Source organism: Neoalteromonas flava (genome assembly GCF_002807685.1).
In the GTDB taxonomy this organism is placed as follows: Bacteria; Pseudomonadota; Gammaproteobacteria; order Enterobacterales; family Alteromonadaceae; genus Alteromonas_E; species Alteromonas_E flava.
In genome coordinates, this window is the sequence record NZ_PEAX01000007.1 from 1 (window position 1) to 115,343 (window position 115,343).

Below are 115,343 nucleotides of genomic sequence, written 5' to 3' on the forward strand. Positions count from 1 at the left end.
TAAGTCCTGGAAGGGTTGTTATAGACGATGACGTTGATAGGCAGGGTGTGGAAGCGTTGCAAGGCGTTAAGCTAACCTGTACTAATTGCCCGAGAGGCTTAACCATACAACACCTAATGTGTTTGTGGTGGCAATCGTAAGACCATACAAAACGCGCTCTTAGATTAAATTACAGCTTTTTCCTTATTGTTTAAGTAAGGCTGACTTAACAAACTCCTCAAGAGTACTGTGAGTCCTCCTTGCGCAAATGTCACGATGAAAGCTTCGCAATCATCATGAATTTGCACGATAACCAGTTTATGTCTGGCGACAATAGCGACGTGGTACCACCTGACTCCATTCCGAACTCAGAAGTGAAACACGTTAGCGGCGATGGTAGTGTGGGGTCTCCCCATGTGAGAGTAGCACATCGCCAGACTCCCATTCCGAAAAAGCCCTTCTCGTGTGAGAGGGGCTTTTTTATTTCCAGAAACTAGTCTCTAGGTCTTGTTTTTTTGTTTTTTGGATCAGGGTCGATGTACCACTCACCATCTCGGTAATAGCCAGTCCAATCAGGTAAATCGTTAGTACCATCTTCGTTTCTGCCTCCTGAAACTAAATGCGTATCTGCTTTGTTAAGTTCTTCAATTTAGTGTTGATTAATTTGACATTTCATAATCGATCCTTTTTAGTTAGTAAGTGCCCTCAAATTGAATTACAAGTTGGGGCTATTTGAATACTAAGATTTGGACATAAGCTACTAGTTATGGGACGACTTTTTAATAATTTCATAAGATCAGGGATTATTGTGGCCATATTCTTATTTGGAATTTTGGGATATTCCATTGCAAGTCCCCTCGTACAAACTTATGAAGAGGTAGATAAAAGCGATATAGGTTTAATTCATAAAATCTTTGATGGTGGCCACCGGATTTGGCTCGGCTCTGAGAATGGCTTATTTTTCTACTCGAAAGGAGCTTACTTTCAAATAATATCATTTCCACAAACAGCTCCAGTAACAGCGATATTAGCGACAACAGACTACTTATTTATTGGTACATCAGGTAATGGCATGTACATAGCGTTGCTTGATCCTTCACAAGAGCTAATTTTTACAAAATTGGATTCTGAAAATCTTAACTTTATTTATGATCTTGCTTTTTCGGGGGAATTTGGAGTACTGGTTAGCGCATTCGATTCTGTGAACAAGATTTCCGTTCTTACTAACGGAGATTATTTAATTGAACCAATAGCATCAACTGTCAATGCCTTTACAATCTTGGAGAACGATAAAGATTTATATTATCAAAATGGAAACAGTCTAATTCGTCTAGATCTTAGTAATGACACATATACCAAGTTAGAGTTGTCTCCTCAACTTGGCGAAACGTTTGTAATAAATAAAATAAAGCTTTTAAATGACGATGAATTATTTTTAGGAACCAGTAGAGGATTAGTAAAAGTTAAGCTAACTGGTTCTGAATTTGGGGCCGTGCGAACTGCTCTAGAGAATCAAAATGTCACAGAAATTCAAAATTTTGGCACCGGCCAAAACATCGTGTATTCCGAAAAAATTTATCTGATTGATGAACATTTAAACATTGTTAAGTCAGTAAATATGTTTGAAAATTTTGTCTCTGATAAAGAGTTTTCGTATGTACATCAGCTATTTAAAAAAAATGGGAAAATAGCAATGGCATCCCCTCTGTCGGGTTTCTTTTGGCTGCCCCTAGGATTTTCCTCAATAAACAAAGCGAAATTTAATGGGAAGAAACTGCGAATTGAAAACGTTTCAGAATTTATGGAACTTTTGATTTTATATGATGGACACGAGTTATTCATTCACGACAGATTAACGTTTGAGATAAATCCATTTTCTGAGTATTTGGAAATAGGTGAAGTTGACCAGTTTATTGTAAATGGTTCGGATGATTTAGTGACCGCTTCGTCAAATATTATTCGGGTGTTTGATAGTTCGATCAAGCTTATTGACTCTTATGAATTGGACTCTTCAATAGTCAGTCTTAAAGATTTTTCCGGCGATACAATTGCGCTTACCGAAAACGGCAAACTATACAGGCTTGTAAACAAAGGTATAAGTGAGATCCACCTAAACTTTTCTCCAAATGAGATTTTTGTTACTTCTGACTCTCTATTTGCCTTAGATTATTATCAAGGTCTTTACTCAACTAATACTTACGAAACATGGCATACATATGATGTATCGAATTTAACTGAAGATATTCCGATTGATTGTGTCGAGAAATCGCCTACGGGAACTATTTATTTCTGTACAAGCGGATTCGGAATTCAAGTTCTTAGCAACGAGAGTTCTACTTTAGTTAATTCTAAGTTGAACGACCTAATACACTCTAGATATATCAGGGACATTGCCATAGATCTACAAGGGAACTTATGGGTTGCGACAAATGCAGGCTTGTATAGAGTAAGCGCGAACGCAGAATGGAAACAAAAAATAAATACCCGTATAGGAATTAAAGACGGAGACTTTGAATTTGAGGGATTGCGATATTCGCGAGACGATCAATTAGTTGTCACTGGAGATGATGATTCATATATTTTGAACATGAGTCAGTTAATCCCTGTACTAAATGAGTTACTAGTTAGTTCCAATCCCGTTTACGTTGATGATATTACAATTTATTCAGGGAAAGGAGAATATCCAGCCCTAAGGGAAAAAATCCCAAAAACTACGAAGGGGAATTTTGTTGCTGAAATTAAAAGCGACGTCTACCAGTTCGATGTTCACTTTGCTGCGGTCGATCCCATCGATCATAATTACCTAGATTTCGAATATAGACTTATTGGTTTAAGTGAAAATTGGCAACTAGCTAAAAGAGGTACTAGTACTGCTTCATATTCGGCTCTTCCATTCGGCGATTATGAGTTTCAGGTGAGAGCTGTAGATTACCAATCAAAAGAACAGCAACCAATTACATCTCAGAAGATTCGAGTTTTGCCACCTATATGGCTGACCCAAGCCGCTTTTTTAATCTACTTTCTGCTAGCAGTTTTACTCTACTTTTTATTTTTAATCTTGGCGAAAAAAGCAAAGAAAAGGCAACTAAAATTTGCTGAAGATTATGCAGAAGAGAGGACAATGGCTTTACACGAGAAGCTTACCAACTTGAAGGAAGCTTTGGTAAAAGAAAAGACTATATTTTCAAGTTTGTCTGCAGAATTAAGAACTCCCCTGACATACCTTCAAGGCTGGTTGACAAAATCAATTCAATCAAACAAACCTGACGTTATTAAGGACAGCATCAATTCTTCATTAAATACTGTGCAAAGAGTAAATTGTTTAATTGAGCAGTTCGATGAAATTGAAAACCTTGTTGGTAATGAACGTTTATTTGAAGTAACAGTGGAAGTGCGCTCTTCAATAAATAGTCTAGTTGAGTCCTTTGAGCAAATAGCCAAGTTACGGGGAATTAGAATCTCTATTAAGGGTGGGAAAGGATTATACATACGTACCCATAAAAGCTCATTTGAAAGGATTTTTTCCAACCTTATTGGGAATGCAATAAAGTACACATTACCTAATACGGAAGTCACTTTATCCATTAAAAAGAAGGTAGAGAAGGTCGTTATTTCAATAATTGACCAAGGGGAAGGTATTCAAGAAAGTGAACTTCATCAAATCTTTGAGCGATTTTCTAAACTCGACAACAATTCACAACTTGAAGGAAGCGGCCTAGGTTTAGCCGTCGTTAAAGAGCAACTAGAAGCTAATAATGGTGAAATTCGCGTTGAAAGTTCCATTGGTGTGGGAACAGAATTTCATGTCATTTTTAAACTCACTGAGCCCCCTAAATCAGCAAATGAAAAAGCTGATATGGATCCAAATAAGATAGCAATTTTGGACAAGTCTTCCTTAACGCTAGATGGTAGTCACGACGAGCTTAAAAGCAGCCTTGTTACAATGGCAGACAAAGCGACAGTTTTGATTGCCGATTCCTCAGTACATATTCGTAATTATCTTGCAGATATGTTTGAACCAACGTACCACTGTATTCGCAGTGTTAATGGTAAAGAAGCACTAGATATTGCATTGACTGTGATGCCTAACGTAATTATTGCAGATATAGATTTGCCGCTATTAAACGGTTTAAAGTTAACGACCAAAATTAGGGAAAATGAGCAAACAAGTACTATCCCAATTATTATTATTTCTGCTAATTCAGACAGAAGTACTAAGATAAATGCTCTCAGTAGTAAAGCTGATGACTTTATCCTAAAACCTTTTGAAGCTGCAGAAATTAAATTCAAAGTTGAACAAATTATTAAAATGAGGCCAAAGTTAGATGCTCAATTGGATAAGAGTGAACTAGCGAAACCTGAGACCGTGATAGATCTTGAGCATATCGTTATGCCTGAATTTGATGAAGAAAAAGATCAACGGTTCTATATGCAACTTGTTGTATTACTGCAACAAAATTATCAGGATCCAAACTTTAACAAAGATTTTGCTGCAACAAGTATGAATTGTACAGAGAGACAAATAAACAGAAAACTTAATGACTTCCTTGGTTTAAGTTTCACAAGTTTTGTTAAGCAATACAGATTAAAGAAAGCAGCTAAGAAACTATTAAACTCCAGTAATATTTCTGAGGTAGCCTTTGACTTGGGCTTTGGATCCCCTTCATATTTCGGAATGTGCTTCAGGGACTACTATGAAATGACGCCCTCTCAGTTTATTGCATGTGGCGGTAATGTAAGCTTAGTTAAGAATAAAAGTAAAAAGGGTACAAAAGTAGCTAAGAGCAATTAAGTTTATTAGACAGCGTTCTGTGCTTATACCAATACTCCCCAGTTAATTTGGCTAATCTACTATGTACTTTCAGCGTATCTTCTGAGCATTTGCAAATGTTCTAGACTAACCAAGATTCCATTCTTAAGTAAATTCACTAGTTGCAGTTTAGTCACCTTACTCAATATTCTGGATCTGCTCGCGCATTTGCTCAATCAACACTTTTAGCTCAACGGCTGATTGGGTGATCTCGGCATTGATAGATTTACTACCAAGAGTGTTCGATTCGCGATTAAACTCTTGCATCATAAAATCCAATCGGCGGCCGATTGCTCCGCCTTTGTTGAGGATTTTCTGGGTTTCGCTCACGTGTGAGTTTAAGCGATCGAGCTCTTCCGCTACATCAATGCGTTGAGCTAGCATAACCATCTCTTGCTCGATACGGGTTGGATCTAATTCAACCTTGGCTTCTTCAAAGCGAGTAAGTATGCGTTCGCGTTGCCATTCTACGATGCTTGGCATGAGCTTACTGACTTTCTCTACCTCTACTAATATGCCTTCAAGGCGTTGCTCTATCATTGCCTTGAGGTTCTTTCCCTCGGTTGCCCGAGAATCTTTAAACTCATTAAGCGCTTGATCAAAGCCTTTTAGGATTTCGGCTTGAATGGTATCCATGTCAGCTTCTTCTGCTGATACAACACCTGGCCAACGCAAAATGTCCACTGGGTTTACGCCCGTTGACTGCCCGTGTGATTGCACCCAGTCAGCCGCATGCATCAATTGTTTGGCCAATTCTTCATTTAAACTAAGTTTACCTACTGCCCCATCATTCGCCGTAAAGCGTAAATTACATTCTACTTTGCCGCGTTGTAGCGCTTTACGAAAACGCTCGCGTAGCAGTGGCTCTAGGGCTCGAAACTGTTCCGGGAGGCGAAAGTAAGTTTCAAGAAACCGTTGGTTTACAGAACGAATTTCCCACACCGCCGTGCCCCAATCACCTTTGACTTCGTGGCGTGCAAATCCTGTCATGCTGTAAATCATTGTAAAAACTCCCGAAAAAATTTTATTCAAAACGAATATTTCGACTAGTTTACCTTATTTTGACTATCGACCCGAACGAGATTTTTTACTATGCTCGGCTGGTCGTGTTTGTTTGTAACTAAATGTTTCAAACAAATGGAGTTTTATTGATTCAAAGGACTGAAAAGCATGATCCTGATTACACGCTTACTGCTGGTTGCAGCGGTAGTATTCCCTTGTCTATTACGAGCAGAAATTGTTCCTCCCGCAGACTTTGCCAAAGACGCAAACTACGCATCGGCAAAAATTTCCCCTGATGGTACTAAACTAGCGGTTGCCATTCGTTCAAAAGGTAAACGCCGCCTTGCGGTCTTCGACATGGCAACATTTGAAGTAATTGGCGGGGCGGACCTAGGAGAAGGCGCCGAAATTGGCAATTACTACTGGGCCAACAACGAGCGTATTATCACCGAAATATGGGAGCGTTACGGTTGGAAAGAACAAGCTGACAACTTCGGCGAGTTATTTGCCGTAGACTACGATGGCTCTAACGCCGAGATTATTTACGGTTATCGTGCAGGGGAGCAGCAGTCAGGCACCCGCATGAAGCGCCGCGAAGCGGTAAGAGGTTGGGCACAGATTATTAGCATGTTACCCAACGATGATGACCATATCCTTATCTCATCTACGCCCATGTCAGATGATGCTTCGAAACTAGCGAGCGTACATAAGTTAAATGTTTACACAGGGCGCCTGTCCAATGACAAGGTATTAGCACCGGTACCCCTGGCACGTTTTATCGCGAATCGTGAAGGCGAGCTAAAATTTGCTGCTGGCTTAGACAAAGATTCTGAAGACCGCGCGTATAAGTATGAGAATGAACAGTGGGTTGAAATCACCAATGATTTTGGCGCTGACTTTGTACCGCTGGCATTAACTCAAGCGGGTGACGCGCTATATTACTTTGCGTTACATGATTCGGGTAAGCAGGGTCTTTATTCTTTTGATTTAACGAGTGGAAGTAGCAAGCTAATTTATGTGGATGAAAAGGTCTCTATCACTGACGTGAATTTTAACGCCGACCGCAGCGAAGTATATGCTTTGCAAGTGGACGATGGTTTTCCCACCTACGTCATGCTTAATTCAACCAGCCAAGAGTCGCAATTGTTTAAAGCTTTTCTTGCGACGTTTGCAGGTTACGAAATAAACATTACCAGTCGCTCTCGTGACCGCTCTAAGTGGTTACTGTATGTGAGTAATGACATTGATGCGGGTAGCTTTTATTTATACGACAAAGAGAAAAACCGGCTTGCGCAATTGTTTGCAAACTTCGATCACATAGATATCAACTTAATGGCGCAATCGTCGCCTATTGAGTTTGAATCTTTTGATGGAATGAATGTAGCCGGTTATTTAACTTACCCAGTCAACTACAAAGCAGACACCAAGATTCCGCTGGTCACCTTGGTGCATGGTGGCCCGCACGGGATCCGGGACTTCTGGAATTTTGACCGCGAGGTTCAAATGCTAGCGGCCCAAGGGTATGCAGTGTTACGGGTTAATTATCGTGGCTCGGGTGGTTACGGTGAAGCGTTTGAAACAGCAGGGTATCGCCAGTGGGGAGATGCTATTCAAAAAGACATTGTTGCCGGTACTGAATGGGTAATCAACCAAGGTAAGATAGACCCAAATAAAGTCTGTATTATGGGAGCTAGTTTTGGTGGTTATTCGGCCATGATGTCGTCAGTACTTTATCCTGATTTATTTACTTGCACTGTTGCAACTGTTGGAGTGTATGACTTACAGCTAATGTATGACGAGGGGGATATTCCAAAACGCTTTTTTGGTAAAGATTACCTTGAAAAAGCCATTGGCTCAGATCCTGATGAATTACGCGATTTCTCACCGCTAACGCATGTCGCCAAGCTTAAAGCGGAAGTGTTGATTGCCCATGGTGAAAAGGATGAACGCGTTCCGTTTACCCATGCAAAACGTTTACGTGCTGCGCTTGAAGCACACAATAAGTCTTTTGAATGGTTCGTTAAATCCTCGGAAGCACATGGCTTCTACGATGAAGCTAATCGTACAGAATACTATGAAACGGTGGCGTCCTTTCTTGCCAAGCACCTAAAGTAATTATTTAGTGTTACAGAGGCAGAGAGTTTTCTGCCTCCCCCTCCCGCCAGCGCGCGCATTACGCTATACTTCGCCGGATTAATTCATCTAGCCATTTTTAGGAGAGCCGCATGCGCCCAAGCGGAAGAACCGCCAGTCAGATCCGCCCCGTTACCATTACTCGCAATTACACGTGTCACGCAGAGGGCTCAGTATTAATTGAGTTTGGTAATACCAAAGTTATCTGTAATGCGACGGTGGAAGAAGGTGTACCGCGTTTTATGAAGGGCCAAGGTAAAGGCTGGATCACGGCAGAGTACAGCATGCTACCGCGTGCTACGCATACCCGTTCAGCGCGTGAAGCGGCGCGTGGCAAGCAGGGTGGGCGCACACTGGAAATTCAACGTTTGATTGCACGTTCATTGCGCGCCGCAGTTGATTTGAGCATTCTTGGCGAGAACACCATAACCGTCGATTGCGACGTAATCCAAGCCGATGGCGGTACGCGTACCGCGTCAATCACTGGAGCCTGTGTCGCGCTGGTTGATGCGCTCACACATATGCGCAGCAAGAACATCATCAAGGCAAACCCACTTAAGCACATGATCGCTGCGTTATCAGTTGGCATTTATGATGGCTCTGCAGTGGCAGATCTTGAATATGTTGAAGACTCAGCGGCAGAAACAGACATGAATATTGTCATGACTGACACTGGTAAACTCATCGAAGTACAAGGCACCGCAGAGGGCGAACCTTTTAGCTTTGAAGAGCTTGATGAGCTACTTACGATTGCCAAAGCCGGCCTGAAAGAGCTTTTCGAAGCACAGAAATTAGCATTAAGTTAAGGTGAAGTGATGCGCGATTATCAGCGAGCGTTTATTGAGTTTGCCATCAACCGCGGCGTATTAAAATTTGGCGAATTCACATTAAAGTCGGGGCGTACCAGCCCGTACTTTTTTAATGCTGGGTTGTTCAATACCGGTGGCGACTTAGCCAAGCTAGGCCGTTTTTATGCCAGTGCATTGGTTGAGTCCAGGGTGGATTTTGATTTACTGTTCGGCCCTGCCTATAAGGGCATTCCTATTGCTACCACCACAGCGGTGGCTTTAGCCAATGAACATAACCAAGATGTACCTTATTGCTTTAACCGCAAAGAGGCCAAAACCCACGGAGAAGGTGGCAACTTGGTCGGCAGTCCATTGAGTGGCAATGTGATGTTGGTGGACGATGTGATCACGGCTGGTACGGCCATTCGTGAATCCATGCAGCTCATTGAAGCGCATCAAGCTAATTTAGCAGGCGTGTTGATTGCACTGGATCGCCAAGAGCGTGGGCAAGGTGAACTGTCTGCCATTCAAGAAGTCGAGCGTGACTTCAATACTCAGGTGATTGCGATTGTGACGTTAGCGGACGTGGTGAGTTATTTAACCGAGCAGGGCAAACAGGCAGAAGTCGCTAAAATTAATCAATACCGCGAGCAGTATGGCATCTGATTTCGACCATGATTTTGCTGCTACCCATGAAGCGCTGGATGCCATGGGGTTGCGCTGTCCTGAGCCTGTTATGATGATACGCATGCGTATGCGGAAAATGACGGAGGGTGAAACCTTGAGTGTGCTCGCTGACGATCCTGCCACAGTGCGCGACATTCCTAGTTTTTGTCGCTTTATGGACCACATTCTGGTTGCCGCAGAAATAGAAAAAGCCCCATTTCGATATATCATCAAAAAGGGGCTTTAGCACTTATCCAATCTGCGCGCTGAATAAGCGCGCGATTGCAAACTTTGCAGCTTAAGGCTTAACGAACTTAAGTGTCCAGCGGTCAGTGTTACCGGTTACGCTCTTCGCGCCTACTTCATATTCCAGCTCATCGTCTTCACGATAATGCAAGTTGCTGTAGTCAACAAATTCAAAACCAGCCGCTTGAATTTCTTTGATTGCTTTGACCGGATCAAAGCGGCGACGATTACTATCATTCATCGGCTCCATGTGACGCGCCGTGTGATCCACCACGGCATAAACACCACCTGATTTAAGCGCATCAAACGCGGCTTTATTCATCGCCGCACGGCCTTGATCACTAAAATTGTGATAGTTGCGGAAGGTTAACACCATGTCCGCATCAGTAACGCCTAACGAGCCCAGCTCCAATGAGTAAAAACGTGCCCCATCTTCACGCCACACTTTAGCGTCTTCGGCAACGATATTCATTTTCTCAAAGCCTGGCTGCCCACTGAGGCGCTCTTTAATGCGTCCGGTGCCGATAGCTGCATAATATTCACCGTTTTCAGCCACAGTTGGGACCAACAACTTGGTGTACCACCCGCCACCGGGTAGCAACTCAACAATCTTCATGTCGTGCTCAAGCCCGAAAAACTCAAGGGTTTCAACTGGACGGCGATTCCGATCGCGTTCTTTTTCTGCGTCGCTGCGAATATCAGCTTGCATTGCAGCTTTTACTTTATCTGCTGTGCTGTGCCCGTGATCATCGGCAAGCGCGATTGAACTGCCCAGACTAAAGGCGAGGGTACTGGCCAACAGAGCGGTAGTAATTTTTTTCATGTTGTTTCCTTGTGTTTAACCATTGTAATGCGTCGAAGATATCGACGTAGACTGTAAACCTAACTCTAGAGAAAACGAATACTATTGCGACAAAGATCAGTATTATTCGATAGATTAACGTTAAGCAGTAACGGCAAGCCGTGATAAGAGGAGCGGCGGTAATTGCCTATTGATAGCGTTGCATGCTTGGTAACGCGCTTACTGATGCGAGTTCATTTGAGCGAACACCGAAACGATGCGCGCTGCCCGTTTTAGTTCGGCGATATCTTTAAGCGACCAGGTGACTTTTTTACCCACACTTTCGCAACAGATAATACCGAATGGAACAAACTGCTCACTGAACACATAATCAAGCAGCGAATAAATATTTTGCGGGATGAAGTAACTTTCATTAAAACATTCAGTTTCGGCCTGATTGCGTGCGTCAGAAGCAACCACGGTACTTTCGCTGACTATAGCAGCAAAATATTCTGGATAATCTTTGGCGCTCAGGGTGACTTCACTTGGTGTTGAAAAAGCCTGCTCTTTCAGCAGTGCCAAACAGGTAATTTCAGTTTTATCAGCATTGAACTTCCATAAACTAACTCGATTAGCTTTGGGGATAACATCAGATACTGTAGTGCAAATTAAGCGTAGCTGGTCCTTAGCTGACTTTGATTTATACAGCTGCATGCTTAACTGCGTAAGAGGATTGATGTCCATACTATCCATTGCGGGAATTATACCTAGTGGAAGTATAGCAGGCATAAATCGGATTGTGTCAAGCAACCGTGGATTTTGAAAACCACCATGCTGTGGCAATGATAACGCATATCACCACTACAGCGATGGTGCGGTATTTTTTGATCAAGCGTTCGGCATGATTACCAGCAATCTTTACTGCAAGCGCAATGCCGAAATAACGGATGCTGCGCGAAATCGCTGTTGCTAGCAGATACAAGGCCAAAGAGAACTGGGTTGCACCTGCAGCAAGCATAGCGATTTGAAAAGGAATCGGTATGATACCGAGTGACAGTATAAACCAAAATCCTTCCGTTGCCATTCGGTCTTTAACCAACTGCCATTGGTCGGGTGATGAAAAGGCATTTATCACCGCGTTACCAATCAGATCGAAGAGAAAATACCCGAGGGCATATCCGAATACCGCACCAATTATGCAACCAATGGTAGCCATTAACGCGATCAACCAGAGCTGATCACGGCGCGCTTGCATCAAGGGTAATAAGATGGCCTCAAGCGGTACTGGTACGATAGTGGATTCTAGGAATGAAGCAACGGTCACCCCTTTCAGCATATGCTTGGAGGTGACCAATCGCTTAACTTTGCGTTTTATTTTTTTGCGCATTTACTGTTTATAAACAATACCGTCTTTCATCACGAAGCCGACGTTTTGTAAGCGCGTAATGTCACTCAGTGGGTCACCTTCAACTGCAACAATATCGGCTTTCTTTCCAGCGCTTAGGGTACCAAGCTCATCACTCACGTTAAGTAGATCTGCTGCATTGCGCGTGGCGCTGATGATGGCTTGCAAAGGATCCATGCCAGCCTCAACCATTAACGCAAATTCTTTCGCATTTTCACCGTGTGGCGAAACGCCGGAGTCGGTGCCAAAGGCAATCTTAACACCAGCATCATTGGCTCGCTTAAACGTGGCTTGGATCAAGGGGCCTATAGCCGCTGCTTTTGGGCGTACGATTTCAGGGAAGTAGCCATCAATCTTTGCTTTTTCGGCCACGAAGGCACCGGCCAAAATCGTTGGCACGTAATAGGTTCCGTGCTTTTTCATCAGTTTGACGGTTTCTTTATCCATATAGGTGCCATGTTCAATTGAATCTACACCGGCTTTAATCGCTCTCTGCATACCTTCAGTACCGTGGGCATGCACCGCAACGGTCATGTCGTAGTCTTTTGCAGTTTGCACGATAGCTTCAAGTTCATCATTCATAAACTGCGGATTTTGCCCGCTTTTAGCTAAACTTAAAACGCCGCCGGTGGCAGTTATTTTGATCAAGTCTGCACCATCTTTATACCGTTGACGTACCGCTTTGCGAGCGTCAGCAACTCCGTTAACCACGCCTTCTTTGGGGCCTGGGTCGCCAGCTAAGCGAGCACTGTGTCCGTTGGTAGGATCTGCATGCCCTCCGGTGGTGGCAATCGACTTTGCGGAGGTGAAGATACGTGGTCCAATATGCTTGCCTTGCGCTATAGCTGCACGCAGAGCGACGGTCTCATTGTACCCATCACCTAAGTTTCTAACCGTAGTAAAGCCCGCCATCAGAGTTTTCTCTGCGTAGTGAGCGGCGGTCAAAGCCGCATCGGATTCATTTGCAGTGAAGCGCTGTAAGTAGGTCGCTGGTCCACCGTGTTGTTGTGACAAATGCACGTGCATATCCATAAAGCCGGGCATAACAGTACTGTTACGCAGGTCGATAACTTGATCATCTGCGCTTGGCTGTAGGTACCCGTCTTCAATACTCTCTATGCGGTCACCATCAACAATGATGGTTTTTTCACTATGTGTTTTGTTGTCACTTGCAGTAATGATGGTGCCTGCATGAATTAAGGTTTTCGCTTGTGTGCCGACTATAAATAGTAGGCTGAGGGCGAGAGTAATTATTCGCATGGTAGGGTCTCTTTTTTATGAGTGTCAGTCACATTAGTGTATGTCTTTGAGTTACGCAAGAAAGCGCAGCTTTTGAAAACTAACATTCATTGACTATTCTTAATATCTAATCCGGCAAATAGGTAAAGTTATGCGACGAAATCAAACGGTACGAGATCACGAAGTTACTTTTCCAGCGACTGAAGAACTTGTATCAACGACCGATCGACGCGGCGTGATCACGTATGCAAACGATGTTTTTTGTCGGGTAGCAGGTTATGCGCCTCATGAGTTAATGGGTAAGAATCATAATATTGTACGTCACCCTGATATGCCTAAAGCTGCCTTCAAGGATATGTGGGATCATATTGAGAAGGGACATGCATGGCGCGGTATCGTTAAGAACCTGTGCAAAGACGGCAGTTATTATTGGGTGGATGCTTTTGTCACGCCCATTTTCCACGATGGCGAATTACAGGGCTATCAGTCGGTTAGGGTTAAACCCACCAGTGAGCAGGTGGCACGCGCAAAGCGCCTATACGCTGAAATTAACCAAGGCAAGATGCGCGGTGTACAAGAAATTTCGTTTTCAGTACGGCTCTATGCCTTTATCGCTGCGTTTATAGTATTAGCCGGTGTGTTGGGTTTCATGTTTAGCTGGACTGCCGCCATTGTCTTGCTGGTGATGCAGGGCATTGGATTTTATTTGTTCAAGAATGAATTAATCAGCTTTCCTGCGCGCGCGGCAGAATTACGCGACAGTTTTGACAGCGTGAGTCGTTTTGTTTTGCACGGTCGTGGTTCGCTCAGCGTGTTCGATTTTCATATTGGTATGCAACAAGGAATGCAGCGCACGGTGCTTGGTCGAACGATGGATGCTGCGCATCAACTAACCTCCATTGCGCAACAGTCGCAGCAAGATGTTGATGAGACAACGCACAGTATTGCAAAGCAGAAGCAAGAAATTCACGGTATCTCGGTGGCGATGCAACAAATGACACATTCAAGTCGAGAGGTGCTTGCCAGTGTTGGCCAAACCACAGAAAACATCGTTAAAACCAATGAGCAATGTGCGCAAGCCAAAACCTTAATATTAAGTGGCCGAGATAGCGTTAGTGAATTATCAACGTTTGTTAAACAAGCAGCCAATACCGCGGATGACCTTAAGTCAGCTGCTGATAAGGTGTCTTCTACGATGGGTGAAATCGAGGCCATTGCAGAACAAACTAATCTGTTAGCGCTGAATGCTGCAATTGAAGCTGCGCGAGCTGGAGAAAGCGGTAGAGGATTTGCGGTGGTGGCTGACGAAGTTCGCGCGTTGTCTACACGAACACAAGAGTCAGCAGCAAATATCGTAGATAGCTTGTCATTGATGCGCAGCACCCTTGACCAATGGGTCAGCGCCATGAAAAGTTCCAGCGATAGTGCTGAGGGTAGCGTAGAAAAAGCCAATCAATCAGCGGATATCATTGGTGAAATCTACACCATGATTGACGACATCAGTAAACATTCGCAAAGTATTGCGAATGCTGTGCGGGATCAGGAACAGGCGTGCAGCAGCATTGAAGGTAATGTGAATGAAATAGAGGCGGCAGCATCACATAATGATCAACTTGCCAGTTCAATGTCGAAGTCGATGAGTCACTTAGCTAAAAACATCAGTCAGATTGCAGGTCTTAGTGATACCTTCAGACGCTAAATCTGACCGATACTGAAGCGGTAGTCGCCACTTTGTAACTCAACGCTTGAGGTGCCGTCGTCAGCTTCGGTGATTTGTGCTTGCTCGACCCATTGATAAAAGACATTCTGATGGATACGAGCCCACAAATTGCGACGGATATTGACATAGGGGATCTGGGTTTCACTTTGTGCATCAAATCGCAGCTCCACCGGGTGCTCATAGCTAATCGCACAAATGTCTTCAGTCTGTGTTTTGACTATGATTTGGTCGGCATTGTGCTCCCATTCGGTGATCACAAAGGGAACATCCTCAACCTCTATGCGCACTTTCTCCACTGGCGTCACGAGAAAGTATTCATCGTTTTCGCGTTTGAGAATAGATGCAAATAACTTAACGAGGCGTTTACGGCCAAACGGTGATCCTTGATAAAACCATTGGCCGCTGCGCGTTATCGTTATTGCAATATCGCCACAAAAGTCCGGATCCCATTGCTCCACTGGCGGCAACTGATTTTGCTCTGAAGCACCTCCGATTGACGCCGCAAGTCGATTAAGATCCATTTTCTAGCTGATTTTTTAATTCACGAAGCTTGGCTTTTACCCGACGCATATTGTCTGGCCCTAAACGCAACATTTGCTTTTGCGGTAGGCTTAAGTTTTCAATTCGCTCATCTTTGTATTTGTACATCACGCTATCACGATATACCTCTACCGGCGTTGGAATCTCGGGGGTGTCCAATAAGACGTTGATGGCTTCTACCAACATCTCATCAAACTCTTGCCCAGGTTGCGCGATTTCACTAAAACTCTGTTTGATGTCAGATTCATAGCGTTGATATAGCGACAACAGCTTCTCATTTTCCAAGGTTTCAAGTGCGTCAACGTAGGGCGTGTAGCGCTTATAACTGGCTGCATCAATCCACTCCCGATCAGCTTGCCGATAGACTTTAAAACTTTGCTGGGGGGCTTCTAGCAGCTGGTGGTTCGGGGCAATATCTTCGCTAGCTAGATTTGAGACCGTAACCACAAATCGTTGCAGGAGACTGTCATCGACAAGAAAGCGACCAATAACGGGTGTATCTGCGATTTCCAGCAACGCGCTTGTAATCGCTGCATCAGAGGTATCAATAATATCTTCAACTTCAATCGGCTCTGCCGGCAAAGGCTCAGGGTCTTCGCTAGGCTCAATCACTACTTCTTGGATTGCTGGTGGGGCTTGTACCTCGTCAATCGGCTCGGGTTCTTCTGATACCTCTGGCTTTGCCTCGATCACAGGTGGAGGCTCAATGGCAATGGGCTGCTTGGCAACGTCGGCTTCATTCTGAGGCCACAATAGAACCGTCGCAATAATCGCTAACAACAAAGAGGCGATTATTATATGCGGCTTCATCGACTTCGCTTGGCTTTCTTCCGTTGTCATTAAGTTACCTACCTTCAAAACATCATGGTTTATATTTAGAAATAGTACTGCAGTACTTAAATTCAAGAGTCCTAACAATAACTTTAGTTCACTTTTATCCAGCGAGCGAAGTCGGTTGGTTCATCACATTGTTTTGTTTTAGTGATCCACTTGGTTTAGGATGTTGGAAGATTAATGATGTTCAAATGTTATGACAGTCATACTTTACGCCATCCCAGGTTTCTTCATTCTAATGGCATTGGAGCTGGCCTTCGATTATTCCCGTAAAACCGGCTATTACCGATTAAATGACGCTATTGCCAGTTTGAGTATTGGTATGTTGAGTCGGGTGGCGACCATCATAAAAACCCTCATTCCGTTGAGTGTGTACGCGTTACTCGCCGAGCAAATGGCACTTTTTTCTTGGCCAGACGGTTGGCACTACTGGCTACTGGCATTTGTTATCTATGATTTCTTGTATTACTGGAATCATCGCCTCGGGCATGAAGTGAGTATTTTATGGGCGGCACATGTCGTTCACCATAGTAGCGAAGAATATAATTTAACCACTGCATTGCGCCAGACCAGCGGCTCTATTTTGAATTGGATATTCTTTATTCCAATGGCGTTTTTGGGTATTCCGTTTGAAATGTTGGCTACAATTGCAGCGCTCAATTTGGTCTATCAATTTTGGGTGCACACACGCCATGTTGGTGAGTTGGGGGTACTAGACCGGATACTGGTTACACCGTCTAATCACCGCGTCCATCATGCCCAGAATGATCGGTATATTGATCGGAATTATGGTGGTGTATTCATTCTTTGGGATCGTCTGTTTGGGACATTTCAGCCTGAATTAAAAGACGACCCTCCGGTTTACGGGATCCGTTCAGCATTGCATAGTTGGTCGCCTTTATTTGCGAACTGGCATCATTACCAGCAACTTATTCGCGATAGTTGGCAGACGGCTCGATGGAGCGATAAGTGGCGGGTTTGGTTTGGCCGCACGGGCTGGCGTCCGCAAGACGTGTTAGCCACATTGCCACCTAAGCAACGCTTCAGCCCTGACAACTTTAAAAAATTTGATATTGAACTTTCAGCGCACGCAAAAGGCTACGCAGCGCTGCAACTAGGCTTTAGCCTATTTTTGACCGTGGTTATTTTACTCGGTATCGAACAAATGCTGTTGGGACAACAACTCATAGCGTGTACTGCCTTAGCTTGCCTGTTGGTCGCTCAGGGCGCATTGATTGAAGCGAAGCCTTGGTTTGCCAAAGCTGAGACGGTGAAGTGGTTGGCTATAGGTGTGTTTATTGCTGTTGTTCCACTAGCAACCTGGGCGCTTTGGTCAATTATTGGTTTTGCCTTAGTCAGTGCTGGATGGGCACTGTTTAATCGAGCCGATCCAATCCCGAATAACTAGCGTAATGACGACTATGTTGGTGTATTGTTGTTTTGCGTATGAAGTTTCCATTTAATGCTTTATCAAACTATCCGGTTATTGACCTATTGGAAGTGCATTCATTTGAGATGAATGTTTATCTTGTACAGCTGAATGTCGGCTCCAACAGCGGCATGGTGTATGACGATAAAGACAAACCTATGCGCTTCTACAGCACCCAACAGATCCGAGAGTTGTTCGCCGAGTTTGATGTTAAGCAGGCGATTATGGTGCACGATACTCCCTACGATGAGATGATTGGAAATCCACCCAAAGCGAGCGAGAAAATGGCGCTTCCGTTTTCTATGGCATTACCGTATTAGTACCGTTCTAATGTAAGAGTTCAAGCGTATATGGTTTTGAGGTATGTAAGTGCTTACAACTTTTACTGATTTATCTGTAGCGCTTAGACAAATTTAAAAATATCTCCAAGGGCACACTACTTATAGCTCAAAGAAAGGCTATGTTGTAACGTGAGAAGCCGCTATTTCACGCAAATTAATCCGTGCTTTTAAGTTGCAGGCGAGTAAGAAAATGCCACCTAATTTGCGGTGCAAAAAAACCGAATTGGCCGGTGGGACATGCCAAAATGCGTCATTATTGCTTAAACTCATTCCCTTCTCATGCAGGCGTTTACCTAAATCTGTTTGACCGAAATCATAGATGCCTGCATGTGTCAGCGGTTCGCAGGCGTCAAAGCACATATCCACAATAAACTCCTGTAACTCGGCTTCCAGCGTTCGACTCATAAGGCCGATATTCAAAGTGGCTTGCTTTACACGCTCGCGATCGTCGTCAAATACGCCTGACATTAACTCGCGATATAAAGCGATAAAGTCTTTGGGGTACTCGCGAGTTGCACCGAAATCAAGTAAAACGATTTTTTGGTTTTCAGCATCAAAGCGGTAGTTTGCAAAATTCGGATCTGTTTGGATAAGATGAAAACCAAACGTTTCGTCAAAGAACAATTCAAACAGCGCAGCAGCCATTGTATCGCGGGTGGTTTGGTCCGCGGATTGTAATGATTCGATGGGCTCGCTCTTCATAAAGCTCATTGCCAAAACAGTCTCATGGGTAAACTCATCATAAACCGCAGGAATGGCGAAGCGCTTGTCGTCTACTAGGAAGTCACTATAGGCCTTGAGCATTTTCGCTTCTTGCAAATAGTCTGCTTCACTATGCAATTGTCGTTTGGCTTCTTCAAGCAACGGCGAGAAGTCTACCCCTTTGGGTAATAGGCCTGTGATTGAGAGGAGGGTGGCGACGTTATCGACATCACTGTTTATGCTGTCTTTTACCCCGGGGTACTGGATTTTGAGCGCTAGAGTTTCACCATTGGGCAAAATGGCTTTGTGAACCTGCCCTATCGAAGCCGCTGCGATGGGTGCATAACTGAAATACAAAAAGTGATCAGCCCAGTCTTCGCCGAGTGCTTGTGTAAGCACTTCGTTGACTTGGGCTTTGGGCATAGGGTCGGCGTCGCTACGCAGACGGGCAAGAATATCGGCAAGCGGTTCAGGTAAAATATCGCCCGCATCCATTGACAACAATTGGCCAACCTTCATAGCAGCGCCACGCATACTGGCTAATTGGTCAGCAATCCGACCAACATTCTGTGGCGTCAACAACAGGTCTTTTAGTGCAGGCCGTTCTCCTTTTAGCATCTGACTAGCACCTTGCGACAACATGTTACCAGCGACACGGGTGGCCAAAGAGCCTAACATGCCAAAACGGGTCAACCGCCCGGTGGGAACTGAACGATCCTTCTTGGCCATTTAAACGATGCCCGCTGCAATATTCAGTATCACGCCAATACCACTGCCTATGGCAAAGCCTAACCAGCCGTTCTTGCCTACATAGCGGGCCAGTGTTGCACCAAAAATTCCAACCCACAACATTGCGCTATAAACCGAAGTAATAGAGTCATTGGCGACTACGCCAGGCAAAAACTGTGCGCCAAGCACTGTCAGCGCCATACCGCCGGCCAGAATTACCCAAAGAATGTTTTGTGGGTTCGCAAACGAGTGGGCAACTGCGTCGTTTGTTTGTTCTGCATCGGCTTTGTGAGGCTCAGTCTCAGCCGCTTTGGCTTGCTTTAACGCTTTCTGCTTCTGTCTTTGCTCGCGCATGCTGAAATAACCTGTCGATAAAGTATTGTTATCATCGCGATTAAATGGGACCAGGTCAACATGGCTCACCTAAAGCGCGTCGCGACTTTAGTCGCATGTTTTGCTTAGATGGTTCTGAGCCGCGACGCGGCGATTCGATATAAGCGATAGCCAAATGGCTTAAATAAGCCGATGTTTATTCTTGTGTATTCACACATTTCTCGTATTCTCAAGGTTTTTCGGGTAACTGGGAGTCAGCGGGTGAGTGCGTTTCAGTGGCAACGGGCGGTGATAAAAGTTGGTAGTGCATTGGTTGCGCCTGATGGTGAGCAGTGCAGCGCACAATATTTGTTACCCTTGGCGCGTTTTATTAGCGCAAGTCGGGAACAAGGTAAACAGGTCATTATTGTTTCATCTGGCAGTGTTGCAGCTGGGCGCCGTTCAGTGCCCGTTAAGCACTCCCCAAGCATTGCGGAAAAGCAAGCCATGGCAGCAATTGGGCAAACCCAGATGATGGCAAACTGGGCGCGCTTCTTTGATGTGCCATGCGCTCAAATTCTGCTGACCGCAGATGATTTGAGTGACCGTGCGCGCTTTGTCAATGTGCAAAATACCCTACGCGAGCTACTTAAGCATGAAGCTTTGCCCATCGTGAATGAAAACGACTCAGTGGCGACGAACGAAATCAAAGTCGGTGATAATGACAATCTGGCAGCCTATACCGCGTTGGTCGCACAAGCAGATACTTTGATCATGTGCTCAGACATTGACGGTTTATTTACCGCAGATCCGCGCAAAGATCCCAATGCGTCGCTTATTCCCCGCGTATCCGTAATCGACAGCACCATCGAGCAACTTGCGGGTGGCGCTGGCACACGCTTAGGCACTGGCGGAATGAAAACCAAAATTGAAGCTGCGCAAAAGTGCACGCAAAGCGGTATTCAAACACTGATTGTCAACGGCCGTAAAGGCGATGTGTTTGATAGCTTGCTCAATGGTCAGTGTCCCGGAACCTTGTTTGAGCCGGTGCAGTCTACGAGTCGAGCACGTACCCAATGGCTTAAACATTCACTCAAAGCGCGTGGTAAAATCACTATCGATGAAGGCGCGCGCAAGGCGCTAATAGAACGCAACGCGTCGTTACTGCCAAGTGGTATTTCTCAGGTTGAAGGGCACTTTACCGGTGGTGATCTCATCGAAATTGCTGGCGATGCCGGTGTTATCGCGAAAGGACTATCTTTATATTCCAGCCAAGACCTAAATATCATTAAAGGCTTGCAAAGTCGTCAGATCGAAGCGGTTTTAGGCTATACCTACGGGAATGTAGCAGTGCACAAAGATGATCTTGTCATTGTGGATCAAACAGAAGATAAGGAATAGGCATGACTACCACCTCTAGCTTTTCTATCCAGCAGGCCGCGCAAGAAGCTACGCGCGCTGCTCCAGCTATTGCATTGCTTGGTCACGCAGAAAAACAAGCGGTTTTGAATAGTGTTGCGAGCGAATTGCGTACTCGCTGTGCAGCAATTTTGGCGGCAAATGCACAAGATTTAGCCCTCGCTGAAAGCAACCAACTCAGTGCAGCAATGGTTGATCGTCTGCGCCTCGACGATGCTCGAATTGAGGCGTTGGCACAGGCGGTTGAGACTATCGCTGCACAACCCGACCCTGTGGGTAGTATGAGTGCGTCGCAAACCATGCCCAGTGGTATTCAGGTTGCTAAAATGCGTATTCCTTTAGGCGTTATTGCGATGATTTACGAATCGCGACCGAACGTCACTATCGATGCTGCTGCCCTTTGCTTTAAAGCGGGCAATAGCGTTATTCTGCGTGGCGGTAAAGAAGCCTTGCACTCCAACCTTGCGTTAGCAGAATGTTTTCATGCAGCGCTGAAACTGCACCAACTGAGTGTGAGTGCGGTAACCGTGATCCCAGATCCTGACCGTAGCATTATGAATACATTGCTGACCTTAAGTGATGATATTGATTTGGTTATTCCGCGTGGTGGCGAAGGGCTTATCCGTTTTGTGTCTGAGAACAGCCAGATCCCGGTTATCCAGCACTTTAATGGCGTTTGTCATTTGTTTGTCGAGGCCCATGCTGATTTAGATAAAGCGCTAAAACTTTTGGAGAATGGTAAAACGCAGCGGGTGGGCGTATGCAATGCATTAGAAACCTTATTAGTCGACGCGGCGATTGCTGACCAATTTTTACCTATGGCGGCAGAAATGTTGGCAAAGCACGGCGTGAAAATTCATGCCTGTGAGCAATCCATCGCCTTCTTTAGTGATGCATTGGCGGCGACAGAAGCCGATTGGCACGCAGAATATTTAGCCCTTGAGATTGCAATCAAGGTGGTTAGCGGTTTGCCTGAAGCCGTGTCTCATATACGGCAGTATGGTTCAGGTCATACCGAAGTTATTGCAACCGAGCACTTCAGTACTGCGCAAAAATTCATTCGCACTATAGATTCAGCGGTAGTGATGGTTAACGCGAGTTCGCGTTTTTCGGATGGCGGCGAGCTAGGCCTTGGAGCTGAAATCGGCATCTCAACCAGTAAATTACATGCCTACGGACCAATGGGTGCAGAAAGCCTGACTACAGAAAAATTTGTGGTTATCGGCGATGGCACTATTCGGCAATAGGTGGCGCTATGACCGAATTGTTGCGGGGCGTGATCTTAGATATGGATTCCATCGATCCTGGATCATTGGATACGTCGGAACTACAACAAAGCGCCGCAGTTGATTGGCAGATATACGCCAGTACACAAGCTGAGCAGACCGCTGAGCGGATCGCTAAAGCACACCTTGTACTGACCAATAAAGTAGTACTTGATGCTGCTGCAATTGCTCATGCTACTCACCTAGAATATGTGGGGGTGATGGCAACTGGTACTAATAATGTTGATCATGAGGCCTGCTGTAAACGTGGGATAACAGTGCGCAACGTTGCTGATTACGGTACAGCGAGCGTTGCACAACATACCCTGTTACTTATGTTAACCCTAGCCACTTCTATTGGTAATTACGCGCGTGCGGTAAAGCGCGGCTCGTGGTCAAAGGCAGAGCATTTCTGCTTGTTGGATTACCCGATTGTTGAATTGTGCGGTAAAACACTACTCATTGTGGGCTATGGAACTCTGGGTAAAGCGGTGGCGAAGTTGGCAGAAGCCTTCGGTATGCAGGTAGTCATTGCTCGTCGTCCAGGCGTTGATGCCGCAGAATATGCGCAGCCACGGGTAAGTTTAGATGAAGGCCTGCAAGCAGCGGATTTTGTCAGTTTGCATTGTGCTTTATCGGCCCAGACTGAAACCTTGATCAATGCGCAACGGTTAAACTTAATGAAACCGACGGCATACTTCATAAATACGGCGCGGGGTGGCTTGATAGACGAAGCGGCTTTGCTCGACGCGCTAACGAGTAAGCAAATTGCGGGTGCTGCGTTAGATGTACTGAGTACCGAGCCGCCACCGTCGACCCATTGCTTATTGCAGAAAACGCCAGCAAATCTGATTATTACTCCGCACATCGCTTGGGCTGCGCGTGAATCGCGCCAGCGATTGTTGGATGCGGTACTCCAGCATGTGAGTGACTACATTGCGGGTCGAAACGCGTGAATGCACTACTGTTCATCGCCTGCGTGTTTATTTGGGGCTCAACCTGGATAGCGATTACATTTCAAGTGGGTGAAGTCGACCCCGTAGTCGCTGTTGCTTGGCGCTTTACTCTTGCTGTTATTGTATTGGGTGTTTGGATTTTGCTGCAGCGGCGTAGCTTTCGAATGTCTGCGCCCAGTCATTTAAAAGCCGCCTTGGTAGGTCTGTTTTTATACACCCTTGATTATTCTTTCTTGTATGCGGCGCAACAATATATAGTCAGTGCACTGTTAGCGGTGTTGAGCTCGAGTGTAATCTACTTCACCGTATTGTTTCGCCGGGTGCTACTTAAGAAACCTTTGCGGGTAGAGGTAATCATTGGGGCAACCCTAGGACTGCTGGGTATAGCGATGATATTTGCTCCTGAATTTGACAAGATGTCATTGCAACAAGGATTAGCAGCAGGCTTCATTTTTGCGCTGATCAGCTTTGTATGTGCAGCGATTGGTAACATCATTTCAGAAAGTATCTTAGACGAGGGAACCCCTGTTCTACAGATGAACTTTTACGCTATGGGATATGGCTTGATCTTTATCTATGGTTTTGGATTTTTAACCTCTGCCTCATATGCATTGCCAAGTGAACCGAGTTTTTATTGGGCACTGCTCTACCTTGCACTATTCGGCTCTGTTTTAGCCTTCGGCGCTTACATGAAATTATTGCAGCGGATGGGGTCAGATAAATCGACCTACGTGGTTCTCGTGTATCCCATCGTGGCACTAGGTTTGTCGACATTGTTTGAGGGTTATCAATGGACCCTCATTGCTGCTTGTGGAGTGATACTGGTGTTAATTGGCAATGCTATTGCCATGGGCAAGTTGAATCACTGGCTGCGTATTTCTTGATCTAGATATTTGCTGAAAACGAGCCTAATGTTGTCAGCTTTTTTTACAACTTGTTCCTCATACTTTTTACCCGCATTATTAACACGCTGTTTTCGTTGGTCTTTAATTTTACGGTGTGGTTCTTGCTGCATTTTAAGGATGATCACTATAGGCAGCAATCAATGAACCTTAGAACAATCACTTTTTTTCTCGCGTTATGTTTTGTAAATCACTCTAATGCTGCGTTAATTAGCATTCCATACACTGGCATCTTTGATGAATCGACAGTGACTGCACAAGATGGGTTACCTGCAGGTGACTACGATACGATAGGCGGCCTCGCCGATGTGGCAGTATTTGAATTATTGGAAGGTACCAATCTTTTTTATGGGTCGGTATTCGGCCCACAAGACAATGCTGATGTATTTACCGTGGAAATTGCTGCTGGATTTAAGCTGGTCGGAGCAAGCATTTTATGGGGAACCAATCTGCCAGGTATCCCATTTACGTTTCCTCCGCAGCAGGGCTATTTACAGCAAAATACATTTGGTCCTACGGCGGCCACATGGTATTTCGAAGAGAGTTCTCCTACGCCTGAAATTTTTACCATCTCTGGACTTGAGGGAACTCAGTTTGGTGAAGCAAGCCAAACGGCATCATCGCCCGCTTTGAATGTTATGGAAGGAATTTACTCGAGCTTGTTGGATGCTACTGGAACTTGTGCTCAAACATATACTCCTTCATCTGACGGAATTGGCTTGGTAGCGGAATGCGTAGAAGGTATTTTCTACACGCTGACATTTAATGTTGAAGCCTTACCTGGAACTCCTCCACCTCCATCCACCTCTGTTTCGGAGCCGCTCTCATTGGGTTTGATGGCCATAACTCTGTTGGGATTGCTGCGCATCAGAAGGGCGTAGAATCTTCATCATTGGGCAATCAATGGGAACAGATTGCCCAATTACCTACTGCTTGGATTACAATGCCGGTAACATGTGAAGTACGATATCGAGGCTGAAATGGGCGACAATCGCGCTTATTAAGCCATGTCGCCAGTAACACCAGCCATACAAAACACCTACAGCAACATTACCCAAAATCGTAGCCCAAACAGCAAACACATTGGCTGCGGAATATGACACTAGTTGGGGTATATGAGCCAATCCAAAAGCGAAGGCGACAATAGTGATAACTAGCATCGCAGCAAGTGGAGAAGGGCGGTCTTGACGTTGTAACTTCGCAACGAACCAAAGCATGAGGGTCATTAATCCAAATCGAAACCAAACCTCTTCGCCAATCGACGCGGAAACCGAGACCAAAAAACCACCTAAAACGCCACGAAAACCATAGGCGGGAATACTATCGGGTAATTGGTCGGCAACGAAGTGACGTAATGTAAGTAACGCTGCACCCAATAAAACGCCAACAATAAGCGCAAAAATAAGCCCTCTTCTGCGCGCTTCAATAGCGTCTTGGTTAAACAGCCCAAGATTGAATTTGGGACCCAGCAGAGTACCGACGATTACTGCAGGGGTAGTCAACACAAGAATGAATAACGTACTGGGCAGTAGTATGCCAGTCACCGATTGACCTTGCATGGCTGTCATTGCAATAAGCGGCAGTAGCTGTGCACAGAGTGTGACTAAAACAATTCTGATGATTAAGTGTATATGCGGTTGGATATTGGCATTTGGCATCTTGCTATAGCAACATTCATTTCCGAGACCTTTGCTAGATCATACGTAGCTAACCTTTTGAACACGATAATATTTATGTTTCCAAATGTTAAAGACACCGATAAACAGCAACCATCGTAGCAGTTGTTGCTGCTGCCGCTGCACCTAATCTAAGTTGTCAAATTGCTTGCTGACATGTGGACATTTCAGTATCTTTGAGTGGCGCAGATGCGCATGGACCAAGGAAGCAACAACAGACTAGAGGATTTATGGAATCTACTATCGATTATTCCACCTATTCGTTATACGAATTACAACAAGCTCGCCGCACCATCGATGAAACAGCGTACCCCGCACGAGCCGCAGAATTAGATCAGCGAATCGAAGCCTTGCTCAGCCAAGAGAACAGCGAAACGTCAGCATCTAACGCCACAGAAGTGCGCAAAGTTGGAGTGCTGTTTCATGGCAATACGAGAGAGTTTTTTTCCATTTGGATGGTTAACCTTTTACTGACCATTGTTACCTTAGGGATTTACTCAGCCTGGGCTAAGGTTCGAACCAATCGCTATTTTTACGGCAACACTGAGATAGATGGTCATCGTTTTTCCTATCTGGCCGAGCCATTGCAAATTTTAAAAGGGCGGATTATTGCAATTGTGTTGTTCGCCGCTTACTTCTTAGTCAGTTCGATGAATCCAGCATTGGGCGCTTTGCTGGTTTTTGTTATGTTAGGTTTTACGCCTTTGCTGGTGGTATTAAGTCTGCGTTTTAATTTGAAAATGACCGGCTACCGAAATGTCCGCCTAGGTTTTAGAGGAAGTTACGGACGGGCCTTTGTTTTGTTCGTATTGTTGCCAATTGCGAGCGTATTTACCTTGCACTTGATGATGCCCTGGGTACTCAAAAAGATTGACCAGTTTTTAGTTAACGAAATGACACTGGGCGATCGCCAATTCGAATCGAACTTAGACACTGGCGAGTATTATGCCGCAGCGCTTGGGGCAGCGTTCATCGCGATAGGCATTTTTATTATCGGGATTTTCATGTTTGGTATTTCATTGGCTCCCGATCCGGCAGCACAAGGTGTTAGTTTTGCGACCATTGGCTTAATGGCGATTTATCTAATTGCGTATGCTGTTTCTTCAAGCTTTTATACGGCAAGAATTCGTAACCATTTGTTCGCATCAACTCAAATCCCAGGTGTGGCAAAGTTTACATCGACGGTAGCAACAATGGATTTGGTTATGCTACGGACTATTAATGTGTTAGCTATTGTCTGTTCTTTAGGCTTAGCAATCCCTTGGGTTAAGATCAGAAACGCGCGATTCTTTTCAGCTGCTACCTCGGTAACGGTGATGAGTGGCTTAGAAAGTGTGGCAGCTGGAGAACAAGGCTCTGTGGGAGCCACCGCGGAAGAGGCAGCTACCTTATTTGATGTTGATGTCGCGCTGGGTTAATCCGTGATAGAAGGCAAGCTGTATGAACCTGGGGGCGTGGTTGCGCTCTCAGTTACTTGTTATGTTAATGATGACTCGCAGCTCGTTGTGAGCACCCTTGATAATCCGGTTGATAAAAGTGACATTTCGGTCAAGCCTAAGTTAGGGAACCTCCCTAGGGAAATTGCTTTCACAGACGGAACTCTTCTGGTTTGCCCTGCGCAAACTGAACTTGATTCTTGGTTATTTGCCGATAAAGGTTCGCTACTCGCTAACATGGAAAGCAACACTCGGTGGTTACTTGCGAGTATTGTGTTTGTTCCGTTGCTACTTTATGGGTTATTTGTCCACGCCATTCCTTATGCCGCGGTTGCCCTAGCCGACTATGTACCGCAATCCATCAAGCAAGAGGCATCACAACAGACGCTCGCTGCTTTAGATTACGCAGTTCTTGACGCGACAGAATTGTCGGCCGAGCAGCAAGCATCATTGCGCATGGGGTTTGAGTCAGTGATTACTGATTTTATCGCGCCAAATATACAATTTAATATCCAATTCCGGTCTTCTGAGGTGTTCGGCCCGAACGCATTTGCGCTGCCTGATGGAACCATTGTTTTCACCGATCAATTGGTCAACCTTGTGGAGGCTGATCAGCAACTGTTAGACGCTATTTTACTGCATGAAATAGGGCACGTGGTGCAAAACCATTCGATGCAACTGGTAGCCGAATCATTGTTTGCAACCCTGGCAATCAGTTATTTTTTCGGCGATTTAAGTGGGGCAATTGAATCATTCATGGGGATTGGTTCAACCATTGTGCATAACCAATTTTCCCAACAACATGAATGGCAAGCTGACAACTTTGCACTTGAGCAACTCTTACTATCTGGCAGGAATACCGATGATTTTGCGCAGGCAATGCAGAAGCTCGCAGAACTAATACCCAATCATTCAGACCAAAATCAATGGTTTCAATCCCATCCGCTGATTGATTCGCGAATTAAAAATGCGGAGAGCTATTCCAGTCGAAACCGGAGTCAAGAGGCGCAGTAACAATCGGTAACAAAGAAATACTTCGTTTGCGGTCTGTTGATCAGTTTAATAGCGACTCTAGGTCTACAAATTTTAGCCACAAGGAAAGTCTGTAGCATGTTAGACGTGCAACAATTGAGTAAACGCTATGGTGAACAACACGCCTTAGATGATGTTTCTTTCAGCTTGCGTCCCGGAGAGATTGTCGCGCTGTTAGGTGCCAACGGATCCGGTAAAACCACTACGATTAATGCGATATGTCGGCTGTTGGAGTGGGATTCAGGTGACATTTTAATCAATCAATTATCTACCCAAACCTCAACAGGCTTCTTGCGTCATGTTGGCGCCGTATTGGGGGGAAGTCGCAACTGCAATTGGCGGTTAACCGCGAAACAAAACGCCGAATATTTTGCTCGGCTACGTGGCTTTTCAGGGCCCACCGTGCGCGCAACCATCGATCGGTTGCATACCCAGTTGGGTTTAGATGTTCATGGCAATAAAGAGGTGATGAAGCTATCTACGGGGAATAAGCAAAAGGCCGCTTTGCTATGTGCGCTGAGTTATCAGCCTGACTATGTGTTATTGGATGAACCTACTCTAGGGCTTGATTTTAGTACTGTTGAGGAACTCAAAAATATCATCCTTCAGCAAGCCAAAGTAAAGCAGCAAGCGTTTTTGATCACTAGTCATGATTTGGGTTTTATTGATACTTTGTGCGATCGCGTGCTGGTTTTGGAGCACGGGCGTTTGATATTTGATGGCGATATACATGCCTTGAAGTCACGATTATTCAACTATCAGCTAACCCTGTCAGGGGACAGTTTACCCGAACAAAAAATCTTCGAGTCGCTTTGGCAAGGCCGCTTTGAGTTAAACTTTTGCGATAATGAGATACAGGTCTTATTTGAACAGCCGGAACAAAGCTTTGCAACGGCAGCTTATCTCTATGAAAAACAGTTAGTCGTGCACGATTATCAAGTTCAGCCACTATCCATAGAACAAGCCTATCAAGCGCTGGTGCGGGAGCAACGCGGATGACGTTAAATCTGATCTACAATGAGCTTCGATTACAAGTCATGGAAATGAAGCAATACTGGTTTGAAACAGTGAGTGGTTTGTTGTTCGTGATCGCGGTCTTCTTAGGCCTGTTTTATGGGGTCAAGGGCTTTGTAGTCGAGCAAGGTGACAATCAATCATTGGATGGATTACTGTTTGGCTTTTTACTCTGGTCATTCGCGACCAGCGCCTACAGTTCAGTCACTAAAAGCATCATCGAAGATACTCAGCGGGGTTACATTGAACAGCTATTTCTTTGTCCGCAAGGGATTGTACGCTTGCTGCTTAGTCGCTCGGTCGCGGAACTATTGACTGGCATCATTATGTTAATCGGCATGGCGTACATCACTATGTGGCTAACCGGGAACTGGCTAGACATTAATTTTTTGTATTTCTTTGCGATTTTGTTCTTAGCTGCACCTTCCTTAATTGGCTTAGGTTTAATCATCAGTGGCTTTGCTCTGGTGTTTAAAAAAGTCGAAACTTTGGGAGCGTTGTTGACCATCGGTTTAATGGGTTTGGTCGCGCTCGATGGATTACCGCTCAATGTGTTTACGTTTTTGCCCTTTGTGGCGGGCGCATCATTAGCGCGAGAAGTCGTGCTTGAACAACTTCCCGCGAATGGATTGTATGTTGGTATTGTTGCCCTTAACTCAGCGCTTTATTTAGCTGCTGGTTGGCAAGTTTTTCGCTTGCTTGAGCGAATGGTTAAACGGCGAAATTTGATTGGGCAGTATTGATTGATTAACTGCCCCACTGGCGCAAACGATGACCTGCGTGTGCGTAGTACGCAATAAATGCGTAACAAGGTAATAGCATCCAATACGCACTTTGACTATTGCTGCTTTCAGCAATTACCCCATAGGCTAATGGTAAGATTGCGCCGCCTGCGATACCCATAATCAACAATGCTGAACCGCGCGCTGTCAGGTTACCGAGTTCTGCCAATGCCAATGGCCAAACGGCGGGCCATACGAGAGCGTTCGCCAGTCCGAGTAAAGCGATGTAGGCGATGGTATCAGGTACGCTCGCGATACCTAACCAGCCCCAAAGAGTATCGGCGACCAAGGTTGAGTCGGGCGACGAAAATACCACTAACACCGACAAGACCAATCCAAACCATGCTGACATTGCCAGTGCTTGTGATTGGGAAATAAACCGCGGAATGACCAGTAACCCAATAACATAACCTAACACCATAAATGCCATAGTATAGCTGGTTAACGCAGTGGCATTGGCAACCCCTAATTGCGAACCAAATAGGCCAATAGTGTCACCGGCAATCACTTCGACTCCAACGTACACAAATAAGGTTAACGCACCCAAAATTAATTGCGGGTGGGCAAACAACGATTGTTGTTGAGTGCTATCTTGGGATTCTGTAGATAAATCTAATTCAGGTAACGAGGATAGCTTTAACGCACCCGCTAAAATCACCAACACAACTGCCATGCCCAAGTACGGCATGACTAGGCCATTAGCTAACTGAGTAACTTTTTCTGCTCGGGCAACGTCACTGAGTTGCGCTACCGATTGCGCGGTTACGCCAGCAAATTCACCGAGTACTAACGCGGTAAACACGATTGGTGCGATAAAACCGGCGGCCTTATTTAAAAATCCCATCACCGAAATGCGCACCGCCGCAGTTTCATGCGGACCGATTTTAACAATATAGGGGTTGGACGCAGTCTGCAGAATGGTAAGGCCTGAGCCAACAATAAATTGCGCAATTAAAAACACGGCGAAGGTTTGTGAATAAGCCGCTGGGATAAATAAAATGCAACCTACTGCAATGATCAGCAAACCAATCACCATTGCCCACTTGTAGCCGGTTTTATCGAGCACCCAAGACATGGGTAGCGCCATTACGGTGTAGGCAATGTAAAAAGAGAACGCGACTAATAGTGCTTGGGTTTCAGTTAGATCACAGACGATTTGCAGAAAGGGTATTAATGCACCATTTAACCAAGTGATAAATCCGAAGATAAAAAATAAACCGCCAATAATCAGCATTGGGACTAATGCGCTTTGTGTTTTAGTTACCGGTAGGGTTTTTACTGTCATGGGTTTCTCCTAGCGCTCTGGTTGACGTGCGACGCCACCCAAAAAGACGGTTTGAATATTAAGCTCAGCATCAAGGGCTACAAGATCAGCGCGCATGCCTACCGCAATACTGCCGCGTTGTTGCTCTATACCAAGGGCTTTAGCGGGAGTTGATGAGGCCATAGTAATCGCATCAAATAGTGTAACCTGACACTGATCCACAAGGTTGCGGACAGCATCAATCATGGTCAAACATGAACCTGCAAGAGTGCCATCAGGTGTAGTCAGTTTATTGTTGGCTTTGCTAATTGTGGTTGCAAAGAAGGGCATCTCGGTCTCGTCACTGGCAGCTAACGCCATCGCGTCGGTTACTAGACATATACGCTCAGGACCCAAGCACTTGAGTGCGATAGTGCAGCAGATAGGGTCAACGTGATGCCCATCCACTATCAATCCTGCGAAACACTCTTTTGATTGTAGCGCAACACCAACCATGCCTGGTTGACGGGTTTGTAAGGGCGACATCGCGTTAAATAAGTGGGTAAATCCGGTGGCGCCCGCGTCTAAGGCGGCTTGGGTTTGCTCGGCATTGGCTGCTGAATGCCCAAGAAAAACGATAACCCCTGCAGCAACTAAGCTGGCTATGGTCGACGGTGATACAGTTTCAGGCGCCAAGGTAACCATGACTTGGCCAAGTTCAGGTTGGCAAAGTAGTTCTAACTCTTCGGCTGTTGGTGGGCGGATATGTTCACTTGGATGCACACCCTTGCGAGCTTGACTTAACCACGGGCCTTCAAAGTGCACGCCGATTATTGCGTCTGGGTTATTCTGACGGGCCGCGACAATTGCCTTTGCTGCAGCGTGCATAGTCTCAGCGCTATCTGTTATCAATGTTGGTAGCATGCCGGTCGTGCCGAAAGCATGATGCGCTGCAAATAATGTGTTTACTGCGCTGGCTGTCGTTTGCTGATTAAGCAAAACACCGCCGCCGCCATTGACTTGCAGGTCGATAAAACCAGGTACTAGTTGGGTAACGGAATAATCTGCATCGACCCTTCCAGCGCCATTGATAGCAGTAATAACACCTTGCTCCACCGTTACCGCTTGGTTTTCCAACCAGCCGTCGGGGGTCATTAACCGTTGGCAATTAATTGTAAAGCTTTGTGCTTGCATGCGTTTTCATCAGGACGGAGTACGAATGTTGTCAAATACTACCGCAGATCACATTAATATCTGGAATAAATTCATTCTGAATAAAACGGACAGCAGAAAGGCCCACCGATTTTAGAGTCATCTTCAGTAACCGACCTGCAGGCGCAACGTTATTAATTTAACTGAGAAACTTCTTGATTGAGCCAGTTTAATGGACGCCCTTGCTGACATAAACGCAATATCTGGTTGCCTAGAAACTGCACTCATAAGACGCTGACTCGGTTCTTAAAGAACACTGCTTGGGACCTCGCATCTATAATTGCGGTCTAAATATCCGCTGTTCAACCTTTGATAGCTATCCAAGCGTCCCATTGACGATCGGCTCAAAGGCGGTGAGCGAATCCATCAGTGCGGCATTGCCTAATCCATGGGCTGGGAATAAGTCAGCGAAGCGCGCTTGTTCTCCATGTAATGCGAGATAATTCAGGATCACCGTTTCCACTAGCAGGTTCACATTGTTAGCTGCGGGGGTCGCTGCTGTTTCAACCGAGCCATCGCGACGCATAAAGCCGATTTGCTGGTGGCGCGCTTGTTGCTCTGCTGTAGCACCAATGAGCTGTGGTACACCGCCGGGATTATAAACCAGGAAGAACGAACCAGCGGTAGAGGAATTATCACCGGTCCACACGCCTTTGCCGCGGCCAAACTCAGAATCATCAATCATGCCATTGCTGAATACCGAACCATCGCTATACACGTACATCATCAATGGTACTCCTACTCTTGCGGCGTACTCCAAACAAGCGCCCATGCAACGACCGGCGCGTAAATCGCGGATCTCACCGGTAGCGCGATTACCCACGTGGTAATCGTAACCACCCATAGTAATAGTGCCTGCTCCAGCGAAGCCATTGATAACCAATTTCATGATTGATGCGGTTTTCTGAAATTCGCGGTCATTGTCGAATTCCTCACGGCTAAATATACCTTGCTCACCAACAATTTGCGGATCAAGCGAAGGGTCGAGTGTACTAGGATCACCAAATCGGTCGGTGATATCGGCACTTTTTACATAGCCACAACGAACTAAATCCTTGAGTACATCGTCTGTAGTAATTTGCGTGTTCACGCGACCAAGTTTCATATCACTAATGCGTTGGATGGATTCCATCACTGCTACCGAATCTTGCTGGCTTAATAGACCCACGAGATCACCGGTGTCTACCAGCCCAGTGACATCCGATGGGCGGTCGACTTTGGTCGGTCTGGCGTTAGGATCGATCATATTGAAGGGCGCCATAGAATTTGCCCCAGAATCGCTGGTACGCGACCCGATCAAACTTAACAACGAGCCGTCGGCACCACCCTTGTAGATCCCATACATAGGATTGTGGGGGTTATTGCCGGTATCATTTTCTGAGCGCGCGGGTATTACCGCGCCATTGATATTGGCGCGATTGGTCACCGCTACCTTTTCCAAGATACCACGCAAAAATGCGCTATCCGAGTGAAAGGCTAAGCCCAACTCTTGATTGATAAAATCACTTAATCCGGTGTTTGGATTCGCAATGCTGGGGATCATATCACCCGGTAAGCCTTGCCGGTCATAACCTTGCGTACTTAGAAAGTCGAGCTGTCCGCCCTGACCACCAATCAATACATTAGAGCCTGCAATGTTGGCGCCCCCGGCCAAGTCAAAAACGATAAAGGGGATTTTGCCAGCGCCTTGAGTGGCGATTCCGCAGCCCGCTTTCAACGCTTCAATATCCGGCGATAAGTCAGCAAACGCTTTACGCGGAGCGGCGAAAAGGCTCATAACGGATGTTCCAGCAATGGTCGCTGCACCCGCAGCAAAGCCTTGGGCGATGAAATCGCGACGCGAGAGCGGACGCGCGTGATCATTCAGTAACAGCGGCGCATCGTGGTCAAGTGGCGCATGCAAGCGCTTATTTTTACTCGTGGTGCGACGTGCAAAGCTGAAGGTTTTAGTTTTGCTTGTGGTCATTCTCGGTTCTCCCTCATCGCTATTGCAAAGTTACGGCTGCACTGCCAAGAACTGCGGCACACGTGGCTTTTACTACCGTAGCCGTGGTGCTAGCGCTACAGGAATTGGATTGTGTGCAGCTGATTAGACGATCGATTAACGTGTCTAGTTCTTGGCCAACATCACTGGCATCAGGCTGGGTCGCAATCTCGGTGCCGAGCATACGCATGAGCAGTGGATCAGTCAGTGCTGTTCGAGCGCTTGCGCTAAATGCTTGTTCAGGCGCAGCATTAAAATCGATATCTGGGAATACCGCTTGGCGATACTGCGGCTCCTCGACTAAAACATCGCAGTAGCGAATGGCTAATTGGGTTATCGCCATCTGATTTGAGGCGACGAAACTGCTGATATCGGTTACCGAGGGCAACTGCTGACGCAGGGTTGTGTAGGTCTGGCGCACACTTGAATGTTGCGCAGGAACACCGGTTAGGGTCGCCATACTAGCATTGATTTCAGCAAATTGGCGAAAACCGATATCGGATTGCGCCGGCAAATCCACAGGGACGGCTATTGGAGGTGCCGGCGCAGGAACGCGCACATAACTCTGCGTACCCAGACGGTCGAAGGTTAAAAAGAATTCATCTTGCTCCGGGCCTTTTTCGACCGCAACAATCGTACCTTGGCGCGACAATGGATAACCCGTTTCGGCGTCCACAGCTGCAGCTTCTACCACCGTGTTTAAAGGACTGTATACCTGTCCGCCACTGGACTCTCGTCCGTTGACACCAATCCGCATACCTTCCAGTGGAATATCTTCAGCTAATTGTTGGTCGCGTGTATTGATCACGAAGGGCTCACTGAACAGGTAGCTGTAACTATCGAATTGGCTGGCTTCAAACACTACATAAGTATCAGCTACCCCAATAATGTCACCAATGCCAAACAGCAGATAAAATTTTTGCCCGACACCGGCAGCAAAATTACGCTCTATTTGCGTTGGATCGAGTGTACGATTATGAATAGCAACCAGGCGCAGTGTACCGGCCCAGGGAACATCACCTGATGCTTCGTTGCCAAGCACGAAAGCAAAACTGTCATCCCATTCCGCAAGGTTACCTGCAGTAACGCCATCCAGATCATCGGTAAATACGCCATTTACAAAGATTTGGCGGCCGTTTACACCGTCATAATTGACTACCACATGCTGTAGAGCTGCCTGTAAATCTTCGTCTGCATCGGCTGTTGATAGTGCGGGCTCGCCATTGCCATCAGTATTACTGGTGCGGACCAAGGCGTCGTAGTTATACAGCGTTTGCCCTATGGTAAAGTTGCGTCGATCTCTACCGCCAGAGTAACTGACGATCCGAGCAGGGCCTTCTTGGGTAACGTTGGCTGGGGCTACCCAAGCTTCAATGGCAAATTCACCCGTCGCGCTGATCAAGTCATGCAATTTTTTACTGTTGGTGGTTGCGCCCTGAGCTTTACCATTGAGTAATTGAATGCCCCAGCCGCCGACCCAATTAAAGCTACCGCTTAAGGTCAGATCCAGAGCAGGTTCAACACCACTGGTGTCAAATGCCTGATTGCCAAAACCCGTTTTGAATTCCCATTTACCAATGAGATGGTTTTCAAAGCGTCCACCCCCACTGGCTAATGTTCCCTCAAACAAAGTTGTGGCATTAGACACAACCCAATCAGGATCAATGGCAGTGACGTCAATGGTGGCCGCAAAAGCGCTGATAGCATCAGTCAATTCGAGAGCATTTTGTTGGCAATCTGACCAGCAGTTATGGAATTCATCCCGCAAACGAGCGACCAAGCGCGATTGCGCGGGCAGGTCTAAATTAATACGCTCTTTCGCTGCTGCGTAGGCTTCAACTACGTCATTACTGGCAAAATAGGGTGAGATGGGGATTGCCGCACTACTGGTATGGCAACCAACACAATATTCATTGAGCAGTGGATATACTGTTGCAGCAAAATCTGTTGCGTCGCTAGGAAAGTTTTTATTTGCTCCTGGGGCTCGAGTGGCGGGCGGCTGCAATACGATTTGATTGGCTTGTTGCTCTTGCGCGGTCCAATTAGTCAGCCAGGTGCTCATAATATCGGTACATGCTGTGGTACTGGACAACCAACAGTTATGCCCGCCAGCGACCTTTACAATTAATGCGGAATTACCCGGCTGGGAAAAGTCGATATAGGCATTGATATCTGCGTAGGCTAGGTTGATATCGTCATTGCGCGCAAATGCAGGGGATTGCTGTCCTTGCACGTGACACGCGCCGCATCGATCTGTCGTGGCGAGATTGTCCCATACGTTCAACTTGAAATTTAATACGTCATCAGTTGCTGGCGCGGGGCCATTGTAGTTGACCACGGGACTATCAGTCGGTGGTGGCATAGGCGTCGGAGTTACCTGTGTTTCACTGCCGCCACAGCCGATCAATAGAGTTCCTAATATTATGCAGGGTAATAATTGTTTCATGTCTATTCTCCCATGCAATATTCAGCGGTAGCAGCGAATAACTGTTTCAGCTGATAGCCGTCACTTTTAAAGTCAGCAGTAATGGTGTTGATTGCTGCTCTATCGGCTGCGTCTTGCGGGTCGCGAAGGCAAACATTCTTAAAGACTTTTTTCACCTGGCATTGCGCAAATGCATGACTGTTGGCAAGTTCCTCGCCCATACTTTTAGCACCATAGCCAAAGCCTACAAGGGTGTCAGACCAGCCTAAGGTTTGGTTGATCCCAGCCCGCCAGTAATTGTCCCATCGGTCATCTTCGGTGATGAATCCAAAGGGAAAGTTATTGGCGTTAATCCAATACTTTGCTTGCACACGCAAACCGGTTTGCGCATCGGTTTCGCCATTTTGGTTGTAACTGATTTGACCGTTTTCGCCTTCAGGGTCGTTGTTTATGTCGTAGTCATATTCGTAGTAAGCAAACGCTTGAGCGAGCGGATCCATACCGGAATGACAACCAACACAGCTGTTGATGAATATGCGTGAGTCACCACCGGGGCTACGGCTTAAATCTTGTCGGATCCGGTCTGGCGGCAAGGACGTATCTTTTAAGCCCTCAAGATCAGTACAGAGGTGATTCATTAAGGTAAAACGCAGCATAGCGCGGTTAGTACCGTCTTTAAAAAAAGCCCGCGCACCCTGACGGGTGGTCATAACTCCAGCCGTGGCTTCTGATGGTAGATCACTGTGTGACGATTGAGTTGTAGCGACTAACGCTTGGGCTAAATCAATGCCTTGCTCTTCGAGCGCAAGGTAATGCGCGTTATTACTCGGCGAATAGGCCGGAACATTATAATTGCTCGCCGCGATATACAGCAGGTCAGCAGTTAAAATTTCTCGAAAGTCGCGGTCATCGCGCACCACACCGATCACCGTTGCAGTGTAATCATTCAGCGGAGCGAAAACGTCAAATTCTTCATTAGTCCATGGCGTTACAAGCTGCTTAAGCGTAACGCTGTAAAAGGCTGGATGCTGCATCGCAATTGCCGCAGCTGCGCGAGTATCACCTGAGTCGAGCAAACCCTGCATTTGCGTAAGTGTTGAGATGTCTGCCGGTACACCTGCAATTCGGTCGTGTAGTCGTTTACTTTGTTCTAAAGTGCCAGCTTGTACAACAAGCGAAGTGAATGCTGTGAGAGCAAAAAGGGTACGGCAAACGTTGGCAAACCTGCGAGGACGAAATAGGGACTGCATAATCTCTCCTTGGATACATCGGAACAAACAACGTCGATGCATCGAATCGGCAATATAGGTGGGTATCGGTGTGCAATAAATCGTCACTTTTGCAGTTACGTCTGATTTCTCATACCCGAAGTCTATCGATAGGTGTTCTTTTCACATTTTATGCCCATTCATGTAAGCGCCTGATAAATATAGCTATTGATGCTTATTTGAAACGGTAACTAAAGATACTTCGATAAGATCTGTAGCCAAACTTGCACAGTTGAGCGATATACCTAACGCGAAAATTGGCACATCCGGTTTGATGTAAAGCTGAATATTCAAGCTTTAACAGCAGTCTGAGGGTTGTGATTAGGTATGGAATAGGCGTGACTATTTTGCAACACCACAGGCAGCTAGCGTGTTACTGCATCAAATAGTGACTTTATTTAGCTATTTAAATCAACGGGTTATATATTTATCTTTGGAGTATAAAGCAAGCTGTAAGGTATAGATTTATATTCCATTGCTCATTTTTCAAACTTGTTTGCGCACAAGTCTCATGGGAGTTTGCACAGCCTAGTCGCCTAGTACGAGCGCACTAAATTTCCCTCTTAATTGGGCAGGTGTGGTCGGGTTGAGACACTATTTTGTTGTGTTGTTTTAGCTATGCTAGGGCTGGAAAACTGTGAGACTTAGCAATGATAAGACGCCTTCAACATAACCTTCGAGTGAGCCTGTATGCAGTTTGCATGTCGGCAATACTTGCATTCGTGCTCGGGTGTGGTGAAGAGACCTTACCGATCAGCAATGAACAAGAACCTGACCCCGTTGTCGTTGATGTTCCAGTGGCATATATCAAGCGCGATTTAGCAATAAATCAAGATGGGGGCGTCGCTGGTCTGCGCGATATCGAAGAACCACAGCAATTTCTCCCGGGGAGCGCTTTATTTATCAAATCACGCGCTTCAGTGTCGGCGCCCGAGGTGAATATTACCGATCGGATTTTCTTGGTTTCTGGAGAGGAAAGCTTACCTGAGAATCTTCCCGCCTATGACGTTAAAGACCTTGCAGTTTCGTACGACGGCACCCGCTTGCTATTTGCCTTACGTTTACCAGAGAGTGACAACCAGCCAGAGCCAACCTGGAATGTTTGGGAATACGATCGTGTATCCGACACCTTACGCCGGGTCATTGCATCAGACACGATTGCGGATTCTGGCGATGACACTGGTCCGGTATATTTGGCTGATGGGCGCATTGTATTTAGCTCCACTCGGCAGCGCGCTAATCAGGCAATCTTGTTAGACGAAGGAAAGCCACAATACTCCGGGCTTGAAGAGAGCCTCCAAGCACACGCTTCAGTATTGCACATCATGGACGCTGATGGCGCTAACATTGAGCAGATTTCATTTAATCAAAGTCACGACCTTGACCCCATTGTTGCGCCTGATGGCAAAATCATTTTTAGTCGTTGGGACCAGGTCGCTGGCGACAAGGGTATTCATCTTTATCAAATGAATGCAGATGGTACTAACCTTGAAATTTTGTATGGTCGTCATAGCCATCAGGTAGACAGTCAACGATTTGATTTCATTCAAACTCAAATTACACCTGATGAGCAAGTGCTTACCGCTCTGTGGGAACGAGAGCGGGCGCGGTTGGGACAAGATTTTGCAATACTTGATGTTGCAGGGTTTAGTGATGCAACAGTGCCCACCGAGGGTAACCCTGGTGGGGCTGGTAGCGCGCAAAATCCCGCGCTGTTTGATACGGTAGATACCGCCGCGGAGTATTCGCCGGGCGGACTGTATACTGCGTTATATCCCCTATGGGATGGCAGTGGTCGCTATTTATTTACTTGGAGTCAGTGTCGGGTTTTGGCTCCGACTGACGACACTTCGAGCGACCCATCCGAGCGCACAATTTTGCCTTGTAGTCAGGTTGATTTATCCGATCTTACATACGAGCCGGCACCCCCTTTGTATGGCTTATGGATGTATGACCCGCAAGAGAACACTCAGTTACCATTGGCGATCCCTGAAGAAGGCATTGCCTACACCGAAGTCGTGGCGATGGAGTCGCGCCCGTTTCCACAAGATCCCGAATCGGCACAGCAAATCCCCGCATTAGTTGATGCTAATTTAGGCGCTATTCATATTCGCAGTGTGTATGATTTTGCTGGCGTCGATACCAGTCCGGCGGGCATTACGGCAATGGCGGATCCCACGTTGGTGAGCGCAACAGAGCGCAATGAACGCTTCTTAAGAATTACCAAGAGCGTATCGATCCCGGATGATGATACCTTAGATTTTGACCGCCGAGCATTTGGTCGCAGTCGGGCGCAATTGATGCGTGAAATCTTAGGTTATACCCCCATTCAACCGGATGGCTCGGTGTACGTTACTGTGCCAGCCAATGTGCCATTTGCTTTGAGCATAGTTGATGCCAGTGGTCAGCGTCTTTCCGCGCGCCACAATAACTGGCTCCAAGTAAAACCGGGCGAAGTTAAAACCTGTAACGGTTGCCACACCCCGCAAAGTACTGAACCGCATGGACGGTTGGCGGCAGAAGCCGCATCCATTAATAATGGAGCCCCGTTTAGTGGGGTAGGGTTCCCTGGTGCTAATCCTGCCCTGTTCGCGGATATGGGCGAAACCATGGCTGAGACTTATGCCCGCGTTGTAGGACTACCAGACCTTACCGCAGATCTAGTATTTGAGGACGTTTGGACTGATCCTGCGACAACTCCGGTAAGCCCCAGCATTCTCTTGTCTTATGCTGAATTACAAACGTTACTTCCGATCAATCAAGCCTGCGCGCAAACGTGGCAATCGCTATGTCGTATTGAGATCAACTATCCGCAGCATATTCAGCCTTTATTCGAATTGGTCCGTGAAACACGCGACAGTGACGACAATGTATTGCTCGACTACACCTGTACCAGTTGCCACAGTATTCAAGATAGCGATGGTGTCGCGCAGGTGCCCTCGGCACAACTCGATTTGCGCGCGACACCGTCAATTGACGATCCAAATGTTTTGACCAGCTACCGCGAGCTTTTTTTCGCTGATAACGCACAAGAGCTTATCGAAGGGGTTTTAGTGGATATACAAGAGCCTGTCTTTGATGAAAATGGCGACCCTGTGTTTTTAGTTGATGAGGAAGGTGAGCTGATTTTGGATGCAGAGGGCAATCCAATTCAGCTGACGCGTCCAATTCGTGTTAATCCGGCAATGAGCGTCAATGGCGCACTTGCCAGCCAAAGATTCACTCGAGTTTTTACACGTTCAGAGTTTTCGCACGCAGGATGGTTATCACCGATTGAACTGAAATTGCTCGCCGAATGGTTGGATATCGGCGGGCAGTATTACAACAACCCCTTTGCGATCCCGCAAAATTAGTGCGTGGGATTGAACACATGAAATACGTGTCGAGGTTGTTGTCGCTTATTTTGGCCGGAATGGTGCTGATGATTAGCCGCAGCGCCGTAAGCAGTGAGTATTTAGCCGTAACGGTAGAGCAGCCGTTTATTGAGATGCGCAGTGGACCTGCGAGTGTTTATCCCGTATTTCATGTCGCGGAAAAAGGCGAGGTCATTGAAGTGCTGAAAACACGCACTCAATGGTACAAGGTGCGCACGGACAAAGGGGTTGAGGGCTGGATATCAGTTGAAGATTTAAATACCACTATTCATATCGATGGCAGCGCGGTGGTGGTTAGTAGTGGGAATTTTGCCGACTATCAATCGCGAGATTGGGAGCTTGGATTTGCCGTCGGGGCTTTAGACAATGTGATCAGTATGTCGGCATCGGCAGGCTGGGTATTGACCGAAAACTTAACTGTCGAAGCTAATTTTTCTCAGGCTCTCGGTGATTTCGCAGAAAATCGATATTGGACGTTGCGGATACTGCATTACACCTTCCCAGAATGGCGCTTGTCGCCTTATCTGGGGTTGGGGAGTGGTCAAATTTCGACGACACCGCGCAGTAATTTAGTGGCATCAGGGGATGAGTCGCGTACCAACGATATTATGGAAGTTAGCGCAGGGCTGCGTTATTACCTGACCCGAAACATGGTGATTCGGTTGGAATACAAGAGCCTTTTAGCTTTGACCCAACGTGATGAACAAGAGGAGTTAAGCGAGTGGAAACTTGGCATAAACGTGTTTTTCTGAGCCTTCGGTCGGCCATGGTTAGCAGCTGTGCGCTAATCCTTTTGTGTTTGAGCGCAATGCCTGCGTTGGCGCAGCAAATGGCGACGCCGCCGCCGATACTAGACCCCAATTTAACCCGGCGCACTGTTAACGAAGCAGATATCGATAGTGAAAACTTCGAGATCTCTGCCAGCATTGGTGTGCAAAGTATTGAGGATTTTGGTAATGACATGACCTATGCCGTGCGCTTGGGTTATCACATTTCAGAGCATTGGTTTACGGAAGCGTCCTATGCCGTTGCGCAAGCAGGCACGACAAGCTTCGAGGATTTGTCAGGCGGCGCTGAGTTTTTAACTGACGAAGAGCGTGACTTTACCACGTATGATTTGGCTGTTGGCTACAAGTTGAATGGCGAAGTTTTCTTTAGTGATGGTGTGGCATTTAATACTAATTTTTATTTCTTGGTTGGTGGCGGCGCTACTGATTTTGGCGGGGACGAGCGTTTTACTCTCACCCTCGGTGCTGGCTATCGTCTATTACTTACCGACTATCTTTCGATGCGATTGGATGTGCGTGATCATATTTTCAATAGTGATCTTATCGGCGCCGAAAAGTCGACTCACAATATGGCTTACACCCTTGGTGTCAGTGTGTTTTTCTAGGAGCTGGGTATGCAGTACAGACCTAAATTTTTAAGTGATTTTACCAAATTGGCGGTATCTATTGTGGTCGCAATTGTTGTGACCGATTTAACCACGCAAGCGCAAGCGAATGGTGTGGCGCAGAGCGCCCCGGATTTCACCTTGCCCAGTCGAGACGGCGATAACCGACGGTTGCTTGAGGAGCGGGGCAATATTGTGTTGGTCAATTTTTGGGCTAGCTGGTGTGGTCCTTGTCGAGAAGAGTTACCGGCAATGGAAGCCTTGCAACAGAAATATCAAGATCTTGGTTTCACAGTTCTCGCGGTGAACGTTGATGATCAGCCAGAAAAAGCCAACATCTTATTGGACGACATTAAAGTGTCCTTTCCGGTGTTGTTTGATTCAGCTGGCGAGGTGTCGCAACGTTATGACGTGAGTGCCATGCCAACCACAGTGTTCGTTGACCGCAATGGTTTGGCGCGCTTAACCCACAAGGGTTACAAATCGGGTGATGAGAATAAGTATGAAAAAGCAATTAAATTACTGCTTCGCGAGTAAATCGCTGCTTACCCACCACAAGTTGGGTATTGCTGTGCTGGTACTCCTGGTGAGTAGTGGTTGTGCCACAACTCAGGAATATGCATGGTTGGACATCGAGCCTTGGGTCAAGCCATATGAACGTTCGAATCTAGCGGACCCGATCATGAGCATGAACCGTAATCCGATTGCCAGAAGTTATGCCAAGCATGTGCATGAATCACGTGAAGGCGCGCGTGGTGCAGATGGTGCAGCTGGTGGAGGCTGCGGATGCAACTAATACATCGGATCGCATTAAGTCTGGCTCTCTGGGGGCATGCAAGCCTGGGCTTTGCAGCTGTGTTGCCGCAGGACCGTTCTGACGTAATGTATCATTCCTACTCGGGTGATGGAGTTTCAATTGATGGCCCTTCTATATTGTTGCGCAAACAGGTGGGCGATAAGGTCTCTTTGTCGGCGAACTATTACGTTGATACTGTATCTGGAGCGTCTATCGATGTAAGGGCGACTGCCAGTCAATACACCGAAGAGCGCAAAGAGGCGACTCTTGGTGGGGATTTCTTGCACAACAAAACGTTGTTAAGTGTGAGCTATACCAATAGCTCAGAGAATGATTTTGAAGCAAACTCCGCCTATATTGGTGTCAGTCAAGATATGTTTGGCGACTTAACGACTATCTCTTTAAGTTATGCAAAAGGCTGGGATGAAGTCGGCGTGCGTGGCGATGACAGCTTTTCTGAACAAGCAGACCGCCACAAATATGGATTTGGGATCACCCAAGTCGTGAGCAAAAACATGATTGTCGGCTTCTCGGCCGAGCATATTTCTGACCAGGGCTACTTGAATAACCCGTACCGTTCAGTACGCTATCTTGATACGGCGGCGCCGCGGGGGTTTAGTTTCGCCACAGAAGTATATCCCAACACCCGCACGAGTAATGCGATTTCGTTAAATGCTAATTATTACTTACCCCATCGCGCAGCGGTCTATGCAGATGTGCGTTGGTATAACGATACTTGGGGAATATCTGCCACTAATGGCAAGCTGGGTTATGTGCATACCATTGGGCAAGAGTGGATAATCGATGTGTTTTTGCGGTACTACCAACAAGATAGGGCCGATTTTTATCAAGATTTATTCTCGCGTCCGAATGAGTTTAACTTTATGGCGCGTGACAAAGAAATGAGCACCTATTCAGGAGTAACCGCAGGTGTTAGTGTAGCGTATGAATGGCAGTTTTCCGCGACCGATGTGATCAAGAAATCCAGCTTGCATTTTGAGTATGATTACATGCAGTTTGATTATGATGATTTTCGTGATGTGACGGCAATTGCCCCGGTCGGTGAGGAGCCCCTGTTTGGTTTCTCAGCCAATGTGATAAAAGTATTTGTTTCCATCTGGTATTAAAGTGAAGTTGAAGGGAGAAAACAGGGTGTGGCGAGAGTGTAAACGGATCGGAATAGCAAACTTGCTTATGCTGGTATTGCTGTGTGTTGCTGCGGCTTTCTCCTTTCAAGCGTACAGTCAATCAGATGAAGCTGATGAGCTAGGCTTACTGGCGCCATCCGCGTCAGCGCAAGAGAGTGAGTTGGGACAAGACATTGAGTCATTGCAAAAAGCGTTAATCGAACTGAATCGAGACTTATTCATCCTTGAAGAAGATTTACTGTTTCCTTCCAGTACGCAAATCGCCATCTACTTATCAATGGATGTAGGGCAATACTTTGCGCTTGATGCAGTTGAGGTGAAAATTGATGATCAATCGCGCAGTCATTATTTATATACCCAGAAGCAGGTAGAAGCATTGATGCGCGGTGGCGTGCATCAAGTGTACTTGGGTAATGTGTCGCAAGGCTCCCATCAATTAACGGCAATATTTCATGGCATTGGCCCTGAGCAGAGGCCCTACAAGCGCGGGGTTACACTCGACTTTACTAAATCAGAGGATGCTCAAGTCATTGAATTGAAAATCGTGGATTCAACCATGGCACAGCAACCCGAATTTACAGCTGTAGCCTTACAATAAAGGATTATTGTTTACCCATGCGATTGTCGTTTTGTTTTGTTCGCACTTTGATTGCCACTTTACTGGGCGTAGTCTTGGCGACCCCAGTCGGCGCGCAAGCTGTTCGCGACCAAGCACAAAAGTTGGCTGAATTACGCATGGGAACAGTGTATTACCATTACTTTCAGCAACAACCGCTGGAAACCTTGCATGCTGTTGCCATAGCCAAGACCAAGGGGCTTTCAGCAGAACAACTCGCGCAACTGCAATTGGTGCAAGGTGGGGCGAGTTTACAGTTAGGCATGACCTCGACCGCGACCCAATTACTGCAAGATTTACTGGCAAACACTCAAGCCCCTGAGTTACAAGCGCAGGCTTGGTATTGGCTTGCACACACCGCGTTTCAGCAAGGTCAATATGCGACCAGTCAACAGGCCGCACAACGTCTCAATGAGCAAGCTCTTGCGGAATATATTGAACCGGAACAACAGCAAGAAATCGCATATCAAGCGGCGTTTTACCAGATCCAACAAGCGCCACAAGATTGGCGACAAATTTTATCCGGCTTTAATGTACATAGCGATTGGTATCCCTATCTGCTCGCAAATGTGGGCGTACAACTCTTTAATCAGGATAAATTTCAACAAGCATCTGCCCGATTCCTCGACGCCATTGAAGCGGCAAGAGCGCCCAAGCCTGTGCCGTTCGATTGGTCATTTGCATGGTTAAACCCGGCCAATGCGAGCTGGTGGCCTTGGGCGGAAAATACAGTGGCATTAACGTCAGCCTTTACCGAGCATAATGCATTGCTTGATCGTTTGTATTACATGCTAGGTCAGGCATTTGTACGCCAGAACGATTTTGACGCAGCTTTTAATGCCTATAAACATATTCAATCCGATGGTTTGTACGCTGAGCCTGGGTTACTTGCCTACGGGTGGTCACTTGCGAACGATGAACGTTGGTCAGAGGCGATGCCGGTATGGCGTTATTTGCAGCAAAATGGACGTGGTTTGCCTGCGTTGCAAGCCACACACGCTCTAGCGTACGGTTACGAACATCTGACTGATTATCGACAAGCATACAGCATGCTGGAACAGTCCCTTGAACAATTAGAAAGTGCACGAATATCACTGCAAAAGCTGCTTTCCAGCAGTGGACAAGCGGCCTTTTACGCTCAGCTTTCCAGCACATCTCAAGATTCAATTACGGACACTTGGCCAACCGCGCACCAAGATTTACTGGTCGATATCTTAAGTGGCGACAATCAGCCAAATACCGCTAAACAATTACGCACGTTATTGCAATTAACTGATATGTATCGACTGATAGTCGAGCAACAGGAAAAAGTTGATGCCCTGCTGCTGATGCTAAATGAACGTGAGCAAGCACTCCTGCAACGTGCAAAAGAATTGCCTTTATTGGTTATGCAAGAGCGGTTCAGTCAGGCCCAGCAACAACTGACGCAGCTCCAAGATAAAGTAAAACAGGCGCAAGATGAGCCAGAGCTGCTCGCAAATGCAGAGCAACAAGCATGGTTATCGCGGGTGCAAAAGGCGCAGCAGCGTTTGTTAGCGTTGCAAGCAGGAAACACTCTTTCTGCTGCGCAAAACGCACAGCTTGACGCGCGCCTTGCGCGGGTCGAGGGGATCTTGAACTGGCGGTTAGAGGAACAGCGCACCGCTGTGTTCCCACAGCACTCACTCGCGTTGAAAGAAGCAGAGCAGGCTTTTAGTGCTGCTACTTTACGTTTTCAATCGCTACGAGCGCGAGTTGCCGATGAGCAAACGCTGCTTACTCAAATCGCCAATGAGCGTATGCAGTTACGCGAGCTTAAGCAGCGATATACAGAGAAAGGTGAGTACACAAAAGGCTTGCAGCAGCGTTTAGTTAAGAGTTTGTCGGGTTATTTAGTGAACAAAGTCAAACAACGAGATGCGGTGTTATTAGAACAAATTACAGCGACTCAGCTTGCCATGTTGCGGATGCAGGATCTGCATTTTACCCGCAGCAATGCGGCGGAGGGCCGACCATGAAATGGTTCGGATTGTTGTGCACCTGCTTATTGGTTGGCTGTAGCAGCTACCAAGCAAATGTTGTGTATGCACCGGCAAATAAAGTCGTAAGAGACAACCAAACCCGGGCTAATGCATTGGCTAATTTGACGCTATCACCTGTGACTGCAAGTGCGAGTAAATTAGACAATGTGCCACTTATCGAACTGCGCGAGCAATATCAGGCGTTAGTTCCACTGGTGGATGAACTTACCCGCAAACCATTAACTGAACTAGGGTGGCATGGTGTATTGGGACAAGATATTCGCAATCGTTTGGCCGATATTGAGATGTTATTGGCTGAAGATGCACAAGCGCAGGGCATTGAGAATGTGAGTGGCAATTATTACGCAGTCGCGATTGCAGCCTATGAAGCTTTGTTGGCGAATGAACGCGCCCAGACCGAGCCACTCACCCCGCTAGCGAAGGAGAATATCCTCTATCAGTTAGCGCGCGCTTATAGTTTGCAAGGTGATGATCAACGCGCAGTGAGTTATGCACAGCAATTGCTCAAGCGTTATCCGTATAGCCTGTATGCGAGCGAGTTGTACTTTCGGATTGGGGAGTATCATTACAATAACAACAATTACCGCGCCGCAATCGAGGCCTATGAAGAGGTTCTCAAGGGCCGTTACAACTCGATTATGGCGAAGCAGCAAGACCCTTTTTACGCCATGTCGGCATACATGAACGGTTGGAGCCACTTTAAGCGTGAGTCCTATGCAAAGGCCATAGACGCGTTTATGTTAATGCTAGACGTTAGCCTTGCTGCTGAATCGTATGCGCAAGCGCACAAGCCCCTTGATGACTTGAATCTCAGTGAATTACGTTTGGTGGAAGATGCGCTAAGTATGACCGGTCTGATGTTTCTTTCTGAAGGTGGGGTCATGGCAATTAACGGCTATTTTGCTTTGTTCGGGGAAAAGCCCTATACCTACTTGGTCTACGATAGTCTTGCCCAGCAATTACTCGATGATAGTCGATACCGTGAAAGCGCAGCGATGTATCTGGCGTTTGCTGAACAATACCCAATGCACACCGAGGCTATTCCCGCGTTTGTTAAGCATATAGATGTGTTTATCATTGGGGAATTTCCTACTGACGTATTACCGGCCAAGCAACGCTTTGTCGAAGCGTATGGTATGAATGGGCCTTATTGGCAAGGATTCACTGCTGCACAGGCAGAGCAGGCAATGCCTTATCTAGACGAATATATCGCTACTCTCGCACAACATGAGCATGCATTAGCGCAGCAAACCGAGGCGTCGATTCAGGACTTACCTGCCTCGGCTGGGAACAGCCGGCAGTTATTGGCACAGATGCGTGACTATGCCTATCAACAGGCGCAGCGGTGGTACAAAGAATATATTCAAACCTTCTCGCCGAGTGGCAAAGCTGCCGATATACAGTTTTATCTCGCCGAAAGCTATTATCAAGCAGGTGACTTAAGCGCAGCGATTACTGAATATGAGCAGTTCGCTTATACTTACGTTGAACATGAACAAGCGGTAAATGCGGCATATTCGGCATTAACCGCACGGGATAAGTTGGCGGTCTCGGCCGACAATTTGCCTGCACAAACACTAGCAGATTATCAAGCTAGTCAAGTGAAATTCCTGCAAACCTTTCCACAAGACGAGCGCGCCAATAGTGTAGCCGTAACGCTCATGCAATCCTTGTATGATGCAGAAGTTTATCCAGCAGCAGTCGAGTGGTCACAGTGGTTACTCGCTCGACCGATTAGTGCGGAAACACGAGAAGTAGCCCAGTTAGTGTTAGCGCAGAGTCAATTTGAAATCCAAGACTTTGCTGGTGCTGAACAAAGTTATCAGCAATTGTTGGCGATACTACCTGCGAACTCACCCATCAGAGCTGATATGACTGATAAGTTGGCGGCCACTTACTTTCAGCAAGCTCGACAAATATTAGCGCAGTCACCGGATCATGATCCGAAAGGCGCGGTGACGCCGCAGCGCGCAAATGCACTGCGAGCAGCGATCGAAAGACTGCTGTTAGTGGTCGCACAAACATCAAATTCGGCGATTGCAATTAACGCCGAATACGATGTTATCAGCTATTTGATGCGCTTAACTGACTGGCCCGCAGCAATCACTCAGATGCTGGCATTTGAGCAGAAGTATCCGCAGCACGATTTTACTAAAGATATTCCAGAGCGCTTAATCGTTGCTTACGAAAACACCGGGCAATGGTTGCTGGCAGCACAACGACTAGAGGCAATATGGCAGGCGCAACCGGACACTGATAAAGGTCGAGAGGCATTATATTTAGCTGCTGAATATGCCGATAGGGCTGATGATATCAGCGTCGCATTACCTTTATTTAGAACTTATGCCCACACCTACCCACTGCCATTAGCAGCGGCCAATGAGGCCCGGTATACCTTAAGTAACTACTATTTAGACTCAGATGAGCCGAGTAAACGTCGCTTTTGGTTAAACAAATTGGTCCAAGCGCATGCGGAAGCTGGCACTAATGGCACCGACCGTTCGCGCTACTTAGCGGCTATGGCGCAAACGGTATTTGCTGAGGACCAATTTTTTGCTTTCCAAAAAATTAAGCTGACGTTACCGCTGGATAAAAGCATTCAGCAGAAACGCAGTGCTATGCAGGCAGTGATTGATAGTTATCAGCAAGTTTTGCAGTACCGAATTGCCGAATTTAGTACTCAGGCTGGCTATCGTCTAGCTGCTGCGAATGAGGCGTTAGCACAGGCATTATACGCGTCTGAACGTCCACCAGAACTCGATGCACTGGCATTGGAACAATACGAATTCTTACTCGAAGAGCAGGCGTTTCCGTTCGAAGAACAAGCCATTGCGATTCACGAGCAAAATACCCAGCGTAGCTGGCAGGGTAATTACGACGATTGGGTGAGCAAAAGTTATGCAGCTTTAGCCCGCTTGTTACCCGCACGCTTTGATAAGCCAGAACAATTTAGACAGGTGAATTATGCGGAATTTTAAATCAATTGCGCTGTTACTTATGGTCTTACTTGGCAGTGCGGGGTGCGCCACGGTGCAGCAATGGATCCCGCAAGATAATACTCAGCACGTTGATGAGGCAGCGGTTGAGGAAACCACCGATGAAGTCGTTGCAATCGATTTGTTTAAACAAAGTGCAAAGCCTCTTAGTGCCGAGCACAAGCAGCAACTCGCGGCGCTGCAGCGGGCATTGGAAAAGGGGGATAGGCAGGCCTTTCCAAGCGTGATTGAGGCATTATTGCGCTTGACCGGGCGCGCTCAAACACCATCGTTGATCCATTCAGCACTCGGGGACGCATATGCAGAAGTCAACGACACCGAACAAGCTGTTTTACATTGGCAGCACGCACTAGAGATTAACCCGTTTAATTATTTTTCCCATTTGCGTCTGGCTTCACATTATAAAGGCGCTGGTGAATTTGCTCAGGCTGAGGCCCACTATGATGAGGCTATAAACGCATGGCAAGATTTGCCTGAGGGTTATCGGAATCGAGGGATCTTTTTCGACTTGTATCAAGGCAAGAAGGCCTCGGCACTGCGTGATTATGGCCGCTATCGCGAGCTATTGGTAGCACAAGGAGAGTCGACACAAATTGTCGATCGTTGGATAAAGGAGATGCAAAATGCTATGGATGAAAATTAGTCAACCGCGTCGTCCGTTTCGCCGCCCGCGTAAATGGATAGCAGCCTATTTGGTAATATCTGCGTCACATATAGCAATATCAGATGTGCATGCGCAAAGCGCGCCAGAAGAGGGAAAGCGCATAATTACCCTAGAGTCTACGATCCGCGGCGACCAACAACAGCCCCGCGTGTTATCAATAGTGCCGTGGGACTCGCCACCGCAAAAACGCGTGACGCGGGTGGCCCTAACGGGGCAACTGCAAGGCGAAATGGCGCCATTGGAAAGAAACGCATTTTTGCAACGCATAGAATTGCATCGACGATTAACGGGTGGTGATAACCCCGCGTCAGCAAATGATAACTGAGGATAAGCTGGAATACGCTTAGCCATTATGATTTTAGGTACACTCGACGTTTAACATCGAGATTTTGACTGGCTTAGTCAGTTTTGCATAACGGGAGATCCCCTATGGATATGATGCAGGTTGTGGTTCGCTTTTTTCAGGAAGGTGGCCCCTTTATGTTTCCGATAGCGATTGTGCTAGCGCTAGGTCTGGCAGTTGCCATTGAGCGTTATATCTATCTCAGTATGGCGCGTCGTACCAACAAAACCGCATTCGCGCAAATTGAGCCATTGTTGGTCGCCAACCGGCTTGAGCAAATTCTTTCGATAGGTAAAAACAGTAGCGCACCGATTGCTCGCGTAATCGCAGCGGGTATCGCGCGTTTGAGTATCAGTCCGCGTCGGGAAGACATTGAATACGCAATGGAAGAGGGATTAATGGAATCAATTCCACGGCTTGAAAAGCGCACCGGTTATTTGGGTACGCTGGCAAATATTTCTACTTTGCTGGGTTTGTTGGGTACCATCATTGGTCTGATTGCCGCGTTTTCTGCAGTAGCGAATGCTGATCCGGCAGAAAAAGCCAGCTTACTCTCACAAAGTATTTCAGTTGCCATGAATACCACGGCATTTGGCTTGATCGCTGCGATTCCACTGTTGGCATTTCATTCATTGCTACAAACCAAAACCACTGAAATTATTGATAGCATGGAAATGGCCGGGGTGAAGTGTTTAAACACCTTAATCGCGAGTCATAACATCAAGCCGCAAACCCGCGCCTCAGATAGCCAAGAGTAACGATTATGTTAGGCCGCAAAGGGCAACATAAACGACTGCGTCAGGACGCAGAACTGGACATCACATCGTTCATGAATTTGATGATTGTGTTGGTGCCGGTGTTGCTCATGATGATGGTGTTCTCACGTATTACGGTGGTGGAGCTTGCGTTACCTGGCCTAAGCGATTCGGCGACGCCGCAAGAAATTGAGAATCAGTCTTTGGAAGTATTGGTGACTCAGCAAGGTATGTCTGTGTACTTTCCGCAAGGTTACTTAGTGCGCGAAATTCCGTTAGTCGCCAATTCAGAAAGCGCTCAGCTGGAACAGGATTATACCCTCCTGCAAGCGACGCTAAAGCAAGTGAAGCAAGCCCTTTTAGCCAAAGACGTGGATAAAGATGACTTGGTACTGTTGCTTGAGGATGATGTTGCGTATCAGACCATTGTTAGTTTAATTGATACCGTGCGCTCATACCCTGATGTGGTCGCTGCTTCAGTGGTTCCAGCTGAGCTATTTCCCAACGTATCGTTTGCTGATGCGCCACAACGGCTATCTGCAGGGGAGGCTCCATGAAGCAATCGGTAAGAGCGAAACGCATGGCGCGTCATCACAAGCGACTCTCAGCTCAGGGCAAGCTGAGCTTGGTATCACTGATGGATATTTTTACCATCCTGGTATTCTTTCTCATGCTCAATGCGTCTGATGTACAAGTGCTACAAAATGACCGCTCATTGACATTGCCCAAATCAACAGCAGACACCGCCGCCCAAGAACAATTACTGCTTACTATCAGCCAGCAGCGGCTAATGTTGGATGGTAGTTTGTTGATGACATTGGAACAGGTGGCAAATAGTGTCAGCGACGTACTGCAACCATTGAGTGATGAGTTGGCGTTGCGAACGCGGTTACGCCAGCAAAATACAGTGGCGCAAACGGACGCTGAAGCCCCGCGTTATGCGATAACGATCATGGGCGATGAAGCAGTCGAATATCGCGTGCTAAAGAAAATCATGCAGACCTGTGCTCAAGCAGGCTACAACGATATTTCATTGGCGGTTGAGTACGTAGAAGGAGACTCGGCAATTGGATTGGAGGGGGCGCCATGATCGCGGTCTCACCGTATTATTTTTCCTCTTTGCCATGGTCGAGCGGCGAACAAGAAAATCGTCGTTTTTTGAAGATTGTCGCGGGTCTGGTTGCGCTAACTTTGTTGTGTTCGCTAACCATTGGGTTAGTGCAGTTACCGGAACAAAGCCGTGAAGAAAAAGCCAAGCTGCCCCCTCAATTGGCGAAGTTGATTGTGGCTGAGCCACCCGAGCCGATAGAGTTACCTGAACCGGAGCCGATTATCCCAGAAACGGTTATTGAACAGCCAGTAGAAGAAATTCCAGAGCCAGAAGAAACACCGCCACCGCCAGAGCCGGTTGAAGAGTTAGTCGAGGTAGAGCCGGTAGTAGTAGAGCCTAGCCAAGAAGAAAAGCTTCAAGTTGCTAAAGAAACCGCAGCGAAAGCCGGTGTGATGAACTTTACTGATGATTTGGCGAGTTTGCGTGACTCTCTAAGCTTACAGAATATGGCTGATTCGGACTTAACCGAAGGCGCTGGAGCACAAGCAGATACGAGTCGCAAATTAATAGGGCAATCCCTAGCGGCAGATAGCGGCAACTTGAATACTGCAAGCCTTTCCAAAACAGCGGGTGCGCGCGGCACCTTGGCCGAACGTAAAACGACTGAGTTTGATGCGCCTACTGAAGGATCTGCTGCGTTAGCGACCCAACGGATCAATAAAGCGCCCGATGTGGTCGGTGATCGCAGTGTTGAGTCGATACGCCGCACCCTGGCGCAGAATGATGGTGGACTTTACTCGCTGTATCGTCGCGCATTACGTTCGGAACCAGAATTACAGGGCAAGCTTACAATTAGACTGACGATCCAGCCTTCTGGCACGTTATCCAGCGTTGAATTGATAGGAACAGACTTAGCATCAGAGGATTTGATCCAACGCCTCATTGCGCGTATTCGCTTGATCAGTTTCGGAGCCCAAGATGTAACAACGACGGAAATCGAATATACCTATAATTTTTTACCGTTTTAGTTGATTTGCTCCGCGCCGGACGGGCACTTTGCCCGTCCGAATTATGTAAAACCGCTTGTATACTGTATTTAACTGTATATACTCACAGTTAACTGTATAGAAAAACAGGCTGTTTATGCGTCCACTAACTCAACGACAAGAAGAAGTCCTCACCCTCATCAAATCCACCATGGCTGAGACTGGTATGCCGCCAACACGTGCTGAAATTGCCCGTGAGTTAGGCTTTAAGTCAGCCAATGCCGCTGAAGAACATCTCAAGGCGTTAGCGCGCAAAGGCGTAATAGAAATCCTGCCTGGGACGTCACGCGGGATAAAACTCAATATCCCATTAGATGACAGCTTTGAAGAGGATATGGGATTGCCGCTGATTGGTCGCGTCGCTGCGGGTGAGCCGATTTTGGCGCAAGAGCATGTTGAGTCGCATTATAAGGTTGACCCGGGTTTGTTTCATCCGCAGGCAGACTTTTTGTTGCGTGTTAACGGTATGAGTATGAAGGATATCGGTATCCTCGACGGTGATTTACTGGCAGTGCATCGCACGACAGATGTGCATAACGGGCAGGTGGTCGTTGCTCGGGTCGATGAAGATGTAACCGTTAAGCGCTTGGAAAAGCGCGGGCGAGAGGTACTGTTACATGCAGAAAACGAGGAGTTTAAACCGATTAAGGTTGACCTAGCATCACAACCGTTCTCAATCGAGGGGATTGCTGTAGGGGTGATCCGTAATACCGATTGGATGTGAATTGCCGTCCGCTGGCAAGAATTTAAGCGCTGCCTAGTCAGCGCTTTTTTTATGTCTATAACAGCAGATTAGAATGTACCGAGACTTTTAAACTTTTGAATAGTTATTTCTTTTGACTTTTATAATTGTCTATAATTTTGCGATTTCGTTTAAAAAACAATCGATTGTTCAAAAAAAATTGAGAAAACACTAGACTAAACCTACCTATCCGAGTAATTCTTATACACTTCTTAACAAAAGAATAACAAAAGTCTGAAAGACTGTTTACAAGCAGGTGATGGAAGAGACGCCATACACCTCGTTTTCGCGCTTAAAAATCGAACTATAAAGAACTTCCACGGAGGTGTTGAGTGAGATCGCTCTTATACAAGGCTGCCGCCACGCTTGGACTATTCACGGCTGGAACTGCATTGGCAGAAACCGCCACTAAGGGGGATCCCTACCAATTAAACCTGCGCACAGGGGTAACTGACATTAGTAATCAGGTATACGACCTGCATATGCTGATGTTTGTTATCTGCGTGGTGATTGCTGTGGTGGTATTTGGAGCGATGTTCATCTCCATGTACTTACACCGTAAATCCCGCGGCGCTAAACCAGCAAACTTTCATGAGAGTGTAAAAGTCGAAATTGCTTGGACAGTAGTACCTTTTCTGATCTTGATTGGAATGGCAATTCCAGCAGCAAAGACCTTAATCGCTATGGAAGACACTTCCGAGCCCGATATGACAGTATTGGTTACAGGCTCACAGTGGAAATGGCATTACAAATATATGGACAACGAAGTTGAATACTTCTCGTTGTTAGCCACACCACAAAACCAAATTCAAAATCGCTATGCTAAAGGTGAAAACTACCTGCTCGAAGTCGACCGTCCATTAGTTATCCCGACTGGCCAGAAAGTACGCTTCTTGATCACTTCAGATGATGTTATCCATTCATGGTGGGTGCCAGATTTTGCCGTCAAAAAAGATGCTAACCCAGGCTTCATTAACGAGGCTTGGACTATGGTCAATGAGCCTGGCATCTATCGCGGTCAGTGCGCAGAGCTGTGCGGGAAGGATCACGGCTATATGCCAGTGGTTGTAATTGCTAAAGAACCAGCTGAGTATCAAGCGTGGATCAACGAGCAAGAAGAAACGCAGCGTAAAGCCCGCGAAGAAGAGCAACGCCTACTTGCGATGAGCATGAGTATGGAAGAGTTAATGGCTGAAGGTGAGCGAGTTTACTTAGCTGCCTGTGCGGCGTGCCATATGCCAAATGGTGAAGGTCTTCCAGGCGTATTCCCAGCGCTCAAAGGCAGCCCAATGGCGCTAAATGATATCCCAGGGCACATTGATATTGTTCTTAATGGCAAGTCGGGCACCGCCATGCAGGCCTTTGGTAAGCAATTAACTCTGTCAGAAATTGCTGCCGTAGTCACTTACGAGCGTAACGCCTGGGGTAACAACACTGGCGAAATGGTGCAAGCTAAAGATGTTAATGCAATCGCGACTGGACAATAGGAGAGAGTGATGAGTTCTGTAACTGAAAACGTAGATCACGACGCCACTCATGGCCAGAGCGTCGATGGGCACGATAGTCATGGCCATGATGACCATCATCATGCGCCACCGAGTGGTATAAAGCGCTGGTTATTCACCACCAACCATAAAGATATTGGTACCTTATACCTTTGGTTCGCTTTCATCATGTTCTTGGTGGGCGGTGCGATGGCAATGGTGATCCGCGCCGAATTATTCCAGCCGGGTTTACAAATCGTCGACCCTAACTTCTTTAACCAAATGACCACAGTGCATGGTTTAATCATGGTCTTTGGTGCGGTTATGCCCGCATTCACCGGACTTGCCAACTGGTTAGTGCCGATGATGATCGGTGCACCAGATATGGCGCTACCGCGAATGAACAACTGGAGCTTTTGGATCCTGCCATTTGCCTTTTTGATCTTACTTTCATCGTTATTTGTTGAAGGTGGTGGCCCAGCATTTGGTTGGACGTTCTACGCGCCGTTATCAACGACTTACAGCAGCGATAGCACAGCCCTATTTGTATTCTCAGTACACATTATGGGTATCAGTTCTATTATGGGGGCGATTAACGTAATCGTGACCATTTTCAACATGCGTGCACCGGGCATGACCTACATGAAAATGCCATTATTCGTTTGGACGTGGTTAATCACTGCTTTCCTATTGATAGCCGTAATGCCAGTACTTGCGGGTGTGGTCACCATGGTCCTAACGGATAAATATTTCGGTACCAGCTTCTTCGATGCCGCCGGTGGTGGTGATCCGGTCTTGTTCCAGCACATATTCTGGTTCTTTGGGCATCCTGAAGTTTACATCATGATTTTGCCGGCCTTCGGTATCATTTCGCATATTATTCCTACGTTCTCACGTAAGAAACTGTTTGGTTACTCATCGATGGTCTATGCAACGGCATCGATTGCCTTGCTGTCCTTCATTGTTTGGGCGCACCACATGTTTACTACCGGCATGCCGGTCGCTGCTGAAATGTTTTTCATGTTTGCGACGATGCTGATCTCAGTGCCTACGGGTGTAAAAGTGTTCAACTGGGTTGCGACTATGTGGCGCGGCTCGATGACTTTCGAAGTCCCCATGTTGTTTGCAATCGCCTTCGTTGTGTTGTTCACCATTGGTGGTTTGTCAGGACTCATGTTGGCGATTACACCGGTGGACTTCCAATATCATGATACCTACTTTGTGGTTGCCCATTTCCACTACGTGTTAGTGACAGGAGCTATCTTCTCCATTATGGCTGCAGTGTATTATTGGTTGCCTAAATGGACGGGGAGGATGTTTGATATCACTCTGGCGAAATGGCACTTCTGGTGTTCCCTAATTTCGGTAAATGTGCTGTTCTTCCCAATGCACTTTGTTGGCTTGGCGGGTATGCCGCGCCGGATCCCGGATTATGCACTGCAGTTTGCTGACTTTAATAAGTGGATCAGTATCGGTGGCTTCGCCTTCGGCTTGTCTCAGTTGATTTTCTTGGCACTCCTGATCAAAGCATGTCGGAAGCAAGGCGAGAAAGTTTCTGACCAAGTATGGGAAGGAGCAGAAGGTTTAGAGTGGGAGATCCCCTCGCCAGCGCCTTACCACACTTTTGAAACTCCGCCGGTAGTGAAGTAGGACTCGAGTAATGAGCCAGTCTCCAAACTCATCCGCCAATAGCCGACTAGTGGTAAAGCTAGTCGGTATTGTGATTGGTATGTTTGGATTCGGTTTTGCCCTCGTCCCTTTGTACGAAGTGTTTTGTGATATCACTGGGATCAACGGTAAAACCGAAGATCAAGCAGCAACTTATGAAGCGGTTATGGTGGATGAGTCGCGATGGGTTACAGTTGAGTTTTTAACCCGCACCAATAGCGGCATGCCCTGGAAGTTTGAAGCGGAAACCAAGCGCATACGGGTCAATCCCGGTGAGCTACATACGGTGAATTTTTACGTTCAAAACCCGGCTAAACGCGACATTATTGCGCAAGCTATTCCTTCGGTGTCTCCGGGGACAGCAGCGTTGTATATCAATAAAACCGAATGTTTTTGTTTTAATCATCAACCGTTAGGCGCTGGTGAAGAAGCGTTAATGCCAATGCAATTTTACGTGGATCCGCAATTACCGGATGATATTTCGTTTTTTACTTTGCAATACACCCTTTATGACGTGACTGAGGCTGCTACCAAGGCCGGAGAATCAGTTGCAAGTATAAGAAATAAAACAGCAGCGATTGACAGCTAGAAGGAGAAAACCATGTCTCAGCAAGAAACGCCAACGCACTACGAAAAATATTATGTGCCCGACCAGAGTATCTGGCCAATCGTAGGCGCAGTCGCGTTATTTTTAATTGCCGTAGGAGCCGGAAATTTCGTTGTTGAATCAACCAAAGGTGAGCCTGGCTTTGGCGGCTATATATTGTCAGCTGGCTTGTTAACTTTATTGGTTATGCTAATTGGCTGGTTTAAGAACCAAATAGATGAGTCCATGAGTGGCTTGTATTCAGCACAATTGGGGCGCTCGTACCGTCAGGGGATGATGTGGTTTATCTTCTCTGAGGTGATGTTCTTCGCGGCATTTTTTGGCGCCTTGTTCTACGCTCGAGCAATCGCGGTACCGTGGTTAGGCGGCGCATCAAACAATGCTATGACCAATGAAGTGTTATGGCCAACCTTTGAGGCCATGTGGCCACTTGTCTCGACCCCTGGGGGGATTGAAACAACCGCTATGCCATGGCAAGGACTGGCGACGTACAATACGATTATTTTATTAGTTTCATCAGTTACCTTGCATTTTGCTCATGTCGGTTTGGAGCAGAACAAGCGTGGTCAATTGAACCTAATGTTGTTAGTAACGATTTTACTGGGCGTTACTTTTTTAGGACTGCAAGCGTACGAGTACGTGCATGCTTACAGAGACCTTGGTTTAACCTTACAAAGCGGTATTTACGGGAATACTTTCTTCTTGCTGACGGGCTTCCACGGACTGCACGTTACGTTAGGAACAATTATATTGATCGTGTTGTACCTGCGTGTTCTCAAAGGTCACTTTACCCCTAAAGAGCACTTTGCATTCCAAGCGGGTAGCTGGTATTGGCACTTTGTTGATGTAGTATGGGTGATGCTGTTTTTCTTTGTTTATATTCTATAAGCTGAAGATAAAGCTAAGGAAGATCAAGAGCCGAAGTAATTCGGCTCTTTCGTTTTAACTTTTACCATGGCCGAGGATTGGGGGTGATCAAGCCGGTCGCGACAGCGAGCAAGATGATTACCACAATAATTGCAGAGGTTAATACACGACGACCGATGTATTTACTCATCGGCTCACCATCCGGGTCGTGATTCATCATGACTTTCATAGCTTTAAATAAGTTATAAATCATAAACAGAATTAACGCGCACAGTATTATTTTTATTAGCATCAGGTTTCCAAGTAGAGAATGACGACAGGCAAAAAAACCTTTCCATGGTTAGCTACTCTAGTGACATTTTTCGCTATTGTCACGCTGCTGCGCCTTGGCTTTTGGCAATTGGAACGCATGCACGAAAAAGAGGAACGTCTGACTCAACTGCGACAAAGTCTAGCGCAGAAGCCAATGAACTTGAGTGATGTCAGTCAATTATCAACAGGGATCGCAGATTTGCCGGTAAACATTAAGGCCACTCTTGAAACCGAACATGTATTTTATTTGGATAATCGGATCGTTAACGGTGCTGTTGGATACGAAATCATAGTGCCAGCTGCAACTAGCCAAGGTCTGGTGCTACTTAATTGGGGGTGGATAAAGGCCAATGAGCGGCGTGAACATTTACCTGAGATCCAACTGCCAAAATCTAACGTGAGTGTTCGCGGTAATATTGTCATTCCGTCATTGAACCCGGTTATTCGTGAGACGGCAACGACGGCACGCGATTTTCCTATCGTTATCCAACAAATAGATATCGCGCTTATGGAGACTATGTTAAGTCGCCAATTATTGCCTTTTGTAGTCAACGTAGAAAGCAGTGGTGCTGACTTTATACGCAACTGGCAACCGGTGGTCATGCCGCCGGAAAAACACTTAGGTTATGCGTTGCAATGGTTTGGGTTGGCCTTTGCTGCGCTGGTTATTTTTCTCATCGCCCTGTTTAAAAGGAACTCCTTCAGTGACTAAATCAAACAAAGTAACAGTCTTATTGCTTGTTGTTGTTTTTGTATTGCCGGTAATTTTAGCCAAGTTTGCGCTTGATAATGATTGGTTTAATCGAGCGGCGACTAATCGAGGAGAGCTACTGCAGCCACCATTGGATGCCAATATTCTTTTAGAAGGTGCGGACCCAAGCTGGCGGATCCTTTACGTGCTGCCCTCCGCCTGCACCCAAGCCTGCGAAAATGCCTTGTATAGCCTGGAACAAGTTTGGGTAGCCCTAGGGCGCGAATCTGACCGTGCCCAGGCAACGGTGGTTATTAGTAATGTCAGCGACGCTGCAAAAGCCCAATCGCTTATCGGCAAAGAGCACCTGCATCTGTTAACAGTTGATCAGCAAAATGTTAATAAGGTGTTTAAAGATGACGCAGCAAATGGTATTTTCCTAGTTGACACAATGAACAACGTAATGCTGCGTTATCCATTGCAAGAACAACAACAAGAAGCTGTCATGCACAGCCGTGATATTTTGGCAGACCTGAAAAAATTGCTAAAACTGTCGCGGATTGGTTAGGGGAATTTTGGAATGAAAAAGCTGGTATTGGCGAGTATATTGCTGGCGCTCGTCGTCATCGTTTTGGGCGCATATACTCGATTGACCGATGCTGGATTAGGCTGTCCTGATTGGCCAGGTTGTTATGGCCACCTTACCGTACCTAAAACCGATGCACATGTTGCTGCTGCAAATGCGGCCTTCCCAGAGCGACCGGTTGAAGCAGAAAAAGCTTGGAATGAAATGGTGCATCGCTACTTTGCTGCCGCACTTGGCTTTTTTATTCTGGTAATTGCCGTTATAGCATTCATGAAGCGAAACTTTCATCGCCCATTAAAATTACCCTTAGTGTTACTTGGTTTAGTGATTTTTCAGGGCATGCTAGGGATGTGGACCGTCACTCTGAATCTATTGCCAGCGGTGGTAATGGGTCATTTGCTGGGAGGCTTCACAGTACTTTCCTGTTTGTTTTTGTTATACCTGCGCTTAACACCCTATCGAATCCCTGGCGGTGACCCACACCTTAAACCGCTGGCCAAATTTGCAGCACTGGGAATTGTTGTGCTGGTTTGTCAGATTGCATTAGGCGGCTGGACCTCTGCCAACTATGCAGCGCTTGCATGTACAGAGTTCCCAATATGTGAAGGCAATTGGACAGAGCGCCTAGATTTTATAGGCGCCTTTACCATCCCGCCGGCCGAAAATTATGAGTTTGGTGCGCACGATTATGGTGAGCGTATGACCATGCACATTATGCATCGCATTGGTGCTTTAGTTACCTTCATTTATTTATGTTGGTTAGCACTTGCTCTGTATAAGCGAGCGTCGTCCAATATGATAAAGAGCCTTGTGGTGTTAATGGTGTGTGTATTAGGGGTTCAAGTATTACTTGGCGTAAGTAATGTTGTGTTTAGTTTGCCACTTACCGTTGCTGTGGCGCACAACGCGGTAGCCGCTTGTTTATTACTGGTGATGGTTATGTTGACCTACACCCTATATCGCAAGATATAAATTCTTCAGGAGATTTTCGTGGCTCGTTCTATTCCCATTTCCAGTTCTTCTAAACCGACCTCAGCGCTCAACAAGTCAGCGACTTGGCGCGATTATTATGAATTAACCAAACCACGCGTTGTTATGCTGTTATTGCTAACGGCGTTGGTAGGTATGTGTCTTGCCAGTGAGACTTGGATTGCATGGCAAACATTGATTGCAGGTCTTTTGGGTATTGGTTTTCTGTCCTCAGCCGCCGCTGTTGTAAATCATGTGGTTGATCATCGCATTGATAGCCAAATGGCAAGAACCTTCAATCGCCCCGTTGCGCGAGGCAAAGTCTCAATCACGCGAGCCTTAGTTTTTGCGTTAGCGCTGACGGTAATCGGCATGGCAACCTTGTTGGTTTGGGTTAATGCGATTACTGCATGGCTCACTTTCGCCAGCCTCTTGGGATATGCCGTGGTATATACCATGTTCTTGAAACGCGCCACACCACAAAATATTGTGATTGGCGGGTTGGCCGGCGCAGCGCCTCCCTTACTCGGCTGGACGGCGGTAACGGGCGAAATTCATGCGCATGCACTGCTTTTAGTGTTGATAATTTTTACTTGGACGCCTCCCCACTTTTGGGCATTAGCGATCCATCGAGAGAAAGATTACGCGAAGGCAGAAATCCCCATGCTGCCAGTGACGCACGGCATAGCATTTACCAAAACCTCGGTACTACTGTATACCGTGTTACTGTGTCTGGTGTGTCTACTGCCGTATTTGGTTGGCATGACCGGACTCATTTATTTGCTGGGCTCAAGCCTGCTGAATGCTGGGTTTATGTATTACGCTTGGAAGCTCAAGTACGCGTGCGAAAGCCAAACAGCAATGCAAACCTTTAAGTTCTCCATCATTCACTTGATGGTCCTGTTTGTAGTTCTTTTAGTTGACCATTACGTAACGTTACCTGTATGAAGCAAAAAACCATTACCGGGATTGTCGCCGCTTTAGCTTTGGTTGGCGGTATTTACGCCGCAATTGTGATTGCCCCTCCGGGCTTTGATAGTGGCGCTTCAACCGGCGCGAGCGTTGATACGCAATATATGCAACGCTTTCCGCAGCCACGCGAGCTTACCGAATTTGCTCTGACCAATCATCAGGGTCAGGCGGTTGATAAGACAATGTTCAGCGGTAAATGGAGCCTTTTGTTTGTGGGGTATACCTACTGCCCGGATATTTGCCCAACCACATTAGCCGCAATAAACAGCGCTTATCCGGCATTAATGGCAGAAGCCAGCGATCCACTACAAGTGGTGTTTTTGTCGGTTGATCCAAAGCGCGATACCACTGAACGTTTAAACCAATACATGACTTTCTTCAATGACCAGTTTATTGGCATGACCGGAGAGCATGCACAGTTATTTCCGCTGGTTCGCAGTATGGGCATGATGTATTCCATGACCGATAGTACGGATAATCCAAATTATTTAGTTGATCACAGTGCTTCGGTTGTTGTGATAAATCCACAAGCACAGGTGATAGGGCGCTTTAAACCGCAACACACGCCGGGTGAACTAGCCATCAGCGACACAGATCAAATTCTCGCTGACTTGCCTATTATTATGCAGCAAGGCTAAGTCTTCTGCTTGTGTCACCGGTTGTAGCCGCTACATCTCAAGACGCACAAGAATTAGCACAACTGGTCTTCGCTTCAGCGCCTTTGCAACTTACTGAACTCTTTGGTCAAGGAGATCAGCTAAAAGCTCAAGCGTTTCTGCAGCGCAGTTTTCAAAGTGAGAATGGGCAGTATGGGTATGCTAATCATTTCGTGATCCGCAAGCATCAAGTGGTGGCTTGTGCTTGTGTTTGGCATGATCGCCTCGCTAGCGACTTTGATAAGGCCACGTTAGCCGCCATAGTGGCATTTTTTGGTGCTGAACAAGCCATGCAAATTTTACTAGCCAATCAATCATTGCAGGGTGATTTGCAATTCCCGCAGGCACATCAATTAGCCCTCGGGCATTTGAGTGTGGCTGAGTCAGCCAGAAAACAAGGCCTGGCAAAAGTCCTTATTGAGCACGCCAGCCAAATTGCGAGGCGACTCAATAAAGCTGAAATATGTGTGGATGTCGACAAAACTAATACCGCCGCATTAGCCCTTTACAGTAAGTGTAACTTCAACTATCTATCGACTTCACCCAGCGGGAAGCATGAGCGTTGGGTGAGAACTGTGTGATTAACCTAAGGTACAGAATCTTGTCTCAATCGTGATGGTCGGGCTAACTGCTTGTAACAATTTTCGTTTGCGAGCCGGTATGTAAGCCTTTAGGATTTTGCCATTAAACTTATTCCCGACTTGAGGTTGTTAGCTACGATGTTTCGCGTCTTTAGTCGTCGCTTGTTGTTTCTTGCTGTACTTGTCACAGTGTTGTCTGGTTGTGCACATTTTACAGACCGCAATAACGTCACGGTTATCGCGTCTAACTCAGGGCTCGTATCAAAAGCGAATGATGGTAGGTATGAGAACCTTTATCCTGATAAGCAAGATTATCCGGTCACCTGTGAACAAGATTGCTATCCAAAGACAGCGCAACTGGCTTGTGAAAATGATACAAGCAAGTGTTTGTATAACGGCCAGCGTAACGTTCCTGAGCTAAATACTGGCTTTGCGATCACCTGGATTGGGCATGCAAGCTTTTTGATTTCGCTGCCAGACAATACCCGCTTGTTATTTGACCCAGTTAGCACACAGTTTGACTGGCCGATCGATTGGTTACACGCGTTAAGTGGCGGTATAACTCGAAACGAACCGGAGTGGCCTGAAGCACAGGTTTCTGGTGTTGATGCTGTGCTTTATTCTCATCTGCATTACGATCACTTCAATAAATCCGATATTGCTCAATTAGGGAATGCACCAACTTACTTTGTCCATCAAGACACGGCGGATTATTTACCCCAGTTGGGATTAAACGTTAAGGAAATGAGCTGGTTCAGTAATTACCAATTGGGTGAAGTGCGTATCAGTGCCGTGCCTGCTCATCATTTTAATAGTCGCTACTGGGTGCCTTTGTTGTACGACGATAATGAAATGGCACTGTGGGGTGGTTGGTTACTAGAGTACCAAGATAAAACACTATTTTTTGCCGGTGATACTGGTTACTCAGCACATTTTAAAGACATTAAAAAGCACTACGGTAACATCGACATTTGCTTACTACCCATTGCTTCTTACTATCATCCTGAACACGGCAAGTGGTATCGCTACGTGCACACCACGCCAGAAGATGCGCTAATCGCTGCAGACGATCTTGGCTGCAAAGTGATGATCCCTTGGGGGTATGGCAACGCCAGTTGGCAAATGGGCGATCACTCGTCTCACTCCCCACTGAAGCGTTTATTGAAAATGCACCAAACAGTTAGTAGTCAGCTACCTGTGCTTATTCTCAATGAGGGAGAGAGCGTTTCGCTGTGATTGACTGAGCGCTATTCTGATCAACGGATGTGTGTTTCAATTCGGTACTTAATAGTATTAAAAAGAGAAAAGCTGAGGTCAGTCGGCGAAGAGTTATCAAGCACCACTAGGTTAAGTAATTTCATGGTCGATTTTTCGCAAAGACTCAAGGTCCCCAGGGAGTAATGATCTCCAAAACCGAGAAATGTGCGCCATAATTGAGTTTGATTAGAATTGCTAGTTATCCTGCAAAACCATAGGGTCAATAGTTTGATCATAAAATATCAGTTAATTGTTTTTTGATAACTCGTTGAATTTCTAGATTTGTTTATCCGATAGATTTTGTCGTGGTCGCTAGGGAAAGCATACTAAAGTAGCAAAAATACTCTCTTAAGAATTGGAAAGTGCTTATATGCATTAGCAATATAATGAGAATTCACTTTTTATAGAATAAGAGAGGTCAGGTATGAAGGTTATTATTAAATTCGTTGGAATATGTGCCACCATTTTGGGGCTTGTGATTGGTTGCGCAAAAGAGAGTGGTATTAATCAAACTATGGAACATGCATTAAAGCAAATTACGAGTGCCAAGAAATTGGTAACTTCAACCTCGACAGTTGAAGAAGCAAAAGTGAACAAAGAAGAATTGGCGCAATTTGGTAGAGCTTACGCGTCGGCAATGGATGAAATTTCGAAGCTCGACCAAACAGACAGGAGTGAGTCCATGGAGGTTACCCGTTGGATGCCTATTTTAGCGGCAGAACTTCAGCAACTGATGCTAGAGATAAATTCGATGCAAGCGAGAAGCCCAGAAGCTGCCGCAATAATTATCCCTGAATTGAAGAACTTCCAGCGATAATTATCTATTAAAATAGCGTTCTAGTTAGCATTTAGCTCCTGCAAAATAGGATTACTAAATTGAAATGAAATCAATCGCGATTAGCCAAGATAGTAAAATAGTTCAAGACTTCATTGAGCGAGAGCAGGCAAGAAAAATGGTGGCGATGTATAACTCAGTATTTGTTATGCAACTGTTACTAGGCACCGTATTTGTTGTTGTAGCATACAATTTATATGAGCCCGTCTATATCGGCCTGTGGTTTTTTTTGCATCAAACACTTTTATTCGCGAGAAAACTATTAATTGTTTGGCACCTTCGCAATTCACAAACAGAAGTCTTATCCAAACCCATTGAACATATTTCTCTTTTTCTCGTTGCATGCAGTTCCTTACTGTGGGGCAGTACGGCGTTTGCTCTAGACTTTGTTCAGCATCCACAAGAATCGGTATTTATTTTGGCGATAACCTTAGGGATAGGAGTTGGTGCAACAGTCCTAGGAGCTGTCTGGTATCGGTATTTTTACTACTATCTCATACCTTTTATGAGTCTTTTTGCAATTGCTTTTATCATCGGGGTTCCTGAACCATCATATCTTTTAGTGGCGGTTTATATCGCGTTTGCTCTTTTTACTCTTCGAACAGTTAATATTAGTTACAAAAATACTATTGAACATCTGTCCTTGGTGAAGGAAAACGAAATCCTTGTACAGACAACAAATCAATTTATTGCAGCAGCCAGTCACGATTTACGGCAACCTTCACAAGCTTTAAGTTTACTCATATCAGCACTGGAGGAAAGTCATCAAGAGGTGGACAGAGAGAAGCTGATTGTACATCTTAAAAAGAGCTCATCAACGCTCAACGATCTACTCACGAATATTTTAGATGTATCCAAGCTAAACAGCGAAACCTTTCAACCTGAGATTCGCCCAATAAACTTACAAGAAATATTCAAGTTAATGAAAAGTAATTTTACATCTAAGGCAGAGGCTAAGGGAATTGAGTTTTTCGTTTCGGATTTCGAATGCTGGGTAGAGACGGATCCAGTAATGATGGAGCGATTATTCTCAAACTTAGTGGATAACGCTATACGTTATACCAATTCTGGCAGTGTCAGAATTGACGTGGACATTGGAGAAAACAACCTTGTGTGCATCACGGTATCAGACACCGGTATCGGTATTGCGAGTGATAAGCAGGCATTTGTCTTCGAACCTTTTTATCAAATAAGTAATAAGGAAAGAAATAGCAACAAAGGATTTGGGCTAGGTTTGTCAATAGTTAATCGGATTGCACATAAGTTGAGTATTGAATTGGAGTTAGATTCTATCGAAGGTAAAGGAACGACTTTTAGACTCAATCTGTTCTATTGTGAGAAACCTGTGCAAGTTTTAAATAAAGAAGCCGTATCCTCTAGGTGGAGTTTGAGGAATAAGCGTATTTTAATTATTGAAGATAACGAAACTGTATTGGAAGGCTTAGTTTTCCAAGTTAATGTATGGGGCATGCAAGCCTGCATTGCCAGCGACGCCGAAGAGGCTCTAGACAAGATTCGAGGAACAGAACGGTTTGATGTCTTACTAGCAGACTTGAGACTGAAAAATGGTGACAATGGTATGGATGTGCTTGAAACATTAAAAAATGAACACAAGGCTTCTGGCACACCGGCAATTATTCTTAGCGGAGATACGGCCCCTAATGTCATAGATGAGGTGATAGATCGGGGCTTTATTTTGCTCCATAAGCCCACAAAACCTGCACACTTAAGGAGCGTCATCCAGCGCTGTGTGTTTACTGATTAACTACTTATTTAATATCCCCATGCTTTCAGCTTTACGTATACAATCAACCCGATTCTTCGCGGCAAGGATTTTGTATATTTTTTGTAAGTGTGATTTCACCGTAACTTCGCTGATAAACAAAACGCTAGCGATTTCATTATTAGATAACCCTGCATATAACATCTTTACAATTTCTAGCTGCCGGTTACTGAGTACGGTTTCAGTATTTTCTTCTGCGAATTTAGATATTTGGGTTAAACGCACTTTTATATGTTCGGGTAAAACGATTTCACCCATTAGTGCAAGTCGTATATATGATGCTATTTCTGCTGCTGAAATCGATTTAGGGATGACTCCCAATGCCCCCAAAGTTAGGGCTGTTTGAAATAGTTGCATATCTTCTGACGCAGACATTATGACGACCGGAGTGTCGATCCCTCGGTTGTTCATGCCAAGCATAAAGGAGATTCCATCTATTTCTGGCATTGACAGATCTAGAACGAGCAAGTCAGTCTGCGGATGAGCTTTCAAATGTTTCAGCGCTTTCTGAGGGCAAGTAAATGAATGGACGCAGAATTCTTCAGAGAATTGCTTTAGGCTTTCAGCTAAGCCGCAACTGAAAATAGGATGATCATCGAGACTCACGATTTCTATCATAGCACTAATTTAAGTTATTGAGTTTAATGTGGTCATGTTCACATAAAGCTAAAGATTACTCAGTGTTTTTACTACTAAAGTATGAATTTTCGCAGAGATACATATGTTGACGGATATCCTTAGTGAATTAACGTTGATAACTAGGATAACACTATGCGCAAGCTAACATTTGTATATATTTTAGGTTTGGGGCTTAGCGTAAGCGCTATAGAAGCAGAGGCTCAATTTTTCGATAAATTAAAAGAAAAAGCTGAAAAAGCCGTAAAGGTTTTAGAGAGCGCTGAGGATACTAAAAAGCAGGCCGATGAAACCTCCAGTTCTGTACAAGGAGCCCCGAGCTTAGATGGCGGGCCAAGTGAGCAACTGGTTCAATTCACCAAATGTGCTGGTCTCGAACTTGAGCAGGTGACTATAGGAAGTTTAGGTGATTACGAATTCCAACAAGGTTTCAGTAAAGAGAAGCGACGCGGATTTATTGATAGACAGCCAGGAAGCGTGTCCCAGGAGTGCATTCTACCTTCGATTAAGTCTCGTCAGATCATCTACATGGAAGTCGATTCTGCGAAGTACAAGGCGATGGGAAGTTCAAATGACTGGGAGATGCAGTGTGTTAGATCCGATGATCCGGGTGCAGGCGCAATCGATGAAGTAAAATCAGAATATCCTTCAAAGGTTGATTACTTATCACCCAAGGACTACATGTTGCATTGTGGGCACGATATTGAAAACGTTGCTCAGTGTGCAGAGGGGAGCAATAGTGATAGAAGCGCTGCTTGGGACAAAGATTTACAATCAAGAGGTAGAACTATGTTAAGTGTTCACGGCAACACAAGCACTCTAGCGCCAGCAAACGGGGAAAAACTTTATTGTCAGTATTACAATAAGTCCTCTGGGAAAAGCCTATTTGCATTTGAATACCTGAGAACTCGTAGATAGCAGCTAGTCCAAAGACAGGGCGCATTTAAAAAGGGGCAAAATATCAGGCGCCCCTTTTAACTTTATACATGCCCAAGACAAAATTGCCTTCACATTTTTTGATGGACAACTTATGCGTATCATTTTAGCTTTCCATGTTTTTTTTCTAAGTTTAAGTGCTTTTTCAGCGGATAAACATGAGAGTGCGTTCCAACATTTAGCCAGTTTAAGTGGAAAATGGCAGGGGAATTACCCAAATGGACGAATAATTGAAGTTGAATATGAATTAATATCGGGCGGCTACGCGTTGCTCGAACGATGGAGAATGTCTCCAACTCACCAATCCATTACTATTTATACAATCGATAATGGAAAATTAAATTTACGTCACTTCTGCCCGCAGGGTAACCAAGTTCAATTGACGTTGAATGAAATTGCTTCATCTGCTGGCCAGTATGTATTCGAGTTTGTTAACGCGACTAATACAGAAGCTCCAGATAAGTCGCATTTGTCTAATACCAATATTGCTTTTATATCAGATCAAGAGTTCGCTCGCGTGGAGGACTACAAGTTTAACCTCAAAGCAAACAGTTATGATAGGGGGCAGAGGGTCGTTTTCACTAAGATAAATTATCCAAGTGTTGATGATTAAAATTGCCATACCTTTGCGACACTAGCAATTGGGGGCTCAGATTAGGATTTTGAAGATATTTTAAGGATTAATTGTATGCACTTCAGTCAGCATGGTACTTACTCGATTGAACAAAGAAAGAATATTCTGATTGTAGATGCCGCAGGTCCATTTAACGAAGAGTTTATCCAAGCATACAAGGTCGATTTAGAAAAACATTTGTCCAAACTTAAAAATCAATGTTGGGCGCAAATGATGACCCTGCACGGACTAAGTTTATTAACTCCAGAAGCTGAGAAGGCGTTGATATTTAGTTTGAAGCTATTAAGAGAAAGAGGGCTTGCTGCCACAGCCATTATTCCTCGCTCCTCTTTTTTGATCGTGAAAGAACATATCTCTAGGGTTTATTCACTCGCTGGAGTAAGACATGGTTTTTTTGAGCGAGAATCTCAGGCTCATGATTGGTTAAGAAATGTATTGAGCGAAGGTGTAAAGTAGTCTAAATATCTATAAATTTGTATTTTAACTGCTTTTCGGACTTTAACTGCGGTGTTACAGAAAGATGGTTTTGGATTGCATATTTGTTAATCAAATAACAAATGCGATATTAGACCGCAAGTTTCTATGCTTAATCCGGATATTGCCCATTCTCATCAGCGACAAAAAACGGTTGAGAGTACCAATGGAAGCGACCCGATTGCTTGCTTGGTGCAGTACAATTTACCCGACTGCGCCCTGCGCTCAGCGCTTTGGGTAAACTAAAGCTAAAACTATTCGTCGTGGCATTGAGTTCAAGGGGTTTGTTCTCAAAAAAACAAGTGACAGCAGTGCCTGAGGGTGGTGTTGCTTGCAGGTTTAGAGTTACCGTGGGTTTGCTACCCAAGGTTTGCATGGGTTCAACCTCATCACTTTTTATCGCCAATGGCAGGCTATTCAATTTCACCTTAAGTGTGTCTAAGTTGGCGTAAATACCCGCAGCAGGGAAGCGCGGTATAGCACCAAAATCGCTAACGCTACCAGCGGCCCCTGAGTGTTGCCCGAATCCTATATAACCGCGTTGTAGCAGTTGTTGCTTCAAGCGTTGATTAAATTCTCCAAAGGGATAAGCCACATATTTCAGGGAATAGCCTAAGCGTTCGGCGATGATTTGTTCGGCGGACTCAATATCATCGAGGGTTCGTTGTAACCATGCTTCTTCACTTTCATTCATTTCGCGTGTCAGTAGATGATTGTGGTGAAGGCTATGATTGGCAAATAAAACCCCTTCATCGGCCATTTGCGCCATCTCCTCCCAGCTAAGATGACCTGCTTGCACGCCGACTACACCGGGGTTTACGAAAATGGTGTAGGGCATTTTATAGCGTTTGAGTATGGGGTGTGCATTTTCCAAAATATTGCGATAACCGTCATCAAAGGTGATCACAACAGCGTTGTCAGGCAGTCGCCCATTTCCTCGCATGGCGGTGACTGCTGTTTGCAGGTCGATAACAGTGTGGTGTTTGCTCAAATACTCTAAATGCGTAGCAAATCTCTTGGGAGTAATACTGGTCGAGGCAGGCGTATCCTCGGCAACATGATGATAGAGCAGGATAACGGCGCTTGTACCGCTGTGTGCCGTTTGAGCGTGCGCAAGTGAGAACGCCCCGGCAAAAACTAGCGTAACAAGGACCTTGAACACACTCGCGAAATAGCGTGGCATAGATTCTCCTCAGAATTAAGTGCGCGCTCGCAGGATTTTATCTGTGATTCGGGTATTCTATTGTAAATTAGCCACGACTGGATCACTTCTGCTGTTGTTTAGCCGATTATTTCAACCTCATCAACGGATTATTGCGCTCGCAATCCCGATGATAATCGCCAACATTACTACGCCGTTACTGGGGTTGGTCGATACTGCCGTACTTGGTCACTTGCCATCGGTCGAAGCGCTCGCGGGGGCTTCAATTGGTGCTTTAGTGATCACGCAGATTTATTGGGTTAGCGGGTTCTTGCGAATGTCTGTTACAGGTCTGAGTGCGCAAGTAAAAGGTGCGGCTACAACATTAACGCTGCCAGCCCGTAACGCATACGCAAAACCTCTATATCAAGGGGCTGGCTTGGCTATGCTGCTCGCGATTCTGGTTGCTATGGCGATGCAATGGTTGATCCCGCTGGCGCAATGGATGGCAGAAACCGATGCGTTAACCAATCAGTTTATTAAAGAGTATCTATCCGTTCGGGTGTATGGAGCGCCTGCAGCGCTACTTAACTTAGTTTTGGTTGGTTGGTTAGTTGGTCAGCAGCAAACGCGAGCGGTGCTTGTTATCCAAGTACTAGGCAATGTGCTGAACATTCTGTTGAATGTGATTTTTGTGTTTGGCTTTGAGCTAAATGTGATGGGCGTAGCGGCAGCAACCGTATGTGCTGAATACGCCATGCTAGCCATGGGCGCAGTACTGGCGCTGCGGCCCTTAGCTGCTCGACTACCGGCTTTACATTGGTTCGCACCGCGGGAGTGGGGAGCCATAGTATCACTCAATACGGCAATGTTTGTGCGTAACCTCACGCTCCAATTATGTTTAGCGTTTATTACTTTTCAAGGTGCGCAGCTTGGCGCCCAAACGGCAGCAATCAATGCGATTTTGATGCAATTTTTTGTCCTGATTGCGCTAGGGCTTGATGGCATTGCTTATGCGGTTGAAGCACTGGTTGGCGAGGCTAAGGGGCAGAAGCGCTCCGAACAGATCCATCAGCACACCACTGGTGGTTTGATTTGGTCATCTGCGTTTGCCTTGGTTTATGCCGCCTTGTTCTTTGGGGTGGGCGAATGGGTCATTAGTTTATTAACCAATAAACCGGAACTGATGGACGCAGCCAGCGCATTTTTGCCGTTAATGTGGTTTTTACCCTTAATAGCCCACTGGTGTTTTCTATTTGACGGTGTTTTTGTTGGCTTTAGTGACGCAAAATCCATGCGCAATACTATGGCCTTAAGTGCATTGGGTGTGTTTTTTCCCGTTTGGTGGCTGTTGCAACAGCATGACAATTGGGCACTGTGGTGGGCGTTTCTAGCATTCCTTGCTGCGCGTGGTTTCAGTCTTGGTTGGATTTATCTTGATCGCTGGCGAAAGGATCATTTGCTCGATTGAGCTCACGTTGTTCAATAACGCGAGCAAACCGATTGGCGAACATGCCCCAGTACCCCCACATAGCAAAAAAGAAGCCTAGCAATAGTGTACTCATTGACACTAGGGTGAATACAAAGGAGGTTGCAGGCAACGCTATTAGTAGTACCAAGCCAAACGCAAATACGCCTAAACCGAGCTTAAACCGTTGCCAGCTCCGCACTGGATTTTGTCCAGCGCGGTACAGGGTGTGCTTGATCCGTGTCACGTTGGCCGCTTAATAGTAGGAGTGCTCTCCGGCCTGGTGTTCAGTGGCATCTTTGACGCCGGTTAGTTCACCTGAGAATTGCGCCAGCATTTGCTTTTCAATGCCGTCTTTAAGGGTTACATCGACCATAGAGCAGCCGTTACAGCCACCACCAAATTGCAGTACAGCAATACCGTCTTCGGTTACTTCCATTAATGAGACCTTACCACCATGGCTAGCCAAATTAGGGTTAATCTCTGTTTCGATCATGTAATTAATCCGCTCAACCAAAGGTGCATCGTCATCTAACTTACGGGCTTTAGCATTCGGCGCTTTGAGGGTTAGTTGCGAACCCATTTGGTCAGTAACAAAATCAATCTCTGCCTCTTCAAGAAAAGGGGCACTTTCTTGATCAACAACAGCGTCAAAGCCATTGAAATTAAGGCGTACATCTTGATCTTCAACGGCATCTGGTGGGCAATAAGATACGCCACACTCTGCGCCAGAGGTGCCAGGATTGACAACAAAAACCCGGATATTCGTGCCCTCAGCTTGTTTAGAAAGCAATTTAACGAAGTGTTCTTGGGCTTGTTCTGAAATTGTGATCATAATACCAACCTAAAAATCGCATTACCGCGTATGATAACAAAATTAACCAAGTAAAACACTCAGGTATTATGGCTTTTTTTCATTATTTATACTTATCCGTTGAATTAAGATAAGGTGAGCCAAATCCCAAAAATTTGCTTGAACATCAGAAGTAAGAGGCATTATGAGCACATGCAGGTTGAAACGTCGTTTTGGTAGCAGATTAAAACAGCATCTATTGTCTGTTTTTCTAATGAGTTGTGGACTGCTTTTCAGTTACAGCAGTATCGCGGGTAAGCCCACCCACAACTATTTACCACAAGGTATCCAATATGATCAGTCGGTACCGCTACCTGAAAGCATTCTCGGCGCTGAGGTCGGTGAATGGCATGTAAGACACGATCAGCTTGTTAGCTATATGTATGCGCTTGCTGCAGCATCCGAACGAATTACGATTACGGAAACCGGACGCACACATGAGAATCGTCCACTGTTGCTTCTAACGATTACGTCGCCAGAAAACCAGCAGCAGATAGATAGTATCCAGCAAACCCATATTCAAACTCTGCAAGCCGGCAACAAACCAAGCAATGATGCCCCCGTTATCTTATACATGGGCTACAGTGTTCACGGCAATGAACCCTCAGGGGCAAATGCAGCGTTGTTGGTAGCCTACTATCTAGCAGCGGCCCAGAGCGAAGCGGTTAATACGTTACTGAGCGAGAATGTCGTTCTGCTTGATCCGTCATTAAACCCCGATGGCCTATCACGCTTTGCACAATGGGCGAATATGCATCGAGGCAAAGTGTTAAATGCTGATCGAGACCACCGGGAGCATCAGGAAGGTTGGCCGTCCGGCCGCACAAACCATTATTGGTTTGATTTGAATCGTGATTGGTTATTGTTAACACATCCAGAATCTCGCGCCAGAATAAAGCAGTTTCATGCATGGCGCCCACATATTCTCACTGATTTTCATGAGATGGGTACCGACAGTACCTACTTCTTCCAGCCGGGTATCCCGAGTCGCAAGAATCCATTAACACCGCAATCCAACGTAACGCTGACGGAGGCATTGGCAGAGTTTCATGCGCAGGCCTTTGATGCTGAGGGCGTCTTGTATTTTAGCGAAGAAAGCTTTGATGATTTTTATTATGGTAAAGGCTCCACCTATCCCGATGCACACGGCAGTATCGGTATTTTATTTGAGCAGGCGAGCAGTCGGGGCCATTTGCAAGAGTCGATTAACGGCGAGCTTGAGTTTGCTGAGACTATCCAAAACCAAGTAACCACCAGTTTGTCGACCTTTGCAGGCGCATTGGCGAACAAGCAAGCTATTTTAAAATATCAACATCAGTTCTATCAGGACACACAAGAATTGGCTGAGCAGGACCGCACGCGAGGGTACCTGATCCAAGCCACTTTAGATAATGCGCGCATGCAAGCGCTAACTGACATTTTGCGTCAGCATCAGATTGAGTTTGCGTATTTATCTTCTGATTTTGAGAGTGAGGGTGTTGCATACCCAGCAGGGAGCGTATTTGTTGGGGTAGATCAAGCGCAATACCGTTTGTTGAGTTCGCTTTTTTCCACTCAAACCAGCTTTGCCGACAATACGTTCTATGATGTATCCAGCTGGAACTTGCCATACGCCTTTGACTTAAACTATCAAGACGTCGACAAGAGTATGCTGCGCAAGCTTAAGCTGGCAGACAGTATCTCTCAACCGCAGCAACAGAGCATCCCAACAAACGCATACGCTTATGCGATTGACTGGAACAGTTACGATGCGCCAGCCCTATTAAGTGAATTGTTACGTTTGGATGTGAAGGTGCGCATAGCGGGGGCTGGTTTTACCGCACAAACGCTCCAGCAAAGTAGAGATTTTGCCCCCGGAACGTTAGTGATCCCGCGTGGATTAGAACAACCCCAAAATTTTGTAAGCGAACTACAACGCTTAGCTGCAAACTATCAACAGCCGGTCTACGCCATCGTATCGGGTTTGACACCGCAAGGTATTGATCTAGGGTCACGTCAGCTTGAGCCAGTCAGCGCACCGCGTATCGCAATCATCGGTGGCAATGGTATATCCCAATATGAAGTTGGCGAAATTTGGCATTACCTTGATACGCGCATGCAAGTACCGGCTTCAATCATCGAACAATGGCGACTTGATCGGGTCGACCTTGCCCAATACAGCCACATTGTTCTCGCTAATGGTAATTATTCCAGCTTGTCGAAAAAGGCGATTGATGAGCTCACTCGTTGGGTTAACGCTGGTGGCGTGCTTATTGGGCAGAAACGCGGTATGGAGTTTATGATTGAAAAGCAGTGGTTAAAAGCTGAAATGATGCCTTCCAGTGAAGTGGATAAGTTATTTTCAACGAAGAACCTCAGCTATTCACAGCGCAGTGAGCTGGCGGCTAAAAAGCTCATTGCCGGCACTGTATTTATGACCGATGTAGATGTGACGCACCCGCTTGCGTTTGGTTTAGCCGACGCCAAGCTGCCGATGTTTAAAACTAACAACGCAATTATCCGCAACATTGATAATCCATTTATCGTGCCATTTACCTACACTGCAGAGCCTTTGTCGTCTGGGTATGCCGATCCTAAACTGGCTGAGTTGATTGCTGAAACCCCTGCTGCGGTTGCGCATCGTTTGGGACAGGGCAGAGTGATTGGCTTCGCTGATAATTTAAACTTTCGTGGCTATTGGTACGGCACAAGTAAAGTCTTTGCCAATGCCATATACATGGCGAGTTTAATCGACGCGCGGTAATGTAATTGCGAGCGACCAGACCTCTAATTCAATATGTGGATTGGTCGCTCTAACTGCATTTAACATGGCTTGCATGGTGGCCCCTGTGGTTACCACATCATCGAAGATCGCGACACGTTTAACGCTAGGCTCGAACGATTTACACGCAAAACTATTGTCCATATTCATCAATCGGTCAGCCCGCGATAAAGTGCGTTGAGGCGGTGAAAGCCGCGTTTTTACCAGCCCAGAATCAAGTACCGGAACGTTTAGCTGTTTGCCGATGGCAATGGTTAGTTCGCGAGTATGGCTGAATTGTCGTTTTAAATACCGTGAGAAGTGCATGGGGGCAGGCAATATCAGATCAGGTAATTGCTTTGGCCGCGATTTTACTCCAGCACTGAAAAGCCGTGCTAGCGGGGCTATGTAAAACAACTTACCTTGTAACTTAAGTTCGGCAATCCAATGCGAAAATGGGTAAGAGTATTCGCAGGTTACATGTAAAGGTGCAAGCAGGTGCGGCCTGATGCTTTGCGCTACCCTTGGCCAGTTGCGTAGGTCATAGTTGTAACTTGGCATTGGCAGGGTTCGAATTTGCGCGGCACAATAAGGACAGGGCTGTTCGATGGTTGGAAACAGGCACGCAATACAGCGTTGCCCCAAAACGTGCAATAATCCGGTTTTTAGTCTTGCTAACCCTTTTACCAGCATACCGCAGAGGTACCCTTGAGTATAACCAAAGCGCAAATTGTGCATCCTCAGTCTAAGCTTGTCAGCTGTACCTATAGTCATGAGAGCGCGGCCTCAGACTGTGAACTCGTGTTGATTCATGGATGGGGGCTAAATAGTGGGGTTTGGCAATCAGTGATTCCTGAACTTGTAGAATTTGCGCGAATTACAACCATTGATTTACCCGGGTTTGGACTCAATAGCACGGTCTTGCCTGATGATTACTCGTTAGTAAATATTGTTGAGTTGATCAGCCAAACGCTACCTGATAATTCAGTCCTAGTGGGATGGTCTTTGGGAGGCTTAGTCGCGCAGTCAATAGCAATTGAGCAGCCGGAACGCTTGTCCGGACTGGTAACGGTGGCGTCAACGCCGTGCTTTGCACAGAAGACTGATTGGCACGGTATTAAGCCTGAAGTGCTTAATGCATTTGAAGCGCAATTAGAGCATGACTTTGCTAAAACACTAGCACGCTTTCTCGCCATTCAGGCCCTTGGTAGTCCATCTGCCAAAGCGGATATAAAACTCATTCAACAACAGGTGCAAGCTTTCCCTGATCCGTCACATGTTGCCTTAATGGATGGCCTCGCTCTACTGTCGTCCGTCGACCTACGTGAATCAATCGCACGAATCATGTGCCCTACATTACGTTTGTACGGCCGGTTAGATTCATTAGTACCGTATGATGTCATCGCGCAGATACAACAATTACAACCTAATGCCCACTATGATGTTGTTCCACACGCGGCGCATGCTCCTTTTATTTCCCATCGTCAACTATGGGTAGAGAAATTACAGCAGTTTATTCAGTCTATATAGCCATTCACGCTAGTTTTCGCGGTGGATATAGCGAAATAGATGATAAAAAGGGTTCAAAAAATAACCAATTTCAGGCATACTAACGTGGAGGTAGTGTGAGGGTAACTGTATGCCAATTGATACAGGATATAACGTTAATTCAGCGATCTTATCAGGTCAGTTTGGATTAAATCGAGCGTCTGAGGGGATCACTCAGGCCTCATTAAACATCGCGCAGCGAACGGCGCAGCAGGACGTTGCTCAAAATGGCCCTGCGGGCGTGTTGTTGGGTGCAGCAGAGCAGCAAATCAGTAACTTGCGTAATACGTTGCCATCGCCTGGCGACAGTTTAACTAGTGATTTATTGTCGTTGCAGATAAACGCACGAAATGCGCAGGCGTCGGCAGCCGTGGTTGATACCGCGGATGAGACAATCGGTCGAATAATAGACATTTTCGCCTAATCGATAGTCTTATGAATATTGTCACGCCAATCCCAACCGGTATTGTCTTCACCAATACCAATTTGAATACCGAGTCGGCTCGGCGAGAAAACCTTGCGCGTGAAACTATTCCACAAACAGGAGCTAACGAGAACTCAGAAGCAAAATCTGGACTCGGCTCTGAATCTGACCGCCTGAAAAACCCGGGCCAGCAACCAGCGCCGCTCGTATATGAACGCCCGCAACCCAACCCTAATGCGAGCCCACAAGCCTTCGCTGGTGAAGGCGCGTTTGACAATGCTAACGATCAGAGTGCAGGTAAAGAAAACGCTGAGGAGCGTCAGCGCGAAGAACAAGAGCAGCGTGATGAGCGCGAGATTCAGCGGTTAAAACAGCGCGACAGTGAGGTTCGTAGTCACGAACAAGCACACGCAAGTGTAGGCGGGCAGTATGCCGGTGCTCCTAGCTACGAATATGAAACGGGTCCTGACGGTAAGCGTTATGCCGTTGGCGGAGAGGTTTCAATTGACGTAGGCGAAGAATCCTCGCCCGAGGAAACCTTAAGAAAGATGCAACAGGTCAAGGCGGCTGCACTCGCGCCGGCTGAACCTTCACCACAGGATTTACGTGTTGCCAGTGAGGCCACACAAAAAGCGTTTGAAGCGCGCAGCGATATTGCGCAAGAACGTGCTGAGGAACTTGCGAGAGCAGCCAATCCAACTGAGCAGAAAGCTAATCCCGCACAACCCGAAGTGCCAAGTCTTGATGAGATTGTCGATGGTATTGATATTTCAATCCCCGAGCGCACATTGGACAATAATGGCTTTGGTGCCAGCGCTGCGGTCGATCGCGAGTCATTGAGCACCTCGCAGCAGCGTGAAACGTTAAAGCAGGATGAGCAAACATTGAAACGCGTTGATGTTATTCAGTCACGTTATCTTTCGATCGTTACTCCTAACGAAACAGGTTTTTCTGCCGTAGCCTAACATTGCGGTTGCGATGATACCTGCTGGCCCTTTACACTCGAACTATTCTTCGACCTCGCTGAATTTAGCATGCTTGTCAGTCCAGACTTCTTTTACCTTGATTTAGGCATTACGGCTTTTGTTCTCGTCGTTGCCGTGCGGCTTTCGTTTATTCGTATCGATTGGTTGCCTTTATTGAGCATTGTGGCTCTAAGTTCCTTTGTATCACTCATGCCTGTTATCGGCGTTGTAATCGGTGCCGCAGTTTACTGCTTTTTATTGGTATTTAGGTCGAATGCGGAATGGATTGATGGGATCTGGTTTTGGCTGTTTGCCAAGTTGGTCAGTGTAGGTTTTGGCTTTATCACCGGAGACATTAGTGTTGGCTAAGTCCAAGGATAAAAATTACCATCAAGGGTTGGTCACTATTGGCCTTATTAATCCTAAGTCAGCGACCAACGTTGGTGTTATTCTGCGTGCGTGTGGATGCTATGGTGCGAGCAGTATTTTTTATACCGGAGAACGCTTTCGCCACGCTAAAGCCTTCCACACAGACACGAAGAATACGCATCAACAAGTACCAACCATCGGCGTAGATGACATCATGGCCATGCAACCGAAAGGTGCTGAATCCGTTGTCATTGAATTAGTTGAGGGGGCCTTACCACTACCTCAGTTTGTCCATCCGACAAACGCCTACTACATTTTTGGCCCAGAGGATAACTCTGTTCCGCAGGACGTCATTGACCAAGCCGATCATGTGGTGTACATCCCTACTCGCAGTAGCATGAATCTGGCCGCAACGGCCAATGTAGTGCTTTATGATCGAATGGCTAAAAGTGATTATCCGCACGGAGATGAATTTATCCGGCAGGTGCGTGATACCAATAATAATGCCAAAGTAACAAAGTAGGCTCGTCGGTATTATTCGGGCTTAAACACTCCAATAACATCACCTGTTCCCTTTGCTGCCTGTTTTACCTCATTCCCAGTTTGCGATTGGTGATAACCACAAGACACACATTCCATTTTTTCGACATTGTTTTCAAAGAACAACATCAAAGTATCCATGGACTGACATTTTGGGCACTTTGCCCCGGCGATAAATCGCTTCTTGACACGTTTGGTCATAGTACTCTGTAGCTTACTTAAAAACTCTATTGTACCTATACGTAGGCCGATAACCTAACGATCGAATTTACTCTGTTTATTACCGTAACTCACGTTTTACCCAATACGGCTAAAATGCCGAAAAAATCCTCATGAACGCTGATGATTTACCCTCTTTTAGGCTTATGCCATGCGTTGTGTGCTCCAATGTTTACTAACTAACTAACCCTTTTGAGGTGAATTTTGCTATTATCCGCAGCGTTTTTTACTCCCTGACGGATCCTATGATAAAGCTTACCGATCTCACCTTAATGCGCGGTCGCAAAGTCTTGCTGGAAGGTGCTAGCATTGAAATACCACCGGGCCAAAAGGTCGCCGTGATAGGTGCCAATGGTTGCGGAAAGTCGAGCTTATTTGCTGCTCTGCGCGGCGAACTTGTACCTGAAGAAGGTGAACTCTACGTCCAGCCTCATTGGCGTATTGTGTCGGTTGCTCAAGAAGTCACAGCAACCGAACGCAAGGCACTTGATTATGTCATTGACGGAGACGCTCATTTAAGAGGTCTGCAAGCCGAGCTGGCCAGCATAGAGCAGCTTGATCATGCAGAGCATGGTGCGCGGGTTGCCGAGTTGCATGCTGACCTAGAGCACGCAGGGACTTACACTGTGGAATCGAAGGCAGCTACCATTCTAGCAGGGCTAGGATTTAAGCAGGGGCAGTTGTCACAGCCCGTCAGTGCCTTTTCTGGTGGTTGGCAAATGCGTTTGAATCTTGCACAGGCACTGTTGTGCCCATCTGATTTGCTCCTCCTTGACGAACCCACCAACCATCTAGACTTAGATGCAGTAATATGGCTAGAACGCTGGATCCAAAACTATCCAGGTACTTTATTACTTATCTCGCATGACAAAGCCTTTATTGACAGCTGTGCTGACCGCATTATGAGCGTAGAACAGCAACAGCTGGTCGGATATACCGGTAACTATAGCGCCTACGAAAAGCAGAAAGCTGAGCGAGCGCGTTTACAGTCGATAGAATACGCAAAACAGCAAGATAAAATAGCGCATCTACAGTCGTTTATAACCCGCTTTAAAGCCAAGGCGTCGAAAGCGAAGCAAGCACAAAGTCGTGTTAAGCAGCTAGAAAAGATGGAGCTATTGTTGCCGGCACATATGGACTCCCCGTTTTCTTTCGCCTTCGCTACACCTGACAAGCTTCCGAATCCATTGATCAGTATGGAAGATGTTCAGATTGGGTACGGCGAAAAGGTAATCTTGCATGACGTGAAGCTAAACCTTGTGCCAGGCAGCAGAATTGGTCTATTAGGTCGCAATGGTGCGGGTAAATCCACATTGATAAAATTACTCGCGAATGAACTCAACCCCATGTCTGGGCGTTATGATTTGTCCGCTGGCTTACATGTCGGTTATTTTGCTCAGCATCAGCTGGAATATTTGGATTTGGAGGCTTCAGCATTAACTCATATTCAACGCCTGGATCCGAAAGCCAGTGAGCAATCCATTCGCGACTATTTAGGTGGCTTCAATTTTCATGGTGATAGCGCGTTAGGGCCTGTTGCCCCATTTTCGGGTGGTGAAAAAGCGCGTTTAGTACTGGCTATGATTGTTTATCAAAAGCCAAACCTACTGCTACTTGATGAGCCCACGAATCATCTTGATTTAGATATGCGAGAAGCACTCAATATGGCCTTGCAAGGGTACGAGGGAGCTATGATTTTGGTGTCGCATGATCGCTTTTTATTGGAAAGCGTCAGCGAAGAGTTTTATCTAGTTGATGCAGGCGAAGTTGCTCAGTTTAAAGGTGATCTAAATGATTATCGGATTTGGCTTGCCGAGTCTGAAAAGCGTTTAGCAAACGCACAATCTGAGGGTACATCAACTGCGGTAGCCAAGGCGGTGGATAAAAAAGAGCAAAAGCGCTTAGAGGCAGAGTTCCGACAACGTACGTCGCCGTTACGGAAGCAAATTTTGGCTGATGAAAAAGCCATCGCAAAACATCAAGAAACATTAATACAATTGCAGGCACTGTTGGCAGACCCTGAAATTTATGCAGAGTCGAATAAATTGAAGCTAAAAGATATACTCAGCCAAGAAACTGAATGTAAGTTGGCACTTGCTAGCGTGGAAGAACTTTGGATGGAGAGGCTGGATGAGCTAGAACAGCTTGAGGCTGAGTTTAATCTAGGAGAATAAACAGCATGCTAATTGATCGGCTTTCTGCCTGGAATTATGCACTGCAGCTATACGCATTTCCTAGCGTTGCGTGCGATTTAATTCAGTTACAAGATGAATTTGACTGTAATGTGAATGTGTTATTATTTTGCCAATATTTGGATTCGCTACGGGCGGATGTTTACGGGCTAGAATTTGCTGAACTTGAGGGGTTGCTCGAACCCAGTTCACAAACGATTGCAGCGCATCGGCAAAAGCGCCGTATTGCCAAACATAAACAGCCTGAGAGTTATCAGTTGCTTAAGCAACAAGAATTGGAACTAGAACAATTGCAACATCGTTCGTTAGTTGCAATTGTTAATCAATACGTTGATCAAAAAGGTCAGGTCGCGAGCGAGCATGGCGAGCGAGAGCCGATACTAATGACCTATTTAGCTTATTGCCAAGTACCGTTGCATCAGCGTCAGCGGTTGGCGTCGTTGATGAAAACGGCTAATCAAGGATTAAGGAGTGAGAGTGAGTCACATTGAATTTGGCCGCAAAGCACATGGACGATTGCTTAAGAGCGAATTTAGACCTGCGTTTTGGGCACGCAACCGGCACATTCAAACTTTGTGGCCGCGTTTTTTGCAGAAGCGTAAGAAAATAGCCATCCGTAACGAACGAGTTGCAACCCCTGATAACGATTTCATTGACTTAGCTTGGTCACCAAAACCGCAGATATGCAAAGGTCTGGTAGTTATTTTTCACGGTTTAGAGGGTAGCATTCGTTCACATTATGCAAATGACCTGTTTGCTTCTTTGTTTGCGCAAAATTGGCAGGCTGTCTTGATGCATTTTCGCGGTTGCAGCGGCGAGCCCAATAACACCACTCGAACCTATCATTCTGGTGACACCCGCGATGCTAAGTTTATTCTCGAGCGCCTTAGAAAGCAGTTTCCGGATCAATTTTTTGCTGGTGTGGGCTTTTCCCTCGGCGGCAACATGCTGCTTAAGCTGTTAGGTGAAAATCCATTACAAAAATGGTTACAAAGCGCTTGTGCAATTTCAGCACCGCTCAAGTTGGCAGAGTGTGCACAAAGCTTAAATCAAGGCTTCTCGCGCGTTTATCAGCGTTATTTGCTGGCCAGTATGCGACGTACCCTATTGCTTAAAATGCAGCGTTTAGATTACAGCAACGAACTGGTGCTGACTGAGGAGCAAGTGAAAAGAATAAAGTCTTTTCGTGAGTTTGATGAGTTGATAACGGCTCCTATCCATGGCTTTGAAGATGCAATCGACTACTATGAAAAGTGCAGCGGATATCATTACCTACAAGCGATCCGTACACCAACCTTGGTGCTGCACGCCAAAGATGATCCTTTCATGAACGAGAATGTCATACCTGAGGAGCATGACCTTGCCCGCTCCGTGACATTAGAGTTAAGTGAAAAAGGCGGGCACGTCGGGTTTATGCAAGGAACTCCTTGGCGGCCCAGGATATGGCTGCATGAGCGTTTGGAGCGTTTCTTGGACGAGCAGTTGAGCCATTGGCAGGCAGCAACTAAATGATCATTCCAATTGAAGAAATTGCTCCAGAAACGCTGCGCAATGTGGTGGAAAGTGTTGTTCTGCGTGAGGGGACGGACTATGGCGAATCTGAAGTTGAGTTTACGACTAAAGTTGAGCAGGTCTTGCAGCAGTTACGCACGGGTGAAGCTCAGCTGCAATATTCTGAATTACATGACAGTGTGGATATAATTAAAAAGCGCAATTAACGCCGGTTAGAAAAACTGAATTGACATAAGGTCATGATTTGATGAATAAGGGAACTCAATCAAGCATTACCTAATACTGCTTTGTGGTTTACCGAGAAAATTGAAACTGAGTCCAAGTGCTACGGTCAGTATCAATTGCGTCATTGGGAAAAGAAAAGGTGGCTCCGTACTCTCCTGCCTGGTGAACGCCGCTGATGCTAATCATCATGTTCCAATTTTTCTCTGGAAATTTACTTCTAAGTATTTGAATTTCTCGATGAGATCCTTTCAGAAACTTTGTCCTAGGGCCGTTATCAGTATCTTCAGTGCCTGCGAATGGCACCCAAAAGCCTCCCCAGTCTCGTAAGTCCCAAAATACAGATTCACCCCACTTTTGACCTGCGGTTATTCTTTCTGCCAATTGAGCTGAGGCATGAAGATTATGTAGATTTCCGGTTTCAGTATTTTCGATGTAGATATCAATAACGGTGTAATCTTCCTCTTTGCCTTTTGCACATACGTACAAGGCATCGTCATCGTGCATCAAGTAAATTGCGGCATTTTTGTTGTATAAAATGACTAACCCGTATGGGTGCGATAAAGTACTAATGATGGGTGACGTATTAAATAAAAAGTCGTTTTTTATAAGAGGTCTGACTTGACAAGCAGCAAGTATGCAGTTGGTATCATAACATTGCTTTGTGTTTTGTTTTTGAACTCAACACTGGCGCATGCGCAAGTGTTTTCTAGTCAGCAGCTTTCGCAGTTAGACGCGGCAATCTACACGTCACCAGTGACTACCTTGGAAGAGCTTGATAGCGCCATTAAATCAGGTGATTACCAGGGTGAAGACTATCTCTGGTTGTTGTTACGCAAAGCGCAAGTGGATGACGTGTTAACACGCTACAACCTAGTGACAGCAACTCTGGATCAAGCTGAAGCTAAAATCAATGCGATGACACCCATTCAAGCAGCCTATTATTATTATTTACGTGGGGTGAATGCGCATAAAACTGGGCAAATTGAGACCAGTATCAGACAGCTCGAAGCTGCCTTAGAACTCCTTCATGAACAGCATGATTTAACTATATATGTGCTGACTATCCGAGAGCTGGGATACGCCCTTGCTCTATCTGGTGACTATTTCCAAGCAAACAAAATATTACACACGGCTTACACTGAACTCGTGGTATTGGATAACGCCTTCTACAATGCGCTTTTGGCGGAAAGCTTGGGAGATACTTACAACTATTCTGGTAATTTCTCTAACTCATTAGATTACTATCAGGCTGCGTTGAATGATTTTGAGTCTTTGGATTTTAAGCCCTTTATTGCCAGCACATTGTTAGGGATCGCAATTGTGCATAGGCGTTTACAAAATTGGGATGAAGCGCTCGCTACTTTTGACCTTTATGAGCAAAGTATTGTCTTTAAGCAGGCATTCAGTGAGCGTTTTTATTTGTATTACGGGCGCGCTATGACATTGGCCGAAAAGGGCGACTGCACAGCTGCTATTCCGGCGATTTCTTCAGCACTTGGGCTGGAAGGAATTATTGACTATCGTGCTGAATTACTGAAGCAACGGGCGAAATGCTATCTAGCCTCAGGTAAAACTGAATTAGCCGTGTCAGATGTGAAAACGGCTCAGCAAATATTTGCTTCCATACCCGAACTCAGCGGCTCTCAATGGGAGTTGGAAATTGCGTATATCAATAGTCAAATCGCCTATCAACAAGGTGACAAAAGCACCGCGTTTACCATGTTGGACGACTATTACCGCAAGTTAATTGCACTTGAACGGGAAAACAACTCAGAGAGAATGGCGAGAATGCAATCTTCGTTGGAAGCCGAACGTAAAGACCGAGAGATCGACCTACTCAAACAGCAGACTCGTTTACAAGAAGTCAGTGCAACTGAGCAGTCATTGCGAGTGCAGCAACAGCGCTTAATTATTGTTGGCACAGTCATTATTGCTGTACTCCTATTGGTTTTTGGCATGGTCCAATTTCGCCATTCCCAAAAATTAATGGCGCTGTCGATTCGAGATGATCTAACCGGGTTGCATAATCGTCGCTATGTGTTCGATTTTTTTGAAAATTGGCGTTTTGTGTCTGGGGGAGTATCAACATCACTAGCCGTTCTCTATTTTGACATCGATGACTTTAAGCGCGTTAATGATAATTTTGGGCACAAAGCGGGTGATGATGTAATCAAAGCGATTGCTAAGATAGCGAGTAAGGTGGTCAGAACAAACGATATTGTCAGTCGTATTGGTGGTGATGAATTTTTGGTTATTTTACCCCGCGCAGATCTGCACGAAGCAAAGGACATAGCGCAACGATTACTGCAAGAGATTGCAGAGCTTAAAGTTAATGTCGGAGCGGATGTTGCGATTGCAGTTACAGCAAGTATCGGTTTGGCAAATTATACTCCTGAGCAAAGCCAATTATTTGATATCGAGGCTTTGCTAGAGTCTGCAGATAGCGCATTATATGCGTCCAAACGAGGTGGTAAGAATCAATACCGGATCGCAGAAAAAGAGAGTTAAACAGCGACGACAAGAAGTAAACGTTTGGGTGAGTTTAACAAAGCTAGATTGGATAGTTTGACGCTTTCTGCACGATCGAGTTTGACTTGTTAGTAGCCGATGACTTTTGCAAAAATCACTTAATACTATCTATCAATGGCTTGGAGTTGCGCGATGCAAATAGCGTATCCAAGTGCTTATCCAACATCATCGAGCGCTTTGCATCGGTGTCTCGATCGAAATATTGCACGAGGATTGGGGCGCTAGTAATCGTTGCTAGGGCACGCTCTTGTCGTTCAGTTAACGAATTGGTTAGAGGATGTGAAGATGTCGGTAGCCAGCCTAGTGACAGTGCAAGTTTGTCGCTAGAACTGGTGGTTGCTAGGTACTCTAGAAACTTAGCCGCCGCAGGTTTGTTCGTGCTGTTTTTGGCAATCATTAACATATCCAGTGGCGCAACGGTGCCGTAGCGATGGCTATCTGGAAACGCAAAAAAACCCACTTCATTGCCCAGAACAGTATTTAATGACTCTTCTATAAATAAACCGCTTAAAGTCATACCCGCATGGCCGCGTGCAACGGCAGCAACCGCTTGAACCCAGCTCCATTCATGATCAGGTGCAAAAAAATACTCTTTATCGATAAGTTCGGTTAACGGAGCGAGCAATTCAGAAGCCTTATCGGCGCCTATAGGGTCTCCGTGAACCATCTTTGTGCGCAATGTTTCCCCACCTTCCATCAACGACAAATAATCTAGCCAAGCAAGGGTCTCCCACTCACTTTGATTCGCTTGAACCAATGGCTTGATGCTATTTTGCTTCAATACTCGCGCGATATGTTTAAAGTCTTGCCAGGTTTTAGGTGGCTGAAGATCCAGTGCGGCAAAAACAGATTTATTGTAATAGAACCCCCAAATATAAACCGCGAGAGGAAGGCCATACAGTTGCCCATCACGACTTAATTGTTGCAGGTTTACGCTTTTATAGTGGTGACGTATTAAGTCGACATCCATTAGTGAGTTTATGGGAGCAACTAAATCCTGCGTTACTAGTCGAAATAACCGTTCACCCGCTTGCCAATGAATAATGTCGAAATCGCCCTTTTTGAGCCAGTTATGGATAGCGGCTTTAAATCTTGCATCACTATAAGTAGAGAGTTCAATGGTTTGGTCTGGATATAGGGCTTGGAACTTTTCGACAGTTTCCGTCAATGAGGCAATTTGCGTCGGTTCGGCAGACAAAAATGCTATTTTTAATGGCTTGGTGTTTGCAGCAGTGGGTGCACTAATAGATGCAATAACAACGAGTGTTAGGCTTGTTAACAACAGAAGCCTTCTTATATACGGCATATTCAAACCAATGCAGCGACTACTGAGCTAAGTATAGTCTTTGCTTCAGTAAGTGCCAGCCGATAGTAATGTTATGATCACAATTGCGATTAAACGAAGTTGTGTTTTTTTGGCTGCTGCACAAATGGCCATATCAACAATAATTGAGCTGTGTAGTATGTTGTCATGATCATAAGATCTGCGGCTTCGAAGGATTGCAAAAATCGGTCATAGGCAATGAGAGAATCTGAGAGAGTAAACAAGCAGGCTCCCCCAATAATATGGGGATTTTGCGTTTTTATAGCCAAACAAAGCATGACACTAATAACTGAGGCATAGATACTAACAGGTAACGCCAGTTGTCCGCTGTTGGGCACTAAAAAAGTCAGGCACAAAAGCCAATAAATAAGCACCAGTACACAAAGTCTGGGCCATGGCTGTTGCTTCGCTAGCTGCCAGAAAGCTACTGCATAGCCACAGTGGGCCAATAAAAAACAACTGAGCCCGGCAATAAAGGCCCAGCTAACATTGATGGCCAAAACAAAATCACCAGACAGCGATGCAATACAGGCAAGTGCGATTACAGGGCGATATCTAGCGCTTGCAATCCGTATTACCCAAAGAGCTAATAGACTAACCGGGATCGCCTTATGCCACCCATACGCTGCCTCAGGCCTTAACAGCAACAGTAAAAGATAACTGAGGCTGCTACCCAAATAGGCAGCAAGCCATAGCGCGGAATGATACATGGTATACGGCTATATCTTACTCCATCAATGCTTTGATATGTTTAACCGGTGCGCTGCCAAAACTCAAAAACTCCTCGTGAAATGCCTTCAAGTCGAAGTCTTCTCCCTGTGCAACTTTCCGCTCTTCGCGAAAATCATAAATTTCGCGATAGCCACTGTAGTAGCTGGTCAACTGCACTTGGCTTAAGGTAGCACGGCGCCATTTGCCCTCTGCCTCGGCTTGTTCCTGAAACGCTCCATTCATTAGCAGGTCTAGCCCTTCTTCTTTGCTCATGCCATTCACTTGAATGGCATAATCTAAAATGGTGTTACAGATAACGCGTAAATTCCACTTGTAATACATCAGCCACATCTCTGGCTCAAAGTCGGCATAGCCTTCTTCCAACATCATACGTTCAGAATAAACCGCCCAACCTTCAATCATTGCGCCGTTGCCAAAAACACTCTTAATTAATGATGGAGAGTTATTGGAATAAACTAACTGCGTATAGTGACCAGGGATAGCCTCATGGATATTCAGGATCTGCAGGATCCAATGATTGTATTCGCGCAGATAAGATTCAGCTTGTTCTTCTGTCATATCATCAAGCGGGGTCACATTGTAGTAAGTGTTCTCTTTCTTCTCGTAAGGGCCAGGAGCGCTAATCGATGCACCAGCAAAACCGCGCATATATTCAGGTGTTTCTCTCACAACTAACGGTTTTTCGGGATCAAGCTCAATCAGGTCATGCTCGCGGACGAAAGCTTCCAACATAGGAATTTGTTCGCGGATTTCAGCCACAAAGTTTTCCCTTTGTACGTGCTTCACTGATAAGTGCTTGATCAACGTCGCTATTGCCTCACTTTCCGCGGCAGGCTGCGGTGTATCAGGAAAGTACTTTGGCCACAATTGCGTAGTCAGCTTAACCATTTCAGCAGTGACCTCAGCTTTATCCTGCAAGGCTTTTTCATACATTTGTTTGGCGCTGTAACCAGACTGAATATCAAAGGTAAACTTTTGCTCGTACAGTGTCTCACCGATACGAAACGAACGCGCATTACCATTTTCAACTAAAGCGGTTTCGAGCGCTTGCAAGTACGCAATATAACCATTGACGGCATCAATCGCTGCGCTCAAGCGAGCGGCAAATATCGTTTGCTCATCTGCACTCAAATCACTGTCTGGCAGCATCGCAAGGATGTCTTCATTCAATACGCTAAACACGCCTTGATTCTGGGCAATAGCTAATTGCGTATGCTCTATCGTTGGGATCGTGATATTCGCTTGTGCTGCGTTGTAAAAATCAGGCACGTATTGCAATCGGTTGAATACTTGCCTAACTTTTTCCACATTTGATTTAAATCGACTATTTAAAATATTGGCAAATCCATAGGCGACGTTGTACTGCGATGGATCCCATTGATAGGACTGAAAGGTATCAAGCTCCCAGAGGCTTTGCTTAAGCGTGTTTTCAATCAAAAAGTAATCGATCTTATTGGCATTGTTAATCTGCTCTAAATCGAAGCGTTCAAGTTCAGCAAGTTGCTCTGCGATGAAGTTGCGGTCTGATTCTCGCGCTGCTGCATCCGGAATCCGGATCACATCATCAAATTTACCGTACCCGGCCCATACGGAGTATTCCGGATACTGGCGCCAAAAACTTTCGATAAAGGCTTCACTGTATGCTGCAAAGGCCGCGTTCTGGTCTGTTTGTGCGGCGGCATTTTCTGGTGCGTCAGAGGCTGCCGATGGATTGTTTGCCACATTGGGTTGGCAGGCAGCTAGCGTTAATGACGAACAAATGAGTATGGTTAGGGCAGTTTTCTTCATTTTGGAGGCCTTTCGTTTTTGTTTATCGTAGCAGAGAAACGCCAGAATAATTACCATCAATTTCGCTCTTCTCTCGGTCGTGTAACGTAACGACTTTTTGCAAATTTATTCACCGAAACTGCGTCTGTGTAGCCGAGTCGACATAGGGTTCGTGCGAAGAATTTATGGTTGTGACGCTACAGCTGGCGACAACAAGCCACGGAATAGTCATTGAGAAATAATCATTGCCGCTGGCATATTGATTTGAGATTGGCTGGCAAAAGCGAGTAAGCCCGTATAGCATGAATGCCAGTGTTTTCATTACCTGTCGTTAACTACATGGAAGAGACCCAAACAGAAAAATCAACCTGGTTGCAACGGCTAAAAGAACAAAGTTGGGAAGCTGAGTTATTGGTTTCTGCGATTGGAACCTTTGCATCATTTCAATTATTTGCTGTAGTGAAGTGGTTAATGTTTGTAATGATCGATTACTTACCACCGACACAATATTTTATTGGTTATATTGCGACCTATACAGGAATGCTCGCAGTTAGCATGCTAACAAGCATGTTTATTTTGCATTTTTTTCTGCGTTTTTATTGGGTAGGTTTAGTTGGGCTGAATTCTGTATTTAGTGAGACCGAAAGTAAAAACAGCGCATTTTCTGAAATTTATACGGTAAAAATGCTGGCAATCTTGCCTAAAGTAAAAGACTCGATACACAAAGTAGATGATCAGTGCAGTGTGATTTTTTCTATCGCTTTTTGCTTAATGGTCATTTATGCCTATTTTGCTGCATTGCTAGGTTTGTTCATCGTTTTTTACAATGTGTTAGAGCCCTATCTACCACACTGGTTGTTGATCATGCCCGCTGTGTTTGTGGTGACTACCGCAATTGTTCAAGCGTTAGTCAGTGTAATCGCCAATTTGAAGCGCTTTCATGCGGATCAACGAATTCAGACCCTGTACTTTCAAGTCACACGGTTTCAAAATTGGGTCTTCTTAGGGCCTTTCTTTACGCCAGTTCTGCAGATCTTAATGTCATTCTGGAGTAATTTCAGGAACAAAAAACGGTTGTTTTTATTGCAGGGAGGATGTTTTGCTATAGGCCTCTGTTCATCCGTTTATTTCACCGTTAACTCAAAGGTACAGTACTTTTTAGAAGAAGATTACTTTGCTGACGGCACTCGCGTTTACACCGAATTTTATGCGCAAAATAATGCTCAGGCTGAATTCTTAATTGCCCCAGAGATCCAGGCTGAGATCTTACGTAAGCCAGTAACAACCCTTTTTATTCCGGTGTTTCGCCATGAGAATCGGGTTAGTCAGCCACTGTGTGAGGAATCTTTGCAGTTTCGTGAAGACGCGAGCAAGCGTGAAATGAAAATGGCATGTTACCAGTATTACCATGCAGTATTGTTAAACGGTCATGCGATAACGCCTAATTTTAAACGTATGAACCATCCTCAGACTGGGCAAGCCGGCATTTTTGCTTACCTTGATTTGAGTGAAGCAAATGCGGGTGACAACATGCTGACAATTCGCAAAGAGCTACATGCTGAAGATAATATGCAGTGGACTATTCCGTTCTTTTTAGTTGATAGTAATGGGTTTAATGGTAATTAGGTGAGGCTCCCTAGTGTATGACTAATAGCGCAGGTTGCTTTTCGTAGCAGGTTTAGGGGCAAGCTTGCAGAAGTAGAGCCCAGCGAAGTGGGCTCCGGTCATGTCGTTGTCGAGTCTGCTTGATTGTTATTGCGATTGTTTTAAAGTGACAGAAAATGTCACAGGAACCGCATAGCTAATACTGTTTAGCCCTGCGATTTTACGCAAAGCATCTACACCCGCGGTTAATCCAAACTGACTGGCATTGACTAAGCTAGGCTTTACGGTATGCGCACTGATCGTAGTGTTGTTCAAGCGCTGAACATTAACCACAAAACTGACTTCAGCAGTCTCACCATGCAATGACAAAGTACCAGACTGCGTCATTTGTTTTGATTCACCCACTGCCATACTCATAACCTCCGCTGGCAGTTGTGTACTAAAACTGGCTTGCGCGTACTCACTGACGTTAAATAGCATCTCTTGCATGCGCGTGTTACGGACCGGGATCATGGTATTGACCGAGGTCAGATCAATGCTAATGGTTAAGCTGCCATCTTTGCTCAACTCACCACTTAATCGGTCGAAGGTATGTACCTCTGCAATATGTTCATTTTTGGTTGAAATGAAGTGCAGTGCGCTGGCGTCATTGTCGAGTTGCCAGTTGGCAAAAACTGAGGTTGATAAAAACAGCAAGCCCAGTGATAAAAAACGCATATAAACTCCGTAATTAAAAATAGTTAACGATGCTTTGCCAATCGACGCGAGGATCGCCGAGTACCACAAAGTCTGGGTTTTCCAGAGAATTACGTTGGTTATAGGTTAAAGGCTCAAAATTAGCAGCGAGTATTTTGCCGCCGGCTTCATTGATAATGCATTGTGATGCACCCGTGTCCCACTCGCCAGTAACGCCCAAACGCATGAATACATCTGCTTTACCTTCAGCGATAAAGCAAGACTTGAGTGAGCAGCTACCTAATGGCAAAGTTTGATAAACGCGTTTGGCGCTCATGCGCGAAAAGACCTTCTCACGTGATTGGCGTCGACTAATTGCAATAATCACAACGCTGTCACTTGGATCGTCGAGTTTGCGCACATGTATTTGGCGTTCTCCTTCAGGGCAATCTTTAAACGCACCATCTCCCTTTGTAGCATAATAAAGCGACTGCCCAGGCGGCCAAAAAATGACTCCAATAACCGGTTCGTTGTTTTCAATCAGCGCAATATTGACGGCAAAATCCCCACTGCGGGCGATGAATTCCTGCGTGCCGTCAATAGGGTCAATTAGCCAATAACGTTCCCAATGTTGGCGTTCTGCAAGGCGTTCAATCTTAGACTCTTCAGACATGATCGGAATATCAGGGGTCTGTTGGGTGAGCATTTCGGTGATGATTTCATTGGCATGATAGTCCGCACTGGTTACGGGCGACTCATCTGCCTTCTCATAACTCTTATAGTCACCAGAATCATAGATTTCGAGTACAGCAGCTCCCGCTTTACACGCCGCCTCTTTGGCTAAGTTAAGCAGAAAGTCCTTGCTGTAATCTGACATCACTCTTGTTCCTTTAACCACCGTTTTAATAAGAATAGCGCAGCAATGCCACGTGCTTCAATAAAGTCTGCGCGCGCTAACAATTCGTCAGTATCATCAAGTGACCACTTAATCACTTCAAGCGGTTCAGGTTCGTCGCCTTCAAGCCTTTGCGGATATAAATCTTGAGCGACCACGATGTTCATACGTGAGCTGAAAAATGTCGGCGCCATGCCAACGGTATGTATATCATGCAGTTGGCGGGCAGCAAAGCCGACTTCTTCTTGAAGTTCCCGATTCGCAGCCTGTAAGGGAGTCTCTCCTGGGTCGATCAAGCCTTTGGGGAAGCCCAGCTGATAGGAATGCGTGCCCGCAGCATACTCGCGGATCAGATAAAAATTCTTGTCATCGAGCATTGGGATGATCATTACTGCGCCACGATTTTGCCCCGCCATGCGTTCAAACTGACGAGTTGCGCCGTTTGAAAACTCTAGATCAACCTGCTCCACATTGAAAAAGCGACTCTTGGCGACTATTTCGCGATGGTGGATCGTAGGTAATGGTTTGTTCGGGTCTATTTTACTCATCAACTGAACCAGTTAAACTTCACTATGAATTTGTACTGTCCCGCTCTCAGATCCGATCGAAGACAGTCATCGTTGTTAATTTACCGCTTACTCTAAATCAAGGACCACCACTTGCCAAATATTGACTGGGAAAACATTCATACCGTTCTTCTCGACATGGACGGAACGTTGCTGGATTTGCACTTTGATAACTATTTCTGGATTGAGCATTTACCGCAAAAGATAGCCGAAAAGACGGGACAGCCAGTAGAGAAATGCCGCGCAGATATGCTGGCACACTATGCTCGCATCACGGGTCAAATCGAATGGTATTGCTTGGATTATTGGGCCGATTACTTAGATATGGACATAATGGCTGCAAAACGTGAAGTCGAACACCTTATCAGTATGCGCGACGATACCATCCCGTTTTTGGATGCATTGAAAGCCAGTGGTCGAGAGGTCATTCTAGTAACCAATGCGCATCCAGGTAGTTTGTCATTGAAAGTTGAACATACTCAACTTGATAGTCATATTGATCAGTTAATTTCCACTCACCAATTTGGGGTGACTAAAGAATCACAATTACTGTGGCAGAAATTACAAGAATTCACCGGTTTTGATGCTAACAAAACGCTGTTTGTGGATGACAGTTTGCCTATTCTTGGTGCAGCCAAAACCTTTGGTATTGCACATTTACTGGCAGTAGAAAATCCAGATAGCCAATTGCCGGCACGTCAGATTGATGACTTTGAATCGGTCAATGACTATCGAACATTAATTGATGATATTGCGCGTTATCCGATTAGAAATCCTGATTAAGGTAGCGAGGAGAATACGATGAAGCGGCTATTTGTAGGTTCACTGAATCCTGTCAAAATTCAAGCGGGCAAGCGCGCGTTGAGTCAGTGGTTTGATAACGCTCATGTAGAAGTACAAGGTATCGCTGTACCGTCTGGCGTGGCAGACCAACCAATGACCGAGGCAGAAACGCGGTTGGGTGCGGTCAATCGGGTTCGCAAGTGTTTGGCCGAATTAAACTTAAATGCCACTGAGTATGACTGGGTTATTGCCTATGAGGGCGGCGTGGATATGTTTGAAGATGGCCCGGCAACATTTGCTTATGTCGCTATCAGTAACGGTAAAAAGTTGGCCGTCGGTCGCTCTGGCAATCTACCGCTTCCGCGTCCAGTGTATGCAGAACTCCTCAAAGGAAAAGAACTGGGCCCAGTGATTGATAAATATTTCAACACCCAAAATATTAAACAAAAAGGTGGTGCCATTGGGGTTTTAACCAAAGGCTTAGCCACACGTCAGAGTGTGTATGAAACTGCCACCATTATGGCGATAAGCACTTACACGGATGCAGTTAATGCCTAAGGTCGCTTTAGTTACCGGTGCCGCAAGTGGAATAGGACTAGCGCTAACTGAAGGGCTATTGGCACGTGGCTATGACATTGCGATGCTGGATATTGATGAGTCGCGTTTAATCGATGAGTGCGAACGCTTGCAAGCCGCAATCAAGCTGCAAGGTACACAACGGTTAACGCCCCACCATTGTGATGTTGCCGATAGCGCAAGTATCGATCAGGCCGTTACTAATGTTATCGCTGAGCATGGTCATTTGGATGTGTTGATTAATAACGCGGGTGTAGCCGTTGGTGGCGCATTTGGGCAAATGAGCGAAGCGGATTTTAATTGGCTAATCAATATCAACCTGCTTGGACTTGTGCACATGACGCGCGTTTGCTTACCGCATTTATTGACTCGTCCAAGCGGCAATATTGTCAATATTTCCAGCCTCTTTGGCATCATCGCACCGCCAGGGCAAACGGCGTATTCAGCATCAAAGTTTGCTGTGCGCGGGTTTTCAAAAGCCTTACAGCATGAATTGGTAGAAACCGATATTACCGTTTCTATCGTTTACCCAGGTGGTGTGCGTACCCGTATTGCGAAGCAGTCACGTAAAGCAGAAGGGCTTGATGCTGCTGAATATCAGCAAGGCATAAAAGAATTTAATCGTGCCCTGGTGTTAGCTCCTGAAAAAGCGGCACAAATTATCTTAGATGGTATGCAGCGGGGGCGGGCAGAGATCCTAGTGGGAACGGATGCAAAAATTATCCGCTGGTTAGCCAGACTATTTCCACGTCACTATTGGCCTATGGTTGAGAAGCTCATGCCGTCTGGGCAGTCATTGGATCGGATCCGCGCGTTTTACAATAAAAACCGATAAAGCTTCGATGGTGGTTAGAAGCTTGTTAGTATTAACCGTAACTTAGCGGGCTAACAGGGTCTACATGCGCGTGTATAAACAGGGCTTTACCTTAATCGAGTTGATCATTGTCATTGTCATCCTTGGCGTTTTAGCCGCAACGGCAGCGCCACGGTTTCTGAATTTTAGTAGCGATGCCAGAATTGCAGCAATAGAGTCGCTTGAAGGCAGTATGAAGACAGCGTCAGACTTAGTGAATATGAAAGCCCGTATTGAGAACAAACTGGACTGTGCCACTGACCCTACCGTGGACATGGGCGGAGAAACAATCACACTGCGTTGTGGTTATCCATGTCCGCACCCGAATGGCATCGCCAAAGCGGTTGTCACTGAAGCCCCCTTTACTTGGGTAGGTGGTAATTGCGGTGGACAGTTGGGTGCTGTGGAAGTGAGAATAAGCGATGCGCCAGACCCTGCCAATTGCAAAATTCGCTACACCTCAGCCCGTGCCACGCGCCCACCGGGCTTTACAGCAACCACTAGTGGTTGTTGAAACGCCGCCAGGCAAGTGATTGGCCCCAGTAAAACAGCACATAAGTTACGACCACAAAAACAAAGCATTGCGCAATAGGATAGTTTGATACGTAATGTGCAGGCCATGATATCGCTGCAGCAAAATTATGAAATTGCTCAACAAAGGCATTCACTAAAAGTCGAATAATGGCATTCAAGCCACTGCCTTGTACAAGATTGTCCCAGCCTTGCCAGTCGGCGACGAACTCCCTGACTTGCTTAAATTCAATAAAGATTAATTGGGTAAATGCTACGCAACCATAGTACCCGCCACCGAACTCCAACCATTTCTTCGTTATTGGGGTGCTGTTCTTGTCTGCTAAGTCATCATCAAGTTCATCTAGGATGTCATCATTGCCTTCTTTGCCACGATAAATCCCTTTTTTGTAGGCTGTGTAATGCAGCAGAACACTGGCCATGAAAAGCACTGTTCCAACCTTCAGTGTTTCTATTAAGATCGCTTCCATTGCCTGACTCCCTGCGTGTTTTGGCTGTGTGCTTTTGATCTTTTATAGGGTAAAACTAATATAGCCTTGATTGTCGGGTTGCCCAAAAAACTTAGCCGCATCATGAACTTCTTGCGGTAAAGACGGATCTGGTTTGAACTTGCCCGCAACAGCAATATCTCGCATTGAGGCCACGCGCGCGTCCAAGCTTAGACCAAACAGGTTGGGCTCTTGTACATTGACCGTTATGGCGCGGTTATCGCAACCCAAACGGGCACTAAACACTCCAAGCGGGATCCTACCTTGAGTACCTTGTACACTAGCATTCAACCATTCCCCTGTACCCTGAAGGGTTTGGCAAGTTTGGTTAAAATCTAACTCGCTCAGGGTGACGCGAAAACGTCCACCGGCTTCTACCGGAAGGGGTAAACTAACATTCGCTAAGACCTGATCGGTGGGTAAATACAAGACAAATTCATCACTACTAAAGACCAAAGGTTTTGTAATCGAGGTAACAATGTCGCCGGTCAAAGACACTTCAGTGGCTTGACGTTGACTACCGGCCTCTACATTTAGCCATGCTTGACCCCATAACAATGGTAGCGCCGAGAGTTCCCACTTTACATTGTTAATGCTCAGACCATTAACCGTAACGCGGCGCGCAGAACCGTCCCAAAGCGTGCCCGACACTCCAGTGACAGCAATATTGCGCGGTAGTTCTACCCGACCCAGCACTTGCTGGGCTGGTAAATGAACCAACAAAAAGAAGATGAAGATAACAGCGCCAATAAGCGCTATGGCGAATTTTGACTTCATGGTTTTCCTAGCTGCAAACGGCGGATCTTGATTTGTCCGGGGGATCCCGCTTCAGTGACATCTACTTGAAGCACCGCAATACCCATATTTTCAAGTGCATGGATCCAATCAACGACGGCATCAAACGGCGCTTCGTCAACCCAGACTTGTAATTCATCACCTTGTGGTTGCATGCGTGAGATTACAATATTCAAGCGGCTGGTGGTTTGATTAACCGCTTGTGGTAACGAGCCGGTGAAATTACGCTGGCCGCCATTCGAACGGCGCAACTGAATAGCGCGTTGGCTGCTGGCTTGCACCCACGAGAGTAATTCCTGTTGGCGTTCGATTTGCACTTGTGATTGAGTGATCGCGTTGTTAAGCGGGGCCCAGATGAGGAGATAAAACAGCCCAACAATACTGACAACGATGGCGACTAAAACAATCCATTGTTCTCGCTCAGTGAGTGCTTTAAAGCGTTGGATCAGTGACTGCATGATTTACCCCTTAATAATCACTGAGCCAATCACTTGATTGTCTCGGTTGTTAATCGCACCTTGCTCAACGGTAAACCCAACGGCCTGTGCTTGCGAACGAAAGCGCTCCAATGCTTCAAAGTTTGCGGCGACAGCTTGCATACGCAGTTCGCTGCGTTGACTGTCATAACGCAAAGACTGCGGTTTTACCTGAGTCTGTGAAAACGCCGAGCCTAGTTGCTCTAACATTGCCAACATTGATACGCCACTTCCACCTTGCTCGAGTTTGGCCAGCTCGTCATTGATTTTCCGTCTAACATCTCGATACACACCTATATCTGGAAAGCCACGTTTTATCTCATCATCGATGGCAGCCGCTAATGATTCCTGTTGTTGTTGTAATTTCAACAGGGTAATCCCTTTATCAGCCAGTGATAAGCCAAAAGCGAGCATGGCGAGAATTGCCGCTAAGCGCCATTTGCGCCAGGTGCCACTGGCTTGCTTTTTCACTTTGTAGTCGCCTTGGAGCAAATTAAATTTTGCTGCTTGACTACCTTTCACTAATACATGCATTGGCATGTCTAACGTTTGCGCGTGCCAATCAACGTTAGGTGTAGCGCCTACTGTGACCCCACTGTAGTCAAAGACTTGAAGTGGATCTTCTTGTTGCTTGGCAAAGTGCATGATTGCCGGCAGCATCCATTCGTGCTCTCCTTGCATTCCAGCCCAGGCGTCTTGTCGAACCAACCATTCGTTGCCTAATTCAAGTAAGCTCCAAGCATCGGGGTTATGAGGTAAAGCTAATACGTCGGGAATTAAGCGGTCGCAATGCAGCCCCGCTGCAGCCAACATGTCGCGCCATAACTCCATTTGTTTATGGCTAACGATAGCAACAGCTTGCTCAGTCCCTTCTTTTGGGCCAAGGGCGAAAAACTGTTCGTTTACATCGGTGGAAAGCTCTTCCTCAAGCATGTAAGGAATTGCAGCGAGTACTTTTCGACTCGCTTTAGGTGGTAAAGTAACCCACTTTAGTAAGACGTGACTGCTGGGTGCTAGCGCAATGACCGAACGAGAACCTGCGCGCTCCGATAACGAAGTCATTGCAGCAGCATTCTCTAATTCGCCCGAGGCGATAATTTCTTGCTCGCTTTCAGACCAAACAATCCAATGCACTGGACTGTGTTGGTCACCGCCTAAGCGGACTATAAGCTGCTCCATGTTAGTATCTGCCTCCAAATTCTCGGCGCACCACGGTTACCTGTTTATTGGCATCCACATGAAAAACGGATGACATTGCGAACGTGGCGTTATTGTAACGGGTCTTAGTGTATAAAATAAAATATTGTGTGGTTACTGAAAACCATTGCTGGCGGTCCTGCGGTAATTCAAGCGCAGTAATATCAGGCTCTGACAAGAACGCTGTTACGTCATCATAACCGTCACTCGGTCTGGCGGCAATCAAACGTCGCGCCTGCTCAACATCCAGGCCCGTGACTGCTGCTAAAACGGGTGCCAGTTCTTCGGTCATGGTGTTTACGTTAATTTGCATGGCTAGGTCGTTCGGGCGCGCGCACACCAAAGGCATTAATGCATTGATCCACTCTGGTCGCACCCCATTCACCAAACGCAATTCAGTCTTGTTTTGCATGGGTGCGTTGCCGGCTAAATAGGGATTTGGCAGTGATTCATAGTCTACATCTTCGGCACCAAAGCTGCGTATTTGATCATTTTCATCCAGCCAATCGGCGAGAGAATCGCGCACAACGTCTGCACTGTAGCTATCGAGCCCGGGGATCAATTCAGGCGTGAGCAATAAGCGCTGAAATGCTTCCATTTCTGCTGTTACTTGTGAACCTGTACTAAATTCAGCACCTTCTTGATTAAAGGTTAATGCGTTTAAATTAAAACAACTTTGCATGTCGACCAACTGTGCCTGAATACCGCCGTTATCCAAGGGATAAACAAATTCCTGCGACCACGGTTGATTGAGATGGATTTTGTCGCCGCTGAGGTCCAATAACTCTCCAATAGATTTTCGCGCATACTGTTCGGCACCCAGTGCATACCAATAAGCCTGATTAGCATCTTTAATATTCGCCGTGCGCTGCACTTGCAGCTGTAAACGGGTGACCATTTCGGTGCCTAGAATTGCAACCAATGCAACCACCATAAGCACGGTTATTAAGGCCACGCCACGTTGTTGGGTAGGGCAAGTAGTTCTATTCATTACTTATCCCTCCGCTGATTACAAACTCGCGACGGATAAGTCCATATTCTTTGCTAGTAATCTCAATAGCGATAGCTCTGGGCAGCACCGTACCTTGATAATCCTCTTGCCAATCGCGCTCACTTTCAGGCGCCCCTTTGGCTTTGATGAAAAAGCTAATCTGAAAATCTTCAACCTGATCTAGCAGTACCCTGATTTTGGGTTCGAAACCGATAACATTATCAACGTAGTTACCGTACATCCGTTCGAGACGATCTTCTTTGAGCCGATAAGCAACAGCCTGCATGTTGCTGCGTTGCAGCATGAATTGCGGATTGTGCCAACCGGTCCTGACAAAGGCCAGGCTATCCCCGTCACTGTTGTCGCTGGCGCGACCACTGGCAATAACGACTTCGTTGAGATCCCCTTCAATGCGCGCAGGGCGCGCGACCGCTTGTAGCAAGTCGCGTTCAATAATCAGCATGGCACGCTGGATCTTCTCGAGTTCAGAAAAACGCAACTGCGACAACTCATTGCCATCCATTACACGTGACAGTAAGCCAGCAGAGGCGACACCGATTACCGCGAAAATGGCCATGGCAATTAGAATTTCCAAAAGGGTGAAACCGCGGGGACGAATGTACCTAGTCATTGGGTTTCGCCACAAAACTGGTCACGCTGGTGATGGTATCGTCATAGCTTTCGCTCAAGCCAACCGAAATTTCGATAGCACGCAAGTCATCATCATTAGTTTTGGTTACCGTGCGCTGCCAATACCAGGTGCGTCCTGCCATCTGCTCGCTACCTTTCAGGTTGTTGCGTGGCGGCCATTGATCATCCAAATGCGCTCGCGTCATTTGGTTATTCGCTACATAAGTCGCCCAGGTAATTTCTTCGACAACCCCCACATTGGTGAGATGGTCGGTCGCGGCTTTCATCATTGCCATTCCTGCGACAGCAAAGATGAACAAAGCCACCATCACTTCGAGTAATGTCATTCCGCGTATATGCTGGTTCATAATGCCTCTGCTTGAGTGAGAGGACCTAAACGTTTCAATGGCGTTACCTCAGTGCCATTCAAGCGAAAATAAACCGGTTCGTCCTGACCAAAATCAGGTTCATATTTAAACAACAAGCTAAATGGCGTGATATCGCCACTGGACAGGATCAACACTTGTGGTGGAGGGTGCTTCTTATCCTCCTCATCTCCAATTTCTACTCCGTCCTCAGAAACCGACAAAGACTCATCGAAAATACCATTGTCAAAGAGGCTATCAGGGTCCTGCCAAGGCAAGTCCTCTAGTTGCAGCTCAAGACGAAAGGGGTCAGGAAGGTTATGCTCTGCGAATACCGGATTGTCCACAATCGGTTGCCACTCTTGCTCATCATCTAACAGTACAAAGCGATAAAGCGCGTTCTTTTCATCAATATACAAACCCAGTTGCTGCTGGTTAAGAATGGCAAAATCACTGGCCATATCAAATACCACCTGAAGGCGCTGGGTATGCTCTTTTAAACGGTCTGATTCGCTGGCAGAAAAGGCATTAAACAATACAATACTAGTGGCTACGCCAATCAAAAACAGGGCCACCATAATTTCTAATAAGGTGAAGCCCTGTGATACATTATTTATGCGATGAGTGAGCACTTACTTAATCTAGGTATTCGTTAATATTCCAGTTACCAATGTCGTCTTCAGTACCTGCTTGTTGATCAGGCCCATTAGAGTAAATATCGATTAAACCCAACTCCCCAGGGCTGATCAAATTGTACGGGTTGCCCCAAGGATCATCTGGTAAACGATTGATAAACCCACCGACAGGAAAGTTCTTAGGTAACGGCTCAATGGTCGGTTCGTTAACTAATGCGTCTAAGCCTTGTTCGGTAGTAGGAAATACATTATTGCGCAGCTTATACATCTGTAATGCGCTTTCAAGATTTTGAATATCAATCGCCGCCTTCTTCAATTGCGCTTCTTCTTGGTTGCCAATGATGTTAGGCGCAACAATCGCTGTCATAATACCGATAATCAAGATCACGACCATAACCTCGATTAAGCTGAATCCTTTGTTCTTCATATACTTCTCCTACTAAATCATGTTGTTTAACGAAATGATGGGCAACAGGATTGCAACCACGATAAAAAAGACGATCGCTGCCATCGTTAAAATTAATACCGGACCAAGTATTGCTAGGGCAATATTGACCTGCATTTCGAACTGCCGTTCTTGGTTCAACGCCGCACGTGCCAGCATATCTTGTAATTCACCGCTCTTCTCACCAGACGCAATCATATGGATCATCATCGGCGGAAATACTCCGGTTGCATCAAGTGCCCCGCGTAAGCTAGAGCCCCCTTGCACTTTAGCTGCTGCTTCTACAATCAATTTCTTGATGTAGGTGTTTTCTAATACATTCCCGGCTATCCGCATACCTTCTAAAACCGGTACTGCGCTGGCTGTCAGGATACTGAGGGTGCTAGCAAAACGCGACGTATTAATACTCTTTATGACCTTGCCTAACACTGGAAAGTTTAGTCGCATACGGTGAGATTTTAACTTGAATGCATTGCTACGCATTAACTGACGATAGCCAAAATAACTCATGACCATGGCTACCAGGATCAGTAATCCGTAATCTTGGGTGCCTTCTGACACCGCAATCAGGAACTGCGTCACTCCGGGCAGGTCCTGCCCCATGTTATCAAATTGACCAACAATACGGGGTACCACATAGGTTAATAGGAGACTGACAATACCAATCGCCACAATTAACATAATGACTGGGTAAATGAGCGCTTGCGTGATCTGATTTTTAACGATGTTGCGTCGCTCGGTGTAATCAGCCAAGCGGTTTAATACCGTGTCTAAGTGACCGGATTTCTCCCCAGCTGCAACCATCGAACGATACAAATTATCAAATACGCTAGGAAATTCAGACAGTGCATCTGCCAGCGTGTAGCCTTCGACAACTTTAGACCGGATCGCCATCATCATTTGTTTATGACGTGGCTTTTCACTTTGTTCAGCAACGGCCTGCAAGGCTTCTTCTATCGGCAGGGCTGACTCAATTAATGTAGCGAGCTGGCGGGTGAGTAGTGCCAAGTCCGAAACGCTAATCGTTGGGCGAAATAAGCCTAAACCTGCTTTACCTTGTTGCTGCTTTTTCCGCTCACTGACTTCTTCAACATCGATGGGGATCAGTGCTTGGTCACGTAACTGCTGACGGACTTGGCGCGGCGTATCAGCTTCGAGTACACCTGATTTATTTTTACCGGCTTGAGTAAGCGCTTTGTAAGCGTAAGCTGGCATCTTAGTCCTCGCGCGTTACACGCAAGACTTCTTCAAGCGTGGTGATACCGGCTAATACCTTGGCGCAGCCATCTTCGCGAATACTCGGGGTTGTTTTTCGCACATAACGTTCAATGCTTTGCTCACCCTTGCCTTCGTGCATGAGATCACGAATCGCTTCATCAACCACCAACAATTCATGAATTCCGGTACGCCCACGATAGCCAGTTTGGTTGCATTCAGCACAACCTCGAGCACGATAAATTTTTGTTTGCTGGGCTTGCTCAGGGCTGATCCCTAACACCAATGCTTCCTGTTCACTGACATTGTGTGGCTGTTTACAGCTCGGGCATAAGGTTCGCACTAAGCGCTGCGATAACACGGCAAGTAACGATGAAGATAACAAGAATGATTCTATTCCCATATCTTCCAAACGAGTGATCGCGCCCGCCGCGGTATTGGTGTGTAATGTTGACAATACCAAGTGCCCGGTTAAGCTGGCTTGTACCGCAATTTGTGCAGTTTCAACATCACGGATCTCACCCACCATAACCACGTCTGGGTCTTGGCGTAATATGGCACGTAAGCCACGCGCGAAGGTCATATCTACACGCGGGTTAACTTGCGTTTGCCCGATGCCTTGTAAATCAAATTCGATGGGGTCTTCAACAGTAAGAATATTGCGGTCTTTCGAGTTGATTTCACTCAAACCAGCATATAGCGTGGTACTTTTACCCGAACCTGTTGGACCGGTGACCAGAATGATCCCATGTGGCTTGCGGATAAGCACAGAGAACTTGTCGCGATTAGCTGCTGTCATGCCCAAATCTTCTAGATTTAAACGAGCATTATTTTTATCGAGTAAACGCAGTACAACGCGCTCCCCGTGACTGGCTGGCATTGTTGAAACCCGCACATCAACCGCGCGTCCGGCTATCCGTAGTGTAATTCGACCATCTTGCGGTACACGTTTCTCAGCGATGTCTAACTTAGCCATAACCTTGATCCGTGACACTAACATTGACGAAAGCTTGCGGTTTGGGCGCAAAATTTCTCGCAGCACGCCATCAACGCGAAAACGCACGACGAGCTGGCTTTCAAAGGTTTCAATGTGAATATCTGATGCACCTTCTTTAATCGCTTCACTCAACATGGCGTTGATCAGCTTGATAATCGGGGCGTCATCTTCACTTTCGAGTAAGTCTTCAGTGTCGGGTAAGTCTTCTGCAAGCGAGAACAAATCGCTTTCATTACCCAAATCTTCCATTAACTGCTTGGCCGCAGATGAATCGCGCTGGAAAGCATTGGTTAATACGTGTTCAAAACGCTCGTTAGTGATTTCTTCCAGCACAAAGGGGGCGCCGTAAAAGCGGCGCACTTCAGCAAATATGTGAAAGGGTGTTTCGGCAGTATGATAGAGCTTGGCGGGTGTTTCCGCCGTCTCTAAAATAACTTTATGACGTTTCGCGAAGCTGAATGAAAGTTGTGAATGGCCGCTATCTTCAACGGCTTCCTCAGTCGCTAGTTCAGCTTGTTCCATTAACGCAATAGACGCATTCGGTTCAGACTGCTCGGCCATTATTCGTCCTGCTCACGTTCTTTTTTCTGCTTTTCTAGCAAGTATTCTTCATACGAAGGTGGCAAGGTCAGCGCATCATTCCATTCGGGGATGACCGGACCTTCAGAGGCTGGCATCAATGGAATGCCCTCCGACTGACGCTGTAATTGTTGCGCGCGAATAAAATTGTACTTGCGATGTGAAATTTCGTTCATGGTGACGCCGTCACGTACAATCTTCGGCCGTAAGAACACCATTAAATTGCGTTTACGTTTACTGGTAGACGTGGTTTTAAACAGATGACCTAAAATAGGAATATCACCCAGTAATGGCACTTTAGACACACTTTCTTGCACGTCTTCATCGATCAGGCCACCCAATACAATCGTGCCACCATCATCAACGATCACGGTGGTTTTGATTTCGCGCTTGTTGATTGAAATATCAACCGATGTGGCGCCACTAACACTCGATACTTCCTGCTCAATTAATAGTTGTACTGCGTCGCCTTCGTTAATTTGGGGCGTGACTTTGAGCTTGATACCTACTTCTTGACGATCCACCGTGGTAAACGGATTGGAGTTGTTGGAACCCGTTGTGGTACCGGTAATAATCGGAACTTCCTGACCCACAATGAAAAACGCCTCTTCGTTGTCCATAGTGGTAAGGTGCGGTGTGGCAAGGATATTGGAATTGGTATCGTTGCTGACCGCTTGTACCACAGCACCCCAACCATCTTCTATGATCCCTGCAATAAGGCCATTGGCGCCGCCTAGAAGATTCGCCAGCGGCGTAAGGTTACCTTCAATGGTATCAGTGGTTTGGACTGGATTACCGTTAGCTGAGGTTGTCGTGCGTGTCACCTCGCGATCTTCTGCTTGACGTAAGGCAACCCCAAGCCCACCTACCGGTACAACACCATTGGTAAATTGTGTACCGCCACCGCTTTCAGAGATCCATTGCACCCCTAATGTAGTGCCATCGCCTTCAAAGATTTCCACGATAATTGCTTCGACTTGCACTTGTGCGCGGCGCACATCTAACTGGCGAATAACTTCTTCTAATGAGCGCATCATGTCAGGCTCAGCTGTTATTACCACAGAGTTTGAGTCTTCATGGGCATCAATGCTGACTTCACGGTTGCTGCTGCCACGACGATTGCTGGCACTGCCTTGCTCTTCAGCTTGAATACTGGCGCTCACACCTTGCAGAACTTTCACCAGATCTTCTGCCTTGGCGTAGTTTAAAAAGATCACTCGAGTATTACCGCTGGATTCTAATTCTTGATCCATGCGTGTGATCAAGTTAATCAGGCGTTGACGTGCTTTAATATCGCCGCTGACAATGACGCTGTTGGTGCGGTCATCGGCAACGACTCGCGGATCAGACTTAGCACCTGAACCGGCAGCCTTACCTTGCGACTTGTTGATACTTTCTATAATCCGCACCATCTCCGAGGCTGATGCGTATTTCAGTTTGATGATTTCAACTTCTTCATCGCCGGCGCGGTCAACGCGTTCAATGATTTCAACTAAGCGGTTCACGACCGCTGCGCGGCCCGTTAGCATCATTACGTTGGACGGATCATGGCTAACCACGTTCCCGCCGCCAGCTTGGTCATTTAATTGGCGTAAAATGGGGGCTAATTCGCGCACTGGCACGTTATAAACTGGCACAACACGGGTAATGAACTCATCGCCGTTCATTAGAGCGCCTTCTACAACTGGAATATTTGACGCCTTCGCATCTTTTGAGCGGACAACCTTCAAGATGCCACTGGGCATTTCAACGACGGCATATTCATAGACTTGCAACACGTTCAAAAAGAACTGGTAGTACTGTTCTTCGGTGAGTAAGTCATAACTACGGACTGAAATTTTCCCGCGTACATTCGGATCAACGATGATGGTCTTTTTAAGATTCTTACCAACTATATTGATGAATTCGCTGATTTCAGTGTCTTTGAAATTGGGCTGATATTGCTCTGCGGCTGCACCAATAGAATATGATAATCCTAGCGATAACAACGCCACGAAACAAAGTCGCAATTTAGCTCGGTGCATATAGCCTGTATTTCTCATCCTATTCCTCGTCGCTTGGTTCTGGCAGATCCAGATACAGCGTTAAATATTGTTCTTCCCGAAGTACGGTCAATTGCAATGATTCAGCAGTTTGTAATTCACCCATGGCTTCTCGCGCCTGTTGCGGGTCGGTCACATCCAACCCATTGATTTCGGTGATCACATCTCCAGCGGTCAAACCTGCAGCTTCAAACAGTGCTGGATTTTTGCCTGGTTGAACTCGATATCCTAGCAGTTCTCCATTGGCTTGCGCCGGAGAAATCGACAGGAAGTCGGTAAATTTGGTTGGTTGGGAGCGCAATTGCTGGGTTGCTGCTACGGCATCGTCAGACAATGCTGGTCGGGGCGTTGAAGAGCGCGCAGAACTGGTTGCCGGGCGAGCGGCTACCTGACTTTTATGCTTATTGGCCTCATCATAGTCAATACCGTCAAGCATTAAGGTTTCGTTGCGCGGCCCATTGCGAATGATCACGCGATCACTGAAAACTTCACGTAAGGTCGCATTAGTGCCGTCGATTTTATCACCAATACCATAGGTTTGCTGGGCATTGCGATGTTCAATGATGGCTGCGCCCGCATCCGCCTCAGTGCTAGCTACCACTCCGGTCAACACTAGACTTAGTGAGGTTTCTGGCGCATCAGTTATGGTTTCCTGAGGTTGTGTCTGAACCTCTGGGTTAAACCGCCCGAATAAGTCTAACTGCTTTATGCGATTCACATTGATGCGCGAACTGCTTGTGACGTTACTTGAGATAGGCTCGGCTACAGTATTAGTTTGCCCGCCGTTAGGAGCAGGTATCACGCGCCATGTAAGCTCGGCCATGAAAGCCAATAGATATAACGCTAACAACACCACGACGACCATGCGGATCGATGTTTGGCGTTGTTGGACAAACTGTGTGGCTGATTGCAGTGTTGGCATTTGATATTATTTTTATTCGGTTAACTCGCAGCTCTCGAAAGAGCCAAAAAGGTTACTACGGCAGCATTAACGCTAAGTTTCGTTCTTGAGTAATTAATAACGCGCCCCATAATAGCCTAGTCTAGGTCGCGGTCACAACTCTAATGCGAGGGTATGAAACATTTATGACGATAATTAAGGCAATTTAGTTCCAATGGCAGAAATAAACAGTGCAGTACGCTTAGATAAATGGCTGTGGGCTGCGCGTTTTTTTAAAACCCGAGCACTCGCTAGAGATGCTGTGCAAGCAGGTAAAGTGCATTACAATGGGCAGCGCAGCAAACCGGGCAAAACGGTTGAGTTAGGAGCTATGGTGCGGGTGCCCGCGGGGTATGATGTTAAAGAAGTAGAAATTATCGAGATCTTTGATAAACGCAGAGCCGCTCAGTTAGCACAAAAGATGTATCGTGAGACAGCACCCAGTATGTTGAAGCGCCAACAAAATGCAGAAGCTCGAAAAGCACAGGCGTTTCACAATCCGCACCCCGATCAGCGCCCAGACAAAAAGCAACGCCGACAACTGATCCGAATTAAGCACCAGTAATCGAGCGTAGATGTATTAAAACGATGGATCCATTATGAATAAAGACCAATTACAACGTTACGTTTTCCCAAACGCGCATGTACGTGGAGAGCTGGTGCAACTTCAGGATAGTTTCAGTGAGTTATTAGCCTCGCACGATTATCCAGACCCAGTGAAGAAACTGTTGGGTGACATGTTAAGCGCGGCAACATTACTCACTGCCACATTGAAATTTAAAGGTGAAATTAGCTTACAAATTCAAAGTGAAGGCAAAATACGCTATGCCGTAGTCGATGCGACGCATGATCAAAAAGTAAGAGGTATCGCGCGCTGGGACGATACCGATAGCAGTTGGCCAGTGGCATTTAGCGGGTTGTTTCGCAAAGGTGTGCTCGCGATTACCATTACGCCGGAAAAGGGGGAGCGTTATCAAGGGTTGGTTGGGCTTGACCAGGATTCACTTGCGGCTTGTATCCAAAACTATTTTGAACAGTCTGAACAATTGCCCACTCGAGTTGCGTTGTTTACAGAAACATCGTCTACAACATCGAGAACGGCAGGACTGCTATTGCAAGTACTACCACAAAGCAGTGCGGCAACATCTGTACAAGATCATGCGACTTTCAATGAGCTCGCCATGTTGACAGACACAATGACAGCAGAAGAAATATTGTCGTTAGAAGCCAATACATTATTGCACCGTTTGTATCACGAGCATGATGTGGAATTATACCCAGCCCACGATGTTCAGTTTGCTTGCACCTGTTCACGTGAACGTAGTGCCGAAGCATTAAAAAACATTGATAAGGCCGAGCTGCTTTCAATTATTGCCGAGGAGGGAGTTATTGCCATGGATTGCCAGTATTGCCACACTAAGTATGAATTTGATGGCATGGATGTGGAAAGTATTCATGCCGGGTTTGCTAATGCAACGTCAAACAATACACAGCAATAGTGAGTGGCCGAAACAGCGCGCCCACGCTCCTTATTGCTGCTGATATTTTTGGTGCGACGCCCGCGCTTCATGCGCTGGCAAATAAGCTAGGCCAAGGTGTATCTGTTATTGATGCATACGAGGGCGATGCTCCTCCATTTGAGAATGAGTCAGCAGCTTACGAATTTTTTTGTCAGCAATCATCAGTGCATGATTATGCGACGAAAATTTACTACGAAATCTTACAAAATACCGAGCTCAAGCATGTAATCGGTTTTAGTGTCGGGGCATCGGCACTGTGGCAATGCTTAACGCAACACCCTGAAACCCCAGTGACACGCTTTTTCGCTTTTTATGGCGGTCAAGTTCGGCATTTACTACCGGATGCGCCACGAGTACCTATCGATTGGTTTTCTGCCAGCGATGAGACGCATTTTGATGTCGCTAGATTGAATGCACGATTACAGCAATTGCCTAATGTTCAGGTACATAAAACCGACTACTTACATGGCTTTATGAATCAGCACTCTATGCATTTTGATAGCGTGGGCTATACCCAATATTTGCAGCTTATGGTTGAGCAACTGAAGTAACTCCTGTTGGCTTGTAATAAAATTACAAAATTGTTGTAATTGATTCGGGTTTTACTCCTCCTTTCGCAGCTATTACACATCAGAAAATCAATGCGGTGAATAGCTATCTAGATATCGTGAATAGCGAGTATGTCTTTTATCTATTGGGTTGTGCGCTGACTGATCAGTTAAACTTGCAGTCTGCGGCAAAGCTCTGTATTGTCGCGCCCGAAAAGCGCATCTGGTTGTAAGTTGTGCTGAAAGTTTACAATTTTGGAGCCCCCATTATGAACGCTGCCGTCGAAGCATCAAAACTCAACAGCCAAGCTGTAACCGAACAAGCACCTACCATTTATCATAATCTGTCACATGCTGAGCTGATTGAACATGCGATCCGTCGTGGCGAAGGTCGTTTGGCTGAGAATGGTGCTCTGGTTGTCGAAACGGGGGCGCGAACAGGCCGCTCACCGGCTGACCGTTTTATTGTTAATGAGCCATCGACACAGGCAGAAATTGAATGGGGCAAAGTAAACCGAGAATTTCCAGCCGAGGCCTTTGCTGCACTTTGGGACCGGGTAGAAAGCTTTATTGCTGAACGCGAGCACTTTCACTCACTTATGCAGGTTGGCGCTTGTGAAGATTTCGGTCTACCGGTCAGCGTGCGCACTGAAACCGCGTGGCAACACTTGTTCGCTCGCAACATGTTCATTCCATCACAAGATGCGCATCGCGCCGACAAGCCGGTATGGCAAATTTTAAACTGCCCGGGCTTCGAATGTGTTCCTGAGCGAGATGGAACTAACAGTGACGGCGTGGTAATTATCAATTTTGCGGAACGTAAAGTATTACTTGCCGGCATGCGCTATGCCGGTGAAATGAAGAAAGCTATGTTCTCTGTGCAAAACTTCTTATTACCAGCAGCTGAAGTGCTGCCCATGCACTGCTCAGCGAATGTGGGCGAAGCAGGCGATGTAACACTTTTCTTTGGCTTGTCTGGTACGGGTAAAACTACGCTGTCGGCTGATCCAAAACGTTTCTTGATTGGTGATGATGAGCACGGCTGGGGCGTTGGTAGCGTATTTAATTTTGAAGGCGGCTGCTATGCAAAATGCATTAACTTGTCGCAAAAAAACGAGCCGGTTATCTGGGATGCAATCAAGTATGGTGCGATCCTAGAAAACGTAGTTTTAGATGATGCGCGTAAGCCTGATTATGATGATGTGTCTTTGACCCAGAATTCACGAGCGGCATACCCGCTAACGCATATTAATAAACGGATAGAAGCTAACCGTGCCGGCGAGCCACGCGCGATTGTCTTTCTTACCTGCGATGTGAGTGGTGTTTTACCGCCAGTATCGATTCTGGATGAGCAAGCAGCGGCGTATCACTTCTTAAGTGGTTACACAGCGAAAGTTGGCTCAACTGAGATTGGCTCAACCGCAGATATCGAATCTACTTTTTCTACATGCTTTGGTGCGCCGTTCTTTCCGCGTCCCGCGCGTGTGTATGCTGAATTGTTGATCAAGCGTATCCGCGAGTTTGGTACCAAAGTTTACTTGGTGAATACCGGTTGGACGGGCGGCCCATACGGGCAAGGCAAACGTTTTGATATTCCAACCACACGTGCTGTTATTGACGCCATTGTAAATGACACGTTAGATGTGGCTGACACTACGTTGATCGATGGTTTGAATTTGCGTGTGCCAAATACTGTTGAGGGTGTTGCAACTGAGTTGTTGGTGCCACAAAAGACTTGGCAGGACCCAACGGCATACATCGCTTATATGGATAAGCTAATCGGTGAGTTCAATCAAAACTTCGCTAAATACGATGTTGACCAAGCTATCGTTGATGCAGGCCCCAAGAAAGCCTAAGTTTTGAAGTCATAATTGCGCCCGGTAACGTAGAGTTAACCGGGCTTTTTTATGTGAAGTAATAGAACTTAACAGTGCAACGGTGTATTTGTTTTCGTGATGCCTATCAAAAGGCCCGTGTCAGAGAAGGCGAGTTCCACAAAGTCGCCCTGATGGGCGTCTAATGCTAGGGCATTGTTTGCGGCCAATTCCGCCAGCAGCAATGAACTGATTTGCAGAGACTTGTTATCACACATTTTGACTTCCCACCCCGCCTCAGAATAAGCCAGCTGCGCGACCTGTTTATGGTGAATGGCGGTGGTTAATTGACGCTGCGCTAGCCTATTGGTGGCTTGGCGATAATCCTCATTGAGGGTTTCCCTAATGCTGTGTGGTACAGTTGATAGCCGCGTAATTTCAACCACTGTTTCTTCTCGCTTGAACTCGCCCCTGTCAGACATTGTATAGTTGACCAATATACCCAGCATAACTATACAGGCAAACCCAGTTGCCAGAGACAATTGGCGGCCAAAATTCCACCACACAGTTTCCGGATTTGCCGTCCGCTCCTTTGCATGTTTCAAGGCTACGCGACGGATAGAATCTGGTGTTTCAATCTGCAGTTTGCGTTGACGGTATAGCGAGGTTAGCTTGTCGTCTTGTGGATTATCCATCGCTATCTCCAAAATCTGTTGTATCGGTCATATGTTGACAAAGTTTTTGTTTTGCATAACGCAGTCTGCTCTTTACCGTTTCTCTTGAACAGTGGGTTATTGCCGCAATTTCCTCTAGAGAAAAGCCTTCTTGTTGTAAACAGAACGCCTCTTTCTGAGCAAACGGCAGAGAATTCAACAATTGATTAAATAGGACTAATTCGTCAGTCCGATCAATATTGATATCAGCGCTCTCAGCATCGCTAAATGACTGTGAGGTGAGCTTTGCATCGCGCCGTAACTCGTCGAGTAATAACCGCCGACCAATAGTAAACAGCCAAGATTTAAATTGTCCATTGGGTTGATAAAGATGACTTTTCTCAATGACTTTGAGCCAAACTTGCTGCGCTATGTCTTCGGCCTTTGCGGGGTCTGAAAGCGTTAATAAGAAATGGTAAAGATCGTCTCCACAATTTTCGTACAACTGAGCCAGCAGCTGCCGTTGACGATCTCTCGCATACTGCTGCATCAGTTGTTCATTGCTGACTGATTTGCTAAACCAGCCTCTGATTGCAATTGATAGACTCATCCACTTCCTTATTGATTATCTAAAGTAAATTCTAGCACAACGGTCAACCCTGCCTGATAAACGGTGACACCATTTTCTTTGCGAGGTTGGTACTTCCAACGAGTCAGCGCTTGCTTAGCTGCTTTGTCAAAACGACGCTTGGGCTGAGCATCTATTACATCAACATTTGTCACTGAACCAGTATGATCAACGTCGTAACTTAGCTTGA

Annotated in this window: 115 protein-coding genes and 2 rRNA genes (1 of these 117 running past the window's edge); 72 read left to right on the forward strand and 45 right to left on the reverse strand. The window is 46.2% G+C overall.

Features of this window, described 5'->3' with window-relative positions; genetic code table 11:
* The 3 genes from CSH92_RS15000 to CSH92_RS15010 form a co-directional block, all read left to right on the forward strand.
* Positions 1-106, forward strand: a 23S ribosomal RNA gene (locus CSH92_RS15000); the annotation flags it as partial.
* Between the two features lie 196 nt (positions 107-302).
* Positions 303-418: ribosomal RNA gene (gene rrf, locus CSH92_RS15005) — 5S ribosomal RNA — on the forward strand.
* Positions 419-787: 369 nt separating this feature from the next.
* Entirely contained in the window at positions 788-4,771 is a 3,984-nt protein-coding gene (locus CSH92_RS15010; protein ID WP_164084766.1) for an ATP-binding protein, read from the forward strand.
* Positions 4,772-4,927: 156 nt separating this feature from the next.
* Here the strand turns inward: CSH92_RS15010 and CSH92_RS15015 are convergent, their stop codons facing one another.
* Positions 4,928-5,791 carry a YicC/YloC family endoribonuclease gene (locus tag CSH92_RS15015; RefSeq protein WP_100658467.1) on the reverse strand — a complete coding sequence of 288 codons (864 nt, stop codon included), beginning with the start codon at positions 5,789-5,791 and terminating at the stop codon, positions 4,928-4,930.
* 168 nt (positions 5,792-5,959) lie between these two features.
* Here CSH92_RS15015 and CSH92_RS15020 point away from each other — a divergent pair, with 168 nt between their 5' ends.
* The 4 genes from CSH92_RS15020 (at position 5,960) to tusA (ending at position 9,625) form a co-directional block, all read left to right on the forward strand.
* Positions 5,960-7,906, forward strand: coding sequence for an alpha/beta hydrolase family protein (locus CSH92_RS15020; protein ID WP_100658468.1), 1,947 nt, complete (start codon positions 5,960-5,962; stop codon positions 7,904-7,906).
* A gap of 110 nt (positions 7,907-8,016) precedes the next feature.
* On the forward strand, positions 8,017-8,730 hold the full coding sequence (gene rph, locus CSH92_RS15025; RefSeq protein ID WP_100658469.1) for a ribonuclease PH: 714 nt from the start codon (positions 8,017-8,019) through the stop codon (positions 8,728-8,730).
* Positions 8,731-8,739: 9 nt separating this feature from the next.
* Positions 8,740-9,378, forward strand: coding sequence for an orotate phosphoribosyltransferase (gene pyrE, locus CSH92_RS15030; protein ID WP_100658470.1), 639 nt, complete (start codon positions 8,740-8,742; stop codon positions 9,376-9,378).
* Positions 9,368-9,625: a sulfurtransferase TusA gene (gene tusA, locus CSH92_RS15035; protein ID WP_100658471.1), complete on the forward strand. Its 258-nt coding sequence runs from the start codon at positions 9,368-9,370 to the stop codon at positions 9,623-9,625. The genes pyrE and tusA overlap by 11 nt, the downstream gene beginning before the upstream one ends.
* A gap of 51 nt (positions 9,626-9,676) precedes the next feature.
* Here the strand turns inward: tusA and CSH92_RS15040 are convergent, their stop codons facing one another.
* From CSH92_RS15040 to CSH92_RS15055, 4 genes are all read right to left on the reverse strand, one after another.
* On the reverse strand, positions 9,677-10,447 hold the full coding sequence (locus tag CSH92_RS15040; RefSeq protein WP_100658472.1) for a class I SAM-dependent methyltransferase: 771 nt from the start codon (positions 10,445-10,447) through the stop codon (positions 9,677-9,679).
* 198 nt (positions 10,448-10,645) lie between these two features.
* Complete coding sequence (locus tag CSH92_RS15045) at positions 10,646-11,149, reverse strand: hypothetical protein (RefSeq protein ID WP_124916978.1); 504 nt, start codon at positions 11,147-11,149, stop codon at positions 10,646-10,648.
* A 58-nt stretch (positions 11,150-11,207) separates the two neighbouring features.
* Entirely contained in the window at positions 11,208-11,792 is a 585-nt protein-coding gene (locus CSH92_RS15050) for a YqaA family protein (protein WP_100658474.1), read from the reverse strand.
* Positions 11,793-13,070, reverse strand: a complete 1,278-nt coding sequence (locus CSH92_RS15055; RefSeq protein WP_100658475.1) for a metal-dependent hydrolase family protein — start codon at positions 13,068-13,070, stop codon at positions 11,793-11,795. It lies immediately after the preceding gene.
* A gap of 130 nt (positions 13,071-13,200) precedes the next feature.
* Between CSH92_RS15055 and CSH92_RS15060 the strand changes: the two genes are divergently transcribed.
* Positions 13,201-14,748 carry a methyl-accepting chemotaxis protein gene (locus CSH92_RS15060; RefSeq protein ID WP_100658476.1) on the forward strand — a complete coding sequence of 516 codons (1,548 nt, stop codon included), beginning with the start codon at positions 13,201-13,203 and terminating at the stop codon, positions 14,746-14,748.
* Here the strand turns inward: CSH92_RS15060 and CSH92_RS15065 are convergent.
* Positions 14,745-15,290: a DUF1285 domain-containing protein gene (locus CSH92_RS15065; protein ID WP_100658477.1), complete on the reverse strand. Its 546-nt coding sequence runs from the start codon at positions 15,288-15,290 to the stop codon at positions 14,745-14,747. The genes CSH92_RS15060 and CSH92_RS15065 overlap by 4 nt on opposite strands.
* Positions 15,280-16,149 carry a DUF3014 domain-containing protein gene (locus CSH92_RS15070; RefSeq protein WP_100658478.1) on the reverse strand — a complete coding sequence of 290 codons (870 nt, stop codon included), beginning with the start codon at positions 16,147-16,149 and terminating at the stop codon, positions 15,280-15,282. Before CSH92_RS15070 ends, CSH92_RS15065 begins: the two co-directional genes overlap by 11 nt.
* 190 nt (positions 16,150-16,339) lie before the next feature.
* Here CSH92_RS15070 and CSH92_RS15075 point away from each other — a divergent pair, with 190 nt between their 5' ends.
* Both CSH92_RS15075 and CSH92_RS15080 read left to right on the forward strand, forming a co-directional pair.
* Positions 16,340-17,551, forward strand: coding sequence for a sterol desaturase family protein (locus CSH92_RS15075; RefSeq protein WP_100658479.1), 1,212 nt, complete (start codon positions 16,340-16,342; stop codon positions 17,549-17,551).
* Between the two features lie 38 nt (positions 17,552-17,589).
* Positions 17,590-17,892 (forward strand): DUF6482 family protein, encoded by a 303-nt coding sequence (locus CSH92_RS15080; protein WP_100658480.1) that lies wholly within the window; start codon positions 17,590-17,592, stop codon positions 17,890-17,892.
* Between the two features lie 138 nt (positions 17,893-18,030).
* Here the strand turns inward: CSH92_RS15080 and CSH92_RS15085 are convergent, their stop codons facing one another.
* Positions 18,031-19,344: an ABC1 kinase family protein gene (locus tag CSH92_RS15085; RefSeq protein WP_100658481.1), complete on the reverse strand. Its 1,314-nt coding sequence runs from the start codon at positions 19,342-19,344 to the stop codon at positions 18,031-18,033.
* Positions 19,345-19,698: a hypothetical protein gene (locus CSH92_RS17275; RefSeq protein ID WP_240612833.1), complete on the reverse strand. Its 354-nt coding sequence runs from the start codon at positions 19,696-19,698 to the stop codon at positions 19,345-19,347.
* Positions 19,699-19,938: 240 nt separating this feature from the next.
* On the opposite strand from CSH92_RS17275, the gene proB reads away from it, so the two are divergent.
* The 5 genes from proB (at position 19,939) to CSH92_RS15115 (ending at position 25,079) form a co-directional block, all read left to right on the forward strand.
* Positions 19,939-21,057: a glutamate 5-kinase gene (proB, locus tag CSH92_RS15095; protein WP_100658595.1), complete on the forward strand. Its 1,119-nt coding sequence runs from the start codon at positions 19,939-19,941 to the stop codon at positions 21,055-21,057.
* Positions 21,058-21,059: 2 nt separating this feature from the next.
* Positions 21,060-22,322: a glutamate-5-semialdehyde dehydrogenase gene (locus tag CSH92_RS15100; RefSeq protein WP_100658482.1), complete on the forward strand. Its 1,263-nt coding sequence runs from the start codon at positions 21,060-21,062 to the stop codon at positions 22,320-22,322.
* An 8-nt stretch (positions 22,323-22,330) separates the two neighbouring features.
* Entirely contained in the window at positions 22,331-23,296 is a 966-nt protein-coding gene (locus CSH92_RS15105) for a D-2-hydroxyacid dehydrogenase (protein ID WP_100658483.1), read from the forward strand.
* Positions 23,293-24,180, forward strand: coding sequence for a DMT family transporter (locus tag CSH92_RS15110; RefSeq protein ID WP_240612834.1), 888 nt, complete (start codon positions 23,293-23,295; stop codon positions 24,178-24,180). The genes CSH92_RS15105 and CSH92_RS15110 overlap by 4 nt, the downstream gene beginning before the upstream one ends.
* A gap of 161 nt (positions 24,181-24,341) precedes the next feature.
* Complete coding sequence (locus CSH92_RS15115) at positions 24,342-25,079, forward strand: hypothetical protein (RefSeq protein ID WP_100658484.1); 738 nt, start codon at positions 24,342-24,344, stop codon at positions 25,077-25,079.
* Positions 25,080-25,136: 57 nt separating this feature from the next.
* Here the strand turns inward: CSH92_RS15115 and CSH92_RS15120 are convergent, their stop codons facing one another.
* A complete protein-coding gene (locus CSH92_RS15120; protein ID WP_100658485.1) occupies positions 25,137-25,856 on the reverse strand; it encodes a CPBP family intramembrane glutamic endopeptidase in 720 nt (239 codons plus the stop codon).
* 248 nt (positions 25,857-26,104) lie between these two features.
* Here CSH92_RS15120 and CSH92_RS15125 point away from each other — a divergent pair, with 248 nt between their 5' ends.
* The 4 genes from CSH92_RS15125 to CSH92_RS15140 all read left to right on the forward strand — a co-directional run bounded on the left by CSH92_RS15125 (position 26,105) and on the right by CSH92_RS15140 (position 30,099).
* Positions 26,105-27,292, forward strand: a complete 1,188-nt coding sequence (locus CSH92_RS15125; RefSeq protein ID WP_100658486.1) for a YjgN family protein — start codon at positions 26,105-26,107, stop codon at positions 27,290-27,292.
* A gap of 3 nt (positions 27,293-27,295) precedes the next feature.
* A complete protein-coding gene (locus CSH92_RS15130) occupies positions 27,296-28,324 on the forward strand; it encodes a M48 family metallopeptidase (protein ID WP_100658487.1) in 1,029 nt (342 codons plus the stop codon).
* 96 nt (positions 28,325-28,420) lie between these two features.
* Complete coding sequence (locus tag CSH92_RS15135; protein WP_100658488.1) at positions 28,421-29,341, forward strand: ABC transporter ATP-binding protein; 921 nt, start codon at positions 28,421-28,423, stop codon at positions 29,339-29,341.
* Entirely contained in the window at positions 29,338-30,099 is a 762-nt protein-coding gene (locus tag CSH92_RS15140; RefSeq protein WP_100658489.1) for an ABC transporter permease, read from the forward strand. Before CSH92_RS15135 ends, CSH92_RS15140 begins: the two co-directional genes overlap by 4 nt.
* Positions 30,100-30,103: 4 nt before the next feature.
* Here the strand turns inward: CSH92_RS15140 and CSH92_RS15145 are convergent, their stop codons facing one another.
* The 5 genes from CSH92_RS15145 to CSH92_RS15165 form a co-directional block, all read right to left on the reverse strand.
* Positions 30,104-31,423 (reverse strand): sugar MFS transporter, encoded by a 1,320-nt coding sequence (locus CSH92_RS15145; protein ID WP_100658490.1) that lies wholly within the window; start codon positions 31,421-31,423, stop codon positions 30,104-30,106.
* 9 nt (positions 31,424-31,432) lie between these two features.
* Complete coding sequence (gene nagA, locus CSH92_RS15150) at positions 31,433-32,575, reverse strand: N-acetylglucosamine-6-phosphate deacetylase (protein WP_100658491.1); 1,143 nt, start codon at positions 32,573-32,575, stop codon at positions 31,433-31,435.
* 334 nt (positions 32,576-32,909) lie between these two features.
* Positions 32,910-34,559: a general secretion pathway protein GspF gene (locus CSH92_RS15155; protein WP_240612835.1), complete on the reverse strand. Its 1,650-nt coding sequence runs from the start codon at positions 34,557-34,559 to the stop codon at positions 32,910-32,912.
* 19 nt (positions 34,560-34,578) lie between these two features.
* Positions 34,579-37,023, reverse strand: a complete 2,445-nt coding sequence (locus CSH92_RS15160; RefSeq protein WP_100658492.1) for a LamG domain-containing protein — start codon at positions 37,021-37,023, stop codon at positions 34,579-34,581.
* A 2-nt stretch (positions 37,024-37,025) separates the two neighbouring features.
* Positions 37,026-38,252 (reverse strand): hypothetical protein, encoded by a 1,227-nt coding sequence (locus CSH92_RS15165; protein WP_100658493.1) that lies wholly within the window; start codon positions 38,250-38,252, stop codon positions 37,026-37,028.
* 719 nt (positions 38,253-38,971) lie between these two features.
* Between CSH92_RS15165 and CSH92_RS15170 the strand changes: the two genes are divergently transcribed.
* From CSH92_RS15170 to CSH92_RS15265, 20 genes are all read left to right on the forward strand, one after another.
* Positions 38,972-41,623, forward strand: coding sequence for an HzsA-related protein (locus CSH92_RS15170; protein ID WP_100658494.1), 2,652 nt, complete (start codon positions 38,972-38,974; stop codon positions 41,621-41,623).
* A gap of 17 nt (positions 41,624-41,640) precedes the next feature.
* A complete protein-coding gene (locus CSH92_RS15175; RefSeq protein ID WP_100658598.1) occupies positions 41,641-42,396 on the forward strand; it encodes an SH3 domain-containing protein in 756 nt (251 codons plus the stop codon).
* Positions 42,397-42,410: 14 nt separating this feature from the next.
* On the forward strand, positions 42,411-43,037 hold the full coding sequence (locus CSH92_RS15180) for an outer membrane beta-barrel domain-containing protein (protein WP_100658495.1): 627 nt from the start codon (positions 42,411-42,413) through the stop codon (positions 43,035-43,037).
* A gap of 9 nt (positions 43,038-43,046) precedes the next feature.
* Positions 43,047-43,574 carry a TlpA family protein disulfide reductase gene (locus CSH92_RS15185; protein ID WP_100658496.1) on the forward strand — a complete coding sequence of 176 codons (528 nt, stop codon included), beginning with the start codon at positions 43,047-43,049 and terminating at the stop codon, positions 43,572-43,574.
* Complete coding sequence (locus tag CSH92_RS15190; RefSeq protein WP_100658497.1) at positions 43,540-43,833, forward strand: DUF4266 domain-containing protein; 294 nt, start codon at positions 43,540-43,542, stop codon at positions 43,831-43,833. The genes CSH92_RS15185 and CSH92_RS15190 overlap by 35 nt, the downstream gene beginning before the upstream one ends.
* Positions 43,824-44,960 carry a DUF3570 domain-containing protein gene (locus CSH92_RS15195; RefSeq protein ID WP_100658498.1) on the forward strand — a complete coding sequence of 379 codons (1,137 nt, stop codon included), beginning with the start codon at positions 43,824-43,826 and terminating at the stop codon, positions 44,958-44,960. Before CSH92_RS15190 ends, CSH92_RS15195 begins: the two co-directional genes overlap by 10 nt.
* A 67-nt stretch (positions 44,961-45,027) precedes the next feature.
* Positions 45,028-45,579, forward strand: a complete 552-nt coding sequence (locus CSH92_RS15200; RefSeq protein ID WP_100658499.1) for a hypothetical protein — start codon at positions 45,028-45,030, stop codon at positions 45,577-45,579.
* 17 nt (positions 45,580-45,596) lie between these two features.
* Positions 45,597-47,594, forward strand: coding sequence for a tetratricopeptide repeat protein (locus CSH92_RS15205; RefSeq protein WP_100658500.1), 1,998 nt, complete (start codon positions 45,597-45,599; stop codon positions 47,592-47,594).
* Positions 47,591-50,596, forward strand: coding sequence for a tetratricopeptide repeat protein (locus CSH92_RS15210; protein WP_100658501.1), 3,006 nt, complete (start codon positions 47,591-47,593; stop codon positions 50,594-50,596). Before CSH92_RS15205 ends, CSH92_RS15210 begins: the two co-directional genes overlap by 4 nt.
* Positions 50,583-51,257 carry a hypothetical protein gene (locus CSH92_RS15215; protein WP_100658502.1) on the forward strand — a complete coding sequence of 225 codons (675 nt, stop codon included), beginning with the start codon at positions 50,583-50,585 and terminating at the stop codon, positions 51,255-51,257. The genes CSH92_RS15210 and CSH92_RS15215 overlap by 14 nt, the downstream gene beginning before the upstream one ends.
* Positions 51,238-51,603 carry a hypothetical protein gene (locus CSH92_RS15220; RefSeq protein WP_124916980.1) on the forward strand — a complete coding sequence of 122 codons (366 nt, stop codon included), beginning with the start codon at positions 51,238-51,240 and terminating at the stop codon, positions 51,601-51,603. Before CSH92_RS15215 ends, CSH92_RS15220 begins: the two co-directional genes overlap by 20 nt.
* 104 nt (positions 51,604-51,707) lie before the next feature.
* Positions 51,708-52,379 (forward strand): MotA/TolQ/ExbB proton channel family protein, encoded by a 672-nt coding sequence (locus CSH92_RS15225; RefSeq protein ID WP_100658504.1) that lies wholly within the window; start codon positions 51,708-51,710, stop codon positions 52,377-52,379.
* Positions 52,380-52,384: 5 nt separating this feature from the next.
* The gene (locus tag CSH92_RS15230; protein ID WP_100658505.1) at positions 52,385-52,933 is read left to right on the forward strand and encodes an ExbD/TolR family protein; all 549 of its coding nucleotides are present in this window, start codon (positions 52,385-52,387) and stop codon (positions 52,931-52,933) included.
* Positions 52,930-53,466, forward strand: a complete 537-nt coding sequence (locus CSH92_RS15235; protein ID WP_100658506.1) for an ExbD/TolR family protein — start codon at positions 52,930-52,932, stop codon at positions 53,464-53,466. The genes CSH92_RS15230 and CSH92_RS15235 overlap by 4 nt, the downstream gene beginning before the upstream one ends.
* Positions 53,463-54,455, forward strand: a complete 993-nt coding sequence (locus CSH92_RS15240; RefSeq protein ID WP_100658507.1) for an AgmX/PglI C-terminal domain-containing protein — start codon at positions 53,463-53,465, stop codon at positions 54,453-54,455. Before CSH92_RS15235 ends, CSH92_RS15240 begins: the two co-directional genes overlap by 4 nt.
* Positions 54,456-54,570: 115 nt before the next feature.
* Positions 54,571-55,197 (forward strand): transcriptional repressor LexA, encoded by a 627-nt coding sequence (lexA, locus tag CSH92_RS15245; RefSeq protein WP_100658508.1) that lies wholly within the window; start codon positions 54,571-54,573, stop codon positions 55,195-55,197.
* Between the two features lie 410 nt (positions 55,198-55,607).
* Positions 55,608-56,702 (forward strand): cytochrome c oxidase subunit II, encoded by a 1,095-nt coding sequence (coxB, locus tag CSH92_RS15250; RefSeq protein WP_240612846.1) that lies wholly within the window; start codon positions 55,608-55,610, stop codon positions 56,700-56,702.
* Between the two features lie 9 nt (positions 56,703-56,711).
* Positions 56,712-58,349, forward strand: coding sequence for a cytochrome c oxidase subunit I (gene ctaD / locus CSH92_RS15255; protein ID WP_100658510.1), 1,638 nt, complete (start codon positions 56,712-56,714; stop codon positions 58,347-58,349).
* A 10-nt stretch (positions 58,350-58,359) separates the two neighbouring features.
* The gene (locus tag CSH92_RS15260) at positions 58,360-58,956 is read left to right on the forward strand and encodes a cytochrome c oxidase assembly protein (RefSeq protein WP_100658511.1); all 597 of its coding nucleotides are present in this window, start codon (positions 58,360-58,362) and stop codon (positions 58,954-58,956) included.
* Positions 58,957-58,968: 12 nt separating this feature from the next.
* A complete protein-coding gene (locus CSH92_RS15265; protein WP_100658512.1) occupies positions 58,969-59,862 on the forward strand; it encodes a cytochrome c oxidase subunit 3 in 894 nt (297 codons plus the stop codon).
* 61 nt (positions 59,863-59,923) lie between these two features.
* Here the strand turns inward: CSH92_RS15265 and CSH92_RS15270 are convergent, their stop codons facing one another.
* Positions 59,924-60,133, reverse strand: coding sequence for a DUF2909 domain-containing protein (locus CSH92_RS15270; protein ID WP_100658513.1), 210 nt, complete (start codon positions 60,131-60,133; stop codon positions 59,924-59,926).
* 18 nt (positions 60,134-60,151) lie between these two features.
* Between CSH92_RS15270 and CSH92_RS15275 the strand changes: the two genes are divergently transcribed.
* The 9 genes from CSH92_RS15275 (at position 60,152) to CSH92_RS15315 (ending at position 68,465) form a co-directional block, all read left to right on the forward strand.
* Entirely contained in the window at positions 60,152-60,865 is a 714-nt protein-coding gene (locus CSH92_RS15275) for an SURF1 family protein (protein WP_100658514.1), read from the forward strand.
* On the forward strand, positions 60,858-61,412 hold the full coding sequence (locus tag CSH92_RS15280; RefSeq protein ID WP_100658515.1) for a hypothetical protein: 555 nt from the start codon (positions 60,858-60,860) through the stop codon (positions 61,410-61,412). The genes CSH92_RS15275 and CSH92_RS15280 overlap by 8 nt, the downstream gene beginning before the upstream one ends.
* Positions 61,413-61,424: 12 nt before the next feature.
* Positions 61,425-62,402 carry a COX15/CtaA family protein gene (locus CSH92_RS15285; RefSeq protein ID WP_100658516.1) on the forward strand — a complete coding sequence of 326 codons (978 nt, stop codon included), beginning with the start codon at positions 61,425-61,427 and terminating at the stop codon, positions 62,400-62,402.
* A gap of 30 nt (positions 62,403-62,432) precedes the next feature.
* Positions 62,433-63,347, forward strand: a complete 915-nt coding sequence (gene cyoE / locus CSH92_RS15290; protein ID WP_420807515.1) for a heme o synthase — start codon at positions 62,433-62,435, stop codon at positions 63,345-63,347.
* Positions 63,344-64,009, forward strand: a complete 666-nt coding sequence (locus tag CSH92_RS15295) for an SCO family protein (RefSeq protein ID WP_100658518.1) — start codon at positions 63,344-63,346, stop codon at positions 64,007-64,009. Before cyoE ends, CSH92_RS15295 begins: the two co-directional genes overlap by 4 nt.
* An 11-nt stretch (positions 64,010-64,020) precedes the next feature.
* Positions 64,021-64,608, forward strand: a complete 588-nt coding sequence (locus CSH92_RS15300) for a GNAT family N-acetyltransferase (protein ID WP_100658519.1) — start codon at positions 64,021-64,023, stop codon at positions 64,606-64,608.
* A 138-nt stretch (positions 64,609-64,746) separates the two neighbouring features.
* Positions 64,747-65,844 carry an MBL fold metallo-hydrolase gene (locus CSH92_RS15305; RefSeq protein WP_100658520.1) on the forward strand — a complete coding sequence of 366 codons (1,098 nt, stop codon included), beginning with the start codon at positions 64,747-64,749 and terminating at the stop codon, positions 65,842-65,844.
* Positions 65,845-66,289: 445 nt separating this feature from the next.
* Entirely contained in the window at positions 66,290-66,682 is a 393-nt protein-coding gene (locus CSH92_RS15310) for a hypothetical protein (RefSeq protein ID WP_100658521.1), read from the forward strand.
* 64 nt (positions 66,683-66,746) lie between these two features.
* A complete protein-coding gene (locus tag CSH92_RS15315) occupies positions 66,747-68,465 on the forward strand; it encodes an ATP-binding response regulator (RefSeq protein WP_100658522.1) in 1,719 nt (572 codons plus the stop codon).
* On the opposite strand, the gene CSH92_RS15320 is transcribed toward CSH92_RS15315, so the two are convergent.
* Complete coding sequence (locus CSH92_RS15320; protein ID WP_164084767.1) at positions 68,466-69,089, reverse strand: response regulator; 624 nt, start codon at positions 69,087-69,089, stop codon at positions 68,466-68,468.
* 165 nt (positions 69,090-69,254) lie between these two features.
* On the opposite strand from CSH92_RS15320, the gene CSH92_RS15325 reads away from it, so the two are divergent.
* The 3 genes from CSH92_RS15325 (at position 69,255) to CSH92_RS15335 (ending at position 71,145) form a co-directional block, all read left to right on the forward strand.
* Entirely contained in the window at positions 69,255-70,037 is a 783-nt protein-coding gene (locus CSH92_RS15325) for a hypothetical protein (RefSeq protein ID WP_100658524.1), read from the forward strand.
* Positions 70,038-70,149: 112 nt separating this feature from the next.
* Complete coding sequence (locus CSH92_RS15330; RefSeq protein ID WP_100658525.1) at positions 70,150-70,668, forward strand: hypothetical protein; 519 nt, start codon at positions 70,150-70,152, stop codon at positions 70,666-70,668.
* 75 nt (positions 70,669-70,743) lie between these two features.
* The gene (locus CSH92_RS15335) at positions 70,744-71,145 is read left to right on the forward strand and encodes a hypothetical protein (protein WP_100658526.1); all 402 of its coding nucleotides are present in this window, start codon (positions 70,744-70,746) and stop codon (positions 71,143-71,145) included.
* A 130-nt stretch (positions 71,146-71,275) separates the two neighbouring features.
* On the opposite strand, the gene CSH92_RS15340 is transcribed toward CSH92_RS15335, so the two are convergent.
* Positions 71,276-72,346: a polysaccharide deacetylase family protein gene (locus tag CSH92_RS15340; RefSeq protein WP_100658527.1), complete on the reverse strand. Its 1,071-nt coding sequence runs from the start codon at positions 72,344-72,346 to the stop codon at positions 71,276-71,278.
* A 43-nt stretch (positions 72,347-72,389) separates the two neighbouring features.
* On the opposite strand from CSH92_RS15340, the gene CSH92_RS15345 reads away from it, so the two are divergent.
* Positions 72,390-73,775, forward strand: coding sequence for an MATE family efflux transporter (locus CSH92_RS15345; RefSeq protein ID WP_420807514.1), 1,386 nt, complete (start codon positions 72,390-72,392; stop codon positions 73,773-73,775).
* On the opposite strand, the gene CSH92_RS15350 is transcribed toward CSH92_RS15345, so the two are convergent.
* Together CSH92_RS15350 and nfuA are read right to left on the reverse strand one after the other, a co-directional pair.
* Positions 73,720-74,019, reverse strand: a complete 300-nt coding sequence (locus CSH92_RS15350) for a hypothetical protein (RefSeq protein WP_240612837.1) — start codon at positions 74,017-74,019, stop codon at positions 73,720-73,722. The genes CSH92_RS15345 and CSH92_RS15350 overlap by 56 nt on opposite strands.
* A 9-nt stretch (positions 74,020-74,028) precedes the next feature.
* Complete coding sequence (gene nfuA, locus CSH92_RS15355; protein WP_100658529.1) at positions 74,029-74,607, reverse strand: Fe-S biogenesis protein NfuA; 579 nt, start codon at positions 74,605-74,607, stop codon at positions 74,029-74,031.
* A 163-nt stretch (positions 74,608-74,770) separates the two neighbouring features.
* Between nfuA and CSH92_RS15360 the strand changes: the two genes are divergently transcribed.
* A complete protein-coding gene (locus tag CSH92_RS15360; protein WP_100658530.1) occupies positions 74,771-77,368 on the forward strand; it encodes a M14 metallopeptidase family protein in 2,598 nt (865 codons plus the stop codon).
* Here the strand turns inward: CSH92_RS15360 and CSH92_RS15365 are convergent.
* The gene (locus tag CSH92_RS15365; protein WP_164084765.1) at positions 77,351-78,139 is read right to left on the reverse strand and encodes a ComF family protein; all 789 of its coding nucleotides are present in this window, start codon (positions 78,137-78,139) and stop codon (positions 77,351-77,353) included. The two genes, CSH92_RS15360 and CSH92_RS15365, sit on opposite strands and share 18 nt — an antisense overlap.
* Positions 78,140-78,166: 27 nt before the next feature.
* Between CSH92_RS15365 and bioH the strand changes: the two genes are divergently transcribed.
* From bioH to CSH92_RS15390, 5 genes are all read left to right on the forward strand, one after another.
* Positions 78,167-78,895 carry a pimeloyl-ACP methyl ester esterase BioH gene (gene bioH / locus CSH92_RS15370; protein ID WP_240612838.1) on the forward strand — a complete coding sequence of 243 codons (729 nt, stop codon included), beginning with the start codon at positions 78,167-78,169 and terminating at the stop codon, positions 78,893-78,895.
* Between the two features lie 109 nt (positions 78,896-79,004).
* Complete coding sequence (locus CSH92_RS15375; protein WP_100658532.1) at positions 79,005-79,337, forward strand: hypothetical protein; 333 nt, start codon at positions 79,005-79,007, stop codon at positions 79,335-79,337.
* An 11-nt stretch (positions 79,338-79,348) separates the two neighbouring features.
* Positions 79,349-80,302: a putative metalloprotease CJM1_0395 family protein gene (locus tag CSH92_RS15380; RefSeq protein ID WP_100658533.1), complete on the forward strand. Its 954-nt coding sequence runs from the start codon at positions 79,349-79,351 to the stop codon at positions 80,300-80,302.
* 69 nt (positions 80,303-80,371) lie between these two features.
* Positions 80,372-80,671 carry a hypothetical protein gene (locus CSH92_RS15385; protein ID WP_100658534.1) on the forward strand — a complete coding sequence of 100 codons (300 nt, stop codon included), beginning with the start codon at positions 80,372-80,374 and terminating at the stop codon, positions 80,669-80,671.
* Positions 80,661-81,194, forward strand: coding sequence for an RNA methyltransferase (locus CSH92_RS15390; protein ID WP_240612839.1), 534 nt, complete (start codon positions 80,661-80,663; stop codon positions 81,192-81,194). The genes CSH92_RS15385 and CSH92_RS15390 overlap by 11 nt, the downstream gene beginning before the upstream one ends.
* Positions 81,195-81,205: 11 nt before the next feature.
* Here the strand turns inward: CSH92_RS15390 and CSH92_RS15395 are convergent, their stop codons facing one another.
* Complete coding sequence (locus CSH92_RS15395; protein WP_100658535.1) at positions 81,206-81,412, reverse strand: YheV family putative zinc ribbon protein; 207 nt, start codon at positions 81,410-81,412, stop codon at positions 81,206-81,208.
* Positions 81,413-81,675: 263 nt separating this feature from the next.
* Between CSH92_RS15395 and CSH92_RS15400 the strand changes: the two genes are divergently transcribed.
* Genes CSH92_RS15400 through CSH92_RS15415 form a run of 4 tightly spaced genes read left to right on the forward strand, consistent with a single transcriptional unit; the run spans position 81,676 to position 85,340 of the window.
* Positions 81,676-83,604 (forward strand): ATP-binding cassette domain-containing protein, encoded by a 1,929-nt coding sequence (locus CSH92_RS15400; protein WP_100658536.1) that lies wholly within the window; start codon positions 81,676-81,678, stop codon positions 83,602-83,604.
* A gap of 5 nt (positions 83,605-83,609) precedes the next feature.
* Entirely contained in the window at positions 83,610-84,113 is a 504-nt protein-coding gene (locus CSH92_RS15405) for a TIGR02444 family protein (protein WP_100658537.1), read from the forward strand.
* Positions 84,100-85,134, forward strand: a complete 1,035-nt coding sequence (locus CSH92_RS15410; protein WP_240612840.1) for a hydrolase — start codon at positions 84,100-84,102, stop codon at positions 85,132-85,134. The genes CSH92_RS15405 and CSH92_RS15410 overlap by 14 nt, the downstream gene beginning before the upstream one ends.
* Entirely contained in the window at positions 85,131-85,340 is a 210-nt protein-coding gene (locus tag CSH92_RS15415; protein ID WP_100658538.1) for a YheU family protein, read from the forward strand. Before CSH92_RS15410 ends, CSH92_RS15415 begins: the two co-directional genes overlap by 4 nt.
* Positions 85,341-85,428: 88 nt before the next feature.
* On the opposite strand, the gene CSH92_RS15420 is transcribed toward CSH92_RS15415, so the two are convergent.
* Positions 85,429-85,863 (reverse strand): hypothetical protein, encoded by a 435-nt coding sequence (locus tag CSH92_RS15420; RefSeq protein WP_100658539.1) that lies wholly within the window; start codon positions 85,861-85,863, stop codon positions 85,429-85,431.
* 114 nt (positions 85,864-85,977) lie between these two features.
* On the opposite strand from CSH92_RS15420, the gene CSH92_RS15425 reads away from it, so the two are divergent.
* Positions 85,978-87,867 (forward strand): tetratricopeptide repeat-containing diguanylate cyclase, encoded by a 1,890-nt coding sequence (locus CSH92_RS15425; RefSeq protein ID WP_124916982.1) that lies wholly within the window; start codon positions 85,978-85,980, stop codon positions 87,865-87,867.
* Positions 87,868-87,982: 115 nt separating this feature from the next.
* Here the strand turns inward: CSH92_RS15425 and CSH92_RS15430 are convergent, their stop codons facing one another.
* The 3 genes from CSH92_RS15430 to CSH92_RS15440 form a co-directional block, all read right to left on the reverse strand.
* Entirely contained in the window at positions 87,983-89,170 is a 1,188-nt protein-coding gene (locus CSH92_RS15430) for an ABC transporter substrate-binding protein (RefSeq protein ID WP_164084768.1), read from the reverse strand.
* Positions 89,171-89,283: 113 nt separating this feature from the next.
* On the reverse strand, positions 89,284-89,922 hold the full coding sequence (locus CSH92_RS15435) for a lysoplasmalogenase (RefSeq protein ID WP_100658542.1): 639 nt from the start codon (positions 89,920-89,922) through the stop codon (positions 89,284-89,286).
* A gap of 16 nt (positions 89,923-89,938) precedes the next feature.
* Positions 89,939-91,732 (reverse strand): DUF885 domain-containing protein, encoded by a 1,794-nt coding sequence (locus tag CSH92_RS15440; protein WP_100658603.1) that lies wholly within the window; start codon positions 91,730-91,732, stop codon positions 89,939-89,941.
* Between the two features lie 291 nt (positions 91,733-92,023).
* On the opposite strand from CSH92_RS15440, the gene CSH92_RS15445 reads away from it, so the two are divergent.
* Positions 92,024-93,337 (forward strand): hypothetical protein, encoded by a 1,314-nt coding sequence (locus tag CSH92_RS15445; RefSeq protein WP_124916983.1) that lies wholly within the window; start codon positions 92,024-92,026, stop codon positions 93,335-93,337.
* A 126-nt stretch (positions 93,338-93,463) separates the two neighbouring features.
* Here CSH92_RS15445 and CSH92_RS15450 read toward each other — a convergent pair whose 3' ends face one another.
* From CSH92_RS15450 to nudE, 3 genes are read right to left on the reverse strand one after another with little or no spacing between them, the layout of a single operon-like run.
* On the reverse strand, positions 93,464-94,033 hold the full coding sequence (locus tag CSH92_RS15450; protein WP_100658544.1) for a YceI family protein: 570 nt from the start codon (positions 94,031-94,033) through the stop codon (positions 93,464-93,466).
* Between the two features lie 13 nt (positions 94,034-94,046).
* Positions 94,047-94,868, reverse strand: a complete 822-nt coding sequence (gene cysQ, locus CSH92_RS15455; RefSeq protein WP_100658545.1) for a 3'(2'),5'-bisphosphate nucleotidase CysQ — start codon at positions 94,866-94,868, stop codon at positions 94,047-94,049.
* Positions 94,868-95,434: an ADP compounds hydrolase NudE gene (gene nudE / locus CSH92_RS15460; RefSeq protein WP_100658546.1), complete on the reverse strand. Its 567-nt coding sequence runs from the start codon at positions 95,432-95,434 to the stop codon at positions 94,868-94,870. The genes cysQ and nudE overlap by 1 nt, the downstream gene beginning before the upstream one ends.
* A 111-nt stretch (positions 95,435-95,545) precedes the next feature.
* Between nudE and yrfG the strand changes: the two genes are divergently transcribed.
* The 4 genes from yrfG (at position 95,546) to CSH92_RS17345 (ending at position 98,178) form a co-directional block, all read left to right on the forward strand.
* Positions 95,546-96,235, forward strand: coding sequence for a GMP/IMP nucleotidase (yrfG, locus tag CSH92_RS15465; protein WP_100658547.1), 690 nt, complete (start codon positions 95,546-95,548; stop codon positions 96,233-96,235).
* 18 nt (positions 96,236-96,253) lie between these two features.
* Positions 96,254-96,793 carry an inosine/xanthosine triphosphatase gene (gene yjjX, locus CSH92_RS15470; protein WP_100658548.1) on the forward strand — a complete coding sequence of 180 codons (540 nt, stop codon included), beginning with the start codon at positions 96,254-96,256 and terminating at the stop codon, positions 96,791-96,793.
* A complete protein-coding gene (locus CSH92_RS15475) occupies positions 96,786-97,646 on the forward strand; it encodes an SDR family NAD(P)-dependent oxidoreductase (RefSeq protein WP_164084769.1) in 861 nt (286 codons plus the stop codon). The genes yjjX and CSH92_RS15475 overlap by 8 nt, the downstream gene beginning before the upstream one ends.
* A gap of 64 nt (positions 97,647-97,710) precedes the next feature.
* Positions 97,711-98,178, forward strand: a complete 468-nt coding sequence (locus CSH92_RS17345) for a prepilin-type N-terminal cleavage/methylation domain-containing protein (protein ID WP_276307877.1) — start codon at positions 97,711-97,713, stop codon at positions 98,176-98,178.
* Here CSH92_RS17345 and CSH92_RS15485 read toward each other — a convergent pair.
* From CSH92_RS15485 to gspC, 13 genes are read right to left on the reverse strand one after another with little or no spacing between them, the layout of a single operon-like run.
* Positions 98,165-98,665: a hypothetical protein gene (locus CSH92_RS15485; protein WP_100658550.1), complete on the reverse strand. Its 501-nt coding sequence runs from the start codon at positions 98,663-98,665 to the stop codon at positions 98,165-98,167. The genes CSH92_RS17345 and CSH92_RS15485 overlap by 14 nt on opposite strands.
* A 42-nt stretch (positions 98,666-98,707) precedes the next feature.
* Positions 98,708-99,460 (reverse strand): type II secretion system protein N, encoded by a 753-nt coding sequence (locus tag CSH92_RS15490; protein WP_100658551.1) that lies wholly within the window; start codon positions 99,458-99,460, stop codon positions 98,708-98,710.
* The gene (gene gspM / locus CSH92_RS15495; RefSeq protein ID WP_100658552.1) at positions 99,457-99,936 is read right to left on the reverse strand and encodes a type II secretion system protein GspM; all 480 of its coding nucleotides are present in this window, start codon (positions 99,934-99,936) and stop codon (positions 99,457-99,459) included. Before gspM ends, CSH92_RS15490 begins: the two co-directional genes overlap by 4 nt.
* A 3-nt stretch (positions 99,937-99,939) precedes the next feature.
* The gene (gspL, locus tag CSH92_RS15500; protein WP_100658553.1) at positions 99,940-101,133 is read right to left on the reverse strand and encodes a type II secretion system protein GspL; all 1,194 of its coding nucleotides are present in this window, start codon (positions 101,131-101,133) and stop codon (positions 99,940-99,942) included.
* A gap of 1 nt (position 101,134) precedes the next feature.
* A complete protein-coding gene (gspK, locus tag CSH92_RS15505) occupies positions 101,135-102,142 on the reverse strand; it encodes a type II secretion system minor pseudopilin GspK (protein WP_100658554.1) in 1,008 nt (335 codons plus the stop codon).
* Positions 102,135-102,773: a type II secretion system minor pseudopilin GspJ gene (gspJ, locus tag CSH92_RS15510; protein WP_100658555.1), complete on the reverse strand. Its 639-nt coding sequence runs from the start codon at positions 102,771-102,773 to the stop codon at positions 102,135-102,137. Before gspJ ends, gspK begins: the two co-directional genes overlap by 8 nt.
* On the reverse strand, positions 102,766-103,140 hold the full coding sequence (gene gspI, locus CSH92_RS15515; RefSeq protein ID WP_240612841.1) for a type II secretion system minor pseudopilin GspI: 375 nt from the start codon (positions 103,138-103,140) through the stop codon (positions 102,766-102,768). The genes gspJ and gspI overlap by 8 nt, the downstream gene beginning before the upstream one ends.
* A complete protein-coding gene (gspH, locus tag CSH92_RS15520; protein ID WP_100658606.1) occupies positions 103,137-103,754 on the reverse strand; it encodes a type II secretion system minor pseudopilin GspH in 618 nt (205 codons plus the stop codon). Before gspH ends, gspI begins: the two co-directional genes overlap by 4 nt.
* 19 nt (positions 103,755-103,773) lie before the next feature.
* A complete protein-coding gene (gene gspG / locus CSH92_RS15525; RefSeq protein WP_100658556.1) occupies positions 103,774-104,199 on the reverse strand; it encodes a type II secretion system major pseudopilin GspG in 426 nt (141 codons plus the stop codon).
* Between the two features lie 12 nt (positions 104,200-104,211).
* Positions 104,212-105,432, reverse strand: coding sequence for a type II secretion system inner membrane protein GspF (gene gspF / locus CSH92_RS15530; protein WP_100658557.1), 1,221 nt, complete (start codon positions 105,430-105,432; stop codon positions 104,212-104,214).
* A 1-nt stretch (position 105,433) separates the two neighbouring features.
* On the reverse strand, positions 105,434-106,951 hold the full coding sequence (gene gspE, locus CSH92_RS15535; RefSeq protein WP_240612847.1) for a type II secretion system ATPase GspE: 1,518 nt from the start codon (positions 106,949-106,951) through the stop codon (positions 105,434-105,436).
* A gap of 38 nt (positions 106,952-106,989) precedes the next feature.
* Positions 106,990-109,050, reverse strand: coding sequence for a type II secretion system secretin GspD (gspD, locus tag CSH92_RS15540; RefSeq protein WP_164084770.1), 2,061 nt, complete (start codon positions 109,048-109,050; stop codon positions 106,990-106,992).
* Between the two features lies 1 nt (position 109,051).
* A complete protein-coding gene (gene gspC, locus CSH92_RS15545) occupies positions 109,052-109,972 on the reverse strand; it encodes a type II secretion system protein GspC (RefSeq protein WP_240612843.1) in 921 nt (306 codons plus the stop codon).
* A gap of 193 nt (positions 109,973-110,165) precedes the next feature.
* On the opposite strand from gspC, the gene hslR reads away from it, so the two are divergent.
* From hslR to CSH92_RS15565, 4 genes are all read left to right on the forward strand, one after another.
* Complete coding sequence (gene hslR / locus CSH92_RS15550) at positions 110,166-110,555, forward strand: ribosome-associated heat shock protein Hsp15 (protein ID WP_100658559.1); 390 nt, start codon at positions 110,166-110,168, stop codon at positions 110,553-110,555.
* A gap of 34 nt (positions 110,556-110,589) precedes the next feature.
* Positions 110,590-111,489, forward strand: a complete 900-nt coding sequence (gene hslO / locus CSH92_RS15555) for an Hsp33 family molecular chaperone HslO (RefSeq protein ID WP_100658560.1) — start codon at positions 110,590-110,592, stop codon at positions 111,487-111,489.
* Positions 111,489-112,061, forward strand: a complete 573-nt coding sequence (locus CSH92_RS15560) for a hypothetical protein (protein WP_100658561.1) — start codon at positions 111,489-111,491, stop codon at positions 112,059-112,061. The genes hslO and CSH92_RS15560 overlap by 1 nt, the downstream gene beginning before the upstream one ends.
* A gap of 266 nt (positions 112,062-112,327) precedes the next feature.
* Entirely contained in the window at positions 112,328-113,914 is a 1,587-nt protein-coding gene (locus CSH92_RS15565) for a phosphoenolpyruvate carboxykinase (protein ID WP_100658562.1), read from the forward strand.
* A gap of 68 nt (positions 113,915-113,982) precedes the next feature.
* Here CSH92_RS15565 and CSH92_RS15570 read toward each other — a convergent pair whose 3' ends face one another.
* The 3 genes in view from CSH92_RS15570 to CSH92_RS15580 are tightly spaced (at most 8 nt apart) and all read right to left on the reverse strand, a layout consistent with a single transcriptional unit that may run on beyond the window.
* Positions 113,983-114,567, reverse strand: a complete 585-nt coding sequence (locus CSH92_RS15570) for a hypothetical protein (protein WP_100658563.1) — start codon at positions 114,565-114,567, stop codon at positions 113,983-113,985.
* A complete protein-coding gene (locus tag CSH92_RS15575; protein ID WP_240612844.1) occupies positions 114,560-115,135 on the reverse strand; it encodes an RNA polymerase sigma factor in 576 nt (191 codons plus the stop codon). Before CSH92_RS15575 ends, CSH92_RS15570 begins: the two co-directional genes overlap by 8 nt.
* An 8-nt stretch (positions 115,136-115,143) precedes the next feature.
* On the reverse strand, positions 115,144-115,343 hold the end of the coding sequence (locus CSH92_RS15580) for an energy transducer TonB (RefSeq protein WP_100658564.1). 448 nt of this gene lie beyond the right edge of the window; the window shows 200 of its 648 coding nt (coding positions 449-648); the start codon falls outside the window, past its right edge — the gene reads right to left on this strand; its stop codon occupies positions 115,144-115,146.

Coding starts and splice junctions, on each gene's coding strand:
- CSH92_RS15225 (WP_100658504.1), top strand. CDS start 51,708: ATGGATATGATGCAGGTTGTGGTTCGCTTTTTTCAGGAAGGTGGCCCC.
- CSH92_RS15020 (WP_100658468.1), top strand. CDS start 5,960: ATGATCCTGATTACACGCTTACTGCTGGTTGCAGCGGTAGTATTCCCT.
- CSH92_RS15365 (WP_164084765.1), bottom strand. CDS start 78,139: ATGACTATAGGTACAGCTGACAAGCTTAGACTGAGGATGCACAATTTG.
- CSH92_RS15170 (WP_100658494.1), top strand. CDS start 38,972: ATGTCGGCAATACTTGCATTCGTGCTCGGGTGTGGTGAAGAGACCTTA.
- CSH92_RS15060 (WP_100658476.1), top strand. CDS start 13,201: ATGCGACGAAATCAAACGGTACGAGATCACGAAGTTACTTTTCCAGCG.
- CSH92_RS15235 (WP_100658506.1), top strand. CDS start 52,930: ATGAAGCAATCGGTAAGAGCGAAACGCATGGCGCGTCATCACAAGCGA.
- CSH92_RS15340 (WP_100658527.1), bottom strand. CDS start 72,346: ATGCCACGCTATTTCGCGAGTGTGTTCAAGGTCCTTGTTACGCTAGTT.
- CSH92_RS15190 (WP_100658497.1), top strand. CDS start 43,540: ATGAAAAAGCAATTAAATTACTGCTTCGCGAGTAAATCGCTGCTTACC.
- CSH92_RS15070 (WP_100658478.1), bottom strand. CDS start 16,149: ATGACAACGGAAGAAAGCCAAGCGAAGTCGATGAAGCCGCATATAATA.
- CSH92_RS15240 (WP_100658507.1), top strand. CDS start 53,463: ATGATCGCGGTCTCACCGTATTATTTTTCCTCTTTGCCATGGTCGAGC.
- CSH92_RS15310 (WP_100658521.1), top strand. CDS start 66,290: ATGAAGGTTATTATTAAATTCGTTGGAATATGTGCCACCATTTTGGGG.
- CSH92_RS15165 (WP_100658493.1), bottom strand. CDS start 38,252: ATGCAGTCCCTATTTCGTCCTCGCAGGTTTGCCAACGTTTGCCGTACC.
- gspF (WP_100658557.1), bottom strand. CDS start 105,432: ATGCCAGCTTACGCTTACAAAGCGCTTACTCAAGCCGGTAAAAATAAA.
- gspL (WP_100658553.1), bottom strand. CDS start 101,133: ATGGAGCAGCTTATAGTCCGCTTAGGCGGTGACCAACACAGTCCAGTG.
- CSH92_RS15205 (WP_100658500.1), top strand. CDS start 45,597: ATGCGATTGTCGTTTTGTTTTGTTCGCACTTTGATTGCCACTTTACTG.
- CSH92_RS15080 (WP_100658480.1), top strand. CDS start 17,590: ATGAAGTTTCCATTTAATGCTTTATCAAACTATCCGGTTATTGACCTA.
- CSH92_RS15115 (WP_100658484.1), top strand. CDS start 24,342: ATGAACCTTAGAACAATCACTTTTTTTCTCGCGTTATGTTTTGTAAAT.
- gspI (WP_240612841.1), bottom strand. CDS start 103,140: ATGAACCAGCATATACGCGGAATGACATTACTCGAAGTGATGGTGGCT.
- gspK (WP_100658554.1), bottom strand. CDS start 102,142: ATGAATAGAACTACTTGCCCTACCCAACAACGTGGCGTGGCCTTAATA.
- CSH92_RS15085 (WP_100658481.1), bottom strand. CDS start 19,344: ATGGCCAAGAAGGATCGTTCAGTTCCCACCGGGCGGTTGACCCGTTTT.
- CSH92_RS15215 (WP_100658502.1), top strand. CDS start 50,583: ATGCGGAATTTTAAATCAATTGCGCTGTTACTTATGGTCTTACTTGGC.
- CSH92_RS15440 (WP_100658603.1), bottom strand. CDS start 91,732: ATGAAGAAAACTGCCCTAACCATACTCATTTGTTCGTCATTAACGCTA.
- CSH92_RS15575 (WP_240612844.1), bottom strand. CDS start 115,135: ATGAGTCTATCAATTGCAATCAGAGGCTGGTTTAGCAAATCAGTCAGC.
- CSH92_RS15040 (WP_100658472.1), bottom strand. CDS start 10,447: ATGAAAAAAATTACTACCGCTCTGTTGGCCAGTACCCTCGCCTTTAGT.
- CSH92_RS15230 (WP_100658505.1), top strand. CDS start 52,385: ATGTTAGGCCGCAAAGGGCAACATAAACGACTGCGTCAGGACGCAGAA.
- CSH92_RS15140 (WP_100658489.1), top strand. CDS start 29,338: ATGACGTTAAATCTGATCTACAATGAGCTTCGATTACAAGTCATGGAA.
- CSH92_RS17275 (WP_240612833.1), bottom strand. CDS start 19,698: ATGCGCGAGCAAAGACAGAAGCAGAAAGCGTTAAAGCAAGCCAAAGCG.
- CSH92_RS15420 (WP_100658539.1), bottom strand. CDS start 85,863: ATGCACGATGACGATGCCTTGTACGTATGTGCAAAAGGCAAAGAGGAA.
- CSH92_RS15450 (WP_100658544.1), bottom strand. CDS start 94,033: ATGCGTTTTTTATCACTGGGCTTGCTGTTTTTATCAACCTCAGTTTTT.
- CSH92_RS15265 (WP_100658512.1), top strand. CDS start 58,969: ATGTCTCAGCAAGAAACGCCAACGCACTACGAAAAATATTATGTGCCC.
- CSH92_RS15565 (WP_100658562.1), top strand. CDS start 112,328: ATGAACGCTGCCGTCGAAGCATCAAAACTCAACAGCCAAGCTGTAACC.
- nfuA (WP_100658529.1), bottom strand. CDS start 74,607: ATGATCACAATTTCAGAACAAGCCCAAGAACACTTCGTTAAATTGCTT.
- CSH92_RS15180 (WP_100658495.1), top strand. CDS start 42,411: ATGGTTAGCAGCTGTGCGCTAATCCTTTTGTGTTTGAGCGCAATGCCT.
- CSH92_RS15145 (WP_100658490.1), bottom strand. CDS start 31,423: ATGACAGTAAAAACCCTACCGGTAACTAAAACACAAAGCGCATTAGTC.
- gspE (WP_240612847.1), bottom strand. CDS start 106,951: ATGGAACAAGCTGAACTAGCGACTGAGGAAGCCGTTGAAGATAGCGGC.
- gspC (WP_240612843.1), bottom strand. CDS start 109,972: ATGCCAACACTGCAATCAGCCACACAGTTTGTCCAACAACGCCAAACA.
- CSH92_RS15325 (WP_100658524.1), top strand. CDS start 69,255: ATGCGCAAGCTAACATTTGTATATATTTTAGGTTTGGGGCTTAGCGTA.
- CSH92_RS15050 (WP_100658474.1), bottom strand. CDS start 11,792: ATGCGCAAAAAAATAAAACGCAAAGTTAAGCGATTGGTCACCTCCAAG.
- CSH92_RS15475 (WP_164084769.1), top strand. CDS start 96,786: ATGCCTAAGGTCGCTTTAGTTACCGGTGCCGCAAGTGGAATAGGACTA.
- gspG (WP_100658556.1), bottom strand. CDS start 104,199: ATGAAGAACAAAGGATTCAGCTTAATCGAGGTTATGGTCGTGATCTTG.
- CSH92_RS15400 (WP_100658536.1), top strand. CDS start 81,676: ATGATAAAGCTTACCGATCTCACCTTAATGCGCGGTCGCAAAGTCTTG.
- CSH92_RS15100 (WP_100658482.1), top strand. CDS start 21,060: ATGACTACCACCTCTAGCTTTTCTATCCAGCAGGCCGCGCAAGAAGCT.
- CSH92_RS15260 (WP_100658511.1), top strand. CDS start 58,360: ATGAGCCAGTCTCCAAACTCATCCGCCAATAGCCGACTAGTGGTAAAG.
- CSH92_RS15315 (WP_100658522.1), top strand. CDS start 66,747: ATGAAATCAATCGCGATTAGCCAAGATAGTAAAATAGTTCAAGACTTC.
- yjjX (WP_100658548.1), top strand. CDS start 96,254: ATGAAGCGGCTATTTGTAGGTTCACTGAATCCTGTCAAAATTCAAGCG.
- ctaD (WP_100658510.1), top strand. CDS start 56,712: ATGAGTTCTGTAACTGAAAACGTAGATCACGACGCCACTCATGGCCAG.
- CSH92_RS15285 (WP_100658516.1), top strand. CDS start 61,425: ATGAAAAAGCTGGTATTGGCGAGTATATTGCTGGCGCTCGTCGTCATC.
- lexA (WP_100658508.1), top strand. CDS start 54,571: ATGCGTCCACTAACTCAACGACAAGAAGAAGTCCTCACCCTCATCAAA.
- CSH92_RS15210 (WP_100658501.1), top strand. CDS start 47,591: ATGAAATGGTTCGGATTGTTGTGCACCTGCTTATTGGTTGGCTGTAGC.
- CSH92_RS15200 (WP_100658499.1), top strand. CDS start 45,028: ATGCTGGTATTGCTGTGTGTTGCTGCGGCTTTCTCCTTTCAAGCGTAC.
- hslR (WP_100658559.1), top strand. CDS start 110,166: ATGGCAGAAATAAACAGTGCAGTACGCTTAGATAAATGGCTGTGGGCT.
- CSH92_RS15385 (WP_100658534.1), top strand. CDS start 80,372: ATGCTTGTCAGTCCAGACTTCTTTTACCTTGATTTAGGCATTACGGCT.
- CSH92_RS15415 (WP_100658538.1), top strand. CDS start 85,131: ATGATCATTCCAATTGAAGAAATTGCTCCAGAAACGCTGCGCAATGTG.
- CSH92_RS15015 (WP_100658467.1), bottom strand. CDS start 5,791: ATGATTTACAGCATGACAGGATTTGCACGCCACGAAGTCAAAGGTGAT.
- CSH92_RS15330 (WP_100658525.1), top strand. CDS start 70,150: ATGCGTATCATTTTAGCTTTCCATGTTTTTTTTCTAAGTTTAAGTGCT.
- rph (WP_100658469.1), top strand. CDS start 8,017: ATGCGCCCAAGCGGAAGAACCGCCAGTCAGATCCGCCCCGTTACCATT.
- gspD (WP_164084770.1), bottom strand. CDS start 109,050: ATGAGAAATACAGGCTATATGCACCGAGCTAAATTGCGACTTTGTTTC.
- CSH92_RS15075 (WP_100658479.1), top strand. CDS start 16,340: ATGACAGTCATACTTTACGCCATCCCAGGTTTCTTCATTCTAATGGCA.
- CSH92_RS15435 (WP_100658542.1), bottom strand. CDS start 89,922: ATGTATCATTCCGCGCTATGGCTTGCTGCCTATTTGGGTAGCAGCCTC.
- cysQ (WP_100658545.1), bottom strand. CDS start 94,868: ATGTCAGATTACAGCAAGGACTTTCTGCTTAACTTAGCCAAAGAGGCG.
- CSH92_RS15380 (WP_100658533.1), top strand. CDS start 79,349: ATGAATATTGTCACGCCAATCCCAACCGGTATTGTCTTCACCAATACC.
- nagA (WP_100658491.1), bottom strand. CDS start 32,575: ATGCAAGCACAAAGCTTTACAATTAATTGCCAACGGTTAATGACCCCC.
- CSH92_RS15305 (WP_100658520.1), top strand. CDS start 64,747: ATGTTTCGCGTCTTTAGTCGTCGCTTGTTGTTTCTTGCTGTACTTGTC.
- CSH92_RS15220 (WP_124916980.1), top strand. CDS start 51,238: ATGCTATGGATGAAAATTAGTCAACCGCGTCGTCCGTTTCGCCGCCCG.
- CSH92_RS15485 (WP_100658550.1), bottom strand. CDS start 98,665: ATGGAAGCGATCTTAATAGAAACACTGAAGGTTGGAACAGTGCTTTTC.
- CSH92_RS15270 (WP_100658513.1), bottom strand. CDS start 60,133: ATGCTAATAAAAATAATACTGTGCGCGTTAATTCTGTTTATGATTTAT.
- gspJ (WP_100658555.1), bottom strand. CDS start 102,773: ATGACTAGGTACATTCGTCCCCGCGGTTTCACCCTTTTGGAAATTCTA.
- CSH92_RS15335 (WP_100658526.1), top strand. CDS start 70,744: ATGCACTTCAGTCAGCATGGTACTTACTCGATTGAACAAAGAAAGAAT.
- CSH92_RS15065 (WP_100658477.1), bottom strand. CDS start 15,290: ATGGATCTTAATCGACTTGCGGCGTCAATCGGAGGTGCTTCAGAGCAA.
- CSH92_RS15490 (WP_100658551.1), bottom strand. CDS start 99,460: ATGAAGTCAAAATTCGCCATAGCGCTTATTGGCGCTGTTATCTTCATC.
- CSH92_RS15105 (WP_100658483.1), top strand. CDS start 22,331: ATGACCGAATTGTTGCGGGGCGTGATCTTAGATATGGATTCCATCGAT.
- CSH92_RS15175 (WP_100658598.1), top strand. CDS start 41,641: ATGAAATACGTGTCGAGGTTGTTGTCGCTTATTTTGGCCGGAATGGTG.
- CSH92_RS17345 (WP_276307877.1), top strand. CDS start 97,711: ATGCGCGTGTATAAACAGGGCTTTACCTTAATCGAGTTGATCATTGTC.
- CSH92_RS15045 (WP_124916978.1), bottom strand. CDS start 11,149: ATGGACATCAATCCTCTTACGCAGTTAAGCATGCAGCTGTATAAATCA.
- CSH92_RS15155 (WP_240612835.1), bottom strand. CDS start 34,559: ATGACCACAAGCAAAACTAAAACCTTCAGCTTTGCACGTCGCACCACG.
- CSH92_RS15135 (WP_100658488.1), top strand. CDS start 28,421: ATGTTAGACGTGCAACAATTGAGTAAACGCTATGGTGAACAACACGCC.
- nudE (WP_100658546.1), bottom strand. CDS start 95,434: ATGAGTAAAATAGACCCGAACAAACCATTACCTACGATCCACCATCGC.
- CSH92_RS15120 (WP_100658485.1), bottom strand. CDS start 25,856: ATGCCAAATGCCAATATCCAACCGCATATACACTTAATCATCAGAATT.
- CSH92_RS15055 (WP_100658475.1), bottom strand. CDS start 13,070: ATGCGAATAATTACTCTCGCCCTCAGCCTACTATTTATAGTCGGCACA.
- CSH92_RS15360 (WP_100658530.1), top strand. CDS start 74,771: ATGAGCACATGCAGGTTGAAACGTCGTTTTGGTAGCAGATTAAAACAG.
- tusA (WP_100658471.1), top strand. CDS start 9,368: ATGGCATCTGATTTCGACCATGATTTTGCTGCTACCCATGAAGCGCTG.
- CSH92_RS15395 (WP_100658535.1), bottom strand. CDS start 81,412: ATGACCAAACGTGTCAAGAAGCGATTTATCGCCGGGGCAAAGTGCCCA.
- CSH92_RS15185 (WP_100658496.1), top strand. CDS start 43,047: ATGCAGTACAGACCTAAATTTTTAAGTGATTTTACCAAATTGGCGGTA.
- gspM (WP_100658552.1), bottom strand. CDS start 99,936: ATGCAGTCACTGATCCAACGCTTTAAAGCACTCACTGAGCGAGAACAA.
- CSH92_RS15570 (WP_100658563.1), bottom strand. CDS start 114,567: ATGGATAATCCACAAGACGACAAGCTAACCTCGCTATACCGTCAACGC.
- hslO (WP_100658560.1), top strand. CDS start 110,590: ATGAATAAAGACCAATTACAACGTTACGTTTTCCCAAACGCGCATGTA.
- CSH92_RS15195 (WP_100658498.1), top strand. CDS start 43,824: ATGCAACTAATACATCGGATCGCATTAAGTCTGGCTCTCTGGGGGCAT.
- CSH92_RS15125 (WP_100658486.1), top strand. CDS start 26,105: ATGGAATCTACTATCGATTATTCCACCTATTCGTTATACGAATTACAA.
- CSH92_RS15160 (WP_100658492.1), bottom strand. CDS start 37,023: ATGAAACAATTATTACCCTGCATAATATTAGGAACTCTATTGATCGGC.
- CSH92_RS15275 (WP_100658514.1), top strand. CDS start 60,152: ATGACGACAGGCAAAAAAACCTTTCCATGGTTAGCTACTCTAGTGACA.
- CSH92_RS15405 (WP_100658537.1), top strand. CDS start 83,610: ATGCTAATTGATCGGCTTTCTGCCTGGAATTATGCACTGCAGCTATAC.
- CSH92_RS15295 (WP_100658518.1), top strand. CDS start 63,344: ATGAAGCAAAAAACCATTACCGGGATTGTCGCCGCTTTAGCTTTGGTT.
- CSH92_RS15375 (WP_100658532.1), top strand. CDS start 79,005: ATGCCAATTGATACAGGATATAACGTTAATTCAGCGATCTTATCAGGT.
- pyrE (WP_100658470.1), top strand. CDS start 8,740: ATGCGCGATTATCAGCGAGCGTTTATTGAGTTTGCCATCAACCGCGGC.